Origin of the sequence: Gordonia polyisoprenivorans NBRC 16320 = JCM 10675 (genome assembly GCF_000241325.1) — a bacterium.
GTDB lineage: Bacteria > Actinomycetota > Actinomycetes > Mycobacteriales > Mycobacteriaceae > Gordonia > Gordonia polyisoprenivorans.
On record NZ_BAEI01000091.1, the window covers coordinates 1 to 89,399 of the forward strand.

Sequence of the window (89,399 nt, forward strand, 5' to 3'; positions counted from 1 at the left end):
TATACCGAGCGCTTCGGCCAGGGCGTCACCCGGACGTGCTCCACGTCTCCGACGGCGCCGACGCGACGTACGTCGCCGACCTCACCGACGCGCCCCAGGTGCCGAGCAACACCTACGACTGCATCATCCTCACCCAGACACTGCAGATGATCTTCGATCTGCGTGCGACGGTGCGCACCCTGTACCGACTTCTCGCACCGGGTGGCGTGCTGCTGTGCACGGCACCGGGCATCAGTCAGGTCGCCGACCCGGTGTGGAACTCGACGTGGTACTGGTCTTTCACCCGACTGTCGATGCAACGACTGTTCGACACGACGTTCCCTCCAGGCAACGTCGATGCGCGGGCGTATGGAAATGTCTTGTCGGCCACCGCATTCCTGCACGGCATGGCGCAGGACGAGCTGCGTCGCTCCGAGCTCGATGTGGTCGACCCCGAGTATCCGGTGATCCTCACCGTCGCCGCCAGCAAGGGGGATCTCGATCAGCGGCATCGCCCGGCAATCGACGCACCGGCCGGGTCGGTGCTGGACCTGACCGACCCGCGGTACGGCTCGATCGCCGAGTTCCTCGGTACCACCGACGGGGCCTCACCGGTCGCCGACTGGGGTGCACTCACCGTCCGTGAGCTCGAGGATCGCGCCATCCCTGCCCGCTCGATCGTGCTCCCCCATGTACTCGAGCACACCTGGGCCTGGCGCCGCATCCTGCGCAACGCTGTTGCCCGCACCGGCGGCCGGTTGACCGTGATGCTGTCGGTTCCACTGGGCAACAGCGAGTTACGGCTGGACAACGAACAACCCGTACCCACCCTGCAACTGCCGCGGGAGGAATTCCTCGCCCACTTCGACGGCATGACGGTCCGCACCGAGACCGTCGAGACCGACACCGGTGGCAGCGAGACCTGGTTCCATGTCGAGAAGTAGGGCCGTTCTCGGGGCACGGCGCTCGCGGGTCCGGCGGCTCCGTCCGCGGGGCGGCATCCTGATGTATCACTGCGTCTGCGTGCAGCGGTGCGACCCATGGGCGATCTGCGTGTCCCCCAGGGCCTTTGCCGATCACATGGAGGTCCTCGCGGCCGCCCGCGCGGCGGTCGGGCTCGACGCCTTCGCCGACGACCGCGCCTACACACCCGACGGTGCACACCTCGCGATGACCTTCGACGACGGATACGCCGACAACCTCACCGCGGCCCTGCCGATCCTCGAGCGGTTCGAGATCCCGGCGACGATCTTCGTGGTCGGCAACGCCGTGGGCCGGACGCGCGAATTCTGGTGGGACGCCGTGCAACGCGCCATCCTCGACCCGCCCGCGGTACCCGCGGAACTGCGGTGGACCTTCGGTGGCGCACCCCGGTGCTTTGTCGTGAACGAGACACCGGACGACGCAGCACGACTCGAGGGGTGGCGGGCCGACGCCGCCCCGCCGGTGACAGCGCGACAAACCCTGTTCCGTGCCCTGTGGGACGCGATCGTGCTTCTCGAGCCCGCAGCACAGGACGATGCGGTGGACGCTCTCCTGCAGTGGTCCGGGGCGCCGGTGCAGCCACCGGCCGCCGCCCGCCTGCCCGTCACCGCCGAAGAACTCGCCGAACTCGCCGCCCACCCCCTGATCAACCTCGGCAGCCACACCCTCGACCACGTCTCGCTCACCGACGCCGACCCGAGCCGTCAGCACGCACAGATCACCGGCGGCCACCGGATGGTGGAGGAACTGCGTGGCGGCCCGGCGGACCACTTCGCCTACCCGTTCGGCCGACTCGACGCGAGCGCGCGGGATATCGTGCGCGACAGTGGGATCGACGTCGGCTGTACGAGCGTGTCATTGCCCGCGACCGTGGGCGACGACCGGCATGCCCTCCCCCGTCTGCACGCCACCGAGATGGACGGCGACGAATTCGCCCGATGGCTTCACGACGACCACCATCTGCTCAGGAATCGGTAGACCGCAGCTACCGGATGACGACTACCGGATGACGAAGTCGTCCCAGCGATCGGCGAGGTAATCGACGAATCGCGGACCCACCGATTCCGCCGTCAGGTGATCGACGTGCACCGGCGTCGACACCGCGCGGTAGTCGGCGTCGGCGATGGCCCGGCGCGCAAAATCGTGATGCAGGATACCGCCGGTACCGATCAGGACGAAATCGGCTCCACGGGAGAGGCATTCGCGTGCGCCGGCGGCGTCGAGGATCTTGCCGGCCACGCCGAGTCGGGTGGAACCCCGGTCGAGTTCGGTGAAGTGGTCGATCAGTCGACGACCCTGATGGTGGGGCTCGTAGGGGTGTTTGAATGCGTCCCACAGCGACATGTCGAGGTAGTCGAGGGTGCCCTCGGCGAGCACCTCACCGGCAAGCGCTCGCGACTCGTCGAGGACGATCCCGTAGCGCTCGGGCGAGAGCCGCAGTCCGAGTTGGAAATCCGGGCCGGTGGCCGCGCGGATTCCGTCGAGGATCTCGTGGATGATCCGGAATCGGTTCGACGCGCTGCCGCCGTACCGATCGGTCCGCTCATTGTGGCGGGAGTCGAGGAACTGTGCGAGGAGATAGCCATGTGCGCCATGGATTTCGGCGCCATCGAAGCCGGCGCGCTCGGCGCGGATCGCTGCGGAGACGAAGTCGCGGACGATCCGCTCGACACCGTCGGTCGACAGCGCGGAGGCGCCCTTCTCGGAATCGTCCCAGGGCGCGACGGCCGGCAGTCCCGACAGCGACGGGTCCGCGCGCCGCCCTCCGTGTTGCAACTGAATCGATGCCACCGCGCCGGCGTCGGAGATCGCCGCGGCCAGCCGGGTCAGCCCGGGCAGGTGGGCGTCGTCGGAGACCCCGAGCTGGCCGGGAAACGATTGCCCGTCACGGCTGACGTAGGCGGCGCACGTCATGACCATCGCGAATCCGCCGTCGGCTCGCCGCACCAGCCAGCGGAACTCGTCGTCGGACAGGGTTCCGTCGTCGTTGCTCTGCAGATTGGTCAGTGGCGCCAACCCGACCCGGTTGTTCCATGACGGGCCATGGGTGAAGGTCAGCGGACTGCCGAGGTCGGTCATCAGTACATCCTTTGCGGGCGTCGGCGCGGTCAGCAGAACCCTACCCGCAACACGGAATCGCCCCGGATCGGCCGAGTCCGGTCACCGCGACACCCAGCCGTGCCAGAATCGGGCCATGAGTGAGCACACATACCGCGTCGTCGAAGTTGTCGGTTCCTCGTCGGAGGGTTCGGACGCGGCGATCGCCAACGCCATCGCCCGGGTGTCGCAGACGACCCGCAACGTCGAATGGTTCGAGGTCGTCGGCACCCGCGGGCACGTCGTCGACGGCGCGATCGCGCACACGCAGGTGACGCTGAAGGTAGGTTTCCGCATCGACGACGCCGACTGAGTTCGGCAACGCATCGGTGACCGAACAGATCGACTGCGCGGTCATCGGCGCAGGGGTCGTGGGACTGGCGGTGGCCCGCCGCCTCGCCCTCGCAGGTCGCAACATGGTGGTCTTCGAGGCCGAGGATTCGATTGGGACACAGACCAGTTCGCGAAACTCCGAGGTCATCCACGCCAGCATCTACTACCCCACCGGAACCCGCAAGGCCCGGTTGTGTGTCGCCGGTCGCGATGCACTCTACCGTTACTGCCGGGATCGGGGCGTGGCCCATGAGCGGCTCGGCAAGCTGATCGTGGCGACCACTGCGGACCAGGAGCCGGCGCTACAGCGGATCGCCGCGCAGGCGCACGCCAACGGTGACACCGACCTGCGTCGCGTCGACGGCTCCGAACTCGCCGATCTCGAGCCGGCCCTTCACGCGAGCGCCGGTCTGCTCTCGCCGTCCACCGGGATCATCGACGTGCACGGCCTCATGCGGGCGTTGCGTATCGACGCCGAGCAGGCCGGGACAGTGGTGGTGGTCCGTAGCCCGGTGCTCGCCGGATCGGTCGGCGCCGACGGCTCGCTGTCGCTGGACATCGACGGATCCGGCGACGTGCGTTGCCATGCGGTCGTGAATTGCGCGGGGCTGCGCGCGTGGGACGTCGCCGCATCACTGACCGGGTTCGCACAGGAGTTCCTGCCGGCCAAATACCTCGCCAAGGGCAACTACTACTCGCTGGCGCACGGGTCGGTGCCGTTCGGCAGACTCATCTACCCGGTTCCGGTGGACGGCGGTCTCGGCGTACATCTCACGCTCGATCTCGGTGGCCGTGCCCGGTTCGGGCCCGACGTCGAATGGGTCGATGAGGTCGACTATCGCGTCGATGGGACGCGGGTCGGTGAGTTCGAGAGCGCGATTCGCCGTTACTGGCCCGGACTCCCCGACGGTGCACTGCAACCGGACTACTGCGGCATCAGACCCAAGGTCACCGGCCCCGGGCACGCGGCCGGTGATTTCGTGTTTCAGACCGCCGCCGACCACGGAGTGCCCGGCCTGATCAACCTGTTCGGAATCGAATCACCGGGCCTGACCTCGTGTTTGGCGATCGCCGACGAGGTCGCCACGATGCTCTGAGGCTCCCGCGCACCACAACCCCGGCGCACGGGAGCTCACGCGCGGGCGAGGATCTCCCCGTGAGGGATGACGAGCCAGCCGTCGGGGTGCGCCGCCCACTGCAACCAGGCCGCGGCGATCGCGTCGAGATCCGACGGACTCGTCAGCCCGCGTTCGACAGCCATCCGGCCGACGTCGGAGTGGATTCGCTGCGCCCACATCTCGCCCCAGGTCTTCCGTTCGGCCGGGGTGGCGTAGCACCACACCGACGCCGACGGCGTGACCTCGGTGAAACCCGCCTCGTGGACCCAGGCGAGTAGGTGCCGACCGGCGTCGGGCTCGGCGCCGTTGCCATGGGCCACGGCGCGGTAGAGATCGAGCCAGGCATCGAGGCGCTCGTCGGCCGGCCACCAGTGGAACCCTGCGTAGTCGGCGTCGCGGACGGCGACCACCCCGCCGGTTCGGGTGACCCGACGCATCTCGCGTAACGCCGCCACCGGGTCGGACAGATGCTGGAGAACCTGGTGGGCGTGTGCGACGTCGACGCTGTCGTCGGCGTCGGAGAGTCGGTATGCGTCGTCCACCGCGAACTCGACCGCCACGCCGCGTTCGGTCGCGAGCTCCCGCGCCCGACCCAGTGGCGCATCGGTGATCTCGACGCCGCGAACACGACCCGGGGCCACGAGTTCGGCCAGATCGACGGTGATGCTGCCCGGTCCGCACCCGACGTCGAGCAGGTCGAGTCCGGGCCGCAGGAGCGGTATCAGGTAGGCGGCCGAACTCGTCGCCGTGCGGGCCGCGTGGCTGGACACGACCACCGACGGGTGCCCGTGTGTGTAGACGTCGCGGGGCGGGACGGCGTCGGTCATCGAATTTCACTCCTCCGTGAAGTCAGCAGGTCGTGTGATTCTCGTCGCATGTCGCGTTCGCCTGTGACGTGACGGTAACCCGGGCCGGGGTCGTAAGCTCGGAACTGGCCCGGACCCGAGGGCCGTGGGCACTGTGGCTCCACCGAACGCGTCAACACGCGCCGATGTCGCCGGCCCGCGATACTGGTACCGCCCGGACAACACGAATCCGGGCGCTGCGTGACCACGACTGGAGAGTAAGGCAGATATGAGCGCGGAGAAACCGACCATCATCTACACGCTGACCGATGAAGCGCCCATGCTGGCGACGCACGCTTTTCTCCCGATCATCAGGACATTCGCCGACGCCGCCGACATCAACGTCGAGACCTCCGACATCTCCGTCGCCGCCCGCGTGCTGGCCGAGTTCTCCGATTACCTGAGCGACGAACAGAAGGTTCCCGACAACCTCGCCGAACTCGGCAGGCTGACCCAGGATCCCGACACCAACATCATCAAGCTCCCCAACATCAGCGCGTCGGTGCCGCAGCTGACCGCCGCCATCAAGGAGCTGCAGGACAAGGGCTACAAGATCCCCGATTTCCCGGGCAACCCGAAGACCGACGAGGAGCGCGCGATCCGGGATCGCTACACCAAATGCCTCGGCAGCGCAGTCAATCCCGTTCTGCGCGAAGGTAACTCGGACCGTCGAGCGCCCAAGGCGGTCAAGGAGTACGCGCGCAAGCATCCGCACAGCATGGGCGAGTGGTCGATGGCCTCGCGCACGCACGTCGCGCACATGCGGCACGGCGACTTCTACCACGGCGAGAAGTCGATGACCCTCGACGCCGACCGCGACGTGAAGATGGAACTGATCACCGCCGCAGGCGAGACGATCGTACTCAAGCCGAAGGTGCATCTCGACGCCGGCGACGTCATCGACAGCATGTTCATGAGCAAGAAGGCGCTCATCGAGTTCTACGAAGAGCAGATGGAGGACGCCTACAAGACCGGCGTCATGTTCTCCCTGCACGTCAAGGCCACCATGATGCGCGTCAGTCACCCCATCGTGTTCGGTCACGCGGTGCGCACCTTCTACAAGGAGGCGTTCGCCAAGCACGGCGAGCTCTTCGACGAATTGGGCGTCAACGTCAACAACGGCCTCTCGGATCTGTATTCGAAGATCGAGTCGTTGCCGGCGTCGAAGAAGGAAGAGATCATCGACGATCTGCACGCCTGCCACGAGCATCGCCCGGAGCTCGCGATGGTCGACTCGGCGCGCGGCATCTCCAACTTCCACTCCCCCAGCGACGTCATCGTCGACGCGTCCATGCCGGCCATGATCCGCGCCGGCGGCAAGATGTATGGCGCCGACGGCCGGCCCAAGGACACCAAGGCCGTCAATCCCGAGTCGACCTTCTCCCGCATCTATCAGGAGATGATCAACTTCTGTAAGACCAACGGGCAGTTCGATCCCACCACCATGGGCACCGTGCCCAACGTCGGTCTGATGGCGCAGAAGGCCGAGGAGTACGGGTCGCACGACAAGACCTTCGAGATCCCCACCGACGGCGTCGCCAACATCACCGATCTCGCGACCGGCGAGGTGCTGCTGTCCCAGGACGTCGAAGAGGGCGACATCTTCCGCATGTGCATCGTCAAGGACGCGCCGATCCGCGACTGGGTCAAGCTCGCCGTCACCCGCAGCCGGGAATCCGGTATGCCGGTGGTGTTCTGGCTCGATCCGTACCGTCCGCATGAGAACGAACTGATCACCAAGGTGCACACCTACCTGAAGGATCACGACACCGAGGGCCTCGACATCCAGATCATGTCGCAGGTGCGGGCCATCCGATACACGATGGAACGCCTCATCCGCGGCCTCGACACCATCTCCGCGACCGGAAACATCCTGCGCGACTACCTCACCGACCTGTTCCCGATCCTGGAGCTCGGAACGAGCGCCAAGATGCTCTCGATCGTGCCGCTGATGGCCGGTGGCGGGCTCTACGAGACCGGTGCGGGTGGCTCGGCTCCCAAGCACGTCAAGCAGCTCATCGAGGAGAACCACCTGCGGTGGGATTCGCTCGGCGAGTTCCTGGCGCTCGCGGTCAGTCTCGAGGATCTCGGACGCAAGAATGACAACCCGAAGGCGAAGGTGCTGGCCAAGGCGCTCGACGCCGCGACGGGCAAGCTGCTGGAGAACAACAAGGGCCCCTCACGCAGCACCGGTGAACTCGACAACCGGGGCAGCCAGTTCTACCTCGCGCTGTATTGGGCGAAGGCGCTCGCGGAACAAACCGAGGATGCGGATCTGGCGAAGTACTTTGCGCCGCTTGCCAAGACGCTCGAGGAGAACGAACAGACCATCGTCGCCGAACTCAACGACGTCCAGGGCACCGCGGTCGACATCGGTGGCTACTACGCCCCCGACAACGATCTCACCGACAAGGTGATGCGCCCGAGCGCGACATTGAACTCGGCGCTGGAGTCCGTGCGCGGCTGACGCGTCACCGGCCGGTCACGTTCCTGACGAGCCCCGTTTCCCGGTATCGCACCGGGGATCGGGGCTCTGGTCGTTCACCACCGGCATATGCCGGCCCCGTGGAAGGGCTTGCGCCTCACATGGACTCGGTCTCACATGGACTCGAAGGCCCGGCCGAGCTCGGCCTCGACGTCGATGATCCGGGCGCTGGTGACCTCCGGATCCTCGATCCGGGCGGCCACATCGCGGGCGATGAAGCGCTTGATCTCGTCGTCGACCTGCGCGACGAGCCGGATGATCTCGCCTCGCAGATTGCGGGAGGCGACGCCCACCGTCACATCCGCGGGACGCGGCGGGGTGACGTCGATGTGGAGTTGCAGGGGTTCGACCGCGCGGGCGGTGAGTGCGAGCCGCACCGACCCGTCGACGTCGTAGCGGATGCGATCGACCTTGAGGTCGACCAGCAGCCGGATCGACAGCGGAATGCGCACGGTGAAGGTGATCAGCTCGGAGATGTCGCGGATGATCTGCGGCTCGTCGATACTGACACGGGCCTGGACCTTGGCGATCCCGCCGGGTCCCGACGGGATCGGCCCCACGTCGAAGGAGTCGCCGGTGATCGCCGAGAAGGCGCTCCCCACCCGTTTCTCGGTGACGGCCACCTCGAAGAAACGGCGGCCGAACTCCTCATACGTCAGCTCTGACATCTGTCCATCGTCGCAAATCCCGGGCGGTGGGGAGGTCGTCATGATCATGCACCCCGATGCGCGTCGATCCGTGCGGCCGCATCCGGCCACATGGGTGGGCACGGAGCGCCCGGAATGGTCGCGACCTCGAAGTGCCACCACTCGTTGTCGAAGGTGCGGCACAGGCCCCAGCGGAAGCCGTTGACCTGCAGCCACCGGGCACCGGCCTGCGGTCCGACGTCGATGGCATGACCCCCGACATGCGTCGACTCCGACGGTGGCAACACCCACCGGCGAGCCTGCGCCGGACTGCCGTAGGTGGCGATCGCCTCGTCCCACAGTTGTTGCTGCCGGGCCGGCGTCCGCGCGCCAGAGGTGATGTGCAGGGGGATACCGTCGGCGCGGGCTGCCGCCGACGCCTGCGCATATGCGGTGCCGAGGACCGGATCGAGGCCTCCTGCTCCCTCGTCCGCGTGTGCATGCGGCGCGGCGATCGACCACGCGACGATCATCGCCGCCGCGATCATCACCAGAACCATCGTTCGGCGCGTATTTCCGGGAGTCCGGAGAGCAAGAGTCACCACACCAGTAAAGCGGGTATTGACGATGGCGTCGATGACTCCGGGTCGGAGGTACTCGGTTACGGGGTGCTCTGCGCCCCTCCTACAGTGAGTTTCATGGCAGGTATCGGGAGGTCCACGGCGGGAACCGACGGAATCCCGGACACGTCGGGCGTTCGCGGCCGACTGCTCGTGGTCCTCGGTGCCTTGTCGGCGTTCGGACCGATCTCCACCGATCTCTATCTGCCCGCCCTGCCCGAGGCGGCCACCGATCTGTCGACGACGCCGGCCGGGGCGCAGGCCACCCTGGTGGTGTCGATGATCGGGCTCGGCCTCGGTCAACTCGTCATGGGTCCGCTCTCGGACCGGTTCGGCCGCCGCCGACCTCTCCTCGCCGGATTGGTGCTGTTCACCGTCGCCTCGGTCGCCTGCGCCTTTGCTCCCAGCGTGGCGGTACTCGTCGTCTGTCGCCTGCTGCAGGCGCTGGGTGGCTCGGCGGGTGTGGTGATCGCCCGCGCGGTGGTGCGCGACCGCTGCAGCGGTCCGCGGTTGGTGTCGGTCTTCGCCGTCCTGACCGTGGTCGTCGGCCTCGGGCCCGTCATCGCCCCGCTGCTGGGCAGTGCGATCCTCCTGGTCGGCACGTGGCGGACGGTCTTCGCCGTGCTGGCGGTGATCGGCGCGTTGCTCGTGATCTCGACGGCGGCCTGGGTCGGCGAGTCCCTACCGGCCGATCGCCGAACCGCCGGTGGCCTGGGAGGTGCCTTCGTCTCCTACCGTGTCCTGTTCGGCGACCTGCGATTCCTACTCGTGATCGGTACGGGCGCAGCAGGATTCGGGTCGTTGTTCGCCTACATCACCGGCTCGCCGTTCGCGCTGCAGGTCGTGCACGAGTGCCCGCCTGCGGTGTTCTCCGCGGTATTCGCGATCAACGGGCTGTGCCTGATGGCGTGTGCACGGTGGGTGCGGTTCGCCGATCCGGTCCGTCAGATGGCCTGCGGTGCAGGGGTACTGGTCGTCGCCTCGGTGGCGATGATCGGCGCCGGCAGCAGCGGCGCGCTGATCCCGCTCCTTCTCGGATTCGCCCTGATCGCTTCGTCGTGGGGCATCATCGGCCCCAGCGTCACCGCGCTGGCACTGCAACGACACCCCGAACGGGCCGGCGCGGCAGCCGCATTGCTGGGTGCGCTGCAATTCGTGGTCGGTGCCGTTGCCGGTTCGCTGGTGGGACACGGCGCAGACGCGGGCGTCACGGCGCTCGTCGCCGTGGTGGTCGGCGCCACGATCTGTTTCGTCACGCTGGTCGTCGCGGTCTGGATGGGTGAACGAGGGACTCGCCACACCGCCGACGCCGGAAAACCCGGCGCCTGAGATTCTCGGGTGAACGCCGGGAGTTGACGTCGTTGCTACCGTGGACATCGGAGTCCATTCCAGGACCGCGGACGAGGGAGCAGTACCCGCCGAGCGACAAGACTGCCACGAAAGTGGAGGTTGGTCGCCATGGCCTGGCTCATTCTCATCATTTCCGGCGTACTCGAAGCCGTGTGGGCGGCTGCACTGTCGGCGTCACGAGGGTTTCGACAGCCACTGCCGGTGGTGGTCTTCGTGGTTGCCCTGACGCTCAGCATGCTCGGACTCGCTCTCGCGCTGACGTCGTTGCCGCTGGGCACCGCGTACACGGTGTGGGTGGGCATCGGTGTGGTTCTGACCGTCGTCTGGGGTGTCGTCACGGGACAGGAACGGCCGACTGTCGTGCGAGTCGGGCTTCTCGTGCTCCTCGTCGGCTGCGTCGTCGGTCTCAAGGCGGTGAGCTGACATGGCCTGGTTGATCCTGCTGGCTTCGGCCGTGTGCGAGGCGGTGTGGGCGGTGGCCCTGGACCGGTCCAACGGATTCACCGAACCGGTGCCTGTCGCGGTGTTCCTGGTGGGGCTCGCGCTGAGTATGGCCGGACTCGGCTGGGCCGCCTCGTCGCTGCCGATCGGCACCGCCTACGCGGTATGGGTCGGTGTCGGGGCGACGCTGACCGTGACGTATTCCATGGTCACCGGTAGCGAGGGGGTTTCGGTCGCCAAGTTGTTCTTCATCGCGGGTATCGTCGCGGCGGTCGCCGGCCTGAAGATGACCCGATCAGGGACCACCGACTCATCCCGGCCGCCGTCGCCCGACCTACGCTGAGAGAACCCCGACGATGAGGAGTTCTCGATGAGTGACCACGAAGTGAAGATGATCATCCTGTCCACCGACGATCTCGACGAGTCGATCAAGTTCTACGGCGAATCGCTTGGTATGACACTGAAATTCCGCGACGGCGCGCATTTCGCAGCCCTCGACGGCGGGCCGGTCACCCTGGCCCTGGCCACCGAGGTCGATCATCCGATTCCCGGACAGGTCGTGGTCGGGATCAAGACCGCCGACGTCGACGCGGCCGCCAAGGCGATCGAGGCCAGCGGTGGCGGCATCGTCAAGGGCCCCTACGACGACGCGCACGAACGGCGCGCGGTGGTCTACGACAACAAGGGCAACGGGCTGGTGTTCTACAGCCCGCTTGCGCGCTGAGTTGTCGCGCGCGGTGACGTCCTCGGCCGGACCGTCGTGGCGTCCCCGCGCGTACACGGCGTACAATTCAGTCGTGCACTACTGATTAGTGGTTCATCGATTACTCGATTTCATGAAGCCGTATACCGGAGTATCGTCCGGATCGTCGGTCTGGGAAACTCGGGTACAAAGACCGGTCACCGACAAGAGGAACCCCCATGGTTGACACGAACCGCCGTGCTGCGACATCGCGTGCGTCGCAGGACACCTCGACGACATCCGGTTCCGGCCGCGACGGTGATCGACCGCACGGGCTGCAGTACATCAAGTACCACTACGGGGCGAAGCTTCCGGACTCGATGCGCGACTGGGTCTTCAACGATCTGACCGGTCCGTATGCCGCCCTGCGCATGGTCGCGTGGTGGGCCGTGCCCTGCGTGATCATCCTCGTCCCGATGTTGTTCGTGCCGGCCGACTGGCTGATCCGGGCGAACATGACCGTGCCCATCCTCATCCCCTACATCTTCTTCTCGGTCGCGCTGAACCGCGTCTACCGGCGTTACCGGTTGTCGCAGCACGGCTTCGATCCCGATCTGGTCTCCCGTCGGGAGAAGGAGAAGAACGCCGACGTATACGCCGAGTACCACCGCAAATACCGGGGGGCCGGCCGCTAGCCTCCAGCGTCGGGGGTTCGGGTCAGATCAGCCGGTTCTTCCCCGACGCCCGACGCAGGTCGGAGAACGCACCGATCGAGGTCGACGTCGCCGTCGCCACCGGGCGACCACCGGCCGCCTCGGACTTCGACACCATCACCACGTTGTCGATGTAGGGCTGGATGGTGCTGGTGTTCTGCACGGTCGCGACGATGATCAGCTGGAAGCCGAACTTGCGGAACGCCGAGAGCGCCTGCTGGGCGAATTGCGGGTCGGACTTGGAGAATGCCTCGTCGAGCATCAACTGCGCGAAGATCGGTCGGTTGTCGTCGCCATGCGGGCTGGCGAGGTTGAAGCTCAACGCGCCGGCCAGACAGAAGGCCATGAGCTTCTCCTGCTCGCCACCGGAATTGTCGCCGGCATTGCTGTAGGTGCGGATCGTCTCCCCGGTCTCGGCGTCGTGCTCCTCACAGTAGAAGTCGAAACGGTTGCGGACGTCGAGCGCGTCGCGCGTCCACTGCCGGTCCTCCGGGGTCGCCCCCGCCAGGCGTTCGCGCAGCAGGAGGATGTCGGCGTACTGCTCGAGGATGGCCTGCTCATCGCCGAACGCGACGGCGGTCGACCGCCCCGCGATCTGACGCGCCTTTTCGGTGAGTTCGGCTGCGGCCCCGAGATTCTTGCGTCCCGGTTGCAGGCGCAGTCGGGTGCCACGATTGAACGCGACCGCACCCAGGCCCGTGTTGACCCGCTCGATCTGCTCGACGATCCGGCGCTCCTCGGCGTCGGCGGCCATGTGCAGGTTGAGGATCGCACCCGGCGCCTGCTCGGTGATGAGCCGGCGCATCCGCTCGTAGGCCGCGGGTAGCTCCCGCTCGTCGATGCGGCGGCACAACGCGACGTAGTCATAGATGCGCTCGTCGAAATCGCTGCTGTCGTTCGGGATCTCGTCGGGGAACTCCTCGTCGTAGGTCGCGAGGATACGAGCCAGTTCGTCCCGGGAGCGACGCGCATCGGCGCGCATCCGATCCCGGTCGCGCCCAACGGCCTTGATCAGTTCCTGGCGGTAGGGATCCGGTGCGAGCACATCGAGGGTGGCCGCAGAATCCTCACGGAACGTATCGAGGGCCGCCTGTGCAGGACCGGAGATGTCCTCGGCCTTGAGGCGGTCGACGAGATCGAGCAACTGCGTCCGGCGCTCGTCCTGGGTCGCGATTCGGTCACGCACGAGCGCGGCATGGGAGATCGCCGCGCGGACCTGCTCCCAGATCTCCTCGGCCTTGCGTTGCAGTGCCTCGACGTCGGGATGCTCTTCCATCAACAGTTCGTACTGCTCCGAGAGCCGCTCGGCGCGATCGTCGGCGGACTCGACGTCGATCTCACTCCACTGCGTGAACTGCTCGCACACAGTGCGGTAGAGGTCGCGGCGGCGTTGTTTGTCGGCTCGCTCGCGTTCGAGGACGGCGGTGGCCTCGCGCGCCGCGGCATGAATGCTGTCCTCGTGGTCGAGTTCCTCACCGAGGGCGGCGACCTTGGCGTCGACGTTGCCGACGAAGATGTACTGCGAGGGCCGCAGTGCCTGCCGGTCGTCCTTGATGGCCAGCTTCGCGGAGTCCTTGCGCAGGCCGCGATCGGTGACCGCCTTGGCATGGTCGGCGAATTCGGCCGGATCGTCGACGCAGACGTAATTGCCCAGTCGGGTGAGCAGCGTCAGGGCTTCCGCCGAGCTCGGGTGCTCCGGATCGACCGGACGCAGGGTCGCGGCCAGCGTGCCGGGGTCGGGCAGCACCGCCGTGCGGCGCTCGACATGATGCAACTGGATCCGCCCACGCATATCGTGGGTGTTCACGAACCGCAGGGCGGCATTGAAATGGCGATCCGGCACCAGCAATCGCAGACCGGCGTTACGCAGCACCTTCTCCACCGCCGGACGCCACCGCTCCTGCTCCGGGTCGAGTTCGACGAGTTCGGCGACATAGCGCAATTCGGAGTCGTCGAGCTGCAACGCGTCGGCGATCACCCGGCGCATCTCGTGCTCGGCGCGCGGCAGCGCCGATCCGGCCTCGCGCACCCGGGCCAGCTCGTCGGCAGCGGCGTCGCGGCGGCTCCGAGCGGCGACCTCCGCGGCCAGCAGTTCGGCGTAGTGTCCCTTGCCGGCCTCGAGTTGCCCGTCGAGCCGTGTCGCCTCCTCGATGAGGGATTCGCGTGTCTCCCAGAAGTCCTCGGCCGACTCGGGGATCTCCACGTCGAGCGCCGACATCTTCGAGTCGAACGAGGCCCGCCGCATCGACACCTCGCTCGCCGCTTTGCCGGCCGCGGCGAGCTGTTCCTGTAGTGGTGCGAGATCGGCTGTGCTGGAGGAGATTCGCGACAGCAGATGGCTGTGATCCTGGCGAAGTTGATCGTGCTGGGAGGTCAGCGCGGCCAGATCGCCGTCGAGACGGGCGATCTGATCGTCGAGGTCGGCGATCTCGGGTTCGGCGTTGCGGATCCGCAGGTTGGTCACGTAGGCACGGATGGTCGCGCTGTCGATGGTGTCGAGCACCGAGAACTTCGCCGACTCGGTCGCATACCGTTCCTGGACGGCCTCGATGTTGCCGAGGATGGTGCGTTTGCGACGTGCGACGTCCAGGAATTCGCGGGCCTCGACGAGCGGATCGATCTGCTCGAGTGCATCCTTGATACCCGCGATGCTGGTCGGTTCGTCGAGCATGAACTCACGGACGAACTGGGCCAGCCCGCCGACGCTCTTGAGCGACTTGGCCTTTCCCAACAGCTGCTGGGCGGCCTCGGAGCCGCGGATGCCGATCAGCGAGTACAGCGACGCGAGGTACTTCCCCTCGCCGGGACCGCCCCGCCAACCGCGCTCACGGAGCCGGGCCGCATTGTGCCCGTTGGCCGCCCACTCGTTACAGGCGTCGACGATGTCGGCGTCGCCGTCGGCGAGATAGTAGGCGCTGTGGGCGTCGGTCATCTTGCCCGCAGCGAGCCACTTGAGGACGAGGCCGGTGATCGACACGCCCGAGGTGGAGGTGTAGGTGACGGCGATGGCCGCCCAGGCCGGCCCGGTGCCGCGCAGGTACATGATCTCGCGCGTCGAGTTCACGCCGTCGCGCCGCTCGCCCCATGCTCCACGCACGTACTTGCCGACGGTCCGCCGACCACTCGCCGATCCGGCCGCCGTGGCGTCGCCGGAGGCGTTGAAGTTGCGCCGATGGTCGGGCAGGAAGGCCAGGGAGATGGCGTCCAGAAGCGAGGACTTACCGCTGCCCGACGAGCCGGTCACCAGAGAACCGTTGGCGCTGAACGGAATCGAATGATACCCGTCGAAGACGCCCCAGTTGATCAACTGCAACCGCGACAGGTGGAACTGGTCGACACGATCGCTCACCAGTCATCTCCTTCGTCCGTGTCGTCATCCTCGGTGTCGTCACCGTCGTCGGTGTCCCGATCGCCCTCGGCGAGGTATCCCGAATTGTCGTCTTCGGATTCGGGCGCGGAGCGATCGAGCGTCTGCGCGTCGGCCTCCTCGCCGGCACCGATGAATTGCTCGAACTGGTGCTGCAGATCGGTGATCACCGATGCCGTCATGATCGCGGTGATCGCCGGACTCACGGTGAAGGTGTCGGGGTCGTCGCGATGGCGGCGCAGCAACTCGAGTTCCTCGAGCTTGTCGATCGCCTTGTCGATGCGTTTGTCGAACAGGGCGAGGTCGCGATCGATGGTGTTGGAGACGCCGGCGAACAGTTCGTGGATCTCCTCGTGGGTGATCAATACCTGATCCTCGCGCGCGGCCCGCATGTGTTTGGCCAGGTGCAGGGCGAGGATCGCGTCGTAGGCCTGGATCGTCTCGCGCTTGAGTAGTCTTCTACCCCAACGGGAGTCGTAGCCCACCTGCTCGACGAAGGCGACCTCGAGTTCGGTGACCAGGCGCAGCCGCAGATCGAGTTCGGACAGCCGGATGCGTAGGGGCTCCTGGTATTCGACGATCCAGGACCACAGCTGGGGAGTGCGGTCGCCGCTGACATAGCGCCGGGTGAGTAGATTCTGCAACGCCCAGCAGGCGCGGTCGGGCATCGCCGAGACGTCCCCGTCGAAGCGGGGGACCTTTGTTTCCTCGATGGCGGTCCGGCTCACCGCGGGCAGGTCGTCGTAGCCGTTGAACTCCTCGGTACTGAGCCCCTTGGCGCTGAACCCCTCGGCGCTGAACCCCTTCGCGGGAAACCGTTCTGACTGATCGGTCACAGGACGTCGACCTCCGCGGTGGGGATGGGTTCGGTGAAATGCAGGGCGGGAATCTCGATGAGACGGTCCTCGCCGTCGAGGGACCGGAATCGGATGAACTCGGTCGCCACGGGGTCGCCGGTGGCCGACGATTGCCGCAACGCCCACGACCACAACACGATCACGTGGGCGAGATAGGGGTCGTCGAGGGAATCGATGACCTCCGACAACGCCACCGGACCGTCGACGACCGCGTTGTTGACCACCTCGGTGAGTTCGACGGTGTCGACCTGGCCGGCCAGCGAAACGAACGAATCGAGATCGGTCTCCCCTGTCGCGGGTACCGCCGGTTGCGGGGGTTCAGGGGTGCGGATCTCGAACGCGAGACGCCCGTTGGACGTCAGCGCGGGGGTGGCCAGCGGCAATTCGTAACCCAGCCGCCGATCGGCGAGAGAGATCGTGAGCAGTTCGTTGGCCGTGGCCAGGGCGTCGTTGAGTTGGCGGGCGATACCGCGGCTCTGCTCGAGGGTTCCCGAGGCGACGAATCGGCGGATCCGACGCGCGCAGCGGCGACGGATCCGGCCGACCTCGTCGATCTGCTGGGTGACCAGCACGAAGAAGTTGTCCATCACCGATCGCAACCCTGGATCGATGGCGGGCAGATGCGCGGTGACGGTCTCGATGTCGGAGACCAATCGAGCCCGTTGGGTCGGGTCGCCGATCATGTGCGTGAACGCGTGATAGGACGCGCTCTGCGAGGACTCCAGCAAGGCCTCGTAATCGTCGAACATCTGCCGCTGCCGGTCCCGATAGGCCAGATCGGAGTCGTTCGGATCGTCGAGGAGCGCGGTGGTGATGCGGTCGAGCATGCTGCCGTACTGCCCGATGTCGGAGATGATCTGCTCCATCTGGTAGGCGATGGCGCGGGCCTCGTCCTCGGCGGCCCGCAGATCCGGTCGGCGCCGGCGACCGGCGTCGAGGTCGGCGAGTTCGGCGTCGAGTTCCTCGATCTGATGGGTGAGGTCCTCACGGATGTAGCTGGGGTCGTCGCTGACCTGACCGGCCACGCGCCGCAAACCTGCCGCGATGCCGTTGATCGAACCCGCGGTGGCCACCGAGTCCTCCCGGCGCAGCCGCCGCATGTAATCGAGCACCGAGCGCGCCTCGGGGGTGAGGTAGCACAGGTTCTGGGTCGCGACGACCGGGTCGGCCATCCGATGCAGCCACCCGTTCTTGGCCCACAGTTTCAGCAGATCCATGCCGTGGGGCTGGTCGCCGACGCCGAGTTCGGCCATGTCGCGTTCGAGCCGGATCGCCAGATCGGTTTCCGACCGGCGCGCCCCGAAGTCGAGGTGACGCTCCATCAATGTCACGTAGAGCGCGGAGTTGGTCGCGGCGAACAGCCGGACGGCCGCGGATCGTTGGATCGATCGGTTGGTCTCCCACGCCTGCATGAGCGTGGGCTGAGTTGCACTGTCCATCGCCGCCTCGTGGGTTCGTCTCGGGTTCGGTTGCTCGTCGGGGTTCGGTTGCGATCGGGGGTCGGGTTGGTGGCCGGGCCGCCAGGTAGTCTCCCACGTCCACCGATCGTGGCCCGCGCCACGTCCGAGCCGCTGTGGACAACCACGCCGACACGCCGAGGCGACCGGCCGAAGAGATCCGCATGTCGCGAGGCGTCGAACTCCAGGCAAAGGACGTACCGGTAACGACGGTTCTCGTCACGGCCGCTGCGAGAAGAGGGTGATCCACCGATGTCCGAGTTGCGCCTGGTGATGCCGCACCAGTTGTTCGAATCACATCTGAACGCCGAGCCCGGCACGCGGTTCGTTCTCGTCGAGCACGATCTGCTGTTCCGCCAGTACCGCTTCCACCGGCAGAAGCTGATCCTGCATCGTGTGTCGATGCGCCGGTTCGCACAGCGGCTGCGCCGCCACGGATTCGACGTCGAGATCATCGAGACCGACTCCGCAACCACCAGCCGAGAATCCCTGAGCGCTGTGGTGCGGCGGCTGCGCCCGTCGTCGGTGCACCTCTACGACGTCGTCGACGACTGGCTCGCCGCCGATGTGTGCGGCGCCCTGGCCGACGCCGGGATCGACCTCGACGCCGAGGCCACCGCCGAGAGCCCCAACTTCCTCACCTCACGACGCCAGATCACCGAGTTCTTCGACGGCCCGACCGCCCGGATGAGCGAGTTCTACACGTGGCAGCGGCGCCGCCTCGGCATTCTCGTGGACAGCGCAGGCGTGCCCGCAGGCAAACGCTGGAGCTTCGACGCCGACAACCGCAAGCCGCTCCCCCGCAGGCTCGACGTGGCCGTGCCGCGGTTTCCCGATCCGGACGAACACGTCGACGCGGCCATCGAATGGGTCGAGAAGGAGTTCCCCGACAATCCCGGCGACGCGCGAGCGTTTCGGTGGGCCACCGACCACCGTGGGGCGCGCGAGATGTTCGAGGACTTTCTCGCCGAGCGATTCGCCGGGTTCGGCCCCTACGAGGACGCCATCAGCACCACCATCCGTACCTCTTCCACGCCATGCTCACGCCCGCCCTCAACATCGGCCTAGTGTCACCGCGGACGGTGCTGCGCCGCGCACTCGAGGTCGGCGGGCAGGGCGAGATCGGGCTCGCCGGGCTCGAGGGATTCGTCCGTCAGCTCATCGGGTGGCGCGAGTACATGCGCGCCACCTACGTGGTCCACGGTCGCACGATGCGGACCGCCAATCGGCTGGGACATCGCCGCGCACTCGCGCCGGGCTGGTGGACGGCGCAGACCGGGCTCGTGCCGGTCGACGGTGTCGTGCGCCACGTCCTGGACTGCGGCTGGGCGCATCACATCGAGCGGTTGATGATCCTCGGTAATGCCATGTGTCTCTTGCGAACCCATCCCGACGAGGTCTATCGGTGGTTCATGGAGATGTTCGTCGACGCCTACGACTGGGTGATGGTGCCCAACGTCTACGGGATGAGCCAGTTCGCCGCGGGCACCGCCATCACCACCAAGCCGTACGTCTCGGGCAGCAACTACCTGCGCAAGATGTCCGACCTCCGCAAGGGACCGTGGTGCGCGGAGTGGGACGGCCTGTACTGGACGTTCGTCGCCGATCATCGCGACGTTCTCGACCGCAACCGCCGGTCGTCGTTCGTGGTGGCCAATCTCGAGCGCATGGAACCGTCGACCAGGGCCGCCCACCTACGCACGGGCCGGCGTTGGCTCGACTGACGATCGCGGAGGTGTCTCTCGGGCCGCGTGGCGCACGTGAGGGTGCCACCATGGAGTCATGTTGCCCACCCTCGACCTCACCGCAGCCGACACCGACGGGCAGGCCTTCGCGACCGCGCTGCGCGAGGCCGCCCACCAGCACGGATTCTTCTACCTCGTCGGACACGGCATCGCGCCGGCGCGGATCGACGAGGTCCTGCGACTGGCCCGTGAGTTCTTCGCGTTGCCCGACGCCGAGAAGCGGCGGATCTCCCAGCTGGACAGTCCCGCGTTCCGGGTTATTCACGTCTCGGCGGTGAGTTGACGAACGGACTCGTCGACTGGCGCGAACAGGTCGACATCGGCCCGGACCGGCCCGTCGTCGACGGTGCGCACGGGTACTGGAACCTACAGGGCCCCAACCTGTGGCCGGAGCGTCCCGCCGGATTCCGTGCGGCGTTCGAGGCGTGGATCGACGCGGTGTCGGAGGTGGGCGTGCGCCTGCTGCGGCAGTGGTCGGCCTCACTCGGAGCGCCGGCCGGCTACTTCGATGACGCGTTTGCCGACCGTCCGGCGACCCTGCTCAAGGTGGTGCGCTACCCGGGCAGCATCGACCGGGACCAGGGCGTCGGAGCGCACAAGGATTCCGGTGTCCTCACGCTGCTGCTGGTGGAACCGGATTCCGAAGGGCTGCAGGTGGAAACGCTGGATGGCACCTGGGTCGACGTGCCGCCGAAGCCGGGCGCGTTCATCGTCAACATCGGTGAACTGCTCGAGGTGGCCACCGGCGGTTACCTGCGCGCGACCCGGCATCGGGTGCGCGCGCCGCGCCCCGGCACCGACCGTATCTCGATTCCGTTCTTCCTGAATCCGGCTCTCGATGCCACGATCCCGATCATCGAACTGCCGCCGGAGCTCGCGGCGTTGTCCCGCGGTGTCGAGGCGGACCCGGACAATCCGATCTTCAGCACCTACGGCGAGAACGCCTGGAAGTCCCGGGTGCGCGCGCACCCGGATGTGGCGCAACGACATCATGGGATCACTCCTCTCGGCCCGGCATCCGCCTACTGATCAGTCCGGTCTGATCAGTCCGGTCGCGCAAGCCATTCCGGCCGGCACGAGCCGCGCGGAACCAGCACCGTGCGGTAGCGCCCCGGCGTCTGGCTCATCCGGACCTGGTCGGTGACACCCTGATACGCCCCGAGCGGTGTCTCGGCGGTGAAGGTCTCGGGATCGAGATAACGATGGGTGCCGTCGCCGACATCGGTGCCGGCGATCTCGTGGGCGTAACCACGATCGAACACACCCATCCCGATGATCCAGAGTGCAGCCCGGGTCAGCGACACATGCACCCGGTAACTGCCGCCGTCGCGGGCGCGGCGGGTGAGGGCTTCGACGATTCCCGCGGTGAGCAACCACGACACGATGTAGTCGTTGACGACGAGAATCGGTGGGAGCTTGGGCTTGTCGCCCCCGCCCTCGAGCAGCATCATCCCGGTCAGGCTGCCCGCGGTCTGATCGAATCCGACCTGTGACGACCACGGGCCGTGCTCACCGTTGAGAGAGGCGGTGGCGTAGACGATCCCGCGATGTCCGTCGGCGGCGGCATCGGCGGACAGTCCGATCTTGTCGAGGTAGCCGGGCCGGCGGTTCGCGTAGAACACGTCGGCGTCGCCGAGCAGCCGACGAATCCGGGCGGCACCGTCGGCGTCGTAGGGATTGATCGTCGATGACCGTACGCCGACGTTGGCGGTGGCATAGGTCGCGTCGTGCTCGAGTTCGTCGGGACGCCATACGTTGAGCACGTCGGCGCCGTGCAGGGCCAGTGCCCGGCCGACCCCGGCGCCGGCGATCACATGTCCCATGCCCAACGCCCGGATGCCGTCGAGGGGCTGGTCGACCCCTCCGGGCAGCGGGACGGGGTCGCCGTCGGCGATGCGGGTGATCTCGATGAGCGGCATGTCGGCGAGAACATCCCGATAGTGCGGTTCGTCGAGGAGTTCGGCGGTCGTGCGCAGCATTGGCAGGACGACGCCCGCCTCGACGGCGGCGGCCTCGAGTTCGGCGGCCTTCCAGCTCGCGATGGCCGCCGCGACGGCATCCTTGTCGTCGGGTACCCCGAGGAGTCGCTGCGCACCGACCTTGATCTTCGGATACGGGTTCAGCGGCATCATCCACCGATCGTCGCCGGTGCGGTAGAAGCGGAATCCCAGCGCGTTCGAGGGGTTCGACGGGGTGGCCGGCGGATAACCGTTCAGCATCTCCCACCGGCGATCGTAGAAGGGACACAACCGATGTGGTGCGCTCCGCAGATCCACGGCGATGTCCTGGCCGGCGCCGCCGCGGACCTGCCACAGCTTGGCGACGGCGGCGGACTTGGCGGCGAGTGCGATGGCCGACGCTCCGCCGAGGCGCAAGGTGCTCGGCACCACCGGGTCGGCGCCGTCGAAGGTGACCGTGCCGCCGATGTCGTCTGCCGACATGCCGATGCCGCCCAGCACATCGGCGAGTTCTGTTGCGGGGTCAAAGGAGTCGTCGGTGGCCGGCGCGGCGATGGCCGCGCGCAGTCGGTCGGTCAGGGTGGTCACACCAGCTCCTCGTGGTCCGCGGCGGTCAGGTCGGGAACAGTCGCGTCGGCGGTCAGCAGGTCGTCGGGGATCAGCACCTGTCGCGAGCGTAGATACTCCCCGATCGCCTTGCCCACCTGGTCGATTCGCAGGTTCGAGGATCCGCCTGTGCCGAGCAGGCCCTTGAACACGAAGTGGATTGCCCGCAGATCGGGGAACTCGTGGCGCACCACGTCGATGTCCTTGGTCTCGGGAATCAGGCGGCGGATCTCGTCGGTGGACAGGAATCGCCGCAGCCACGGCCACACCCGCGGATCCGGGGTCCACACACCAACATTGGAGTTGCCGCCCTTGTCGCCGCTGCGCGCATGCACGACGGTGCCCAGTGGCGCGCGGGTGACGCGCTCGGGAAGCGGTGCCTCACCGGGCTCGGGATGCACGGGTTGGGGGGTCGTCGCGGTGGCAGGTGGCACGGCGGCGTCGATGACGGTGCCGTCGTCGAGGATCGCCCGGTGCTGCAGTGCACTCTGTGGGAGGAGGCCCGGCCAGTAGTCGACCCGGGGTTGGGGACGGGAATGCAGTCCGGCGGCACCGTCGTGGAAATAGCCGGGGACGCCCTGCAGGTACAGGCTGCCCAGGCGTGACCCCATCTCTGCGCGCGTGAGCGTTTCGGCATCGTCGGCGACAGCCATGACGCGCAGCGCAACCGTTGCCGCCCACTGGGATTCGGGGTCGTCGGCGGGCTCACCGACCTGGGTGAGGTCGATCTGCACCCCGTCGGGCAGATCCCGGTTCAGTTGGTCGCGGATGAGGGCGATCTTCTCCTCGACATGCGGTGAGGTGACGAATACCGTGTTGACCACGCTCGCGCCGACGGTGCCGAAGAGGGCGACCTTGGTGGTCGGTGGCGGCGGGGTGCCGGCCGCGCCGGACACCGTGACACGATCGGGGCCGGCCTGATCGACCCGCACGTGGTCGAGGTGGACGGTGACATCGGGGTTGAGATAGATCGGGCCCTGGATCTCGTAGACGAGCTGGGCGGTGACGGTGTCTGCGGTGACCGCTCCCCCGTCCCGGGCGTGTTTGGTGATGACGCACGTGCCGTCGGCGGCGACCTCGCCGATCGGGAAACCCGGTGTGGTGCGGTTGGGGATCTCGAGGAAACCGGAGAAGTTCCCGCCGACCGCATGAGCACCGCATTCGATGATGTGGCCGGCGACCACGGCCCCGGCCAACGCATCCCAGTCGTCGGCGGACCAGTCATGCCACCACGCCGCCGGACCGACGGTCAGTGAGGCATCGGTGACGCGGCCGCAGACCACGATGTCGGCGCCGGCGCGCAGCGCTCCGGCGATTCCCCAGCCGCCGAGGTAGGCGTTGGCCGCGATCGGCCGGGCCGCCCAGGAATCGAGCGGCGCACCGGAATCAAGGTTGTCGAAGCGATGTCCGGCGGCCTGCAGATCGGCCAGGTCGGCGAGGATGTTGTCGCCCTCGAGGTGTGCGACGCTCACCGTGACCCCGGCGTCGGCGAGTTCGTTACGCAATGCCTCCGCGAGCCGGTCGGGCGCGAATCCGCCCGCATTGGTCACGACCTTGATGCCGCGCTCGGCGATTGTCGCCAGGTGGGGGCGCAGCTGGCGCACGAAGTATTCGACGTATCCGCGGGAGGGGTCTCGGTGGTGCACCGCCGACAGTGACGCGAGGGTGATCTCGGCGAGATAATCGCCCATGAGCACGTCGACGGGGTCGCCGGCGATGGCCTCGTCGATGGCGGTCCGGCGATCGCCGAGGTAGCCGGAGAAATTGGCGATGCGGATGGGTCGTCGCACGGTCATCGGTACGCTCCTTCGCGTGGTCTGTCCGGCACCGATCTCCTCGTCCGGGGGGCTGATACCGGTATTCGCGTCGAGACCGACGCTATCGACATCGTCCGATGGCCACCACGACCGATTCGCGAACGGCGAGATGATCGTTGCGGTCATGGCGCGCACCCGGCGGAGGGTGATGGTTCGGTGTCCTATCGTGAAGGGCGTGGACCTGCCCCATCTGCGCTACTTCGTCGCCGTCGCCGAGGAGCGCAGCTTCACGCGAGCCGCCGCCCGGCTGCACATGGCGGGTTCGCCGCTGAGCCAGCGCATCAAGGATCTCGAACGCGAGTTGGGCACACCGTTGTTCATCCGCGCGCACCACCGGATCGATCTCACCGATGCCGGCGAAGCGCTGCTACCGCGGGCCCGCGACATCCTCGACCGGGTGGACGCGTTGCCGGCGGTCGTGGCCGATGCGCAGCGGCACGCCCTGCGGCCCGCGGTGATCGGGATCGCGCCGGAGGTCACGCCCAGCGTGCGGGACAACGTTCTCGACACGCTCGCCGACCGCCACCCCGACATCGCCGCGCAACTGCTGCCCGCGAGCACCGCACCGCTGTTGCGAGACCTGCGCGCCGGGGCGGTGGATGTCGCACTCGTCCACGGGCCCGTCGACGGTGAGGGAATCGACAGCCTGCTCCTCGAACGCAGCCCGGTCGGTGTGGCCGTCGGCTCCAAGATCGTGGCGGGACAACCCGATTCGATCACGCTCGGCGAACTGGCGCACGTGCCGTTCGCCTCGATCAACCACGAGGCCGCACCCGAGATCTACCGCAACCTCGACCGGCTGCTCGACCGGCACGGCGTCCGTAAACGAATCACGTTGCCCGACGATAATTTCGCCGGCCTTGCACATCTGGTTGCCAGCGGACAGGCCTTCACCCTCATCTCCCTCGGCGAGGGCATCGGTGGCCGGATGTTCGCCGGTGAGGCGGTGCAGGTCATCCCGTTGCGTGACACCCGCGCGCACATCAGCACCGTCGCGGTGTGGTCCCACCGACGCGCCGAGGCCGAACCGCTGATCGCCGACCTCGTGGACGTGGTCCGCGCGCTGCGCTGAACAGGTCCTCCGACGATCCTGAACGGGTCAGCCGATGAGGCCGTCGCGTCGCGCCCGGTCGACGGCAGCGGTTCGTGAACGTACACCGAGTTTGGAAAAGATGTGCACGAGATGGGATTTGACGGTCATCTCGCTGAGCAGCAGGCGTTTGGCGATCTCCCGGTTGCTGTGTCCGGCGGCGACCTCGACGAGCACGTCGATCTCGCGCGCGGTGAGCACCGCGTCGGCCGGCGCCCGCATCCGTGACATCAGCCGCGTGGCCACCATGGGCGACAACGCGCTTTCGCCGGCAGCTGCGGCGTGCACCGCGGCAATGAGTTCGGTGGGTGGGGTGTCCTTGAGCAAATAGCCCGACGCGCCGGCTTCGATGGCCGCGAGGATGTCGGCGTCGGTGTCGTGATTGGTGACCACCAGCACCCGGGGCACCGGTCGCAGCGTCAGCAGTCGTCGGGTGGTCTCCACCCCGGACAATCCCGGCCCGAGCCGCAGATCCATCAACACCACGTCGGGTACGGGAGCGGGCGGCGTGCACCGGGCGATCGCCTCCTCACCGGTGGCGGCCTCCCCGACGACCCGGATGCCGTCGGACTCGGTGAGCAGCGCACGCAGACCGGCTCGCACGATCGCATGGTCGTCGGTGATCAGGACGCAGATCGGAGGCTCCGCGGACGAGTCCGGGTCGGTCGGTGCGGTCATCGGAGCGCGGGCTCGACCCGGAAGCCGACCGCAACGGAGGTGTGGCCGGGTTCGGAGACGACGTCGAGGTCGCCGCCGAGCTCGCGCACGCGTCGGCGCATCGTCGTCAGACCGAAGCCCGACGCGGCGTCGGCGTCGAAACCCGCTCCGTCGTCGACGATGTCGAGATGGACCTCGTCGGAGCTGTAGGTGAGCGTGACCCGCAGGACCTTCGCCCGCGCATGCTGCACGACGTTGCCGATGGCGCTCTGTGCCACCCGCACCAGCGCCGCCTCGACCGGCATGGGCAGCCCGAACGGCTCGCCGTCGACGACGAGGCGGGTACTCAGGCCGTGACCGCCCGCATCATCGGTCACCCGTTGTAGTGCCGCGCTCAACGAGCGTCCGTCCAACGGTGCCGGAGTGAGTTCGTCGATGAGTCTTCTGGTCTCGCCGAGGGCGTCGGCGGCCGCGGTACGCGCGGTGTGCAGCTCCGGCGAATGTCCACCGGCCCGGCGTTCGGCCGCGTAGATGAGCATCTGGATGCTCGACAGACTCTGTGACACCGTGTCGTGGATCTCGCCGGCGAGTCGCTCCCGTTCCCGTGCCCGCCCCACTTCCCGCTGTTCGTCGGCGAGTTCGGCTCGGGTGGCGAGCAGTTCGTCGATGAGGAGTTGCCGGCTGCGTACCTCGTCGAAGAGTCGTTGATAGCCGGCCGTGATCACCACCGCCACCGCGGCCCCGAGGATCGGTCCGATCGCCGCGGCGACCGACCAGCCGTTGTGCAGACCGAAACCCACCACCGCGGCCACCGTGGACATGGCGACACATGCGGTGCCCCAACGCATCCCGGCCAGATGCAGGTAGAGGAAGAACATCACGAACACCAGGTAGACGGCCTCGCCGCTGACGGACAGGCAAGCCAGCCACACGAGGCTCAGCGCCGCGAGCCACCACCAACCGGCACGGCTCGAGCGCACCAGCACCATGCCCGAGGCATAGATCGCGAGCCACAGTGCGGCCAGTGCCACCGCCGCCTCCGACGTCGCGCCGCCGCTGCCCACCGCGCGGACCGCGACCACCACCGCGAGCACGGCGGCCATGGTGTGCAGGGCCGCGCGCAGGGCGGTGAAGACCGGGGCCAACGGTGAGGAGTGCATGTCGATTCAGTTTATCGGCGGTGCACTGCCGCGCATCCATCGAAAGTGCGAGTCGCCGGTGCCGAACGATGCACCCCGTGACCCTCCAACTCTCGACGCGCCGCATCCCCGATGCCCGCCACACTGGCAACCGACCACCGAAAGGACTCTCCATGTTCGTCGCCATTCGTGATCTCCGAAGAGCCAGAGGACGATTCGCGCTCATCACCCTGGTGGTGGTGCTGGTGTCGGTGCTCGTCACCTTCCTGGGCGGACTCACCGCGGGATTGCGCCACCAGAACATCTCCGCCCTGCAATCACTGCCCGGTTCGATGATCGTGTTCGCCGACACCGGGTCCGCGCCCTCCTTCGATCAGTCGGTGCTGACCACCTCGCAGATCGCGACCTGGCAACACCGTGCCGAAGACGTGGTGCCCGTCGGCATCTCGCGAGACCGCGCGACCTCGACCACACATACCGATCCGATGCCGGTGGTGCTCTTCGGCCTCGGCGGAAACGACCGCCCGGTCACCGGCACCGTCGATGTCGCAGCGCCGATCGCCTCGTCTCTCGGGCTCCGTGGAGGCCAGGCCATCCAGGTCGGCGGGCGGACGATGACCGTCGGACGAATCGTCGGCGACCAGTGGTACGCCCACAGCCCGGTCATCTACCTGCCCATCGACACGTGGCGGGACCTGGCACCGCAGTTCGGCGCCGCCACGGTACTCGCGGTGACACCACGTGTCGGCACCGATACGCAGTCCGTGGCCGCCTCGAGTGGCACCACCATCCGCTCCGGGTCCGATGCGCTGTCGGCGTTGGCGTCCTACAGCGCCGAGAACTCGTCGCTGACACTGATGACGGTGATGTTGTTGCTGATCTCAGCACTGGTCATCGGTGCGTTCTTCACCGTGTGGACCGTGCAACGCGTCCCCGACATCGCGGTACTCAAGGCGCTGGGGGCGTCCACCGCCTCGTTGGTGCGCGACGCCCTCGGCCAGGCCGTGCTCATCCTGGTCGTGGGGTGCGGCCTCGGTGTGGCGGTTGCCGTCGGCGGCGGCACCCTGCTGGGCTCGATCCCGTTTGTCGTGACCGCCTCCACCACCCTGTTGCCCGCGCTGGCCACCATCGGACTCGGCGTCCTCGGCGCCGGTGCGGCACTGCGTTTCCTCATCACCACCGATCCCCTCACCGCACTCGGGAGCAACCGATGACCACGCCACGACGCGTACCGACCCTGACGCTGCAGCACGTGACGATGAGCTATGCCGATGGCACCGGCCACCTCACCGCCCTCGACGACATCGAGGCAACCTTCGACGCCGGGACGACCAGTGCCGTCACCGGGCCGTCGGGATCCGGGAAATCCAGTCTGCTTGCCGTGGCCGGAGCGCTACGCCGTCCCGACAGCGGACGTGTTCTCCTGACCCAACGCAGCTCGCACCGTTCGGCAAGTGGCTGCGGGACAGTCGATCTGGCGCAATTGCGCGCGTCTGCGGCCACCAGGGTGCGCCGCGAGCGCATCGGCCTGGTCTTCCAGCAGCCCAATCTGCTGCCGTCGCTGACGGTCCTCGAGCAACTCCAGGTGACCGCACATCTCGGACAATCCCGGATCGTCGGCGCAGCCCGGCGCCGCGCCACCACTGCTCGGGCCCGAGACCTGTTGGTCGCCGTCGGTCTGGACGGGATGGTGCACCGGTTGCCTGCCCACCTTTCCGGCGGACAGCGTCAACGGGTCAACATCGCGCGGGCATTGATGAACGAGCCCGACCTCTTGTTGGTCGATGAGCCCACCTCGGCGCTCGACACCGAGCGTGGGGCACAGGTGCTCTCGATGCTGATCGACCTCACCGCCGCCACCGAAACCGCAACGATTCTGGTCACCCATGATCGGACGCATCTCGCCCGGATGGACGCCGTGTATCGGATGGTCGACGGCGTTCTGTCGCCCAGTGACGCTGGACACACCGACAGCAGGCGGTCTACTGTCGGCGCCAGATAGTCAATTAATTGACCAAGGAGTCGTGATCGAATGCACCCGTTCCGCAAAGCGGTGGAAAACCGGGACATGGCAGCCGTCGACGAGCTTCTCGCCGAGGACGTGACCTTCATCAGTCCGGTCGCTTTCGCGCCCTATCAGGGCAAACCGATCACCGCGGCCATCCTGCGTGGCGTGTTCCGGGTGTTCGAGGACTTCCGTTACGTCAAGGAGTTCGGTGCGCCCGGAGCGCCCGACCATGCCCTGATGTTCGAGACGACGGTGAACGGCAGGGCGATCACCGGCTGCGATTTCCTTCATCTCGACGCCGACGGCAAGATCGACGAGTTGATGGTGATGGTCCGACCGTTGTCCGGGGCCACCGCACTCGCCGAGGCGATGGGGGCGCAGTTCGACCGGATTCGCGCCGAGGCCGAAAGCGGAGCCCACAGCGGATAGGCGCGCCGTGCTCAGTGCGTCGTCTCGGTCCGGTCGAGGCGCGCGGACAGGACGTCGGCTGCACGGCGACACCACGCCGCATTCTCCCGCTCGAAGGCGATGCCGCGCAGCCCCGTGAGATACGGTCCCACGCGCGGACTCTCGGCCAGGTACCGGTCCTCGGACATCTCCCCACGCATCTTCGCGAGCAGCGATTCGATCAGCTCGGCCTTGGCCAACGCGTGCGCCCGACGGGCATGCAGGGTCTCGATCAGGGTGGCCGCCTCGCCGACATCGCACGCCCGCACCTTGACCAGCAGATCGTCGCGCACGAAGGTGGGTTTGGATGCGGCCGAGACGAAGTCGACGAGTGCGGCACGCCCGGTGTCACTCAGGGTGAAGACGCGCTTGTTGGGTCGGCCCTGTTGGGTCACCTCACGACCGCGGATCAGGCCGTCGGCCTCCAGACGCGACAGTTCGGCATACAACTGTTGTGGCGTCGCGAACCAGAAGCTCGCAACCGCCACGTCGAAGGTCTTGGCCAGTTGATACCCACTGGCGCCGTCGTCGAGGAGTTCGGCGAGGATCGCGTGACGCAACGACATGCCCCCAGAGTAGTCAACAAATTGCCCCTATTGGGTATTGAGCCGGGCACCGTCGCGGGATACCGTCGAGGAACGCGCCGCTCGCCCACGATGGTCGGCGCCTCACGCGCCGCGAAGGAGAACGATGAAACTCGGACTGCAGCTGGGATATTGGGGTGCGCAGCCGGCACCGAACCACCACGAACTCGTGCTCGCCGCCGAGGAATCCGGGTTCGACGCGGTCTTCACCGCCGAGGCGTGGGGCTCGGACGCCTACACCCCGCTGGCCTGGTGGGGCGCCTCGACGCAGCGGATGCGGTTGGGCACGTCGGTCTTGCAGCTCTCGGCGCGCACGCCCACCGCCTGTGCGATGGCCGCCCTCACCCTCGACCATCTCTCCGGTGGCCGGCACATCGTCGGCCTCGGTGTGTCGGGTCCGCAGGTGGTCGAGGGCTGGTACGGGCAGAAGTTCGAGAAGCCGTTGGCGCGCACCCGTGAATACATCGACATCATGCGGCAGGTGTGGGCGAGACAGGCACCGGTGGTCAGCGACGGTCCGCACTACCCGCTGCCCTACACCGGGCCCGGTGCGACCGGACTGGGCAAGCCGCTCAAGCCGATCGTTCACCCGCTGCGGGCCGACATCCCGGTGATGCTCGGCGCCGAGGGACCGAAGAACATCGCTCTTGCCGCGGAGATCGCCGACGGCTGGTTGCCGTTGTTCTACACGCCACGGATGGCCGACACCTACAACGCGTGGCTCGACGAGGGATTCGCCCGGCCCGGCGCCCGCCGCAGTCGGGAGGACTTCGAGATCTGCGCGACCGCCCAGATCGTCATCACCGACGACCGCGACGCCTCCTACGCCGCGATCAAACCGTTCCTGGCTCTCTACATGGGCGGAATGGGCAGCGAGGACACCAACTTCCACGCCGAGGTCTACCGGCGCATGGGCTACGGCGAGGTCGTCGACGAGGTCACCTCGCTGTTCCGGTCCGGGCGCAAGGACGACGCCGCGGCGATCATCCCCGACCAGGTGGTCGACGATTCGGCCATCGTCGGCGATGTCGATCATGTCCGGGAACAGATCGCGGTCTGGGAGAAGGCAGGCGTCACCACGATGCTGGTCTCGCCGGGCAGTGTCGAGGAGGTGCGCCGTCTGGCATCGTTGGTCGCCGAGACCGCGTAGGTAGTAGCGTTGCGCGGCATGCGCATGCTTCGAGGAGTCCTCGCATCGATCGCCCTTCTCGCCGTGGTGATGGTGGCCGGATGTGGCTCGTCCGACGACGAGCCGCCGAGTTGGTCACTGAACGGATCGACCGGACGGGTCACGGTAACCGGGGCGAAGAATGACACCTCCGCCCCGCAGGTGTCGGTGACCACGCCGTTCGCGGTTACCGAGACGCAGGTGCACACGTTGAGCGGCGGTGACGGCCAGACCGTCGGGCAGGGCGCCAACGTCACCGTCAACTACGTCGGCGTCGACGGACGCACCGGACTGCAGTTCGACAGCAGCTACACCCGCGGCCAGCCCGCGCAATTCTCACTGGCACAGGTGGTTCCGGGATTCAGCAAGGCGATCGCCGGCCAGCGCGTCGGCTCCACGGTCGCGGTGGCGATCGCCCCCGCCGACGGCTACCCCGACGGCAATCCGTCGGCTGGCATCAACGCCGGGGACACGTTGGTCTTCGCGATCGTCATCGTTTCTGCCGACGGCTGAGCCGTCAGGCGCCGACGTAGTCGGCGAGGTGGCGGCCGGTGAGTGTGGTTGACTCCGAGACCAATTGGGCCGGGGTGCCGGTGAACACCACCTGACCGCCATCGTGTCCGGCTCCCGGTCCGAGGTCGATGATCCAGTCGGCGTGGGCCATCACGGCCTGGTGGTGTTCGATGACGATCACCGATTTCCCGGCGTCGACCAGGCGGTCGAGTAGTCCGAGCAGTTGCTCGACATCTGCCAGATGCAGCCCGGAGGTGGGTTCGTCGAGGATGTAGACATCACCCTTCTCCCCCATCTGTGCGGCCAGTTTGAGGCGCTGACGTTCCCCGCCGGACAGTGTGGTCAGCGGTTGTCCGATCCGTAGATAGCCCAGCCCCACGTCGGACAGTCGCTGTAGGATCTTGTGTGCAGCAGGTATTTTCGCGTCCCCGTCGGAGAAGAACCGCTCGGCCTGGGCCACCGACATCGCCAGTACCTCGTCGATGTCGGCACCGCCGAAGGTGTAGGTGAGTACCTCGGCCTGAAATCGCTTGCCCTCGCAGACCTCGCAGATCGTCGAGACCCCGCCCATCATCGCCAGATCGGAATAGACGACGCCCGCACCTTTGCAGTTGGGGCATGCGCCCTCCGAATTGGCGCTGAACAGAGCCGGTTTGACGCCGTTGGCCTTGGCGAACGCCTTGCGGATGGGCTCGAGCAGGCCGGTGTAGGTGGCGGGGTTGCTGCGCCGCGAACCCTTGATCGCAGCCTGATCGATGCTGACGACGCCGTCGCGTCCGGCCACGGATCCGCCGATGAGCGAACTCTTCCCCGATCCGGCGACGCCGGTCAGTACCACGAGCACACCGAGCGGGATGTCGACGTCGACATCGCGGAGGTTGTGGGTGTCCGCGCCACGGACCTCGAGGATGCCGGTCGCCTCACGCAGGGTCGCCTTGAGTGTGGCGCGGTCGTCGAGGTGGCGGCCGGTGAGGGTGTCGGCGCCGCGCAGTCCCTCGACGCTGCCCTCGAAGACGATCTGACCACCCTCGGTGCCCGCGCCCGGGCCGATGTCGACGACGTGGTCGGCGATCGCGATGGCCTCCGGTTTGTGTTCGACGACGAGCACCGTGTTGCCCTTGTCGCGTAGTTGTCGCAGGAGATCGTTCATCCGCTCGATGTCGTGCGGATGCAGCCCGATCGTGGGTTCGTCGAAGACATAGGTGACATCGGTCAGAGAGGAGCCCAGATGACGGATCAGCTTGGTGCGCTGAGCCTCTCCGCCCGAGAGCGTGCCTGCCGGTCGATCCAGGGAGAGGTAGCCCAGACCGATGGCGACGAAGGAGTCCAGCAGTTCCGACAGTGAGGTCAACAGCGGACTCACCGATGCCGTCGACGATCCCTGCAGGCTGCGCACCCAGTCGGCGAGGTCGGTGATCTGCAGGGCGCAGACGTCGGCGATGCTGCGACCGTCGATCTTCGATGATCGTGCGAGTTCGGACAGCCGCGTGCCGTCGCAGTCGGGGCACACGGTGAAGGTGATCGCGCGGTCGACGAAGGCTCGGATGTGCGGCTGCATCGCCTCCCGGTCCTTGGCCAGCATGGATTTCTGGATCTTGGGGATCAGGCCCTCGAACGTGACGTTGATGCCCTCGACCTTGATCCGCTTGGGTTCGGAGTAGAGCAGGATGTCGAGTTGTCGTTTGGTGAACTTGGCGATGGGTTTGTCGGGGTCGAAGAATCCGCACTCGCGATAGATGCGCCCGTACCAGCCGTCCATCGAGTAGCCGGGAATCGTCAGTGCGCCCTCGTTGAGGGATTTCGTCTCGTCGTAGAGGGCCGTCAGGTCGAAGTCGGAGACCTCGCCTCGCCCCTCGCATCGCGGACACATCCCGCCCGTGATGCTGAACTCCCTGCGTCCCTTGACTTTTCGGCCACCGCGTTCGATCTCGACGGCCCCGGCACCCGACACCGAGGCGACATTGAACGAGAACGCCTGCGGCGAACCGATGGCCGGCTCGCCGAGACGACTGAACAGGATGCGCAACATGGCATTGGCGTCGGTGGCGGTGCCGACCGTGGACCGCGGGTTGGCGCCCATGCGTTCCTGGTCGACGATGATCGCCGTGGTCAGGCCCTCGAGCACGTCGACGTCGGGCCGGGCCAGGCTCGGCATGAAGCCCTGGACGAACGCACTGTAGGTTTCATTGATCATCCGCTGCGATTCCGCGGCGATCGTCGCGAACACCAGCGAGCTCTTCCCCGACCCCGACACCCCGGTGAACACCGTCAGGCGCCGTTTGGGGATCTCGACGTCGACGTTGCGCAGGTTGTTCGCCCAGGCGCCATGCACCCGGATGATGTCGTGGGTGTCGGCGGGGTGGGGCGTCGATCTCGTCGGCGTCCGGCTCATCGGCTCTCCGTTGCGGTCGGGCTTCTCTGGTGGGATGGCAAGGTCTCGGGCGTCACGTGGCCCGGGCGTCAGGGAGTCTGGTTGATGCGCAGCAGGTTGCCCGTCGGGTCGCGAAATGCGCAGTCGCGCACACCGTACGGTTGGTCCATCGGTTCCTGGATGACCTCGGCCCCGGCAGCTTGGAGCTTGTCGAACACGCCTTGGAGGTCGTCGGTGGCCAACGTCAGTGCTGCGCCGTAGGTGCCCTTGGCGATGAGATCGAGGATCGTCTCCCGCTCCTGTTCGGTGATGCCGGGATCGACGGCGGGCGGGTGGAGCACGACAGCGGTCTGCGGCTGGTTCGGGGGCCCCACGGTGAGCCAGCGCATGCCGGAGTAGCCGACGTCGTTGCGAACCTCGAATCCGAGGGCGTCGCGATAGAACCCGAGTGCCGCGTCGGGATCGGTCTGTGGGAGAAAGGTGTAGGCAATGGTGATGTCCATGCCGACAACGCTAGCGGCGCCCGGCCGGTGAGACTTCTCGATTCCTGATCGGTCTGGTGATCTGTGTGGCCAGACACGTCGGAATGCCCAGGGTCTCGTCCGCGGCGCGACGGCGATACTCGGTGGGCGACATACCGACGAGCTCGGTGAAGCGGGTGCTGAAGGTCCCCAGAGACGAACAGCCCACGCCGAAACAGATGTCGGTGACCGACAGATCGCCTCGCCGCAGCAAGGTCATCGCGCGTTCGATACGCCGCGTCATCAGGTAGGAGTACGGCGATTCACCGTATGCGCGCTTGAATTCGCGACTCAGATGTCCCGCCGACATCGCGATGCCGCTCGCAAGCGCCTCCACATCGAGAGGGTGTGCGTAATCGCGGTCGATCCGGTCGCGCACCTGTCGCAGGCGGCGCAGGTCTGCCCGGCGCCGGTCGCGGTCTGGTTTCGCGGTCACATGGACGATCCTCGCACAGTTGACAGCACGTATTCGTTCAGTGCGTGCCCCGGGATCGTAGGTAGACATCGGCATCGAAGCGCAGGACCGCCACCCCCGCCTGATTCACCAGTTCGGTCGTATAGGTCACCAGGCCACGGCCGCGCGGGTCGAGGTCGACGGATTCGATCCGCATGGATCCCGACAATGTGTCCCCGGGACGTACCGGCGCCAGGAACTCCATCTCCCGGAGCCGGCGTCCGGCGATCACGCTCCACGAGGTCAGGACCGAGCTGACCGCGAGTCGCTGCGCGATCGCGAGACTGTGGATTCCGCTGGCGATCAGACCACCGAATGCCCCCGACTCCGCGGCTGCCCTGTCGACGTGAAACGCCTGCGGATCCCACTGCGACGCGAAGTCGACGAGTTCGGACTCGGAGACCGTATGAATGCCCAGTTCATGGCGTTGACCAGGCTGGAGATCGTCGGCGTACACGATGGGATCGGTCATCGCTGGGTCGGCTCCTCGGGTGTGCGGCGGCATGATGTCGGGCGGGCTCGGCGTCTCGTGCGAATTCTTTCCGACGATGTGTAACGCACTCGCCACCCTCGACGATCTCACCTATGACTCCGACCGAGAGTGCCAGACCCCCGACCCGGCATTCTCGATCGGAGTCTCTTGTTGTGGTGGGCTCCTCTGTTCTGGTGGGCCTCCCGCCCTGTGCGTGGCTGAGACGTATCGGTAGGTTCGTTCCATCAGGGTGTTGCGCTGCGGCGTGGCCCGACCATCGGACAGGGGGTATCAACTGATGACGACCACCAGGATTCCGGTCAGCATCGATCGGGCATGGCACGTCGGCGCAGACGGGGTGAGCTACCCACCCGAGCCGTGGTATCTCGGTGGCGACGCTCTCATGTCGGCGTTCGTCGTTCCGCGCGCCGACCTACCAGCCGAGGCGTTCGGCGTCATCCCCTCCGGAGCCCGCCTGCTCACGGTGGCGGGCAAGGTACTCGTCGTCGCCGCCGTCCTGCACTACACCGAGGGCGGGGTCCTGCAGTACGAAGAACTGCTCACGACCTATCCGGTGGTCTCGCCACGTCACGGTGTGCGGGTCAGCATTCCCGACATCTGGGTGACCAGCCCGAACTCGCGCACGGGCGGACGCGAGCTCTGGGGAATCCCCAAGCACCTCGGCGAGTTCACCCGCGAACGATCCGGCCGCCGGATCACCACCGCGATGACCGTGGACGGCCACGATGTCGCGGCACTCGATGCGCGGCTGGGACCGCGCCTGCTTCCCGGAACGCATCAGATCCCCCTACCGACCGCCCAGGTCCTCGACGGTCGTAGCTCGTGGTCGACCAACCGGATCGTCGCCCGACTCCGCACCGCGCGGGCGCAGTGGTCCTTTGCACCCGACGGACCACTCGGGTATCTCGCGGGTCGTCGTCCCCTGATCACCGTCGCCACCACCGACGCCGCGATCTTGTTCGGCACCAAGGTCACTCACGACTGACCGACCTCTCCCCCGACCGGAATCGTTTCCGGGACGTGGCCCCGACGTTGTCCTCCGGGCACAAACGCGCGTCCGAACTCTGGCTCGTGAGACCGTTCCACATCACATCACCCCTTTCTAGTGTCATAAGTCACAGACATGCGAAAGGGTATGCACCAGTGATCAGTTCCTCGTTCTTCGCCTGGGATCTCCGCGAGCGTGGCGACGCTCCGTGCGTCGCCGATGACACCGTCGACCTCACCTACCGCGGCTTCGCCGACCGGGTCGATGCATGTGCCCAGAAGCTGCAGCGACTCGGCGTCCGGCATGGTGACGTCGTGGCGACGGTCCTGCCGAACCGTGCCGAACTGCTCGTCGTCCTGATGGCCGCGTGGCGTCTGCGCGCGGTGGCGACCCCGGTCAACCCCACGTTCACCGCTGACGAGATGCAGTATCAGTTCGCGGATTCCGGCGCGGCGGTCGTCGTGTCCGACGTCGCGGATCTGCGGGCCGACAGGCCCGTGCTCCACGTCGACGACCTGTCTCCGGCCCCCACCCCGGGGTGGCGGGCGCCGACCGAGCCCGCCGACGCCGACGATGCCTTGCTGATCTATACCTCCGGATCGACGGGACGTCCCAAGGGAGTTCGGCTGACCCACGCGAACCTGCGCTACATGGCCACGGCAATGGCACACCACCTCGAGCTCGACGCCGACGATCACGCATTACTGATCCTGCCGCTGTTCCACGTGAACGCGATCTGCGTGAGCTTCCTGGCGCCGATCCTGGCCGGCGGACGACTCAGCATCACCGGACGGTTCTCGGTCTCGAGGTTCTTCGACGACGTCGAACGTCTACGACCCACCTACTTCTCGGCCGTACCGACCATCTATGCACTGCTGGTCTCCCATCCCGACCTCGAGCGTCGGGCTCGGACGCTCGACTCCCTGCGTTTCGCGATCTGCGGCGCCGCACCGATTTCCGCAGAACTTCTCGATCGCGTCGAGAACAGCCTGCGGATACCGATTCTCGAGGGCTACGGACTCACCGAGGGCACCTGCGCATCGACGTGCAACCCGCGTCACGGGATACGCAAGCTCGGCACCGTGGGGCCGGCCATCGAGGGCCAGCGCATCCATGTGGTCGGAGCCGACGGCGCGGACCTACCCACCGGTGACGTCGGTGAGGTGGTCATCACCGGACCCAATGTGATGCGCGGTTACCTCAATCGTCCCGAGGACACCGCGAAGACCGTCGGCGAGGGTCGGCTGCACACCGGCGACGTCGGCCGACTCGATGCCGATGGTTATCTGACGATTGTCGACCGCATCAAGGACTTGATCATCCGCGGCGGAGAAAACCTGTACCCCAAGGAAATCGAGAACGCCCTCGCGACCCACCCGGGAGTACTCGAGTGCGCGGTCGTCGGCGCACCCCATCCGGTGTACGGAGAGATCCCGATCGCCTTCGTCGTCACCTACCCCGACCACACCATCGACGACGACGACCTCACGCGGCATCTCGGCTCGCTGGTGACGAGGGCCAAGATCCCCGAGTCGATCCACATCGTCGAGGCCCTCCCCCGAAACCCGGTGGGCAAGATCGACAAACCAGCTCTCCGCCGGCAATTCGCAACGCCGACAGCGTTGTAGCGCGCGCTGTTGTAGTCCCCGCGCAATCGCATTCTCCCTCCCCCCGAACCGGCCGCACGACGGCGTCGGGTCGGCCGAACGCGTCCGCACCCCGAAACCACCCACCAATTTCGCTTCACCCCGAAGGAGTACCCATGGGATTCACCACCCCGGATTTCCCGCCCGTGGAACCGGAGACCTTTCTCGACAGGCCGTTTCTCGACCGGCTGCGCGTTCTCGGCGCGCACTGGGCCGAATACGGCTTCGGCACACCCAAGATGGTGCACACGATCTACCTGATCAAGGTCGGCGTGCTGTATATCGTTGCGGGACTGTGTATCGCGACGTTCAGTTCGGGACTCAACGTTGTCGACGTCGGTTCCTGGTGGAACGAACTGATCGTGTATCAAAAGGTGGTCCTGTGGACCGTCCTGCTCGAAACCCTCGGGCTCGGCGGGTCGTGGGGTCCGCTGGCCGGCCATTTCAAACCGATGACCGGTGGGTTCCTGTTCTGGTTGCGGCCGGAGACGATCCGCCTGCCACCGTGGCCGGGACGCGTACCGTTCACCAGAGGTGATTCCCGAACTGTCGCCGATGTCGTGATCTACGCGGCAATCCTGATCACCATCGTTGTCGCACTGGCACTCCCGGGCGTTGCGTCATCGTCGATGAACTCGGTCGTCGCCGGTGATCACGGCGTGGTGAATCCGGTGGTGCTCTACCCGCTGATCGCGCTCTTCGTGGTCATCGGGTTGCGCGACAAGGTGATCTTCATCGCGGCACGGTCCGAGCAGTACCTGCCGGCACTGGTGTTCTTCGCCTTCCTGCCCTACGTGGACATGATCCTGGCGCTCAAGCTCCTGATCGTCACCGTCTGGGTCGGCGCCGGCATTTCCAAACTGGGACATCACTTCTCGATGGTCATCCCGCCGATGCTGTCGAACACCCCCTGGTTGCCGTTCCGGTCGATCAAACGCGCCCACTACCGCGACTTCCCGCACGACATGCGACCGTCGCGCCTCGCCTCGGGAGTCGGGCACGTCTTGGGCACCATCGTCGAGATCGTGACTCCGTTGGTGCTGCTGTTCTCCACCAACAAGTGGCTTACGCTGGCGGGCGTGGTGCTGATGGTCTGCTTCCACCTGTTCATCTTCTCCACCTTCCCCCTCGCGGTACCGCTGGAGTGGAACATCCTGTTCGCCTACGCGTCGATCTTCTTGTTCTGGGGACACCCCACGTGGGACGGTTTCGCGCTGACCGACACCACCATGCCGTGGGTGCTCGCCCTGATCGCCGCAGCGCTGTGCTTCTTCCCGGTGCTGGGCAATCTCCGCCCGGACCTCGTGTCGTTCCTGCCGTCGATGCGGCAGTACGCCGGGAACTGGGCGTCGGCCACGTGGGCCTTCGCACCGGGCGCCGAGGACAAACTCGACCAGTGCGTGGTGCGCTCATCGAAGAACACCAGGACCCAGCTGCTCGCGTCGTATCCACCGGAGGTCGCCGACGTCGTCATGCACCAGATGATGGCGTGGCGTTCCCTGCACAGTCAGGGGCGTGCGCTGTTCTCACTCATGATGCGTCACCTGGGCGACGACATCGACACCTACACTCTGCGAGAGGCCGAGTTCTCGTGTAATTCGCTGGTGGCCTTCAACTTCGGTGACGGACACCTGCACGACGAGAAGATGATCGCGGCCCTGCAGCGCCGTTGTGACTTCGCGCCCGGTGAGTTCACGATCGCCTGGATCGAGTCGCAACCCATCCACAAGGGCACCCAGCGCTACAAGGTGATCGACGCGGCGCTCGGGGTCATCGAGACGGGCACCTACCGGGTCGCCGACGCGGTTGCCGAGCAGCCGTGGTTGCCCAATGGGCCGATCCCGGTGCAGGTCGACTGGACGCTCGACATTGACGCCCGCCGCGCGCTCACCGATCCTGAGATCGTGACCGAACCCCGGATGCGCTCGACACCCTCGCGGCAGGTGCAACCGTGACGACTGCCGTCGTCGTCGGCGGCGGGCCCAACGGGCTCGCCGCCGCCCTGCATCTCGCCCGCAACGGCGTCGAGGTCACCGTCCTCGAGGCCGCCGACGAGGTCGGCGGGGGTAGTCGGTCGGGCGAGCTGACCGAACCGGGCCTCATCCACGATCACTGTGCGGCCTTTCACCCACTGGCAATGGGTTCGCCGTTCTGGCGCAGCGTCGGCCTGGAGTCCTACGGCTTGACCTGGTGCCTCCCGGAGATCGACTGCGCCCATCCCCTCGACGACGGGACTGCCGGACTCCTGTACCGCAGCATCGATCGGACCGCCGACGGACTCGGCCCCGACGGCCTGCGTTGGCGGCTGGCCCTCGGTGACCTCGCGCGCGGCTTCGACGAGCTCGGCGAGGATCTCCTTCGTCCGGTCGTACATCTGCCGCGGCATCCGTTGCGGCTGGCGGCCTTCGGGCCGCGTGCGGTATTGCCCGCGACCGTGATGGCCCGCTGGTTCCGTACCGATCGCGGTCGCGCGCTGTTCGCCGGTATCGCGGCGCACGCGTTCACCCGACTCGACCGGCCGCTCACCGCTTCGCTGGGCATGATGATCGCGGCGAGCGGACATCGCCACGGGTGGCCGGTCGCCCGAGGGGGTTCCGGTGCGATCGCCACCGCCGCGGCGGCCGCGATCGGTGACCACGGCGGCAAGATCGAGACCGGCACACTGGTCTCGGCGCGCTCCGACATCCCGTCCGCCGATCTGGTTTTGCTGGATCTCTCACCCGCGCAGGCACTCTCGATTTATGGTGACCAGATGCCGGCCAGGGTGAGACGCGCGTTGCAGCGTTACCGCGTGGGATCGTCGGCGTTCAAGGTCGACTACGCCCTCGACGGCGACATCCCCTGGACGACTCCCGACTGCGGACGCGCGGGCACCGTTCATCTCGGTGGTGATGCCTTCGAGGTGTGGCACACCGAGCGGCAGCGGGCCGCCGGGATCATGGTGGACAGGCCGTTCGTCCTGCTCGGGCAGCAGTATCTCGCCGATCGGTCGCGCAGCCGCGGCGGACTCAATCCGATCTACGCCTACGCCCACGTACCCCGCGGATACGACGGCGACGCCACCGACGCGGTGACCGCCCAGATCGAACGTTTCGCCCCCGGATTCCGCGATCGGATCGTCACCGTGCGCAGTACCGGTACCCGTCAATTGCAGTCCTACAACCCCAATTTCGCTCTCGGAGACATCATCGGCGGAGCCAATGACGGGCTGCAGATGCTGGCGCGCCCGCGACTATCGGCGAACCCGTACGCGCTCGGCGTCGACGGGGTCTATTTGTGTTCACAGTCCACCCCGCCCGGCGCGGGCGTGCACGGCCTGTGCGGTTATCACGCTGCGTCGGCGGCCCTGGCATCGTTGCGGGGGCGCCGATGACCGAGGTCGATGGCGATCGAGGGACGCAGGCGCGTGCGCGGCTGGCCCGCATGCCTGCGACCGCCGATGCCGAGTTGCAGGAGGTGGTCACGGCGATCGCGCGCCGGCTCCGCGCGCAGGAGGCGACCATCGTCGCGGATCTGACCGCCATGATGGCCCGCGAGATCGACCATCTCGACGCGGATCCGAAGCTCGTCGAGATGCTCGAGGCGAGTGTGCACGGCAACGTCTCGACGATCATCCACGTTCTCGCCAACGACATCCCCGTCGATCATCTGCAGCCGACGACCGCCGCGGTCGAGTACGCGCTGCGCCTCGCGCAACGCGATGTGCCGTCGAATTCCCTTGTGCGCGCCTATCATCTGGGCCAGAACGCGGTGATGTTGTTGTGCTATCAGATGATCGGTGAACTGGAGCTGGACGCGGACCGGGCGATGGCGGTGACCCGACACATTTCGGGCGTCATGTTCGGCTACATCGACTGGATCACCCTCTATGTGTTCCAGGCGTACGAGGATGAACGCCGCCGATGGCTCGGCGCCGACGCCACGCTGTCCTCGACCGCGATTCGTCGCGTTCTCGACGGCACCGACACCGACGGCCGCACCTTCACCGAGCAGACCCGATACCGGCTGGACCGCCCGCATCTCGCCGCGATCATCTGGTCCGACGACGACGGTGTGGATCTCCGGCGCCTGCACCGCGGCGCCGAGGAACTCGCGGTTCGCCTGCGCGCCGACGGGCCTCCGATCCTCACGGCCGTGGACCGGTCGACGATCTGGGTCTGGTTCCCGCTGCGCACGGCGTCGAGTGAGCGTGCGGTCGGTGAGATCGACCTGCCACCTGGACTCCGGGGTGCGTTCGGTCTGGTCGGTGCGGGCGTCGACGGATTCCGTCGCAGCCATGAGCAGGCTCGCGGGGCCTATGCGGTGGCGATCATGCCCGGCAGCGGCACCGGATCGATCGTGGGATTCGCTGACCGCGGAGTCGCCATCGCCTCGCTGCTCGCGCAGGATCTGCCGGCCACCACGGCCTGGGTGCGGGAGGTGCTCGGTGGTCTCGCCGACGATTCACCCACGGCGGCGACGCTGCGCGAGACGCTCTCGGTCTACTACGCGACCCGAGAGAGTCATCTGCATACCGCGACCCGCCTCAACCTGCATCGCAACACGGTAAAGTACCGCGTCGGCAAAGCGCTGGCCGAGGTACCCGGACATCGCGACCGGCTCGATCTCGCCCTGGCGTTGACGGTCTGTGAACTGTTGGGGCCCAGCATCATCTCCGGTCCGGCCTGACCCGACCGGGGCCATCGGCGGGACGCAGGGCCCACGCGGGCACCCAGTGGGTGACCGACTCCTGCCGGTCGCGTGCGCTCAGGGTGTAGGTGACCTTGCCGTACCACTCTCCCCACTCCGACAGCCCCCACTCGGTGAGGACTCCGGTGGCGACTTTCCGGATCTGCAGGCCGTCGGGATGATAAGTGCCACTGTGGTGCGGGGTCTGCGGATACAGCGCGTTGAGATCGATCAGCACCGCCCGGTGGCCGACGCGCACGAAAGCAGGCCGGTGGGGTCGCCCGCTGTCGCCGCCGATCCGAGCCATACCCACGCATCCGATCATATGTTCGATTGCTGTCGTTTATCCAACCGGCGATGCGGGTATCCCGCCGTCACGGAGACGATTCGAGTGAACGAACGTACACTGAGAACCATGAGCAGCAGGCGGTTGGTCGGCGAACAGGGAGAAGTCCGTGCGCTGGCACGACTGGGACTGAGCGAACTGGGCAAGGCCACCGTCGGGATCGCGCGGGTGCACCGTGCGACCTCGGCGGCGGTCTTCGGCACGCTCGACCTCGCGATCGGCAGGCCTGTCGCGCCGGTGCGCACCGTGCACGACGCGGTCAGTGAAGCGGTCTACACCTCGATCACCGGAGTGCTGGACTCGGCCACGATCGTCGCCGACGCGTTGCCCGAGACCGGGCCTCAGCCCACCAGGACCGTCCGTGGCGCGGCCATGATCGGCATTCTCGACGGACTCATCGGCGACGCCCTCGACGACGAACATTCCCCGCTGGCGCCGCAGATGGCTCCCCGTGTCGGCGGGTCGCCGGTCGCCGTGACCACCGACGGCTTGGCCGCCGCGTATCCGCGCGCCACCGGACACCTCGTCGTCTTCCTGCACGGGCTGATGGAGACCGAACACGCCTGGCGACTCGGTGGACGCCCGACCTATGGAGCGCGGCTCGTCGACGACATCGGTGCCACCGAGGTGCAGATCCGCTACAACACCGGCCGCCACATCAGCGACAACGGCGCGACCCTCGCCCGATTGCTGAGCGAGATGGTCCTGCTGTGGCCGGTGCCGGTCACCCGCATCTCGCTCGTGGGGCATTCGATGGGCGGCCTCGTCATCCGCAGCGCGTGTCACCTCGGTACGAGCAACCGCGCGCCGTGGGTGCCGTTGGTGACCGAGACGGTCAGTCTCGGCTCCCCGCACCTCGGTGCGCCCCTGGCACGGGGCGTGCACGCCGCGTCGTCGGCGTTGCGCATGCTGTCGGTGACCCGACCGTTCGGCGAGTTGTTGCGTCGGCGCAGTGCCGGCGTCCGAGATCTCTTCCACGGCAACGTCATCGCCGAGGATGGACCATCGGCGGATCCGGACGGCTGGTGGCAGGCGCCCGGCGCGGACGTCCCACTACTCGCCGGCGCCCGCCATCTGTTCGTCACGGCCTCCCTCTTCGGCAATCCACGCCACCCGCTCGGCCGCTTCATCGGTGACGGCCTGGTTCTGACGCCGAGCGGTCGAGGGTTCCATCGCTCCCGGCGGATCGGATTCCGCGACGAGGACGGCATGCATCTGGGCCGCGCGAACCATTTCACACTGCTCAACCACGACGATATCTACCTGTGGCTCCGTGACGGACTCCGTCCGCTGCGAGCACTCACTGCCGGCTAGTCGAACAGATCAATCGAACGAATTGACGGATTTCTCTTGCGGTGACAGCCGCCGCCGACTACAGACCGACCTGGTGACGGTCACCGAGGAACACGAACGTGCCGCTCGGCGGATGGAATCGGTGAGTCAGCCCGCACTGATCGAGGTCGAGAACCGCGGGGTGTACCGGAAGCTGGGTTTTCAGAACATCTCCGGCTTTCTCAGTCGCCGATTACGGATCACCGACACCTTCCGTCGTAAACGACGGTTGCAGGCGTCGGGGCAGTTCACGACACCCACCGGTACGCCGCTATCGCCGTCGGCACCAACCCTGGCCGACGGTGTCGCCGACGGCGTTCTCGGCCCGGACCACGTCCACGCGGTCCTCGACGTGCTCGGCAAGATCCCGGTCGCATTGCCCGCCGAGGTCCACACCGCAGCGGAGCAAACGCTGGGGCAACTGGCACGCGAACACACCCCCGCGGAGTTGGGGGTCCTCGGGCAACAACTGCTTGCCCGGGTCGATCCCGACGGCGAGCTGACCGAACCCGCCGACCGGGCCCGGCAACGGCAACTATGGTTGGGACGTCAAGACGCCCAACAGATGTCGGTGATCAAAGGCCGCCTGGACCCGGCCACCCGCGCGATGTTCGACGTGGTGTTGGCGTCATGGGCGGCCAAAGGCGTCAACAATCCCGACGACGAGCACTCCCCGCACGGATCCGTCCACGATGCCGACCCGGACGTGGTGGAGGCCGCGGCCCAACGCGATACACGCGCCACCGCGCAACGCCAGCATGATGCGTTCCGTGCCCTGCTCCACGCCACCCTCGACGGCGGGTTGCTGGGTAAGAGTCATCGGGGTCTGCCGCCGCAGTTGATCGTGTCGATCACCTCCCAGGAATTACGCGAGCAGGCCGGTCTCGGACGTACCGCCACCGGTACGACACTGCCGATCGGTGCCGTGGTGGAGGTGGCGGCACGGGCGCAACAGTATTTGGCGGTGTACGCCGATCATTCGTCGGAGATCTTGTATTTCGGGCAAGCCCGTCGGTTCGCCTCACGGGGGCAGCGGCTGGCCCTGGCCGATTCCTACGGGGGCTGTTCGCATCCGGACTGTTCGGCGCCGATGGTGCATGTCGAAATCCACCACGCCGCCCGTGACTATGCGCGGGGCGGGAACACCGACATCCACGATCTCGCCCCGGCGTGCGGCGTGCACAACCGCATGGTCGGCCCCGACACCGGCCAGTACACCACCGAACTGATCCGCAGTGGCCCCGACGCCGGACGCTTCGGCTGGCGACTCAACACCGAACCCGGACAGCCACAGAATCCGTTGCGGGTCAACCGATTCTTTCGGATCGACCGGACGTTTCGGGCCGCGGTCGAACACATCCGAGACGCGGCCGGCATACCGGCCGACCCGCCCTCACCACCGGTATCGAGGTGCGAAGCCCGCCTCGATACCGGGGTACAGCGAGTCGTGCACCGCGAAGCCAACAGCCAACACGGCCACCGACGGACCGGCCCACACGATCACCCACCACCCGGACTGGGGCCACCAGGACTGAGTCCACCCGGGCTGGGTCCACCCGACCGTCATCGACCACAGGCACCACGAGGCGACATCAACTACTTCCTCGCCCACCCCGACGCAGCCTGACCAGACCAACGATCCAACAACCACACACACGCGAAGTCACCGGCACACCACAACGGACGCCGGTGACCTCGCCATGCGTTGATGACGGGGCACACCTCTGCGCCATCCTCGAATCCGGCGGAGCGGCTTGACCTTCAGGTAGGTCGAGGTCCGATGATGTCCCGGTGACCAATTCGGAGATGATGTCGATCGGGGCGTTCGCCGATGCGTGCGGCCTGACGACGAGCGCCCTACGTTTCTACGACGACGCCGGGCTACTGCGGCCAGATCGGGTCGATCCAGGCTCGGGCTACCGCTGGTACACCCCGGGCCAATGTGACCGTGCGGTCCTGGTTCGACGCCTACGAGAAATCGGCATGCCCATCGTGGGGGTGCGGAAGATGCTCGACTCCGCACCGCTCGATGCCAAGCGTTGTCTCGACGATTACCTCGCGGAGATCATCGGCGCGGCCGAAGCCGCACGGTCGACTGCCTCGCTCATCAAGGCACAGTGGGACATTCAGCCAGAACCCGGTGTGACGACGATCAGTGGAGCGATGTTTGCCGCCGCGACCGACCAGGTTCTCACCACCACGGCATGCGACGCGGAGTTCGCCGTCCTCAGCGGCGTTCGCGTGGAGATCGAAAACGGGGCTCTCACAATGAGTGCCACCGATCGCTTTCGGCTCACGACTCGGTCGCTCGTCGCCGGGCAGACGGGCGCGACGTGTGCGGGCACGGTCCACGCAGACGACCTGCGCCGGTGCCTGGCCGATCTCCGACACTCCCCTGTCGTTGAGCTGACTGTCGACGACGACGGCCTCACGATCACGCTTCCCGGCGGACGCCGGCGTCACTGCCGATTGATCGACGACACCTTCCCGGATCATCGTGCGCTGCTCGGGGCGCTGCCGACTCCGACGACAACGATGCTGACGTCGAGGACCGGACTGCTCGACGCACTCGAGCGCGGCCCCGCAGAATTCGTCGAGATGCAGATCGATGAGGGGCGGATCGCCCTTCGCCCGTACCCGTGCCCGTCCGACGACGACTCCGACTCTGGCACCGCAGAGCTCGGCGACGAGATGCGCCTGGTGGCCGAGGTGACAGGTGTAGCGCTGACCCTCTGGTTCGAGATGACGACGCTCTATCCGGCGATCAGCACCGCGATCGGCGCGGACGTGCTCGTCGAACTCCGCGGCAGAGATCAGCCCGCCACGATCCGCTCGGCCGATCGTGGCGAACTGACCACACTGGTGATGCCGGTCAGGAACCCTGCGTCCGCCGGCCGGGTCGCGTCCTGACCTTCGGGAGCAACGCATAGCCGGGCGCCGCACTCAGCCGACCGGGTCGAGAACCACCCGCACCGACACCGAACCCTTCTCGTCGCGTGTCGCGACGGCATGTCCTGTCCGCTCGGCGCCGTCGAGCAGCAGCGACAGCGGTCCACCGTTCCCGGTGAAGTTGCGCCACCACTTCTTCTTGTCCGGCAGCGCCACTCCGATCAGGACGGTGTCACGAGGTGCCCCTCCCTCGGAGGTCGCAGTGCCGTGTCGATACGCGACCGGCAGCCGGAACGTGGCGCCCGACCGACGGCCGGTGTAGGTCACCACGGTCATCGACCTGCCCAGTGCCGGACCGACGACCGGTAATCCGAACAGCGGGATGACCGCTTTGTTGGTCATGGCTGCTGCGGAGGTGAACAGGCTCATCGGGCTCCTTCGTCGTGGACGGATGCGGCACGGCGCGGGTGGTCAGTGCCGATGACGGTCGAACGGCCGATGATGATCGAACGCGTCGCAAGGGCATCGTCGTTGATGGTGGCCACCTTGGTACCCGGTTTGCGGCCGTCTCGGACCTCGGAGATGCCGACCCCGGCGTCGGTCAGGCGACGATGGGTAGCCCCAATGTCGGTGCTCCCCCACGCAATACCCCATAGGCGGATGGGCTCGTCGGCGGGCGCGCTGTCGGGGACGACGACTTCCACGACGAGATCGCCTCGGCGGAAGAACAACTGTCGCAGACCGTCGACGACTCGGCGGTCGAGCCGGAAATCCAGTCCGAGCGTGGCACCGAACAGCGCGACCGCGTGATTGCGATCGGGGCTGGAGAACACGAGATGATCGATACCGGCGATGTCGGCGGCAACCTCGGGCGCCGACACGGTCAGCCCGCGATCGGCCACCGGGTCGGCCGGGGTGACACCGAAGGGCAACGTGTCGACATGCCACTCCCCGCGCACGTCATCTCCCGTCGGTGCCGTCAGCTCCAGACCGCGCCGCCGGAGTAGGCGCACATGACCGTCGGCGTCGGGGACTCCGAAGAGTACTCGGTGCTGATCACCAGATGTACTGGGCCGCAATCGGATTCGAGCAGCGAACACGCCGATGTCGTCGGTGGGCTGCGACAGACCGAGCAGCCTTGCATATGCCGCGGCCGATGCGTCGACGTCGGGCGTGCCGAGATCGACAACGGCAACCGGGTCGTGCGGTCCGGTCGGTGCCGTGGCGGTGGGTCCGGTCTCGATCCCGCTCGGGACGTCGGTGTCGGCGTCATGGGCCATCGGAGAAATGCTCCTCATCGTCTGTGTCGGCCGCGACGGCCGCGCGGGGGTCGGGGTGGCTCCTCGCGCGGCGGGCTGCTGGTGATGTGCCACGACCCGCAGTCACAGCGATAACACCGCAGCGTCGGCGCACGCCGACCGACCTGCCGTATCCGGCCGATCCCCTCGATGGCTGCCGCCTCCGAACCGAAGGCGTCCTTGTACGGCGTCGGACAGTCCCGATACACCGGCGCCGGACGCCGTCGACGCCGCGGGGTCAGGTCTGTCCGCGCCTCCACACCTCGATAGAACTGCTCGAGGTCGTCGTCGGAGAAAGGCGTCATCACTGCACCACCACCGATCTGCGACGGCGCGTCGACCTCTTCTGTCGGTCGCAAGCATCCGGGTGGTTGCCTGATCGGGTGGGCACATACCCAGCCTGCCATCCTCCTCGGCGTGACGTCGCGTCAGCGCGCCGAGCGCTCGGCGTGTTATCGGCTCAGCGCGCCATCCACAACCGCCGGCGGATCACCTGGCGCATCCGCCGCAATTCGGAGTTGCTCAGTCCGCTCGGCGGTGCCTCGTCGACGAGCTGATCGACCTGCGCGAAGAAGTCACGATCGGTCAGCCCGAACTGCTCGGTGATCTCACGGGACGAGCCACCGCCCAATGTGTACCAACTCGTCTCGAAGTCGATCATCTGCTGCTGCTTGTTGTTGATCACTGTCATGGTGCCGCCCAACCATCGTGGTGTTTCCGTGCGCACAGAACACTCTCGGTCTTGGCTCGGCCGAGAATGTTGCAGGAGTGCGGTTGACGTCCTTTGTACACCGCGACGGTGACCGAGGGCAGTCATTTGTGCACCGACGAGGTTAATCCCCGCGAGCTCTTTCCACAGGTATCGAAACACCGTGTCGCAGTGGACGACTACGTCGGTCTTTCTCGCCGTGGCGGACGTGCCGGAAATGTCTCGACGGACCGATCTCTCATCGCGGGGTCAAGGGTCGCGACGACGTCGCCGGGACCGGTCCGATCCGCTGTGCTACGCGTCGTATCGGGGAACCACCGCGTATACGGTCAGTTCCCGGGGAACGCCCTTGGCCTTGAAACGGCGGCGTCGGCGGCGGGCATAGCGCTGCGGATCGACGCTCTCGAGGGTCGCGTCGCTGATGAGCAGTTCACCCGCCCCGGCGGCACCGGCAACGCGTGCCGCGATATTGACGTCGACGCCGACGAAGTCGTCGCCGACCGCGCGAGGTGTACCGGTGTGCAGGCCGGCCCGCAGCTGAGGACGGTAGCCGTCGATCGTGAGTGCGCTGACCGCACCGATCGCCTCGTAGGCGGCCACGATCGCCTCGTCGGGATCGGTGAACATCGCCATCACCCCGTCCCCGAGGTTCTTGACGATCCGGCCGCCGTGCTGCCGGACCACCTGCTCGGTCGCGGTGTTCACTTCTCGCAGAAGTCGCAACACCTGATCATCGCCGGCTGCGAGAGCCCAGGTGGAGAACGCCACGAGGTCGGTGAACAGGATGGTCACGTCGACCGGTGTGTCCGCGGAGTGCCCGCGCCGCCGGGTCACCGATTGCCAGGCCTGTACCGCAGCGAGACCCAACTCTCTGGTTGCACTTGGCTTTTCAGGTCTGGCGTCAGCGATCAACCGGGCCAATCGGTCCGACGGTCGGGAGTCGGTGATCGATGGTGGTGCGTCCGGCAGCAACCTGCGGACCGCGCGGATCGCCCGGATGCCGGTGGAATTGGCGTCGGCGCGGGCGAGAGCATCTGCGGCGCGGGCACTCAGCGGTGCCGGTTCGGGACCCGATGGCGGTTCGGGATTCGGGTCGGATGAATCGGGGGCGTCGCCGGCGTTCACCGCAGTCGCTCCGCGTCTCGCGCCAAGGACAGCAGCTCGTCGGCGAGACCGGACAGAGTGGCGCGGTCGGCGTCTTCGCCCACCGCGGTGGCGAGGTCCTCGGCGGCACATCGCAGGGCGAACATCCGGTCCCCGAACTCCGCGACCTCGGCCGACGACAAGATCACCGCATCGTCGGGAATAGAAGTACCCGCCACGAGCGCTCTCTGTTCGTACGCCCGCTGTCGACATGACCGTTTGCAGTACTTGCGTCGCCGACCCATCTCGGAATCGGCCATGGCCGAGCCGCACCACGCGCACGCGTAGGTTCGCCGGGAACGGGTCGCATCCACGGCACAGACCGTACCGTGCGCGGTACTCATCGCGACACAAGCCGCGCGCGGTGTCGCGTGCATCGGGCGTCACGGATCAAGAAGAGTAGAATGGTTCTGTTCAGCAGCTGGTTTGGTCAGCGAGCAAGCCGAGAGGAAAGCAGTAGCAAATGGCAGATCGAGTACTTCGGGGTAGCCGCCTCGGTGCGGTGAGCTACGAAACCGATCGTGATCACGATCTCGCGCCGCGGCGGATTGTCCAATACCGCACCGACAACGGGGAGATCTTCGACGTCCCGTTCGCCGACGACGCCGAGGTGCCGTCGAAGTGGCCGTGCAAGAACGGCATGGAGGGCACCATCCTCGAGGGCGCCGAGCCCGAGGAGAAGAAGGGCAAGCCGCCGCGCACCCACTGGGACATGTTGCTCGAGCGGCGCAGCGAGGAAGAGCTCGAGGTCCTGCTCAATGAGCGCCTCGACCTGCTCAAGCAGCGCCGTCGCGGAGCGACGAATTGATCGAGCGCCGCGGAGCGACGAATTGATCGAGCTCTGCGGAGCGACGAATTGATCGAGCGCTGCGGGGCGACGAATTGATTGAGCTCTGGGGGGCGACGAACTGATCATCTGATCATCGCCGACTCAGGCATACAGACGGGCGGCCCGGGAGATTGTCTCCCGGGCCGCCCGTCGTTCTGTCTGTCTGGTGCGTCGTCAGCGCCGTACGCCGAGTTGGGCGAGCCGACTCTGCACACCCCAGCGGAACACCTTGACGAAGGCCTCCGACATGACGCCACCGCTCATCTTCGACTGACCGATCTCGCGTTCGGTGAAGGTGATCGGAACCTCACGGACGTCGAAGCCCGTCTGGATCGATCGCCATGCCAGGTCGATCTGGAAGCAGTACCCGGCGGATTCGACGGTATCGAGGCTGATCTTCTCCAGCACCGCGCGGCGGTACGCGCGGTAACCGGCCGTAATGTCGTGGATTCCGGCACCGAGCGCGAGACGCGCGTAGGTGTTGGCGCCCCGCGACAGGATCTCACGCCGGCGCGGCCAGTTGACCAATTCGCCACCCTTGACGTAGCGCGAGCCGATGACCAGGTCGGCGCCGTCGTTGATCGCCGCAAGCAGGGCGGGTAGTTGTTCGGGAGCGTGGCTGCCGTCGGCATCCATCTCGATGATGACCTCGTAGTCGCGTGCGAGCCCCCAGGCGAATCCGGCCAGGTAGGCCTTACCGAGTCCGTCCTTGTCGACCCGGTGCAGGACGTGGATGCGGCCTGCGACGTCGGCGGCGGCCAACTCGTCGGCAACCTCACCGGTACCGTCCGGGCTGGAATCGTCGACGACGAGCACGTGGATGGCGCTCAGCGCGGTCTGCAGGCGACCGATGATGAGTGGCAGGTTCTCGCGCTCGTTGAAGGTCGGGATGACGACCAGCGCTTTCTCGCCGTCGGGCCCGACCACGGTGGGTCGCTCGACACCACCGGCGGGCGATCGGTCACTGTTCGTCACCGGTGTACTCCTCCGACTTCTCCGGGGCGGTGCCGGCACCCTTGTGAGGCCGCACCGCCGTGAATCTCTGAGTGAACCTAGTACGCATTGCCACCGCGACCAAAAGCGCCACCACCGCGAGGAGCATCGCGATGCGTTCCGGCCATGCTCCCAGACGGGTGGCGATCGTCGTGGCGGAACTCAACGGAAGCCGGTCGGCGAGGATCGCCGGGGTGAAGATGTCCGATTCCGACGTCATCGATCCGTCTGGTTCGATGAGTGCGCTGACTCCGCTGGTCGCGGCCACGATCACGGCCCGACCGTGCTCGACCGCCCGGAATTGCGACATCGCGAGTTGCTGGTAGGTCATGTTCGTGCGACCGAACGTGGCGTTGTTGGTGGGTACGTACAGGATCTGGGCGCCCTGATCGACCGCGTCGCGTGCCGCCCGGTCGAAGGCGACCTCCCAACACGTGGTGACCCCGACGGTGACGTCACCGGAACGTCCGGGCACGGTCAGCACCGACGGGCCGGTGCCGGGGCGGAAGTTGCCTGCCATGTCGGCGTAGGACGAGAACATCCGGAAGAACGGACGCCACGGCAGGTATTCGCCGAAGGGCTGGATGATGTGCTTGTCGTACCGCGCGATGGGGCCCCGGCTACCGTCCCAAACCAGCACGGTGTTGGTCGGGCGACCGTCGGGTTCGACGATCAGCGTGCCCACCAGGATCGGTGCGCCCACGGCGTCGGAGGCCGCGGTGATCTCTGCGGCGGCGTCGGGGTTGTCCAGTGGATCGATGTCGGAGGCGTTCTCAGGCCACGCGACGAACGACGGTTGCTCGATGTGGCCGGCGTTGATCTCGTCGGCGAGCGCCATGGTTTCTCGGACGTGGTTGTCGAGGACGGCGCGCCGCTGGGCGTTGAACTCGAGTCCGAGTCGCGGCACATTGCCCTGAACTGCCGCGATCTGCGCCGAAGCACCCGATACGTTGCGGTCGACGGTGTCGGGCAGTAACGCGATCGCCGAGACCGGCGCGAGCAGGGCCAGGACGATGCCCAGTGCGGCGCCGCGGACGACAGAGGATCGTGGGCCCATGCCGACGGCGGCGTCTCGGCGGGTGGCGAGCTGGATCACCCAGACCACCGATGCGCCGAACAGCGCAACCGCCCCGGACACCCCGGGTGCCCCGAGGACCGACGCCAGCGGCAGCAACGGGCCGTCGACTTGACTGAATGCGGTTCGTCCCCAAGGGAATCCGCCGAAGGGAAACGACGACCGCAGTCCCTCGACCAGCACCCACGACAGTGCGAACCACAGCGGCGGCACGGGCAGTCGCATCGTCAGCGTCGCGCACAGCCCGAACAGGGCCAGGTAGGCGGCGAGCGCGGCGGCGAGCGCCAACCACGGCAGGGGCCCGACGTACACACCGATCCAGGGCAGCAGGGGGACGAAGAACCCGACACCGTAGACGAAGCCGATCCAGGCCCCGGTCCGCGCGCGGGGACGCCCCTCGGCCAGCAGCCCGTAGAGCAGTCCGAGCGACACCACCGCCATGAACCACCAGTTGCGGGGTGGGAAGGCCGAGAACATGGCGAGCCCGGCCAGGGCGGCGAGGACGGTGCGTACCGCCCACAGCGTTCGGCGGTGTGCGGCGGGCGAGGCGGTGGTCCAACGGTCGCGCAGCCGATCCCAGCGCCGCGGTGGGGACTGCTCGGTGCCGGCGGAGCGATCGGCATCGGTCCCGGGGACGGCGTCGGTTCCCGATGCCGGCGTCACCAATCGCCTCCGTCGACGTCGTGGATGATCGAGCCGGCGCGGACGGTCCGCACGCATCGTGGCAGGCGGGCATCGGGTGAGACGTCGGGCAGCGCGGGTACGCGCGATCGCGGATCGGTCGACCACCGCTGCACCCCGGCGTGCGAGCCGGCGACCACGAGGTCGTCGGCTTCCCACACCGCATAGTCGGCACGCGCTCCGGGTTCCAGCGTGCCGGTCAGTCCGTCGTGCACACCGCCGGCGCGCCACGCGCCGCGTGTGCAGGCGCCGAATGCCGCCCGCGCCGAGATCGCCGACGACGCCCGATGTGGGTGCACCGCAGCTCGGATGGTTGCCCACGGATCGATCGCCGTCACCGGCGAATCGGAGGAAAACGAGAGTGCCACACCGGCTTTGGCGAGCATTGCAAAGTCGTTGAGGCCGTCGGCGCGAGGCCCGAGCCGTTGGGCATACAGCCGTTCACGTCCACCCCATTCGGCGTCGAACAGCGGCTGCATGCTCGCGATCACTCCGCAGCGGGCCAGGATCGCGGCGTCGGTGGCGTCGGTCATCTCGACGTGTTCGAGCCGATGGGCGCAGCGTGCCAGAGCCGGTGTGCCGAGTTCGTCGGCGACCGAGGCGAACGCGGCGACGACGGCCTTGGTCGCGGCGTCACCGATCACATGGAAGCCTGCCTGCGCGCCCGCCAGCGTGCAGGCGTGGATGTGCGTCCGGATGGTCTCGGGTTCGAGATAGTTGATGCCGCTGGTGTCCGGATCGTCGGTATATGGCTCCCGCAACCACGCGGTGTGCGAGCCGAGAGCGCCATCGACGAACAGATCCCCGGCCAGCCCGTCGGCGCGGGTGATGGAGAGCAGCTCGGCGGCATGCTCGGCGTCCTGCGCCGCCTGCCCCCAATAGCGGCGCACCTCCACCGGGTGGTCGAGGTCGGCCAGGGCGAGGAAATCGTCGAGGCCGGCGATCTCGGGTCCGCCGTTCTCGTGCACCGCCACCACTCCGGCGGCGGCCGCGGCGTCGAGTGCCCGGCGCTGCCACCGGGCGCGGGTCGCCGGGGTCACCAGTGTACGGGCAGCGGCACGCACGAGGTGGTGTGCCTGGGCGACGAGCGGCGCATCGGGGTCGTACCCCTCGGCGGCGTCGAGGTCGGTGACCAGCCGGCGCAGCGCGGTGGAGGCGACCGCCGAGTGCTCGTCGATGCGCGCGAGGTAGACCGGGCGGTGACCGACGACGTCGTCGATCTCGGCTGTCATGGGAAACCTGCGGTCATCCGGATCGACGCCCGCCCAGGTGGAATCGTCCCACCCGAGCCCCCAGATCAGCTCGTTCTCGTCGGCTCCGTCCGCGGCGGCCGCGAGGCGTGCGAGACAGTCGGTACGGCTGGTGGACTCACTCAGCGTCAATCCGTCCAGGGCGAGTCCGGTCGACGTCAGATGCACATGGGAATCAACGAAGGCGGGTGCGACGAAACGCCCGGCCAGATCCATGATCCGGGCATCGGGGTGCAGGGCTCGGCCCACGGCGTCGGAGCCGACCCACGTCACGACGCCGTCGGTGACGGCGAGCGCGGTCGCGTCGGGAACGCTCGATGAATAGACGAGTCCGCCGAGCAGGAGTTCGGTAGCCACGATCGTCCAGTGTGCCCTGAGTGGGGTCGGCAGGTGTCGGGGGGTTTGGTGCGGTGCGGATCGAGGCGACGGCGGTCGGCGCGGTGATCAGTGTCCGGGCGGCAGCTGCCGGTCGCCGGCCGGGGTGGCACCTGCATGCGCCGGGTCGCCGGGAGCAGGCGAATCGACGACGGTGCCGTCGATGACGGTGCCACGTCGGAAACCCGAGGTCGCATAGATTCCGGCGCGATCCATCGCCACCACGAGACGGCGGGCGCCGAACGCGGTCACCGCGGGCCGGACCAGGCGCCGGGTGGGCGGTGCGAGCAGCACGATGCCGGCCAGTGTGGAGACCACGCCGGGAATGATCAGCAGGATCGAGGATCCGGCCATGATGGCGGTGTCGGCGAGTGGTGCCCGGGCGTCGACCTCATTGCGGGAGGCGCGCCGGAGTTCGCCGAAGACCTTCGCACCCTGCCAGCGCAGCATGAGGAAGCCGACGACGGCCGCGGCGATGGTGATGAGCACCGCCCACCCGAAGCCGAGGGTCATGGTCATCGCCACGAACACGCCGATCTCGACGGCGAGATAGAGCAGGGCATACGCGAGTCGCATGAGTCGGCCTTTCGTTGCGTGTCTGTACCGCTCAACGAACGAGGCGCCGGTTTTGCTCCGCAACCCGGGCCCACCGACTCTGGGAAAACACTGAGAAATCCGCGCTACTCCCCGTCGCGCCCCTCGATGTCACCCTCGGTCTGCAGATACACCGCCCGGAGGTCGTCGAGCATCTGCGCCGGGGGCTCGTGCCACATATCGCGCTCGACGGCTTCGAGGAGGCGTTCGGCGATGCCGTGCAGCGCCCACGGGTTCGACTCGGCCATGAACTTCTGATTGTGCTCGTCGAGGACGTAGGACTCGGTGAGCTTTTCATACATCCAGTCGGCGACGACGTCGGTGGTGGCGTCGTAGCCGAAGAGATAGTCGACGGTGGCCGCCATCTCGAAGGCACCCTTGTATCCGTGGCGCTGCATCGCCGAGATCCACCGCGGGTTCACCACGCGCGCCCGGAACACGCGACTGGTCTCTTCGGAGAGTGTGCGTGTACGCACCGCGTCCGGGCGGGTGGAGTCGCCGATGTAGGCCTCCGGGGAGCGTCCCGTCAATGCGCGCACCGTCGCGACCATGCCGCCGTGGTACTGGAAATAGTCATCGGAGTCGGCGATGTCGTGCTCGCGGGTGTCGGTGTTCTTGGCGGCCACCGAGATCCGCCGATACGCGCTGCGCATGTCGTCGACCGCCGGGATGCCCGACAGGTCGCGCCCATAGGCGTACCCACCCCATTCGGTGTAGACCCGTGCCAGATCGTCGTCGGTGCGCCAGTCCCGCGAATCGATCAGTTGGAGCAGACCCGCACCGTAGGTCCCCGGTTTGGAACCGAAGATACGGGTGGTGGCCCGACGCCGGTCGCCGTGCTCGGCCAGTGCGGCACGGGCATGGGCCGCAACGAAATTGGAGTCATCGGGTTCGTCGGCGTCGGCGGCGAGGGCGACGGCGTCGTCGAGCATGGTGACCACGTGGGGGAATGCGTCGCGGAAGAAGCCGGAGATGCGGACGGTCACGTCGATCCGGGGCCGGCCGAGTTCGGCGAGGCCGATCAGTTCGAGCGCCGACACCCGGCGCGAGGCCTCGTCCCAGACGGGCATCACGCCGAGCAGCGCGAGCACCTCGGCGATGTCGTCGCCCGAGGTGCGCATCGCACTGGTGCCCCACACCGACAGCCCGACCGACGCGGGGTATTCGCCGTGGTCGCCGAGGTAGCGCTCGAGCAGGGAATCGGCCATCGCCCGCCCGGTCTCCCACGCGAGGCGCGACGGTACGGCCTTGGGGTCGACCGAATAGAAGTTGCGGCCGGTGGGCAGCACGTTGATCAGACCACGCAGCGGCGATCCGCTGGGACCGGCCGGGATGAACCCACCGTCGAGGGCGTGCAGCACGCGCGGGATCTCCCCGGAGGTCTGTCGCAGCCGCGGGACGACCTCGGTGGCCGCGAAGCGCAGGATGTCGGCGACCGCGGGCGGATGCCCGGTGGCCACCTCGGCGACGGTCTGTTCCGACCAGTCCCCCGCCGCACACGACTGTACGAGCTCGCGGGCGAGGTGTTCGACGGCGTCGACGTCGGTGCGCGCGGCTTCGCCGCTGCCCTCGGTCAGGCCCAGGGCCTCACGCAGTCCCGGGAGGGCCGCCGTCCCGCCCCACAGCTGTCGGGCGCGCAGCATGGCGAGTACGAGGTCGACCTCGTGCTCGTCGGCGGGAGCCTGTCCCAGCACATGCAGTCCGTCGCGGATCTGCACGTCCTTGATCTCACAGAGCCAGCCGTCGACATGCAGGAGCATGTCGTCGAAGACCTCTTCGTCGGGGCGCTCGGTCAGCCCGAGATCCTGATGCATCTGCGCCGCGGTGAGCAACGTCCAGATCTGCTGACGGATGGCCGGCAGCTTGGCCGGATCGAGGGTGGAGATGTTGGCGTGCTCGTCGAGGAGTTGCTCGAGACGGGCGATGTCACCGTAGGACTCGGCGCGCGCCATCGGCGGGATCAGGTGATCGACGAGCACCGCATGGGCGCGTCGCTTGGCCTGGGTGCCCTCGCCGGGATCGTTGACGAGGAAGGGGTACACCAGCGGCAGATCGCCGAGGGCGGCATCGGTTCCGCAGTCCGAGGACATGCCGAGTGTCTTACCGGGCAACCATTCCAGGTTGCCGTGTTTGCCGATGTGCACCACCGCGTCAGCGCCGAAGCCGGGGATGTCGCCCGCTCGCCCCGCCCGCCCGGCGACCCAGCGATACGACGCCAGATAGTGGTGCGACGGTGGCAGATCCGGGTCATGATAGATCGCGACCGGATTCTCCCCGAATCCGCGCGGTGGCTGCACCATGATCGCGGTGTTGCCGAAAACCAGTGCGGCGATGACGATGTCACCGTCCGGATTGGTCGAGCGGTCGACGAACAACTCCCCCGGCGGCGGCCCCCAGTGTCTCGTCACAGCCTCACGCAACGCAGCGGGCAGCGTCGCGAACCAACGCGTGTAGTCCGCCGGCGACACCCGAATCGGGTTGGCGGCCAACGACTCCTCGGTCAGCCAATCGGCATCCTGACCGCCCGCGGCGATGATCGCATGGATCAGCGCATCGGAATCGTCCTCGGCCAGACCGGGAATGGCGTCCGGGCCGGATTCCGGGCCGATGTCGTATCCCGCGTCGCGCATTGCCCGCAGCAACGACACCAGACTGCGCGGGGTGTCGAGGCCCACGGCGTTGCCGATGCGGGCGTGCTTGGTCGGATACGCCGAGAGCATCAACGCGATACGACGTCGGGCCGCGGGGGTGTGGCGCAGCCGGGCATGGGCCGCGGCGATGCCGGCGACCCGTGCGCATCGCTCCGGATCGGGACGATAGGTGGGCAGCCCGTTCTCGTCGAATTCCTTGAACGAGAACGGCACCGTGATGATCCGGCCGTCGAACTCGGGCACGGCGACCTGGGTGGCGACATCGAGCGGCGAGAGCCCGTCGTCGTTGGCGTCCCAGTCGGCCCGCGAGGACGTGAGGCACAGGCCCTGCATGATCGGGATATCGAGGGCGGCAAGGCGTTCGATGTTCCAGGCATCGTCGTCACCGCCCGCCGACGCGGTGGCCGGGGTGGCGCCGCCGGCCGCGAGGACGGTGACGACGAGCGTGTCGGCGGTACCGAGCAGCTCGATGAGGTCGTCGGGAGCGGTGCGCAGCGACGCACAGAACACCGGCAGTGCGCGGGCGCCGGCGTCCTCGATGGCGCGGCACAACGCGTCGATGTAGGCGGTGTTGCCGGCCAGATGCTGCGCCCGGTAGTAGAGCACGGCGATCGTCGAAGTCGACCCGTCGTGGCCCGCGTTGGCAACGTCGGCGCGCGCAGTGCCGGAGCGATCGAGGATTCCCCATGCGGGGGTCTGCGCGGGCGGATCGAAGCCGAGGCCGGTGAGCAGCAGTGTGTCGGAGAGGAAGTTGTGCAGGTTCTCCAGATTGCTCACGCCCCCCGCCGCGAGGTAGTTGTGGGCCTGCTGGGCGACTCCGGCGGGAACGGTGGAGCACGCCATCAGATCGGGGTCGGGCTGCTGCTCACCGGACAGGACGACGACCGGGCGACCGGCGGCCAGTACAGCTTCCAGCCCGTCCTCCCACGCGCGGCGCCCACCGAGGATCCGGACGACGACGATGTCCGCCGGCGCAACCAGATCGGCGATGTCGTCGACCAGCAGCCGCGACGGATTGGCGATCGCATAGTCGGCGGCCGCGGCATGGGCGGTGATGAGGTCGGTGTCGGAGGTCGACAGCAACAGGATCATGAGAACTCCTCACCGGGGTGGCGCGCCCGGTCGTGTGGTCGGGGTGCCCAGCGACAGGTCTGACTCCGGGCGCATCCGTGGACACCCCCGACACAGTGGCGCGACCGCGCCGGAATCACACCGGCTTCTGACGCACTGGACGTGTGGTTGGAGCCTAGTGCAGGCGCCGTGGGCGGCCCACACCCGCGTCTACGCTGGATCCCGTGACCGAACCCCGCGAGCGCAGCGCCGACGACCGGTGTCCGGGTGTGTTCACTCCGCACCCGGCCGCCGATGGTGCGCTCGCGCGGGTCCGACTGCCGGGCGGTGTGCTCTCCGCCGCTCAGATGCAGACCCTGGCCGAGGTCAGTGCCCAGCACGGCGACGGGTACCTCGAGCTGACTGCGCGCGCCAACATCCAGCTGCGCGGGATCAGCGATGTCGAGGCCGTCGCGGACGCGCTGACCGCGGCCGGTCTGGTACCCGACGGGGTCGGGGGTGAGGACATCGGCGGTAGGGAGAAGATCCGCAACATAGTGGTGAGTCCCCTGACCGGCCGGATCGGGGGCCACGCCGATGCGTCGCCGATCGCCGCGGCGCTCGATGCCGAACTGCGTCGTGCCGATGGTCTCGACGGTCTCTCGGGCAGGTTCCTGTTCGGGGTGGACGACGGACGCGGTGATGTGGCGCGTCACCGGCCCGATGTGTGTGCCGTCCTGCGGCATCCGGCGGAGACCGGGGTGGCCGACATCGTGGTCGACGGTGAGGTGGCCGGTTCGGTCGACACGACCGCCGCTGTCGCGCCGGCGCTGCTCGACGTCGCGCGTGCCATGGCGGCGCTGACGGGACCCCGCCGCTGGCGCATCCACGACCTCGACGCCGCGACGCGCGTGTCGGTGATCGATGCGGCGCGGCGGCGCCTCGGACCACCCGGAGACCAGACATGGGCAGATGTACCGGCGACTGGGCCGGTCGTCGGATGGTTCGAGCAGGACGACGGCCGGGTACTGCTCGGTGCGGTGGTCGAGCTGGGTCGTCTCCCGTCGCGGCTCGCCGAGTTCCTGGCTGCAGTCGGCGCGCCGATCACGATCACCACCGATCGGGAGATCCTTCTCTGCGATCTGACCGAGCCGATCGCCGAAACCGTCGTCCGCGTCCTCGCGCCGATGGGCCTGATCTTCGACGCCGCCTCACCATGGGTGCGGGTCACTTCGTGTGCCGGGGCCCCGGGATGCGCCAATTCGCACGCGCCGGTGCGTACCGATCTCGCGAACCGGGTCGCGGTCGGTGAGCCGGTGACCGACCGTGAGCACTGGGTCGGGTGCGAGCGCGGATGCGGCTCCCCCACCGAGTCACATCTACGGGTCGAGGCCGGCCCCGACGGCTATCACACGCGTCGGGTTCAGGAGAACAGGTAGTCCTCGAGCGGGAACGTGTCCTGCGCCCGCACCGCCTCGGCGACAGAGGTCGGCCGGAACAACGGGGTCTCTCCCTTGGCGTTGAACCAGTACGAGCGTGACCGGGCGCAGTTGCCAAGGGCGAACACCGAATCGGCGATCCGGGTGGTCATGTCGTCGAGGAACTTCTCGTTCGCCTCTTCACGGACCTCGAAGGACACCGCATCCCGGCGTCGGACCTCCCCGAAAAGCCGCGCGATGTGCCGCATCTGGCATTCGACCGTGGTGAACCAGGACAAACCCACCCACGAGTAGGGGCCGGCGGAGTTCAAGAAGTTCGGGAAGTACGGCATCGTCAGACCCTCGTATGCGGCGAATGCGGTTTCCCGCCACCACTTTCCGAGATTGCGGCCGTCGCGTCCGATCACCTCGATCGCCGGGAGATTCTTCTCCCACACGTCGAACCCGGTGGCGAGGATCAGGACGTCGACCTCACGGGTACGGCCGTCGGCGGTGACGATGCCGTCGGGCACGATGTGATCGATGCCGGTGGTGTCGAGGTTCACGTCCTCGCGTGCGAGCGTGCGGTAGTAGTCGTTGGAGACCGTCGGGCGTTTGCACCCGTAGTCGTAGGCGGGTGTGAGATCGCGACGCATCTGCGGGTCGCGCACCTGCAGATACCGGAAGAGTGCGGCAATCCGTTTGACGGCGTCGTTGACGCGACGAAATCGCCGGAAACGCCACATTGCGATCAGCATCGCCATCTCCTGGGTCACATCGGTGACCCAACGCACCGCTCGCTGACTGGCCGGCATCTGCCGAAACAGTGCTCGCACCGGCGCAGGGATGGGGGCGTCGAGCTTGGGCATCACCCACATCGGTGTGCGCTGATACACCGTCAACTCCTCGGTGAGATCGGCGATTTCCGGGATCAGTTGCACTGCAGTCGATCCGGTCCCGATGACCGCCGCGCGTTTACCGGCGAAATCGTAGTCGGGATCCCACCGTGACGCATACACCACCCGCCCGGCGAAAGTGTCGATACCGGGGATGTCGGGGGTGGCGGGCTGGGACAGGAAACCGGTGGCGCACATCAGGAATCGCGTCGTCATCGTGGTTCCGCCGGCGAGGGCGACACGCCAGGTGTTGGTCTCGGCATCCCACCGCGCGCCGTCGACCGAGACACCGAATCGCATATGCCGCCGGACATCGTACTTGTCGGCGACGTCCACGGCGTACTGCTTGAGTTCTGTTCCCGGTGCGTATAGCCGCGACCAGTTGGGGTTCGGCTCGAACCAGAACGAGAACGTGGGCGACGGAACATCCACGGCCAGACCGGGATATCGATTCACATGCCACGTACCGCCGAGGTCGTCCTCGCGTTCGAGGATGACGAAGTTCTCGTAACCGAGCCGCTTGAGGGCGATCGCGGCTCCGATGCCGCCGAATCCCGCACCGACGATGATCACGTCGTGGAGTTCGTGCCCCGGCTCCGATGACCGCCCCTGCTCTGGTGACTGTGGGTCCGCGGAATTCATGGCTACCTTCCTGTGGGAGTTGACGGCTCGCGTATCGAGCTGCCTACTCTGGTCGACATGGACGTCTCGAATGCGCACGTACTCCTCACCGGCGCCTCCGGCGGGATCGGCGAATTCCTGGCAATCGCACTGGCCCGACGCGGGGCCCAGCTGACCCTCACCGGACGGCGCTCCGACGCGCTGACCGAACTCGCAGATCGAGTGGGCGGCCGGGTGATCACCGCCGATCTGACCGAGCCGCAAGCGCCGACCGAGGTGGTCGAGCAAGCCGGTCGCGTCGACATCCTGGTGGCCAACGCAGGTCTGCCCGCGTCGGGTCCACTCCTGGAATACGCGACCGAGGAAATCGATCGTGCGCTCGAGGTCAACCTCCGGGCGCCGATCCTGATGGCCAAAGCTGCTGCAGCGCAGATGATTCCACGCGGACGAGGCCACCTCGTATTCATGTCGTCGCTCTCGGGAAAATCGGCATCGTCGAACACGTCTCTCTACAACGCGACGAAATTCGGTCTTCGCGGGTTCGCGTTGGCGCTGCGGGAGGATCTGCGGCCCCACGGGATCGGCGTGTCATCGATCTACCCCGGACCGGTGCGTGACGCCGGCATGATCGCCGATTCCCGAGTGGGTCTGCCGCGCGCGGGCACGGTCACCGCTGCCGCCGTGGGCGCCGCCACGATCCGAGCCATCGAACGCAACCGGCTCGAGACCACGGTGGCGCCCTTGCCGCTGCGGGCGGCCACGACGCTCGGCGGACTGGCACCGTCCGCCTCGGCGGCGTTCGCCCGTCTCACCCGCAGCGACCGGCTGGTGGCCGCCATCAGCGACGGCCAGCGCAGCAAGCGCTGACCGGCTAGTCGGCGGCACGGTGCTTGCCGACATACGGGGCCGGTGCCGACCCGGTGCTCGACGATGAGCCCCCGGACGACGTCGTGTTGGACGAGGACCCGGTTGACGACGTTGACTCGGAGGTCGACGTGCTTGCGGCGCCGGAGCCGTTTGCCCCGGAGTCTGTCGTGCCCGAACTTGCCGTCCCCGAACTCGCTGTGCTCGAACTTGCTGTGCTCGAACCGGACTCGGAACTCGAGGCGCTCGGCGCACCGGAGCTCGTGGTTGTCGACGGGGTCGACGGTGTGGAAGTGGACGGTGCGGAAGTCGACGCTGTAGGAGTCGACGCTGTAGGAGTCGACGCTGTAGGAGTCGACGCTGTAGGAGTCGAGACCGCGGGGGTGGTGCCGGTGGTGGACGGGGAACTCGTGGATGTCGTTGTCGTGGGGGTGACCGACGCCGACGTCCCGCGCAATGCCTGCTCCGAAGACAAGGTGACCGAGCTCTTGACAGCTGTCGTCGGCGATGTCGCCGCGAGAGCAGGCGTGGTAGTTCCGGTGCTCCCGGCGGCAGAACCGGCGGTGGGCACGGCGTTCAGGATCGATTCACGGATCATCTCGGCGAGTTGCTCGGCCGAGGTTCCGGTCATCCCGGCGGCCTGGCCGAGTCCGTTGATGTTGGTGACCACGTTGGCGGCCAACAGTTTTGCAAACGCATCGACCTGCGTGCCGAAGGCCTCGAGATTCTGCGGGATCAGGGTGGGCAGCTGCGGAATCATCGCGAGTGACTGATCCACCGAGGTGACGGCGTCGGTGTAGATCTGCTGCCACGCCTGCGCGGTCCACAGGTTGGTGACCTGGACGTAGTCGGGGCGATCCGGATCGTCGTAACCGGGTGCGGGATTCTCCACCCAGTTGCCGTCGGTCAGTTGCTGCCCGAGGTCGAAGGCCGTGTAGTACTTGCCGAACAGCCCGAACTTCGGCAACGACCCGGGCGCACCCTGTGCGCCGAACAGCTGGCACGGCAGGCAGTACGTGCCCGGCACGAACGGATTGAGCCCGTTCCACACCGCTTCGGCGAAGTCGCCGTACGCGCTGGCCCACTGTGCGGTGGTCGGCCCTTGCTGCACGCCGGTCGGGTCCTGGGTGAGCGTTTCCCATACTGCCTTGAGCGGGCCGAGCAGATCGAGGTGGACCGTCTCCCCCGACCAGAAGGGCTGGATGTTCACCACCGTTCCGTCAGCGGTGGTGTAGGTCGCGTCGTTGGGATCGATCGTGTTGCTGATCTCCGGGAAGGTGTAGCCCGTCACCAGTTCCCAGGCCGGAACCTGCCCGTACTGCAAGAAGTACAGCGGATCGCTACACGGCCCCGGAACGCCGGTGCAGTTCGGTGTCATCGGTGCGAACGAGGCCAGCGTCATCCAGAGTTGGTCTGACTGCGCATTCGCGACCAACGGCACCGGCATCAGCAGCAGACTGATCGCCTTGACCTTCTCGTAGTCCTGCTGATCGAAGCCGACCACATTGGTGGGGATGTACACCCACCAGTTACCGGAGTCGTTGAACGCCTTGGTGGTCTGCTGCAGTGCCTGATACTGCACGGCGGGAATGTTGGCCAAGGTCTGGTAGATGTTCGTCGGGATGTTGGCGATGGAGGTCTCGGCGTGCGCCTGCGCGCCGGGCGCGGCGACCTGCGCGCCGATCGCCGCGGCCACTCCCGCACCGGCCATGGCGGCGACCACCGATCGTGAACCCCGATGCGGTGAGCGTTGTCTCGCTGTCGTCGTCACCGCTGTTTTCGTCATCGCTGTTTTCGTCACCGCTGTTTTCGTCATCGATGTTTTCGTCATCACTGTGTGTTCCCTCCCGTTGCCGCGTGTGGATCGCGGTTGGACAATTCGATGCGTTGATTGGGCCGCGTGTTTTCTCCGGTGGTCGAGGTGTCCGAGCCCGCTGGGGCGAGGGCCTCGAGACCCGGTGCGATGACAGGTGTTGTCGTCACCGCGGGGTCAGCGGAACCAGCGTCGGCGCGGGTGGTCTCGAGGCTCGCCGCACGCGGCTCGCACCTCGACCAGCGGGAGAAGAGCCGGGTGGCTCTCCCGAAATCCGCCGCAGTGCTCGCCGCACGCGGCTCGCACCTCGACCAGCGGGAGAAGAGCCGGGCGCCTACGTCGTCACGGGTTGCCATACGGTGCCTCTTCCTCGAGTCGCCCGAGCCAGATTCGGCCTCCGTAACCATCGAGATGGGTGACCTCCCCGACGGGCCGGCGCGCCGATGGGCCGTATCGCCCCCGCGGCCAGCCCAGGGGCACGATGCACATCGGGGTGACGTTGACGGGCAGCTCGAGGGTTCGACGTACCGAGGTGAGGTTCCACAATGGCATCGTGGTCAGCGACGCACCGAGACCCATTGCCCGAGCGGCCAACAGCAGGTTCTGCACGCTGGGATAGATCGATCCCCAGTATCCGGATTCGGCCGGATGCGGCATGCGCACACCGGTGAGCCGCCCCTCTCGTACACCGAGGCGCAGGCAGGCGACCACCAGGACCGGGATCTCGGCGAAGTGGTCGACCTGCCACTGGACGGCCTTGATGGTGCGGCGCGTGGCGTCGTCGGATCGGACCAGATGACGGAGTGCGAAGCGTGAGTACAGATTCCACGCTTGCCGGTACCGTCGCGCCAGCTTCTCCTTGACCGCGGGGTCCTTGACGACGATGAACTCCCACTGCTGGCCGTTGTTGCCGGTCGGCGCGTGCTGCGCGAGTTCGATGCAGGTCAGTACGAGCTCGTCGTCGACCGGATCGGGACGGACCCGCCGAATCGCGCGCTGGGTCATCATGGCCTCCTGCAGCGGCATCGTCAGCCGCTGCAAGGCCTCATCGACGGTCGGTATCGGTGCGGGTTCGCGTGTCGGCGACGGTGTCGATGGTGATGGCGATGGTGATGGCGAGGCGATCTCAGTCATGGTTGTCGATCCATTCGGTGGTGAACCGGCCGACATCGGGTATGTGGCGTCGGAATTCGGCGCCGATGACACTCTCGACGCGCCCCCCGACCAGTGGAAGGCGTACCTCCACGGTGCCGTCGACGACCATGTGCGACCCGCCGGATGCGGGTTCGATACGAGCACGCCCGAGCCCGGAACCGGGAGCCCCGAGGACAGTGATCTCGATCGTGCCGTGGACACGATCGTCGGCGCCGACCTGCCAGTGCTCGGTCGTGCGCACCTTGAGCTCACCGGGGTAGACCCGTCCGATCAAGGACGGGAGGCGATCCGCGCGGAGGTCTTCGGTCATGACCAGCCGTACCGACTCACCGTCGGGCGTCGATGTCCTGTCGAGTTCGTCGAGGGTCGTCGACGACTCGAAGGCGGCATAACGGTCGTGCCAGTACGCGGCCGCGGCGAACGCGTCGAAGACCTGTCGGGTGCTGTGCGGGGAGGTGATGGCAACCTCGAATGTGCGCGGCATCAGGCACTTCCCGCGGTGGTGAGTTGATCGCAGATGTCCTCGGCGAACTCGCGCACCCGGATCAGGTCGTCGGGTCCGATGTTCGTCATCGGGATCGGTACCCCCAGATAGCTTTTCCGGTACTCCCCGGAGCCGAGATAGCTGGTCAACGAGAGCATCGAGCGCAGCTGGCCACCCGGGTAGGTCGTGACGAAGCTGCCGAGGTAACGCCCGCCCTGCCAGCGGCCCTGTGCGCGGACCTCCTTCAGATTCCCCCGCCAGCTGTCGCGGCAGACGACGAAGACGGCAAAAGCGCTGCCCGCCAGCACTTGCCGGGCCACCGGTGAGGTCAGGAACGAGCGAATCGGCATCGCCGGTGCGCTCCACCAGGTCGGCGATCCGATGCAGACCAGGTCGTAGCGGCGCTCGGTCACGAAATCCGGCACACGGATCGATCCGGTCTTCTTACGAACCTGGGCCGGCAGGACACTGAGCATGTCGGGCCACACGCGGGCCATCGGAAACCGCGTGAATCGGCGCGCGTACCGGTCGTCGGTGAACTCGATCGCCGCCTCGTCGACCGCATAGCCGTGCGCGGCGAAGACGTCCCCGGCGGCCGTCAGCATGCTCCGGGTCTGCCCCGTGTAGCTGTAATACAGCAACAGAACCCGGGGCTGCGGCCGGCCGACCGCGTCGGGATCAGCGTGCGTCATCTCCGGCCTCCCTTGTCATCCCGCCGAGATGGGCACCCAATAGTGTTGGCGCACAGGCATATTCGGTACTACAGTGAGGGGCATGACGACCAAGGTTGCCGTTGACCTGCAAGGCGCGGCCAAGACCATGCTCACCACTCTGTATCTGAAGTCGCTCGATGCGGCTCTGCCGCACCCGGTTCTCGGAGATCGCTTCGCGCCGCAGGCGGTGGAGCGACTCGACGTCGACTGGAGCGAGCTGGGTGTCACCGCGCGGTGGGCGCCGATCGTGACCGTGCGCACCGCACAGTACGACCTCTGGGCGCGTGACTTCCTCGCGGCACACGATCAGGCGACCGTCGTGCACATCGGCTGCGGCCTGGATTCGCGGGTGTTCCGCCTCGATCCGGGACCCGGCGTCGAATGGATCGACGCGGATTTCCCGGAGGTGATCGCGCTGCGGCAGAGGGTGTATCCCGATCGGGCCCACTATCGGCTGGTGGCGACGTCGGCGACCGATCCATCGTGGCTCGACGCCATCCCCGCCGATCGGCCGGTGCTGTTCCTCGCCGAGGGCATCAGCATGTACTTGACGCGCGATGAAGGACTCGGCCTGATCTCCCGGGTTGTCGAGCGTTTCCCGACCGGCGAGATCCAGATCGACTTCTACAACTGGCTGGCGATCGCCACCCAGCGCGTACACATGCTCAATCGGCGATCCGGGTCGCGACTGCATTGGGCGGTCAACTCCCCCGCCGACATCGTCGGTGAGATCCCGGCTCTGCATGTCGTGGACTCGGCCAACCTCTTCTCCGCGGAGACCTTCGCCCGGGTGAGCGGTCCGTTCGCGGGCGCCGGAGTGCTGTCCCGGGCGATCCCTGCGGGCCGAAAGGCTCTGCAGTACCACCGATATGCGTTCTGACGGCTGCGTCATCGGAGCGCCCCCGCTCCGATGACGGGATCGGCCGGTGCCGCGATCCCGGCGAGCAACGTCGCGATGGCGTCGATCGACCGCTGGGGATCCGGTCCATGCGTGTGATATTCGATCATCAGCCGGCCGTCGAAGATCTTGCTCGTGTACATCTCGATGCCGCCGCCGACCTGGAAGTGCAGTTCCCCGTGAACCGCGGTCAGTCGCACACCCGGCGGGGTGCGCATCGGTGGCACCACACCGTTGTCGGTCATCATGACGACGTCGGGCAGGCCGGGCGGATTGCCTTCGTAGCTCGGCGTGAAATGCAGCAGGGACTGGGCGATGACACCCTCGGCGAGATCGGCGCGATACGCCTCGGCGATCCGGGTGGCGAGATCGAGAACATCGGTGCCGTGATCGATGTCGGCAAGGAAGGTGCCCACCCCGACGGGGTTGGTTGCGGCCGTCGCGGTCACCGGCGGGCTGAGCACGTAGCGCAGATCGACCGGATAGATGTAGGGCACCGGGATGCGCCTGCGGCCGCGCACCTGCCATTCGGCGATCAGGATCACCGCCGCCAGTACGCCATTGAGCCCCACGCCGTTGCTGCGCGCGTAGTCGACGATCGCGCGGGTCTGGCGTTCGTCGAGCCCACACCACGCCATCGGTACCTGCTGGGGAGCCGAGGGCCGCGCGGTCGACGTGGTACGCCGCGACGGCGGCAACTCGTAGGCGAACAACGCGGGCATGAAGCGCTCCAGACCGGACCGGTGGAGCTTGGTGATGCCGCGGTGGGCCAGCACGGTTTCCAGCGAGTCCGGCGCCGGCTCCACGGGGCCCGGCCGCAGGTCTCCCGTGGTGACCAGATCGGTGTAGTAGGAGAACAATTCCTCGATCAGGGCGAACTGGTGATGTCCGTCGGCGAGGCTGTGGTGGACGTACAGGGTCGGCTGGGCTCCGCCGTCGAGCACCACCACGCGCAGGTGCACCAGGGTTTCGGTCTGGTCGAAATGCGGAGGGACGACCTCGGCGCTGCCGTCACGGTTGTCCACCACCATGATTCCCGGGTGCATCAGATCGTCGACGACGATCTGCCAGCGCTGATCGGCGTCGCGTTCGAGATGGCCGCCCAGGACGGGATGCACTTCGAGCAGCGTGTCGAAGGCCTCGGCGAGCGCGTCGGTGTCGACGGGGCCGTCGAGGTGGGCTCCGAGTCCGACGAAATTGTGTGTCTCGGCGAACATCTCCTCGCTCTTGGCGAGATGGCGGATGACTGCTGAGGCGCTCACGGGTCCTCCTGGTGATCGCTGACGGTCGGTGCGGGCTTCTCCGGATCAGCTGTGCATACTGGCCTTTCGGTAGCCGAGGGCCAGAGGGATCGCGCAGACCACGATGATGCTCACCGACCACGCGAGCAGACCCGTCAACGGAGTGGCGACCGGCCCGCCCACCGACAGGCCCTTCATGGTGTCGACGGTGTAGCTGAGTGGTTGATGCGACACCGCGGGCTGGATCCACTCGGGATACTGATGCAGCGGCACGAATCCGGTGCTGAAGAACATGAACACCCCGGACACGAGCGCCGTCGCCTCGACGACGATAGTCTTGGCCGAGTACAACGCGAGTGTGGCGACACCGACGGCGAACGCGAGCCCGAACAGACAGGGCACGAACACCCAGCCGATCGCGGCGGCCACACCCTCGTGGAATCGGAATCCCATGGCGTAGCCCGCGATCAGCAGCGCGAGGGTGGCCACGACGATGCGGATGGTCTCGGCAAGCAATCGCGAGATCACCCCCGCCGCGCGGTTGATGGGCAATACCCACAGCCGCGCCAGCAGCCCGCTGTCACGCTCGTGCATCAGCGACAATCCGCCGACCGTGGCACCCTGGGTCGCGGCGACCATCGCCACCAGGGGCACGCTGCCGTACAGCGCGTCGATACCGGTGACCCGGGTGATGCCGTTGCCGAGAACAATGTTCAGTGCGACCAGGAACGCCACCGGAACCAGGATGGTCTCCGAGGTACTCGCCGGATCGCGCAGCCAACGACGCATGGTGCGAGCGGTCAGTGTCACGGTGTGCGAGAGCAGAGCGCGCGGCGACCATTCCGCCGGCCTGCGCGGCGCAGCCGGAATCGGATGTGCTGGGGCGGAGGACATCTCGCCGGTGAGTGGGGTCATCAGCTCATCCCTTCCGCCCCGCCAGCACCGCGTAGACGGGCATCAGGACCACCAACAGCGCAACGATCCAGGCCAACGATGGCCCGATGGTCTGCCAGGTGATGGCGCCGGCCGCGCCGGGCACCCGGTCACCGGCCAATGCCCGCAACGCGTAGACGAACTGTGAGATCGGTTGATTGCGCACGAAGCCCTGGATCCAGTGCGGAAACGCCGACGCCGGCTGGACCCCGACCGAGAGTAGTCCGAAGATCAACTGCGGCAGCATCATCAGATGGGTGGTGGCGTCGGGATTGCGTGACGCCGTGCCCACCACCTCCCCCAGGAACGACAGGGTGAGTCCGATCGCGAGGACAAGTCCGCAGAACGCGACGGTGTAGAGGAGCCCGGCATAGAACCGGAATCCGATGACGTGTCCGCAGATCAGCGAGATCACCAGCGCGACCGTGCAGCGATACATGCTGGCGGTCATGCGGGACGCCAGCGGGGTGACACGGGAGATCGGCAGTGCCCGGAAGCGCCGGTTGATCCCCTCGACGGCATCCGAGGCCGAACGGAAGGCGCCGGAGATCGCCGCGAAACTGATGGCCTGCAGTGCGATCAGCGGCATCAGGTACTGTGCGTAGCTGCTCATCTCGGCGGCGTAGAGCCCCATGAAGTTCTTCAGTGGGATGTAGAAGCCCGCGGTGAACATGATCGACGCCGCGACCTGGGTGAGGAGTTCGCCGTTGCGCAGCGTCGGCACGATGCTCCGGGTTGTCAGCACCCACCACTGCTGCACTCCGGAGGGATTGGTCTCCCGCGTGGCGCCGGTGACCCGCTCGGGTGACCACGACGTCGGGGTCACGACGCCACCTCGGCCCGGTCTGGCCGGGCGGTCTCGGCGGTGAGCGCGAAGAACACCTCGTCGAGCGACGGGCGTCGCAAGGCGACGTCGGCGAGTTCGATTCCGGTGCGGTGCAACCGACCGAACACCTCGACCATCGTGTCGGCGCCGTGCGGTGCGGGCATGGAGACGCGGTCGGGATGGGCGGTCACCGTTGCGCGCCGGGACCGCGGCATCATCGGGGTCAGCGCCGCGACGATCGCCGGGATCGCGGAGGTGTGGCGGGGCACGATCTCGCAGTAGGTCGCCCCGGTGCGTTCCTTGAGCTGATCGGCTGTGCCCTCGGCGATCACCGTGCCCCGGTTGATGACGACGATCCGGTCGGCGAGGGTGTCGGCCTCCTCGAGGTACTGCGTGGTGAGGACGGTGGCGATGCCGTCGGACTTGAACCGTTCGACGAGATCCCACACCGCCTGCCTGCTGCGCGGATCGAGCCCGGTGGTCGGCTCGTCGAGGAACACGACCTCCGGTCGGACGACGAGACCGCACGCGATGTCGATACGTCGCCGCATGCCCCCCGAGTAGGTTCCCAACGGCCGATTCGACGCGTACTGCAGGTCGAACTGTTCGAGCAGCTCGTCGGCCCGGCGTCGCGCCGCCGACTTGCGCCATCCCTGCAGCCGGCCGAACATCACGAGGTTCTCCCGGCCGGTGAGCATGTCGTCGAGGGCCACCTGCTGCCCGGTCAACATGATCGAACGCCGCACCGCGGCCGGGTCCCGTGCGACGTCGTGGCCGGCGACCAGCGCGGTTCCGGAATCGGGAGAACTCAAGGTGCACAGGATGTCCACCGTGGTGGTCTTTCCCGCCCCGTTGGGGCCGAGGAGGCCGAGGACCTCGCCGCGTCCCACGGTGAAACTGATACCGCGCAGCGCCTGGAAGTCCCCGAAGTTCTTGCGCAGATCCCGTACGACGACCGCGGCGTGCGATTCGTCGGGGCGTCGATGCCGACCACCACCGCGGTCGGTGTCGTGGGTGTGGCCGTGAGTGTCAGTGAAGGGCACCGGATTCCCCCAGATCGACGTCGGCGGTCAGGTCGATCAGTTCCAGCTCGCCGTCGGCGGAATCCGCCTCGTCCTCGACGATGGCCTCGCGCGCCAGGTCGGCGAGGGACGCAATACTGGCGTCGGCGAGCCGGGACACGACGTCGGCACCGATGCGGGCCGGGTCGTACCACCAGTCGACGTGCAGGATTCCCCCGCTGCGCTGGGCACGGATCTCGAGTGCGTGCCCGAACCCGGGTGCCGATGCCCGAAGTGCCTCCGCCATCGTCGGATCGATCGAGACGGGTTGGTCGTCGGCGGTCGGGAGATCGGGAATCGGGCTGCCGACGACCAGCGCGATATCCGGTGCCGGAGTTGCCTCGAGAGCACGCGCGGTCGGGGCGTGCAGGTGACGCAGGACGCCGTGGCCGACACCGTGATGCGGTACCGCGGCGAGTACCCGGTGGACGGCCTCGATCTGCGCGGCAGTCGGTTCCCCGCTGAGCGCAGTGCAGCCGAGCGCCACGGGGTACAGGGCGGTGAAGGATCCCAGGGTCCGACGCGGGTCGAGGTCGGGCCGTAGGACCCGTCGACCGCGCCCGGCGAGGTCGACGTCGATGATGCCGTCGCCGAAGGTCTGCGCCAGCGCGCGACCCAGTGCGGTGAGCAGGAAGCGATCCACCGGGAAGGTGAGTCTGCGACGCGCGTCGTCGAGTTCGATCGTCTGGGTGGTCGTCAATGCGGTCGAGATGCGCTGCAGCGCAGTGGAGGTCGTCCGCATCGCATCACCGGTGATCGGTCTGCGCGTGGCCCGTCCGGGCCCGGTCAGCCAATACCTGCGTGAGTCGAGGACCGCCGGATGGGCGGCCAGCTCGGAGGACAGCTGTGCCCACTGGCGCCACGCAACGGGCACGGGCGCAAGCGAGATGTCCTCGCCGGCGAGCACCTGACCGAAGGCGGTGAACAGATCGGTCACCAGGATGTCGCGGGCTTCCTCGTCGGCCACCAGCCCGTGCACGCTCATCGCGAGATACGACTGTCCGTCACCGGCCTGTACATGGGCGGCGAGGTACGGGGTGAGCCCTCCGTCGCCGGTGAGGGTGCGGAGGAACTCGGGGATCTCCTGCGCCCCGGACACCGCCGCGACCGCGAGGTCGGCGGCCTCGACGGGCGCCGCGACACGGACCTCGCGGATGCCGTCCTCCTCGACGATCCGTATCCGCAGTGCATCGTGGCGATTGACCACCGCGGTGAGGACGTCGCGAATGCGGTCGGTGCCGACGTCGTCGCGGACACGCAGGATCAGCGGTACGCGCCACCGGTTGCTGTCGGTGACACCGGAGTCCAGGAACCGGATCATGGTGGGCGTCAGGGGAAGATGGTCCGGATCGGCCGTGACCGTGCGACCAAGTCCGCCTGCGGCGTAGCGCTGGGTCAGTGTCGCGGCGAGGGTGGCGACGGTCTGGTTCTCGTAGAGATCCTGCGGGGTGATCTCCAACCCCTCGTTCGCCGCGCTCATCGCGATGCTGATCGCGATGAGCGAATCCCCACCGATCTCGAAGAAGTTGGCGGTGCGCTCGACCGACTCCACTCCGAGACATTGCGCCCAGATCCGGCCCAGCGTGGTCTCCATCGGCGTGCGGCCGTCCGCGACCGAGGGCTGCATCTGCGGCGGTGCGGTACCCCCGGCGGCGTCGCCCGCGGTGTCGGGATCATCCGTGCGCAGCATCCGTGCCGAGCGATCGTGGTCGACCCAATGGCGCTGACGGGCAAAGGGATATCCGGGAAGTGTGACGATCGGTCGATCGCGGTCGTCGTCGAGGTCGACCGGAACTCCCGCCGACCACAGTTGACCGAGACCGAGCAGGAAGGTGGTGCGGTCGTCGCGATTCTGGGCAGGGTGACGCATGAGACGTATGGCTCGGTGCCCGTCGCCCCATCGGGGGTGGCGGGCGGCGGCACCGGACAGCGTCCCGCCGGGCCCGACCTCGACCAGGACGCGGGCGGGGTTCTCGAGCAACGCCCCCACCTCGTCGGCGAAACGCACCGTTGCCCGGATCTGCCGTGCCCAGGTGGCCGGGTTGGTGGCCTCGGCCGCCGACATCACGGTGCCGGTGACGTTCGACAACAGCGGGATCTGCGGTTCACGCAATGTCATTCGCGACAAGAAGGCCGTGTACTCGGCCACCACGCCGTCCATCAGCCGCGAGTGGAACGCATGGGAGGTGCGGACCCGCCGTGCGGTGATCCCCGCCTGCGCCAGCCGTGCCGTGAACGCGGCGATCGCGGTATCGGTGCCGGCGACAACGCATCCACCCGGATCATTGATCGTGGCGATGTCGACCTCACCGGCCAGATACGGTGTGACCACCGCGGGTACGGCCGGCACGGCGACCATCACGCCACGTGGCGCCGCATTCATCAGCCGGGCGCGCATCGCGACCGCCGATGCCGCGGTCGGCAGATCGAACACCCCGGCAAGAGTGCCTGCGACGTATTCGCCGATGCTGTGCCCGGCCAGCACCGCGGGATGCACCCCGCGTGATTGTGCGAGACGCGCGAGTGCGTATTCGACGGCGAACAACGCGGGTTGCGTTCGGTCGGTGCGTTCGAGTGACCGTGCACTGCCCTCGAAGATCTCCGCGCGCAGGTCGATTCCGAGCTCGGCGTCGAACGCCGCGACGCACTGCGCGAAGTGTTCGGCGAAGACCGGCTCGGAGTCCAGCAGACCTCGCGCCATGCCGACGTGTTGCGCGCCTTGGCCGGGAAAGAGGAACGCGACGCGATCGGTCGCCGTGTCGGCGCCTACGACCTCGTCGGTGATCATCACGTTGTCGTGCTCGTCGGTGCGCAGTACCTCGACGGCGTGGGCGGCGTCGTCGACGACGGCGACGAGGCGATGTCGGTACCGGTGCCGCCGGTTCAGGGTATGCGCGAGTACGCCTACGTCGAGGTCGGGGCGCGCTTGCAGGTCGTCGGCGAGTGCGGTCCGTGCCTGCGTGAGCGAATCGGGTTGCTGCGCCGACAGTGTCACGATCACCGGGCCGCGCGTCGCCGGAGGCAGTGGGGCCGGTGGTGCTTCCTCGAGTACCACGTGGACGTTGGTTCCGCCGACACCGAACGAACTCACCCCGGCGCGGCGCGGACCGTCGCTCTCCCAGACGGTGGTCTGCGCCCGGACCTCGAATGGTGTGCGCTCGAGATGCAGTTCGGGGTTGGGCTGGGTGTAGTGCAAGGTGCCCGGCAGCGACCGATTCTGTAGGCACAGCACGGTTTTGATGAGACCCGCGATACCCGAGGCCGTCTCGAGATGACCGATGTTGGCCTTGACCGATCCCAGGACGCACGGACCGCGGCGTTCCTGCTCGGCGAGTTCGAAGGCTTGCCGCAGCCCCTCCACCTCGATCGGATCACCCAATGGTGTGGCCGTGCCGTGTGTTTCGACGTAGCTGATGGTGGCGGCGTCGACCTCGGCGACGGCGTGCGCCTCGGCGATGACCTCCGCCTGTCCGGCCGCGGTGGGCGCCGCATAGTTCATCTTGGTCGCGCCGTCGTTGTTGATCGCCGACCCGCGGATCACCGCATGGATGCGATCACCCTGTGCCAGTGCGTCGTCGAGATGTTTGAGGACCACGATTCCCACGCCGGAACCGAACAGGGTGCCGTCGGCCCGCGAGTCGAAGGGCCGGCAGTAACCACTCGGCGAGGCCATCGACCCGGGCTCGTACCAATAGCCCACCCGGTTGGGCACCCGGATCGAGGATCCGCCGGCCAACGCCATCTCGCATTCGCCGTTGAGGATGCTGGCGGCGGCCAGATGCACCGCGAGCAGCGACGACGAGCAGGCCGTCTGGACGGCCAGCGCGGGACCGCGCAGGTTGAACTGGTGGGCGACGCGGGTGGCCAGGTGGTCCTTGTCGTTCTCCAGCGAGAGGTTGATCATCTCGAAGCTCGCGCCCTCGCCGATGATGCGGTGGGGATCGAGGTGGGACATCAGGTTGTGCAGCAGATATCCACTGGCCGAACTCGTTCCGAAGACGCCGACGGTTGCCTCGATGTCGTGCGGATCGAGTCCGGCGTCCTCGAGAGCGTGATACGCGGTCTGTAGGAACAGTCGGTGTTGTGGGTCCATCATCCGGGCGGCGCGAGGGGTGAACCCGAAGAATTCCGCATCGAATTCCTCGATGTCCGTCAGCAGCGGTGCGCGCCGCACGTAGGCCGGATTGTCGAGGGTCTTGTCGCTCACCCCGTGCGCGGTGAGGTCCTCGGCGGTGAGGGTCTCGATCCCTTCTCGCCCGGCCTCCAGGTTGCGCCAGTACTCGGTGAGAGACGCCGATCCCGGGAAGCGGCCGGCCATGCCGACTATCGCAATCGCGTTGGCCCCGTATGCTTCTGACGTTCCCGCTTGTGTCATGCCCGCTTCTGTCATGCCCGCTGTCCTGTTCTGCGCCGGCCGGCCCGTTGGCGTGCGGCGGCGCGCAGTTGTGCTCGTTCCCGGAGGCCGCCCGAGGCGTCGGTGTCGTCGGCGACGGCGAGATCGAGCTGACGGATGAGATCGGCGGCGAGCGCACGCAGACTTGCACCCTGAAGGAGCAGTGCCACCGGTGGTTCGGCTCCGAAGTCGCCGCGCACCGCGTTGCGGATGCGTACGGCCATCAGCGAATCCATGCCCAGGTCGGTCAACGGCTTGTCGACGTCGACGGCCCGACTGTCGGCGAAGCCCATGATGGCCGCGATCCGGGTGCGCAGACGGTCGGTGACGGCGTCGTGTACCGCGGTCGCATCGAGGGTGCGCAACGCCTCCACCCCGCCCCAGGTGTCGTCGGTGAGGTCGTGGAGCTCGGCGACGAGTGGTGCGAAGTAGCCCAGTTGATCGAGTTCGGGGAATGCGACGGCCGCGCGGTCGAGCCGGAGGCGGATGACGCCGGCCCGGGTGGCGTCGGCGGCCACCAGCGCGTCGAACGCCTCGATGCCTTCCGCCGGGCTGATCGGGTCGAGTGCGTCCATCGTCAGGGCGGCTGCCACACCCACCTGGGCCCACTGGCCCCAGTTGATCGCGGTGGCCGGCAATCCCTGGTGGCGGCGCCAGAGCGCGAAGGCGTCGGCCCACGCGTTGGCGGCCGCGTATGCGCCCTGCCCGGGCGAGCCGAGCAATGACGCCGCCGAGGAGAACACCACCCACCAGTCCAGGCGCAGATGTGTTGTCGCTTCGTGCAGGGCGATTGCACCGGCGACCTTGGGCGCCCACACCCGGCTCAGGCTGTCCGGTTCGAGTGCGCTCAGCAGTGCGTCGTCGATGACGGCGGCCGCATGCAGCACGCCGCGAACCTCTCGGCCCGTCTCCCGCGCGGCGTCGACCAGTGCGGCGGCGACGCCGGGTTCGGCGATGTCACCGGCGATGTAGGCCACCTCGCCTCCGTTCGAGAGGTCGTTGATGAGCGTCTGCTGGTCGGGTGTGATCGCTCGGCGACCGTTGAGGACCACTCGTCCGGCGCCTGCGTCGAGGAGGTGACGTGCCATCAGGGTGCCGAGGCCACCGAGGCCACCGGTGACGATGTAGGCCGCGCCTGCCGTGACCGGGGTGACCGACGGGGCGCCGAGCGGAGCACGGCGCAGACGGCGGACGTGACGCGCACCGGCGCGCCAGGCGACGATGTCGTCACGGGAATCGGCGGCCAATTCGGCGACCAGCGGGGCATCATCGTCACCGTCGAGGTCGACCAGGGTGACGTGCAGCGCGGGATGTTCGTAGGCCATCACGCGCACGAGCCCTTCCAGCGCCCCTACGGTCGGATTGCCCGACTCGTCTGCGCCGACGCCGATTCCGTTGCGCGTGACCAGCCAGACGCGAGGCGCGCGACCCGGCCGGGCGGCGACCGCCCGTACCGCGGAGGTGACCGACCAGACGAGTGCGCGGGCCTGCTCGGACGCCGCACCGCGGGGGTCGAAGGTCTCGGCGTCGAGCAGCACGACCACACCGGCGGCCGGTGCCGCCGAATCCGCGTCGAGATCGGCGATGGCGGCTTCGGTGAGGACGGACCCGGTTCCGGTCATCCCCGATCCGGACGTCCCCGCCGGCAGCGTTTGGCGGATCACCCGCCGCGACGGCGAGCGACCCAGCAGATCGGCAAGCTCGTCGGCCGAGGAACCATCGGCGGTCGAGTGCCCGGCGAGGATCAGCCAGCTGCCGTCGGCGAGTTGTCCCGATGCGTCGCCCGGGAGATCGGCGGGGACCCATTCGGTGTCGAACAGCTTCTGCTCGAGGGGCAGCGGCACCGAGTGGCGTTCGACCTTGCGTAGGTAGACACCGGATGCGACGGCGACGGTTGCCCCGGACTCGTCGGTCAGGATGAACGAAGCGAGCTTGTCCGCGGTGCCGGGGATCTCGGTCACCTGCGCCGAACACGTTGCGCGACGCCCGATCACGCCGGTGACGCGTAGCGACTCGATGGCCACCGGGAGGAAGGTCGCGGCGTCGGCGCCACCGGCTGCGATCCCCGAGGTCGACTCCTCGGGCATGGCGGCCGCCACGCTCTGCAGGGCGGCGTCGAGCAGCACCGGATGCAGCCGGAACCCGCGGTCGACGCCGGCCGCGGCGGGCAATTCGATCCGCGATTCCGATGCCCCGGTTCGTGGGCCGGCATCATCGGTCGACCCCACCCGCACGATGTGGGTGAGCGCGGCGAACGCCTCACCGTGGGCGGCGCCGGTGCTCCGCAACGCGCGGTAGAAGTCCGAGGGCGCCACGGTCGTCCCACCGATCAACGCGACCGGGGCGGGGATGTCCGGCGATGTCGACGTGACCACCCGCCCGGTGGCGTGCCTGCGCCACGCACCTTCGGTGGTGCGCGAATGGATCTCGACGCCCATCTCGCCGTCGGCCACGCGGCACAGGCGCGTGGTCACCGACACCGTGGTGTCCACGGCGAGCATCTCCTCGACCTCGAGGCGATGCACCTCGAGCCCGGTCGCCGGCATCCCCAGCGCCTCGGAGCCCGCGGCGAGCACCATCTCGGCGAATCCGGCGGCCGGGAGGACGGCACGGTCGTGCACCTGGTGATCGCCGAGCCACGCCAGATGGTCGGTGCCGATCTCGCCCTGCCAAATGTGCTCTCCCCCGGGAACTTCGACATGGGTGCCGAGTAGTGGGTGCTCACCGGAACGGGTGGATGTCGCCCGAACCGTCGGCCAGTACCGCGTGTGCTGCCAACTCGTCGGGGCGAGTGTCACCGGCGGCGGGGGCGTGACGGCGGATTCGGTGGCGGCGGGCTTCTCGGGGTCCGATTTCTCCGGGCCGGACCGCGGGGTGACGGATTCGACGACGGCGAGCGCGCCGTGGAAGGTCAGGGTCTCGTCCTCGCCGCGCACGAGGGTGCCCAGCACCTCCACGTCACCGTCCGGACGCGCGGCGGCCAGCGTGTCGCCGATCGAATGGGTGAGCAGCGGGTGCGGGCTGATCTCGATGAAGGTCGAGTGGTCGGCGGCGGCACGGGTGATCGCATCGCCGAAGCGCACGGGGTTGCGCAGGTTGCGGACCCAGTAGTCGGCGTCGGTCACCGGAGCGGTCTGCGATTCCTCGACGGTCGAGACCATCGGGATCGTCGGCCGCCGGGGGGCGAGGTCGGCCAGTGCCGCCCGCAGGTCGTCGAGGATGGGATCGACGGTCCGATGGTGCGAGGCGACGTCGACCTCGACGCGCCGGGCGAGCAGATTGCGGGCGGTGACCTCGGCGATCACCGCGTCGATCTGCTCGGGCGGACCTGCCACCACGCACTGCCGTGGGGAGGCGTACACGGCCGTCGAGAGCCCCGGGTGTGCGCGGACGAGTGCGTCTGCGGTCGCCGCGTCGGCTTCGAGGAGCGCCATGGCGCCGTGGCCCGAGAGTGCCTTCATCAACCGCGACCGCGTCGCGATCACCGACAACCCATCCGCCACCGACAACGCCCCCGACACCACCGCCGCAGCAACCTCACCCATCGAATGACCGATCACCGCATCCGGACACACCCCATAGGACCGCCACAACGACACCAACGCCAACTGCACACCCACCAACACCGGCTGAATCCGATCAATACCCACCACCGGCTCCCCCGACGCCAACACCTCCCGCAACGAAAAACCCACCACCGCAACAAACACCGGCTCCAACTCCACCACCGCAGCCGCAAACGCCGGCTCCGCCACCAACAACCGACGACCCATCCCCGCCCACTGCGACCCCTGCCCCGAAAACACGAACACCGTGCCGGGCCAAGGCCGGTACCGGCGCGGGGCGAGCACGCCGGGACGTGGGCTGCCCTCGGCGAGGGCGCGCAAACCGGCCAGTGCCTCGTCGGTGTCGCGGGCACACACGGTGCCGACGGGATCGGTGGTGGTGCGCAACCGATCCAGGGTTGCTGCGACGTCGGGCAGTGCGACCGACGGGCCGGTCTCGAGCCACTGCGCGAGTGCACGAGCACGGTCACGGACACGATCCTCCGATCGACCGGTCACCGACAGTCGCGATACCGTCGGCATCGCCGACGCCACGCTCGACGCGGCGGCGAGTGCGGGCCCCTGCTCGATGACGATGTGGGCGTTCGTACCGCCGAGACCGAAGGAGGAGATCCCGGCACGCCGGGGTGTGTCGCTCTGTGGCCATTGCATCGTCTCCGTCGGCACGACGATGCGCGTCGACCGGGCATCGATGGCCGGATTCCATTGGGTGAAGTGCAGATTCGGCGGGATCTGCCCGTGCTCCACCGTCAGCACCGCCTTGATGAATCCGGCGATACCGGCGGCCGCCTCGAGGTGCCCGAAGTTGGTCTTGACCGCACCCAGTGCGCAGGATGACTCGCGGCCGTACACCGCGGACAAGGCGTCGAACTCGATGGGGTCGCCCAGAGATGTTCCGGTGCCGTGGGTTTCGACGAAGTTGACCGAGGACGCGGGCACGTCACCGGCAGCGAGCGCGCGGGTGATCACCTCGCGTTGGGCCGGCGCATTCGGTGCGGTGAGCCCGTTGGACCGTCCGTCGGAGTTGACCGCGGAACCGCGGATGACCGCGTGCACCCGGTCACCGTCGCGGACCGCGTCGGCAAGGCGTTTGAGGACCACTACGCCTGCACCTTCGCCGCGGACGAAACCGTCGGCCGCCACGTCGAAGGCATTACACCGTCCGCGAGGCGAGAGCATTCCCCATTTACCCAGTGCCAATTGCGTTTCCGGCCGAAGGATCACACTCACACCGCCGGCCAACCCCAGATCGGACTCCCGGGAACGCAGGCTCTGACACGCCAGATGGAGAGCGACCAGCGACGATGAGCACGCCGTGTCGACGGCGACGGCCGGGCCCCGCAGACCGAGCAGGTAGGCGATGCGCCCCACGGTGATGCTGTGCGCGTTACCGGTTGCCGAGTACGCGTCGATCGACTCCGGATGCGAGGCCGAGGTGCTCTGGTACTCGTTGTAATAGACACCGAGGGTGACCGCCGCACGCACCCCGGTCAGGGCGTCGGAACGGTATCCGGCATCCTCGAGCGCCTCGACCGCCACCTCGAGCGCGATGCGCTGCTGGGGATCCATCGCCTCCGCCTCGCGCGGGGTGATCCCGAAGTAGTCGGCGTCGAAACCCGCGATGTCGTCCAGGAATCCGCCCCACTTCGACGGCATCCGCCCGGGCACCATCGGATCCGGGTCGTAGTACTCCTCGGCATCCCATCGCTGCGGCGGAACCTCCACCACCCCGTCACGGCCCTGGGTCAACAGCTCCCAGAACGATTCCGGCCCACGGACGCCGCCCGGGAAGCGGCAACCGATGCCGACGACGGCGATGGGTTCGGCACCGGTGATGCGTGCGGCCTTGTCGAACTGCTCGACCAAGGCGCTGCGTTGTGCCGGCGTCATCGCCGACACTCGATCGAAGGTGGTCTTCATCGTTGCCCACTCTCGGGGACGGCCGACACGGGCTGTGTGTCGGACAGGGACTCGGATCCGGCCAACGGATCCGAGAGGGATTCGACGCTGTCGAAGAGACTGTCGAGCACGCTGACCTCGGCCTGCTGCTCGCCGGCCGCCTCCGCCGCTGCGGCCTGCGTCGCCTCACGGCGGGGGGCGAGAAGACCGGTGAGCATCTCGCTCAGGGCGTCGATGGTGGGATGGTTCCAGAGCATGGTCGCCGACAGGTCGAGGCCGACCAGGTGACGGGCATCGCGCAACACCGTCATCGCCATCATCGAGTCGAGACCGAGCTCCGGGAACGGCTGATCCGAGCGCACGGCGTCGGTCGGCATACCCAGTTCCCGTGCCAGGATCACCCGCATCCGGCTCACCAGTTCGGAGCGGGTTTCTTGCTCGGACAACAGCTCCCAGTCAGGCGCGTCGACGGCCGCGTCGGGCGCTCCGCCGATCGCTGGGCCCGCCGCCGGCGCGGCGGGAACGAAACACAGGCCCCGGAGGTCGACGGTGAACGGTGCGCCCGCCCCGGCGGTCACGTCCGCGGCGAAGCCACCGCGGCGTGCCTCGCGATACCGCACCTCGACGGTCGCCTCGCCGTCCGCCGTGGTGGGTGACACGGTCATCGTCTCCACCGCTGCCGGGAACATCAGGCCGTCGTGCGACGCGTCGATCAACCGTGCGAGGTGTACCGTGGCGTCGAGAAGCGCCGCGGTCCCCGCCGCGGACACGCCGGCCTCCAGAGTGCCGGGCGCGGAACGGTTCTCGAGGGCCGTCCACGCGTAGGGGCGGCCGGACAGACCCCAGTGCTGCTCGAGCTCCGCCGCCTGCTCGGACGAGAAGCCGGTCGCCGTACGGGCGGCTTCGATGGGTGGTGCCTCGGAGTCGAGCAGACCTGCGCTGAGATGCTCGACCCACTCGTGCGGGCCTGCGCCCACCGAGGTGGCCGAGGCGATCGTGATTGCACCGGTCTCGTCGAGCCGCACCCGCACGACGCGGGGACGATCGAGGATCAACGGCTGGGTGAATGCGATGTGCTTGGCACCGGCCGCGCCGGCCTGCGCCACCACGGTCGCCACGGTGTGCAGCAGCACCGAGGCCGGGACGACCTCCACCCCGTGCACCAGATGCGAACCGGGATAGGGCAGTTCGTCGTCGGCGATACGGGCGAACCAGGTGTGTGACGGGACCTCGGCGGCACCGGCGCCCGAATCTCCCGCGCTCGTCTCGACCGTGCCTGTCTCGATCGAGTCGACCTCACCCAGAACGGTGTCGGGCCGGGCCGGAGGCAGACCCGACAGGTCGTGGTCGGCCTCGCCGAGCAGGTCGTCGACGATGTGGAACGAGGTGCGCATCCGGTAGGCCTCGGCCAGCCGCGCCCACTGTGCGCCGACCACGATCGGCCGGATCGGCGCGTCCGCCCCGAGCAGGGTGGGCAGGGTCGCGATCGCGGTCTCGTTGCGCATCGGGGTGAGTCCGGCGGAAGCGGTCTCGGGCTGGGCATCGGCCCAGGATTTCCACAATCCCCAGTCGATGACGGTGGCCGGCAGCCCGACGGCGCGGCGGGCGAACGCGAAGGCGTCGGCGAAGGAGTTGGCGGCGGTGTAGTGCCCGAGCCAGCGCGAGCCGAACAATCCGGTGATCGAGGAAAACAACACGAAGCGGCGGACCGGGGTGGTCACCGTCAGTTCGTGCAGTACCGAGATCGCGTCGACCTTCGGGCGGAACATCGCGTCGACCTCGGCATCGTCGAGCTCGATCAGTGAACCGGCGCCACCGGCCAGCGCGGCGACATAAACTCCGTCCAAGGGTGGGAGATCGTTTCCGAAGCGCGCGAACAGCTCTCGCATCGCCTCTGGGTGGGCGGCGTCGGCGGAAAAGTTCACCAGCGTGGTCGAGTTCGCAGCGAGCTCTGCGGTCACCTCGGCCGACAGGTCGGCGCCGCTGCGGGAGAGGGCGACGATGGTGTCGGCGCCCATCCGCGACAACTCGACGATGAGGTCGGGCCCCACGTTTCCGGTCGCTCCGACGACGAGCGCAGTGGTGTAGCCGGGTAATCCGGTCAGTGGGGTCGGCGGCACCGCGGCCCGCAGTCGTGGCAGTAGTCGTCGGCCCGCCCGCAGCACGACCTGATCCTCGCCGTCGGAGCTGTCGAGTTCGGCACGCACATGACGCGCCGCCAATGCGGCGGGCAGCGCGGCGTCGACGTCGAGGATCCGTCCGAAGATCTCGGGGTTCTCCAGGGCGAGTGTCCGGGCGAATCCCCAGAGCACCGCCTGCGCCGGATCGGCGGGTTCGCCGTCGGCGACGGGTTGCGCGTTGCGGGTGAGGATCGTCAGATGTGCGCGCCCGGGCGTCGAAGCGAGCGCCGCTGCGACCCGTCGGACGTCACCGAACAGCTCGTGAGCGCGGAGCGCACCGAAGTCTGTCCGGGTGGCCGCCGGTGCGAACACCACGTGTGTCGCGCCGGTCAGCGCCGCGCCCCCGGCGGCGTCGGCGACGGATACCGCACGCGCCGCCGGGCCGAACGCCGCGGCCAGCGCATCCGGCTCCGCGGAGACGACAACCCAGCCGTCGCCGTCGTCTCCGGCGCCAGCGGCAGGTGATGCCACGTCGACGGGCAGGGCGCGCTCGATCCAGGCGAGCTCGTGGTACCACTCGTCGAGAGCGCCGCCGGTGCGCGGCGAACCGGTCGCGCTCGGCGGTGGTGGGCCGGCGTGGTGTGAGTCGGCGCGGTGTGGCTCGGCAGCGGGTACCTCCACCCAGTACCGGGAGTGCATCCAGGGGGATTTCGGGAGCCGCGTGAACGCTCCGGTATCGGGCACCGCGGGTGAGCGCAGCGTCTGTGTCGCAGCGAGATTCGTGAAGAAGGTCTCCACGTCGTCGGTGTCGCGAGCCAGGCTGCCGATGGTGTGGTGATGCCGATCGGCCAGCGTTGCATCGATTGCGTGGGCCAACAGCGGATGCGGGCTCATCTCGATGAACGTCGCGTGCGTGGCACCGGCCTGCGCGACACGCTCGGTGAACCGGACCGGGTTGCGCAGGTTGGCGCACCAGTAGTCGGCGTCGACGACCGGCGACGTCGCACCGTCCGGGTCGGCTGTCGACAACATCGGGATCGTCGGTTCGGTCGGCGTCAGGCCGGACAGTGCGGCCCGCAGTTCCGGCAGCACCGGGTCGATGATCGGATGGTGCGACGCCACGTCGACCTCGACGCGCCGAGCGAGCAGATCACGGGCGGCGACCTCGGCGATCGCCGCATCGATCTGCTCGGGCGGACCGGCCAGCACCGTCTGATCGGGTGCGGCGTGCACCGCGATGGTCAGATCCGGGTACCGACTGCAGATCTGGTCCGCGGCGTCGGCATCCAGTCCGACCAACGCCATGGCGCCCTGGCCCGAGAGTGCCTTCATCAACCGCGACCGCGTCGCGATCACCGACAACCCATCAGCCACCGACAACGCCCCCGACACCACCGCCGCCGCAACCTCACCCATCGAATGACCGATCACCGCATCCGGACACACCCCATAGGACCGCCACAACGACACCAACGCCAACTGCACACCCACCAACACCGGCTGAATCCGATCAATACCCACCACCGGCTCCCCCGACGCCAACACCTCCCGCAACGAAAAACCCACCACCGCAACAAACACCGGCTCCAACTCCACCACCGCAGCCGCAAACGCCGGCTCCGCCACCAACAACCGACGACCCATCCCCGCCCACTGCGACCCCTGCCCCGAAAACACGAACACCGTGCCCCCAGGGCAGGTTCCCTCATGTGCGGGAACGACTCCCGGCGCGCGGTAACCACCGGCGAGGGCGCGCAAACCGGTCTCGGCCCGTGTGTGATCGCGTGCGGTGACCGTCGCGACCACACCGAACCGTGAGCGGTGGTGGGCCAGGGTGTGGGCGATCGCCGACAAGTCCACCTGTGCGCCGTCGCCGCCGATCCAGTCCGCGAGGGTGTGAGCCTGTGCGGCAACGCGTTCGGGGGTCTTGCCCGAGATGATCAGCGTGTGGACCCCGGGTCCCGCAGTCGCCGGTACAGGGGTAACCGCGCCGGGGGTCACCGCGAAGGGGGTCGGTTCCGCCGCCACCTCGGGGGCTTGCTCGAGTACGACGTGCGCGTTGGTGCCGCTGACACCGAAGGACGACACCCCGGCGCGGCGTGGTCGCCCGGATTGCGGCCACTGCTGTGGTTCGGCGGCGATGACGAAACGCGAGGCGCCCTCGCACGCATGCGGATTCAGCGCCGAGAAGTGGAGCTGACGAGGGATGTGCGCATGCTCGATCGCGAGCACGGTCTTGATGAGACCGGCGATACCGGAGGCGGATTCGAGGTGCCCGAGGTTGGTCTTGACCGATCCCAGAACCAACGGTGCGCTGTCGCCGCGCTCGGCGAACACCCCGTGCAGGGCGTCGAGCTCGATCGGATCACCCAGCGGGGTTCCGGTGCCGTGGGCCTCGACGTAGTCGATCTCCGCCGGTGCCAGGTCGGAGGCGGCCAACACCGAGCGGATCAACGCCTGCTGGGCGGGACCGTTCGGAACGGTCTGGCCACTGCTCGCGCCGTCCTGATTGACCCCGGTACCGCGGATGACCGCGCGGATCCGGTCGCCGTCGCGCACCGCGTCGGAGAGGCGCTTGAGCACCACCACGCCGCAACCCTCGCTGCGCACATAGCCGTTGGCGTCGGCGTCGAAGGTCTTGCAGGTGCCGTCGGGGGCCAGCATGCCCCACCGGGAACAGGCGATGCTGTTCTCCGGGCTCAGGTTCAGATTCACCCCACCGGCCAGCGCACTGTCGATCTCACGGCGCCGCAGCCCCTGACAGGCGAGATGGATCGACACCAGCGACGAGGAGCATGCGGTGTCCGAGACGATCGCCGGGCCGTTGAGGCCGAGGAAATACGACAGGCGGCCCGCGGCGAAGTTGGCGGCGTTGCCGAACGGGATGTACGGGTCGAGTCCCGTCCGCGGGATCGCACCCGCGAACGTCAGGGTGTAGTCGTTGGTGGTCATCCCCACGTACACGCCGGTGGCCGTTCCGCGCAGCCGTTCACGCGTGAGGCCGGCGTCCTCGATGCACTCCCAGGCGACCTCCATCAGCAGCCGCTGCTGGGGGTCCATCCCGATCGCTTCGCGCGGGGTGAGTCCGAAGAACTCGGCATCGAACTCGTCGGGGTCCCAGTGGGTGAGGAAACCACCCACCCGGTTCACGATGGTGCCCGGGATCGTGTGGTCCTCGGCGTAGAACTCGTCGGCGTCCCAACGGTTCTCGGGCACCCGCACCACACCGCTGCGGCCCTCGGTCAGCAGATCCCAGTAGTCGCCCGGGTCATCGACGTCGCCGGGTAGCCGGCAACCCATGCCGATGATCGCGATCGGCTCGCGGTCGCCCTGCTCGGCGATGGCGAGCTTTCGGGACAGGTCGTCGATCTTGCGCAGTGCGTCGGTGATGATCGCCCGGCGATCCGAGGTTTCGGGAGGCACCAGGTCAGCCCAGCCTTTCGGAGAGTGCTTGCAGGAGTTCGTCTTCGGAGAGTTCGTCGAATCCGTCGTCGGGTTCGTTCGTGTCGAGGCCGGCCGTCTCCGGGAGGGTGGCCGCGAGATGGTCGGTCAGGGCGTCGACGGTGGGGTGATCGAAGACCACCGATGTCGGCAACAGTTCGCCGAGGGATTCCGAGAGCGCTCGCTGCAGGGTGACGCTCATCAGGGAATCCATCCCGCACTGGAAGAACCCGGCGCTGCGGTCGAGTTCGGCGGGTGAGGTCAATCCCATGACCTTGGCGACGAGATCGGCCACCCGGTCGGCGAGCAGGGACAGACGTACCGACGGGTCGGCGTCGCGTAGTTCCCGCCGGAATGCGGTGTCGCCCTCGGTGATGGCACCCCGGTCGGTGCCGCCGGCGGCGGGCATCACCTCGTCGACGATGTGCAGTGCGGTGCGGGTGCGGTAGGCGGCGCCCAGCAGCTCCCAGTCGGCGTCGACCACGATTGCCCGCGCCGGGGTTCGGGGTCCGGTGACCGATGTCAGGGCGTCGATGGCGATGCGATCGTCCATCGGTATCAATCCGGACTCCGCGGTGACCTGTCGTTCGGCCGAATCCTGGTGATCGGCCAGCGATTTCCACAGCCCCCAGTTGACGGTGGTTGCCGGCAGGCCCGCGGTCCGGCGGGCATGCACGAAGGCGTCGAGAAACGTGGTGGTGGCGGCGTAGTGGGCGAGCCACCGTGACCCGAGCAGGCCGGAGATCGACGAGAACACCACGAATCGGGACACCGGGAAGGCCAGCGTCATCCGGTGCAGGACGGCCAGGGCGTCGAGTTTCGGACCGAACATGGATGCCACATCCGCGTCGGTCATGTCGGTGAGGGTCACCGGACCACCACCGAAGGCGGCGAGGTGAACTCCGTCCAGCGCAGGAAGATCGGTGCCGAAGCGGGCGAACAACGCAGCCATGGCGGTCTCGTCGGTCGCGTCGGCGGCGACCACCACCACTCGGCACCCGCGGTCACCGAGTTC

Annotated in this window: 71 protein-coding genes, 1 pseudogene and 1 riboswitch; of the genes and pseudogenes, 31 read left to right on the forward strand and 41 right to left on the reverse strand. The window is 67.7% G+C overall.

Going from position 1 to position 89,399, the window contains the following annotated elements:
- On the forward strand, positions 1-923 hold a 923-nt coding region (locus GOPIP_RS28080; protein ID WP_244421220.1), incomplete at its 5' end, for a methyltransferase domain-containing protein.
- 109 nt (positions 924-1,032) lie between these two features.
- On the forward strand, positions 1,033-1,941 hold the full coding sequence (locus tag GOPIP_RS25500; RefSeq protein WP_244421221.1) for a polysaccharide deacetylase family protein: 909 nt from the start codon (positions 1,033-1,035) through the stop codon (positions 1,939-1,941).
- 21 nt (positions 1,942-1,962) lie between these two features.
- Here GOPIP_RS25500 and GOPIP_RS25505 read toward each other — a convergent pair whose 3' ends face one another.
- Positions 1,963-3,042 carry an NADH:flavin oxidoreductase gene (locus GOPIP_RS25505; RefSeq protein ID WP_006372747.1) on the reverse strand — a complete coding sequence of 360 codons (1,080 nt, stop codon included), beginning with the start codon at positions 3,040-3,042 and terminating at the stop codon, positions 1,963-1,965.
- Positions 3,043-3,157: 115 nt separating this feature from the next.
- Here GOPIP_RS25505 and GOPIP_RS25510 point away from each other — a divergent pair, with 115 nt between their 5' ends.
- Both GOPIP_RS25510 and GOPIP_RS25515 read left to right on the forward strand, forming a co-directional pair.
- A complete protein-coding gene (locus GOPIP_RS25510) occupies positions 3,158-3,373 on the forward strand; it encodes a dodecin (protein ID WP_006372748.1) in 216 nt (71 codons plus the stop codon).
- A gap of 16 nt (positions 3,374-3,389) precedes the next feature.
- Positions 3,390-4,490, forward strand: a complete 1,101-nt coding sequence (locus GOPIP_RS25515) for an NAD(P)/FAD-dependent oxidoreductase (RefSeq protein ID WP_006372749.1) — start codon at positions 3,390-3,392, stop codon at positions 4,488-4,490.
- Between the two features lie 35 nt (positions 4,491-4,525).
- Here the strand turns inward: GOPIP_RS25515 and GOPIP_RS25520 are convergent, their stop codons facing one another.
- A complete protein-coding gene (locus tag GOPIP_RS25520; RefSeq protein ID WP_006372750.1) occupies positions 4,526-5,338 on the reverse strand; it encodes a methyltransferase domain-containing protein in 813 nt (270 codons plus the stop codon).
- A gap of 247 nt (positions 5,339-5,585) precedes the next feature.
- Here GOPIP_RS25520 and GOPIP_RS25525 point away from each other — a divergent pair, with 247 nt between their 5' ends.
- A complete protein-coding gene (locus tag GOPIP_RS25525) occupies positions 5,586-7,823 on the forward strand; it encodes an NADP-dependent isocitrate dehydrogenase (protein WP_006372751.1) in 2,238 nt (745 codons plus the stop codon).
- A gap of 131 nt (positions 7,824-7,954) precedes the next feature.
- Here the strand turns inward: GOPIP_RS25525 and GOPIP_RS25530 are convergent, their stop codons facing one another.
- On the reverse strand, positions 7,955-8,509 hold the full coding sequence (locus GOPIP_RS25530) for a hypothetical protein (RefSeq protein ID WP_006372752.1): 555 nt from the start codon (positions 8,507-8,509) through the stop codon (positions 7,955-7,957).
- 44 nt (positions 8,510-8,553) lie between these two features.
- The gene (locus GOPIP_RS25535; protein ID WP_006372753.1) at positions 8,554-9,027 is read right to left on the reverse strand and encodes a M15 family metallopeptidase; all 474 of its coding nucleotides are present in this window, start codon (positions 9,025-9,027) and stop codon (positions 8,554-8,556) included.
- Positions 9,028-9,165: 138 nt separating this feature from the next.
- Here GOPIP_RS25535 and GOPIP_RS25540 point away from each other — a divergent pair, with 138 nt between their 5' ends.
- The 5 genes from GOPIP_RS25540 (at position 9,166) to GOPIP_RS25560 (ending at position 12,255) form a co-directional block, all read left to right on the forward strand.
- The gene (locus GOPIP_RS25540; RefSeq protein ID WP_006372754.1) at positions 9,166-10,416 is read left to right on the forward strand and encodes a multidrug effflux MFS transporter; all 1,251 of its coding nucleotides are present in this window, start codon (positions 9,166-9,168) and stop codon (positions 10,414-10,416) included.
- A gap of 47 nt (positions 10,417-10,463) precedes the next feature.
- A riboswitch (guanidine-III (ykkC-III) riboswitch) is annotated at positions 10,464-10,528 on the forward strand.
- Positions 10,529-10,545: 17 nt separating this feature from the next.
- Positions 10,546-10,860 (forward strand): DMT family transporter, encoded by a 315-nt coding sequence (locus tag GOPIP_RS25545; RefSeq protein WP_006372755.1) that lies wholly within the window; start codon positions 10,546-10,548, stop codon positions 10,858-10,860.
- Position 10,861: 1 nt separating this feature from the next.
- Positions 10,862-11,221 (forward strand): DMT family transporter, encoded by a 360-nt coding sequence (locus tag GOPIP_RS25550; protein ID WP_006372756.1) that lies wholly within the window; start codon positions 10,862-10,864, stop codon positions 11,219-11,221.
- A 27-nt stretch (positions 11,222-11,248) separates the two neighbouring features.
- Positions 11,249-11,602: a VOC family protein gene (locus tag GOPIP_RS25555; protein WP_006372757.1), complete on the forward strand. Its 354-nt coding sequence runs from the start codon at positions 11,249-11,251 to the stop codon at positions 11,600-11,602.
- A gap of 197 nt (positions 11,603-11,799) precedes the next feature.
- A complete protein-coding gene (locus tag GOPIP_RS25560; protein ID WP_006372758.1) occupies positions 11,800-12,255 on the forward strand; it encodes a DUF5313 domain-containing protein in 456 nt (151 codons plus the stop codon).
- 22 nt (positions 12,256-12,277) lie between these two features.
- On the opposite strand, the gene GOPIP_RS25565 is transcribed toward GOPIP_RS25560, so the two are convergent.
- From GOPIP_RS25565 to GOPIP_RS25575, 3 genes are read right to left on the reverse strand one after another with little or no spacing between them, the layout of a single operon-like run.
- Entirely contained in the window at positions 12,278-15,622 is a 3,345-nt protein-coding gene (locus GOPIP_RS25565) for an ATP-binding protein (RefSeq protein WP_006372759.1), read from the reverse strand.
- Entirely contained in the window at positions 15,619-16,476 is an 858-nt protein-coding gene (locus GOPIP_RS25570; protein WP_006372760.1) for a DUF4194 domain-containing protein, read from the reverse strand. Before GOPIP_RS25570 ends, GOPIP_RS25565 begins: the two co-directional genes overlap by 4 nt.
- Positions 16,473-17,936: a DUF3375 domain-containing protein gene (locus GOPIP_RS25575; protein ID WP_006372761.1), complete on the reverse strand. Its 1,464-nt coding sequence runs from the start codon at positions 17,934-17,936 to the stop codon at positions 16,473-16,475. Before GOPIP_RS25575 ends, GOPIP_RS25570 begins: the two co-directional genes overlap by 4 nt.
- Positions 17,937-18,206: 270 nt before the next feature.
- On the opposite strand from GOPIP_RS25575, the gene GOPIP_RS29635 reads away from it, so the two are divergent.
- The 3 genes and pseudogenes from GOPIP_RS29635 to GOPIP_RS25585 all read left to right on the forward strand — a co-directional run bounded on the left by GOPIP_RS29635 (position 18,207) and on the right by GOPIP_RS25585 (position 20,728).
- Positions 18,207-19,022: a cryptochrome/photolyase family protein gene (locus GOPIP_RS29635; RefSeq protein WP_006372762.1), complete on the forward strand. Its 816-nt coding sequence runs from the start codon at positions 18,207-18,209 to the stop codon at positions 19,020-19,022.
- Positions 19,022-19,678 (forward strand): FAD-binding domain-containing protein, encoded by a 657-nt coding sequence (locus GOPIP_RS29640; protein WP_244421222.1) that lies wholly within the window; start codon positions 19,022-19,024, stop codon positions 19,676-19,678. Before GOPIP_RS29635 ends, GOPIP_RS29640 begins: the two co-directional genes overlap by 1 nt.
- Before the next feature lie 58 nt (positions 19,679-19,736).
- Positions 19,737-20,728, forward strand: a pseudogene (locus GOPIP_RS25585) (isopenicillin N synthase family dioxygenase).
- A gap of 14 nt (positions 20,729-20,742) precedes the next feature.
- Here GOPIP_RS25585 and GOPIP_RS25590 read toward each other — a convergent pair.
- Positions 20,743-22,245, reverse strand: a complete 1,503-nt coding sequence (locus GOPIP_RS25590; protein WP_006372766.1) for a CoA transferase — start codon at positions 22,243-22,245, stop codon at positions 20,743-20,745.
- On the reverse strand, positions 22,242-24,059 hold the full coding sequence (locus GOPIP_RS25595; RefSeq protein ID WP_006372767.1) for an acyclic terpene utilization AtuA family protein: 1,818 nt from the start codon (positions 24,057-24,059) through the stop codon (positions 22,242-22,244). Before GOPIP_RS25595 ends, GOPIP_RS25590 begins: the two co-directional genes overlap by 4 nt.
- A 196-nt stretch (positions 24,060-24,255) precedes the next feature.
- Here GOPIP_RS25595 and GOPIP_RS25600 point away from each other — a divergent pair, with 196 nt between their 5' ends.
- A complete protein-coding gene (locus GOPIP_RS25600; protein ID WP_238534903.1) occupies positions 24,256-25,152 on the forward strand; it encodes a LysR family transcriptional regulator in 897 nt (298 codons plus the stop codon).
- A 27-nt stretch (positions 25,153-25,179) separates the two neighbouring features.
- Here the strand turns inward: GOPIP_RS25600 and GOPIP_RS25605 are convergent, their stop codons facing one another.
- Both GOPIP_RS25605 and GOPIP_RS25610 read right to left on the reverse strand, forming a co-directional pair.
- Positions 25,180-25,848 (reverse strand): response regulator, encoded by a 669-nt coding sequence (locus GOPIP_RS25605; RefSeq protein WP_006372769.1) that lies wholly within the window; start codon positions 25,846-25,848, stop codon positions 25,180-25,182.
- On the reverse strand, positions 25,845-26,987 hold the full coding sequence (locus GOPIP_RS25610) for a sensor histidine kinase (protein WP_006372770.1): 1,143 nt from the start codon (positions 26,985-26,987) through the stop codon (positions 25,845-25,847). The genes GOPIP_RS25605 and GOPIP_RS25610 overlap by 4 nt, the downstream gene beginning before the upstream one ends.
- Before the next feature lie 152 nt (positions 26,988-27,139).
- On the opposite strand from GOPIP_RS25610, the gene GOPIP_RS25615 reads away from it, so the two are divergent.
- From GOPIP_RS25615 to GOPIP_RS25625, 3 genes are read left to right on the forward strand one after another with little or no spacing between them, the layout of a single operon-like run.
- A complete protein-coding gene (locus GOPIP_RS25615; protein ID WP_006372771.1) occupies positions 27,140-28,180 on the forward strand; it encodes an ABC transporter permease in 1,041 nt (346 codons plus the stop codon).
- Positions 28,177-28,968, forward strand: coding sequence for an ABC transporter ATP-binding protein (locus tag GOPIP_RS25620; protein ID WP_006372772.1), 792 nt, complete (start codon positions 28,177-28,179; stop codon positions 28,966-28,968). The genes GOPIP_RS25615 and GOPIP_RS25620 overlap by 4 nt, the downstream gene beginning before the upstream one ends.
- Before the next feature lie 30 nt (positions 28,969-28,998).
- A complete protein-coding gene (locus tag GOPIP_RS25625) occupies positions 28,999-29,403 on the forward strand; it encodes a nuclear transport factor 2 family protein (RefSeq protein ID WP_006372773.1) in 405 nt (134 codons plus the stop codon).
- An 11-nt stretch (positions 29,404-29,414) separates the two neighbouring features.
- On the opposite strand, the gene GOPIP_RS25630 is transcribed toward GOPIP_RS25625, so the two are convergent.
- Entirely contained in the window at positions 29,415-29,987 is a 573-nt protein-coding gene (locus GOPIP_RS25630) for a PadR family transcriptional regulator (RefSeq protein WP_006372774.1), read from the reverse strand.
- Positions 29,988-30,111: 124 nt separating this feature from the next.
- Here GOPIP_RS25630 and GOPIP_RS25635 point away from each other — a divergent pair, with 124 nt between their 5' ends.
- On the forward strand, positions 30,112-31,155 hold the full coding sequence (locus GOPIP_RS25635; RefSeq protein WP_006372775.1) for an LLM class F420-dependent oxidoreductase: 1,044 nt from the start codon (positions 30,112-30,114) through the stop codon (positions 31,153-31,155).
- Positions 31,156-31,173: 18 nt separating this feature from the next.
- A complete protein-coding gene (locus tag GOPIP_RS25640; RefSeq protein WP_020171302.1) occupies positions 31,174-31,686 on the forward strand; it encodes an FKBP-type peptidyl-prolyl cis-trans isomerase in 513 nt (170 codons plus the stop codon).
- Between the two features lie 4 nt (positions 31,687-31,690).
- On the opposite strand, the gene GOPIP_RS25645 is transcribed toward GOPIP_RS25640, so the two are convergent.
- From GOPIP_RS25645 to GOPIP_RS25660, 4 genes are all read right to left on the reverse strand, one after another.
- Positions 31,691-34,078: an ATP-binding cassette domain-containing protein gene (locus tag GOPIP_RS25645; RefSeq protein ID WP_006372777.1), complete on the reverse strand. Its 2,388-nt coding sequence runs from the start codon at positions 34,076-34,078 to the stop codon at positions 31,691-31,693.
- A 68-nt stretch (positions 34,079-34,146) separates the two neighbouring features.
- Positions 34,147-34,560, reverse strand: a complete 414-nt coding sequence (locus GOPIP_RS25650; RefSeq protein WP_006372780.1) for a VOC family protein — start codon at positions 34,558-34,560, stop codon at positions 34,147-34,149.
- A 10-nt stretch (positions 34,561-34,570) separates the two neighbouring features.
- Positions 34,571-35,014: a helix-turn-helix transcriptional regulator gene (locus GOPIP_RS25655; protein WP_006372782.1), complete on the reverse strand. Its 444-nt coding sequence runs from the start codon at positions 35,012-35,014 to the stop codon at positions 34,571-34,573.
- A gap of 37 nt (positions 35,015-35,051) precedes the next feature.
- Positions 35,052-35,600, reverse strand: coding sequence for a MaoC/PaaZ C-terminal domain-containing protein (locus GOPIP_RS25660; protein ID WP_035728872.1), 549 nt, complete (start codon positions 35,598-35,600; stop codon positions 35,052-35,054).
- A 202-nt stretch (positions 35,601-35,802) separates the two neighbouring features.
- On the opposite strand from GOPIP_RS25660, the gene GOPIP_RS25665 reads away from it, so the two are divergent.
- The 5 genes from GOPIP_RS25665 to GOPIP_RS25685 all read left to right on the forward strand — a co-directional run bounded on the left by GOPIP_RS25665 (position 35,803) and on the right by GOPIP_RS25685 (position 42,827).
- On the forward strand, positions 35,803-36,510 hold the full coding sequence (locus GOPIP_RS25665) for an acetoacetate decarboxylase family protein (RefSeq protein WP_006372786.1): 708 nt from the start codon (positions 35,803-35,805) through the stop codon (positions 36,508-36,510).
- A gap of 161 nt (positions 36,511-36,671) precedes the next feature.
- Entirely contained in the window at positions 36,672-38,141 is a 1,470-nt protein-coding gene (locus GOPIP_RS25670) for a class I adenylate-forming enzyme family protein (RefSeq protein WP_370530214.1), read from the forward strand.
- A 134-nt stretch (positions 38,142-38,275) separates the two neighbouring features.
- A complete protein-coding gene (locus GOPIP_RS25675) occupies positions 38,276-40,114 on the forward strand; it encodes a DUF3556 domain-containing protein (RefSeq protein WP_006372788.1) in 1,839 nt (612 codons plus the stop codon).
- Positions 40,111-41,532 (forward strand): phytoene desaturase family protein, encoded by a 1,422-nt coding sequence (locus GOPIP_RS25680; RefSeq protein WP_006372789.1) that lies wholly within the window; start codon positions 40,111-40,113, stop codon positions 41,530-41,532. Before GOPIP_RS25675 ends, GOPIP_RS25680 begins: the two co-directional genes overlap by 4 nt.
- Positions 41,529-42,827 (forward strand): PucR family transcriptional regulator, encoded by a 1,299-nt coding sequence (locus GOPIP_RS25685; protein ID WP_006372790.1) that lies wholly within the window; start codon positions 41,529-41,531, stop codon positions 42,825-42,827. The genes GOPIP_RS25680 and GOPIP_RS25685 overlap by 4 nt, the downstream gene beginning before the upstream one ends.
- Here the strand turns inward: GOPIP_RS25685 and GOPIP_RS25690 are convergent.
- On the reverse strand, positions 42,808-43,134 hold the full coding sequence (locus GOPIP_RS25690; RefSeq protein ID WP_006372791.1) for a hypothetical protein: 327 nt from the start codon (positions 43,132-43,134) through the stop codon (positions 42,808-42,810). The two genes, GOPIP_RS25685 and GOPIP_RS25690, sit on opposite strands and share 20 nt — an antisense overlap.
- 108 nt (positions 43,135-43,242) lie before the next feature.
- On the opposite strand from GOPIP_RS25690, the gene GOPIP_RS25695 reads away from it, so the two are divergent.
- From GOPIP_RS25695 to GOPIP_RS25705, 3 genes are all read left to right on the forward strand, one after another.
- On the forward strand, positions 43,243-44,487 hold the full coding sequence (locus GOPIP_RS25695) for an esterase/lipase family protein (protein WP_006372792.1): 1,245 nt from the start codon (positions 43,243-43,245) through the stop codon (positions 44,485-44,487).
- Between the two features lie 73 nt (positions 44,488-44,560).
- On the forward strand, positions 44,561-46,132 hold the full coding sequence (locus GOPIP_RS25700; protein ID WP_006372793.1) for an HNH endonuclease signature motif containing protein: 1,572 nt from the start codon (positions 44,561-44,563) through the stop codon (positions 46,130-46,132).
- A gap of 164 nt (positions 46,133-46,296) precedes the next feature.
- A complete protein-coding gene (locus GOPIP_RS25705) occupies positions 46,297-47,415 on the forward strand; it encodes a DNA polymerase III subunit beta family protein (RefSeq protein ID WP_035728876.1) in 1,119 nt (372 codons plus the stop codon).
- A 33-nt stretch (positions 47,416-47,448) separates the two neighbouring features.
- Here the strand turns inward: GOPIP_RS25705 and GOPIP_RS25710 are convergent, their stop codons facing one another.
- The 6 genes from GOPIP_RS25710 to GOPIP_RS25730 form a co-directional block, all read right to left on the reverse strand.
- Positions 47,449-47,823: a hypothetical protein gene (locus GOPIP_RS25710; RefSeq protein WP_006372795.1), complete on the reverse strand. Its 375-nt coding sequence runs from the start codon at positions 47,821-47,823 to the stop codon at positions 47,449-47,451.
- Complete coding sequence (locus GOPIP_RS25715; RefSeq protein ID WP_006372796.1) at positions 47,820-48,674, reverse strand: VOC family protein; 855 nt, start codon at positions 48,672-48,674, stop codon at positions 47,820-47,822. The genes GOPIP_RS25710 and GOPIP_RS25715 overlap by 4 nt, the downstream gene beginning before the upstream one ends.
- A gap of 14 nt (positions 48,675-48,688) precedes the next feature.
- Positions 48,689-48,997, reverse strand: coding sequence for a hypothetical protein (locus GOPIP_RS28525; protein ID WP_006372797.1), 309 nt, complete (start codon positions 48,995-48,997; stop codon positions 48,689-48,691).
- Positions 48,998-49,152: 155 nt separating this feature from the next.
- Positions 49,153-49,374: a DUF3263 domain-containing protein gene (locus tag GOPIP_RS25720; protein WP_026920127.1), complete on the reverse strand. Its 222-nt coding sequence runs from the start codon at positions 49,372-49,374 to the stop codon at positions 49,153-49,155.
- 321 nt (positions 49,375-49,695) lie between these two features.
- Complete coding sequence (locus tag GOPIP_RS25725; protein WP_006372799.1) at positions 49,696-50,526, reverse strand: adenylate/guanylate cyclase domain-containing protein; 831 nt, start codon at positions 50,524-50,526, stop codon at positions 49,696-49,698.
- A complete protein-coding gene (locus GOPIP_RS25730) occupies positions 50,523-50,888 on the reverse strand; it encodes a hypothetical protein (RefSeq protein WP_020171316.1) in 366 nt (121 codons plus the stop codon). The genes GOPIP_RS25725 and GOPIP_RS25730 overlap by 4 nt, the downstream gene beginning before the upstream one ends.
- Before the next feature lie 119 nt (positions 50,889-51,007).
- Here GOPIP_RS25730 and GOPIP_RS25735 point away from each other — a divergent pair, with 119 nt between their 5' ends.
- Positions 51,008-51,352, forward strand: a complete 345-nt coding sequence (locus tag GOPIP_RS25735) for an RNA polymerase-binding protein RbpA (RefSeq protein WP_006372801.1) — start codon at positions 51,008-51,010, stop codon at positions 51,350-51,352.
- 195 nt (positions 51,353-51,547) lie between these two features.
- Here GOPIP_RS25735 and GOPIP_RS25740 read toward each other — a convergent pair whose 3' ends face one another.
- The 5 genes from GOPIP_RS25740 to cobN all read right to left on the reverse strand — a co-directional run bounded on the left by GOPIP_RS25740 (position 51,548) and on the right by cobN (position 60,084).
- Complete coding sequence (locus tag GOPIP_RS25740) at positions 51,548-52,348, reverse strand: polyprenol monophosphomannose synthase (protein ID WP_006372802.1); 801 nt, start codon at positions 52,346-52,348, stop codon at positions 51,548-51,550.
- Complete coding sequence (lnt, locus tag GOPIP_RS25745; RefSeq protein WP_006372803.1) at positions 52,335-54,104, reverse strand: apolipoprotein N-acyltransferase; 1,770 nt, start codon at positions 54,102-54,104, stop codon at positions 52,335-52,337. The genes GOPIP_RS25740 and lnt overlap by 14 nt, the downstream gene beginning before the upstream one ends.
- Entirely contained in the window at positions 54,101-55,729 is a 1,629-nt protein-coding gene (locus GOPIP_RS25750; protein ID WP_006372804.1) for an amidohydrolase, read from the reverse strand. The genes lnt and GOPIP_RS25750 overlap by 4 nt, the downstream gene beginning before the upstream one ends.
- Before the next feature lie 87 nt (positions 55,730-55,816).
- Positions 55,817-56,323, reverse strand: coding sequence for an FxsA family protein (locus GOPIP_RS25755; protein WP_006372805.1), 507 nt, complete (start codon positions 56,321-56,323; stop codon positions 55,817-55,819).
- Positions 56,324-56,427: 104 nt separating this feature from the next.
- Entirely contained in the window at positions 56,428-60,084 is a 3,657-nt protein-coding gene (cobN, locus tag GOPIP_RS25760) for a cobaltochelatase subunit CobN (protein ID WP_006372806.1), read from the reverse strand.
- Between the two features lie 203 nt (positions 60,085-60,287).
- Here cobN and cobG point away from each other — a divergent pair, with 203 nt between their 5' ends.
- A complete protein-coding gene (gene cobG / locus GOPIP_RS25765; RefSeq protein WP_006372807.1) occupies positions 60,288-61,481 on the forward strand; it encodes a precorrin-3B synthase in 1,194 nt (397 codons plus the stop codon).
- Here cobG and GOPIP_RS25770 read toward each other — a convergent pair.
- Positions 61,466-62,998, reverse strand: a complete 1,533-nt coding sequence (locus tag GOPIP_RS25770; protein ID WP_006372808.1) for a flavin-containing monooxygenase — start codon at positions 62,996-62,998, stop codon at positions 61,466-61,468. The genes cobG and GOPIP_RS25770 overlap by 16 nt on opposite strands.
- Before the next feature lie 57 nt (positions 62,999-63,055).
- On the opposite strand from GOPIP_RS25770, the gene GOPIP_RS25775 reads away from it, so the two are divergent.
- The gene (locus tag GOPIP_RS25775) at positions 63,056-63,844 is read left to right on the forward strand and encodes an SDR family NAD(P)-dependent oxidoreductase (RefSeq protein ID WP_035728877.1); all 789 of its coding nucleotides are present in this window, start codon (positions 63,056-63,058) and stop codon (positions 63,842-63,844) included.
- 4 nt (positions 63,845-63,848) lie between these two features.
- On the opposite strand, the gene GOPIP_RS25780 is transcribed toward GOPIP_RS25775, so the two are convergent.
- The 4 genes from GOPIP_RS25780 to GOPIP_RS25795 all read right to left on the reverse strand — a co-directional run bounded on the left by GOPIP_RS25780 (position 63,849) and on the right by GOPIP_RS25795 (position 67,985).
- Entirely contained in the window at positions 63,849-65,627 is a 1,779-nt protein-coding gene (locus GOPIP_RS25780; protein ID WP_244421223.1) for a hypothetical protein, read from the reverse strand.
- A gap of 369 nt (positions 65,628-65,996) precedes the next feature.
- Positions 65,997-66,788 (reverse strand): nitroreductase family protein, encoded by a 792-nt coding sequence (locus GOPIP_RS25785; RefSeq protein WP_170320246.1) that lies wholly within the window; start codon positions 66,786-66,788, stop codon positions 65,997-65,999.
- Positions 66,781-67,293, reverse strand: coding sequence for a DUF2505 domain-containing protein (locus GOPIP_RS25790; protein ID WP_006372813.1), 513 nt, complete (start codon positions 67,291-67,293; stop codon positions 66,781-66,783). The genes GOPIP_RS25785 and GOPIP_RS25790 overlap by 8 nt, the downstream gene beginning before the upstream one ends.
- On the reverse strand, positions 67,293-67,985 hold the full coding sequence (locus GOPIP_RS25795) for a hypothetical protein (protein ID WP_006372814.1): 693 nt from the start codon (positions 67,983-67,985) through the stop codon (positions 67,293-67,295). The genes GOPIP_RS25790 and GOPIP_RS25795 overlap by 1 nt, the downstream gene beginning before the upstream one ends.
- A gap of 82 nt (positions 67,986-68,067) precedes the next feature.
- Between GOPIP_RS25795 and GOPIP_RS25800 the strand changes: the two genes are divergently transcribed.
- Positions 68,068-68,886 carry a class I SAM-dependent methyltransferase gene (locus tag GOPIP_RS25800; RefSeq protein WP_006372815.1) on the forward strand — a complete coding sequence of 273 codons (819 nt, stop codon included), beginning with the start codon at positions 68,068-68,070 and terminating at the stop codon, positions 68,884-68,886.
- Between the two features lie 8 nt (positions 68,887-68,894).
- On the opposite strand, the gene GOPIP_RS25805 is transcribed toward GOPIP_RS25800, so the two are convergent.
- The 8 genes from GOPIP_RS25805 to GOPIP_RS25840 all read right to left on the reverse strand — a co-directional run.
- Positions 68,895-70,166: a phthiocerol/phthiodiolone dimycocerosyl transferase family protein gene (locus GOPIP_RS25805; protein ID WP_006372816.1), complete on the reverse strand. Its 1,272-nt coding sequence runs from the start codon at positions 70,164-70,166 to the stop codon at positions 68,895-68,897.
- A 45-nt stretch (positions 70,167-70,211) separates the two neighbouring features.
- Positions 70,212-71,060 carry an ABC transporter permease gene (locus tag GOPIP_RS25810; protein WP_006372817.1) on the reverse strand — a complete coding sequence of 283 codons (849 nt, stop codon included), beginning with the start codon at positions 71,058-71,060 and terminating at the stop codon, positions 70,212-70,214.
- Between the two features lie 4 nt (positions 71,061-71,064).
- Complete coding sequence (locus GOPIP_RS25815) at positions 71,065-71,904, reverse strand: ABC transporter permease (RefSeq protein ID WP_006372818.1); 840 nt, start codon at positions 71,902-71,904, stop codon at positions 71,065-71,067.
- Positions 71,901-72,947, reverse strand: coding sequence for an ATP-binding cassette domain-containing protein (locus GOPIP_RS25820; protein ID WP_006372819.1), 1,047 nt, complete (start codon positions 72,945-72,947; stop codon positions 71,901-71,903). Before GOPIP_RS25820 ends, GOPIP_RS25815 begins: the two co-directional genes overlap by 4 nt.
- Positions 72,934-77,355 carry a type I polyketide synthase gene (locus GOPIP_RS25825; RefSeq protein ID WP_006372820.1) on the reverse strand — a complete coding sequence of 1,474 codons (4,422 nt, stop codon included), beginning with the start codon at positions 77,353-77,355 and terminating at the stop codon, positions 72,934-72,936. Before GOPIP_RS25825 ends, GOPIP_RS25820 begins: the two co-directional genes overlap by 14 nt.
- Positions 77,352-82,844 (reverse strand): type I polyketide synthase, encoded by a 5,493-nt coding sequence (locus GOPIP_RS25830; protein WP_006372821.1) that lies wholly within the window; start codon positions 82,842-82,844, stop codon positions 77,352-77,354. Before GOPIP_RS25830 ends, GOPIP_RS25825 begins: the two co-directional genes overlap by 4 nt.
- The gene (locus GOPIP_RS25835) at positions 82,841-88,366 is read right to left on the reverse strand and encodes an SDR family NAD(P)-dependent oxidoreductase (RefSeq protein ID WP_006372822.1); all 5,526 of its coding nucleotides are present in this window, start codon (positions 88,364-88,366) and stop codon (positions 82,841-82,843) included. The genes GOPIP_RS25830 and GOPIP_RS25835 overlap by 4 nt, the downstream gene beginning before the upstream one ends.
- 4 nt (positions 88,367-88,370) lie before the next feature.
- Positions 88,371-89,399: beta-ketoacyl reductase (locus tag GOPIP_RS25840; RefSeq protein WP_006372823.1), on the reverse strand; the 1,029-nt coding region annotated here is incomplete at its 5' end.

Excerpts from the sequence above, each read along its gene's own strand:
- GOPIP_RS25540 (WP_006372754.1), top strand. The coding sequence starts at position 9,166 with ATGGCAGGTATCGGGAGGTCCACGGCGGGAACCGACGGAATCCCGGAC.
- GOPIP_RS25520 (WP_006372750.1), bottom strand. The coding sequence starts at position 5,338 with ATGACCGACGCCGTCCCGCCCCGCGACGTCTACACACACGGGCACCCG.
- GOPIP_RS25730 (WP_020171316.1), bottom strand. The coding sequence starts at position 50,888 with ATGAGTACCGCGCACGGTACGGTCTGTGCCGTGGATGCGACCCGTTCC.
- GOPIP_RS25620 (WP_006372772.1), top strand. The coding sequence starts at position 28,177 with ATGACCACGCCACGACGCGTACCGACCCTGACGCTGCAGCACGTGACG.
- GOPIP_RS25685 (WP_006372790.1), top strand. The coding sequence starts at position 41,529 with ATGACCGAGGTCGATGGCGATCGAGGGACGCAGGCGCGTGCGCGGCTG.
- GOPIP_RS25735 (WP_006372801.1), top strand. The coding sequence starts at position 51,008 with ATGGCAGATCGAGTACTTCGGGGTAGCCGCCTCGGTGCGGTGAGCTAC.
- GOPIP_RS25650 (WP_006372780.1), bottom strand. The coding sequence starts at position 34,560 with ATGGACATCACCATTGCCTACACCTTTCTCCCACAGACCGATCCCGAC.
- GOPIP_RS25530 (WP_006372752.1), bottom strand. The coding sequence starts at position 8,509 with ATGTCAGAGCTGACGTATGAGGAGTTCGGCCGCCGTTTCTTCGAGGTG.
- GOPIP_RS25615 (WP_006372771.1), top strand. The coding sequence starts at position 27,140 with ATGTTCGTCGCCATTCGTGATCTCCGAAGAGCCAGAGGACGATTCGCG.
- GOPIP_RS25785 (WP_170320246.1), bottom strand. The coding sequence starts at position 66,788 with ATGACTGAGATCGCCTCGCCATCACCATCGCCATCACCATCGACACCG.
- GOPIP_RS25665 (WP_006372786.1), top strand. The coding sequence starts at position 35,803 with ATGACGACCACCAGGATTCCGGTCAGCATCGATCGGGCATGGCACGTC.
- GOPIP_RS25550 (WP_006372756.1), top strand. The coding sequence starts at position 10,862 with ATGGCCTGGTTGATCCTGCTGGCTTCGGCCGTGTGCGAGGCGGTGTGG.
- GOPIP_RS25555 (WP_006372757.1), top strand. The coding sequence starts at position 11,249 with ATGAGTGACCACGAAGTGAAGATGATCATCCTGTCCACCGACGATCTC.
- GOPIP_RS25605 (WP_006372769.1), bottom strand. The coding sequence starts at position 25,848 with ATGACCGCACCGACCGACCCGGACTCGTCCGCGGAGCCTCCGATCTGC.
- GOPIP_RS25545 (WP_006372755.1), top strand. The coding sequence starts at position 10,546 with ATGGCCTGGCTCATTCTCATCATTTCCGGCGTACTCGAAGCCGTGTGG.
- GOPIP_RS25825 (WP_006372820.1), bottom strand. The coding sequence starts at position 77,355 with ATGACAGAAGCGGGCATGACACAAGCGGGAACGTCAGAAGCATACGGG.
- GOPIP_RS25560 (WP_006372758.1), top strand. The coding sequence starts at position 11,800 with ATGGTTGACACGAACCGCCGTGCTGCGACATCGCGTGCGTCGCAGGAC.
- GOPIP_RS25645 (WP_006372777.1), bottom strand. The coding sequence starts at position 34,078 with ATGAGCCGGACGCCGACGAGATCGACGCCCCACCCCGCCGACACCCAC.
- GOPIP_RS28525 (WP_006372797.1), bottom strand. The coding sequence starts at position 48,997 with ATGACGCCTTTCTCCGACGACGACCTCGAGCAGTTCTATCGAGGTGTG.
- GOPIP_RS25800 (WP_006372815.1), top strand. The coding sequence starts at position 68,068 with ATGACGACCAAGGTTGCCGTTGACCTGCAAGGCGCGGCCAAGACCATG.
- GOPIP_RS25710 (WP_006372795.1), bottom strand. The coding sequence starts at position 47,823 with ATGAGCCTGTTCACCTCCGCAGCAGCCATGACCAACAAAGCGGTCATC.
- GOPIP_RS29635 (WP_006372762.1), top strand. The coding sequence starts at position 18,207 with ATGTCCGAGTTGCGCCTGGTGATGCCGCACCAGTTGTTCGAATCACAT.
- GOPIP_RS25830 (WP_006372821.1), bottom strand. The coding sequence starts at position 82,844 with ATGAAGACCACCTTCGATCGAGTGTCGGCGATGACGCCGGCACAACGC.
- GOPIP_RS25525 (WP_006372751.1), top strand. The coding sequence starts at position 5,586 with ATGAGCGCGGAGAAACCGACCATCATCTACACGCTGACCGATGAAGCG.
- GOPIP_RS25505 (WP_006372747.1), bottom strand. The coding sequence starts at position 3,042 with ATGACCGACCTCGGCAGTCCGCTGACCTTCACCCATGGCCCGTCATGG.
- GOPIP_RS25795 (WP_006372814.1), bottom strand. The coding sequence starts at position 67,985 with ATGACGCACGCTGATCCCGACGCGGTCGGCCGGCCGCAGCCCCGGGTT.
- GOPIP_RS25630 (WP_006372774.1), bottom strand. The coding sequence starts at position 29,987 with ATGTCGTTGCGTCACGCGATCCTCGCCGAACTCCTCGACGACGGCGCC.
- GOPIP_RS25575 (WP_006372761.1), bottom strand. The coding sequence starts at position 17,936 with ATGGACAGTGCAACTCAGCCCACGCTCATGCAGGCGTGGGAGACCAAC.
- GOPIP_RS25675 (WP_006372788.1), top strand. The coding sequence starts at position 38,276 with ATGGGATTCACCACCCCGGATTTCCCGCCCGTGGAACCGGAGACCTTT.
- GOPIP_RS25755 (WP_006372805.1), bottom strand. The coding sequence starts at position 56,323 with ATGCGACTCGCGTATGCCCTGCTCTATCTCGCCGTCGAGATCGGCGTG.
- GOPIP_RS25695 (WP_006372792.1), top strand. The coding sequence starts at position 43,243 with ATGAGCAGCAGGCGGTTGGTCGGCGAACAGGGAGAAGTCCGTGCGCTG.
- cobN (WP_006372806.1), bottom strand. The coding sequence starts at position 60,084 with ATGATCCTGTTGCTGTCGACCTCCGACACCGACCTCATCACCGCCCAT.
- GOPIP_RS25810 (WP_006372817.1), bottom strand. The coding sequence starts at position 71,060 with ATGACCCCACTCACCGGCGAGATGTCCTCCGCCCCAGCACATCCGATT.
- GOPIP_RS25715 (WP_006372796.1), bottom strand. The coding sequence starts at position 48,674 with ATGGCCCATGACGCCGACACCGACGTCCCGAGCGGGATCGAGACCGGA.
- GOPIP_RS25790 (WP_006372813.1), bottom strand. The coding sequence starts at position 67,293 with ATGCCGCGCACATTCGAGGTTGCCATCACCTCCCCGCACAGCACCCGA.
- GOPIP_RS25775 (WP_035728877.1), top strand. The coding sequence starts at position 63,056 with ATGGACGTCTCGAATGCGCACGTACTCCTCACCGGCGCCTCCGGCGGG.
- GOPIP_RS25780 (WP_244421223.1), bottom strand. The coding sequence starts at position 65,627 with ATGACGAAAACAGCGGTGACGACGACAGCGAGACAACGCTCACCGCAT.
- GOPIP_RS25690 (WP_006372791.1), bottom strand. The coding sequence starts at position 43,134 with ATGGCTCGGATCGGCGGCGACAGCGGGCGACCCCACCGGCCTGCTTTC.
- GOPIP_RS25610 (WP_006372770.1), bottom strand. The coding sequence starts at position 26,987 with ATGCACTCCTCACCGTTGGCCCCGGTCTTCACCGCCCTGCGCGCGGCC.
- GOPIP_RS25510 (WP_006372748.1), top strand. The coding sequence starts at position 3,158 with ATGAGTGAGCACACATACCGCGTCGTCGAAGTTGTCGGTTCCTCGTCG.
- GOPIP_RS25535 (WP_006372753.1), bottom strand. The coding sequence starts at position 9,027 with ATGGTTCTGGTGATGATCGCGGCGGCGATGATCGTCGCGTGGTCGATC.
- GOPIP_RS25635 (WP_006372775.1), top strand. The coding sequence starts at position 30,112 with ATGAAACTCGGACTGCAGCTGGGATATTGGGGTGCGCAGCCGGCACCG.
- GOPIP_RS25595 (WP_006372767.1), bottom strand. The coding sequence starts at position 24,059 with ATGACCGTGCGACGACCCATCCGCATCGCCAATTTCTCCGGCTACCTC.
- GOPIP_RS25770 (WP_006372808.1), bottom strand. The coding sequence starts at position 62,998 with ATGAATTCCGCGGACCCACAGTCACCAGAGCAGGGGCGGTCATCGGAG.
- GOPIP_RS25625 (WP_006372773.1), top strand. The coding sequence starts at position 28,999 with ATGCACCCGTTCCGCAAAGCGGTGGAAAACCGGGACATGGCAGCCGTC.
- GOPIP_RS25640 (WP_020171302.1), top strand. The coding sequence starts at position 31,174 with ATGCGCATGCTTCGAGGAGTCCTCGCATCGATCGCCCTTCTCGCCGTG.